Here is a 115,343-nt window from a genome sequence, read left to right on the forward strand (position 1 = left end):
TCAGGTTGATAGGTCAGAGGTGGAAGCGTGGTAACATGTGGAGCTGACTGATACTAATCGTTCGAGGACTTAACCAATTTTTAAAGCGAACTCGTTTTTTACAAACACTTCTTCTACATTATCTAGTTTTGAGAGAACGATCTCTCTAACAAAATAGTCTGGTAACTATGGCGAGAAGGTCACACCCGTTCCCATACCGAACACGGAAGTTAAGCTTCTCAGCGCCGATGGTAGTTGGGACGAAAGTCCCTGTGAGAGTAGGACGTTGCCAGGCACGAAAAAGGACAGCTATATTAGCTGCCCTTTTTTGTGTCCAAAAAAAGTAGAGCCCCTGTCTAATGGCTCTACTATAGGAAGTTATTATTGTTGAACAATGGGACACCTTTTAACACCTATAACAAACGAGAATATGGAAAGAACATTATGATGATAATTGGCTAAGAATATGTTAAATTATTACTATTATATTCTTAAAGTTAGGCTCTGTTAAACTTGTCTGTTGATTTCCGCTCCAGGCACGAGCCGTTCGTGGGTGTTTCGGCGAGCCTCCTCGGAGAAAAGCGCCTGCGGGGTCTCCCCTGAACCATACTCCCACAGGAGTCTTCGTGCCTTCCGCTCCAATCAACAGGGTGTAAAAATCAACAATGTTTTTTAACAAAGCCTACAATTAAAGGAGACAAATCCGTGTCGAGAAAAAAGAAGTGGACGATTGCCTGTTTCCTTTTCCTGCTCTTTTTAAATGGGTTCGGGATACTAGCGGTCAATCTATTAGGTAAGTAGGAAGACTCTACAAATTTACAGGCAGGGAATGACATTATGATCTCTAATTTAGCAAAACCACTTTCAAAAAAACTACTTTTTGCGATGCTCATCGTGACGATCGGTGTGGAATTCCTTCTTTATCTATCCAGGTACAGCTATATGACAAGCTCACTGTATGATGGTGTCATGGTTGCTTCCTTTTTTATCGGCTGGAAGCTGTATCGCCGGCTCGGTAGCCCAGCGGACCCTCCCAAACGACCGCGGCAGATGATGATGCAATTTACCGGTGCTTTTCTTGTTTTCTTCCTTGGTAGTACGGTCATAAATATTTACTCAACGAATACATTTCAGGCATTTAGCGATGACTATGACCAATATGTGCAGGATTATGCGGAAACACAATCCTTTGAAGTGGATGGGGATGAGGAAGGAGCGCCAATTGACCCGGTATGGTCCTTTTTTGATAAGGTCGATACGATTGGCGCGGATTTATATGCTGATACTCTCGCTGGTTTAGAAGAAGTATGGCGGTTATCCTATATGATTCTCATCCTTATCGTTTTCAAGAAGCTCTTTCCTAAGCGCTGGAATAGCGGGCGCAGGGATCTATTCCTCATGATTTCACTATTTCTTACGTCGATTTTATTTGGCGTCGACCACACGCTGGATACGGAACAGCCATGGTCGATTCGAATCGGTGCAATCGTGACCTTCGCTAATATGGGGTTGTTATTTGGCTTAATTTTATTATGGACTCGTAACCTCTGGGTAACCGTCCTTGTTCATTCAATCTATGATATAACCGCCACACTGTCATGGTATTATATCGATTACGCAGTTGAATTCTTCGCTCTAGGTTGCTTGGCTCTTCACATCATTCTTTTTACTATAGAAAAAATACAGCAAAGAAGGATAAAGAAGAAAATTGGCGCGATTGAACTGGCACAATGGCCATAGCCATTGGGAAGGCAGAATAATAGAATGAAAGAGGCAGCCTTAAGGTTGTCTCTATTTATTTTGTTATAGCTTAATATCCCCAACTATACTACTATAATTATAGGAAAGCGTTTGTAAGATAGCAATTATTGTAAACGCATACATGTAGCGTAGGCAGGCTCGTTACAATCGAGAATCAACAAGAGAAAAGGGAGGCATAAGGAGTGAAATTAGGCAAAAAACAGCTGTTTATTATTACCACTATGATTATGTTACTCGCAAGCTATGTATTGCCTTACACAAGCAGGGCAAGCGCAGCGGGAGAGTATCTTACTGTAACAGAAGCTTTAGCGACAAGTACCGGAACGACTGTTACAGTTAAAGGGTATATTGTGGGCTATACAAAGGGGACCAATTCGTTTACATTTACGGCTCCTTTCGGTGGTGATACGAATCTAGCCATTGCAGATAGTCCGACTGAAACGAATCCTGCAAAGATTATGCCAGTAGAATTAACGAAGGATTTCCGCACAACCTTCGGGTTACTGACTAACCCGGCAAACGTTGGAAAGGAAATCGACATTACGGCAACAACCGCAGCATATTTTGCAATGCCAGGTTTAAAGTCGCCAACGAGTATTTCCTTCACTGGAGAAGGAACACCAACTGATCCTCCTCCAGTCGAGCCACCACCGGTAGGAAGTGGGGATGGATTGAAAATCTCAACCATCCAAGGGACTGCTCATACTTCACCATATGTAGGGCAAACGGTGCAAAGCGTTGAAGGTATCGTTACCTATGTGGTTGATGCTTCCAACTTCTATATGCAGTCTGGAGTTCCAGACGACAATCCTGCGACATCTGAGGCAATCCTTGTGAATCGCTCTAGCCATGGTGTGTCGGCAGGCGACCTGGTTGCCGTGGATGGAACGGTAAAAGAAGTCAACCTTGATGGCTATAGTGATCGTTCTTCAACAGACTTAACGATGACAGAGATTGCAGCGACAACAATTGAGAAAAAAGCTAGTAGCGTGGCCTTGCCATCTCCAGTGGTAATCGACAGAAATACGATCCCCTCCCAAGTAATTGATAACGATCAGTTTGCTACCTTTGATCCAAGTGAAGATGGTATTGATTATTATGAAAGCATCGAAGGCATGCGAGTGTCACTAGAAAAACCAACCGTAGTCGGGCCTCAAAAGAATGGAGAAGTTCCTGTTATTGTAGGCCAGGTGGATGGCAAAACCTACACGAATGCAGGTGGAACTTCCCTGACAAAGGATACATCGAACCCAGAACGATTGCAGCTCTTGATCGGTGACAGAAACTATGTGACCAAAACTGGTGATTCATTCGACGGCACGGTAACAGGTGTTGTCAGCTACACCTATAGCAATTATAAAATACTAATCAAGAATGGAAGCCTACCGGCTTTACGACAAGGTCCAAATGCTCGTGAAACGCTTCAATTAGAAAAACAGACGGACAAGCTGATTATTGCCAGCTATAATATTGAAAACTTTAGCGCAGCAGACACTACAAAAACCAATAAATTAGCTGAGTCTTTTGTAACGAACCTAAAAACACCTGATATTATTGGGCTTGTAGAGGTTCAGGATAATAACGGTGAAACCAATAATGGTGTGGTGGATGCCTCTGCAAACTATTCAGCTCTCATTAATGCAATTAAATCAGCAGGTGGTCCGGCATACAATTGGACAGACATTGCACCTGAAAACAATAAGGATGGCGGTGCTCCTGGTGGAAACATCCGTGTCGGCTTCTTATATAATCCGGAACGGGTGACATTGGATATAGGTGCACCAAAAGGAACAGCCACCCAGGCTGTCGGGTATGAAAATGGCTCGTTAACCTTGAATCCTGGAAGGATTGATCCGACGAATTCAGCGTTTTCTTCCAGCCGTAAACCGTTGGCGGCAGAATTTACATTCAACGGAGAAAAACTAATTGTCATTGCCAACCACTTTAACTCCAAGGGGGGAGACGAGGCACTATTTGGGAAACACCAGCCTCCTGTCCTAGGCAGCGAAGCACAGCGCATTAAAATTGCCCAAGTAGTCAATAGCTTTGTAGCTGATGTTCTAAACAAAAACGCTAAGGCAAATGTCGTTTTACTTGGAGACCTAAATGACTTTGAATTCTCCAATCCACTAACTGCTTTAAAAGGCGAAATTTTAGACGATTTAGTGGAGACCGTGCCTGTAGCAAGACGCTATTCCTATAACTTCCAAGGAAATGCCCAGGTCTTAGACCATATTCTTGCAACTAAAGAATTAGCTGCTGGAGCTGAAACGGATTTCGTCCATATGAACTCTCAATTCATGGAAGCCCATGGTCGTGTAAGTGACCATGATCCGGTTGTTGCCCAGTTTGATTTTTCTGTGGAAAAGGAACCAGGGGATGAGACTGATCCTGTTGTAGTCCCGCCAACAGGCTGGGTGGAAACCGACGGCGTTTGGTATTATTACGATGAGAACGGCGAAAAACACACAGGCTGGTTGGAATTAGAAGGGAAGACGTATTACTTTAGTGAAGACGGAGTAATGTTCCAAGATAACTGGAGTAGTATAGCAGGAAACTGGTACTTCTTCCAGTCAGATGGAGTGATGAAAACAGGCTGGTTGGAACTAGAAGGGAAGACGTATTACTTTAGTGAAGACGGAGTAATGTTCCAAGATAGTTGGGGTAGTATAGCGGGAAACTGGTACTTCTTCCAGTCAGACGGAGTGATGAAAACAGGATGGCTGGAACTAGAAGGAAAAAAGTATTTCTTAGGACAAGATGGTATGATGCAAATAGGCTGGGTGACCATTGAAGGTGCTAACTATTACTTCGGCACCAATGGAGCCATGCAAACTGGATGGGTGAAATCAGGAGCAAATTGGTATTACCTAGGCCAGGATGGCATCATGCAAACGGGTTTAATTGAAGTAAATGGAAAAACGTACTTTTTAGGACCAGACGGGGCCATGCAAACTGGCTGGGTGGAAATAGACGGATTTTTGCACTACTTCTATGCAAACGGTCAAATGGTTGCAGGCTGGGCTGAAATCGGTGAAGAGACATACTTCTTTGATGATGATGGTGTCATGTTTATTGGCATGTATGACATTGATGAGGATGTTTACTACTTCGATGAGGACGGCATTCTTCAAACAGGCTGGATTGAATCCGAGGGAGAACATTTTTACTTTGACCCTGAGACAGCGGCTATGGTGACTGGTTGGGAAAAAATCGATGGACAGTGGTACCTTTTTGATGAATACGGTGTCATGCAGAAGAAGTGGGTGCGTGATGGCGTAAAGTGGTATTACTTAAACGAGAATACCGGTGCGATGCAGACTGGCTGGGTAAAGGATCAGAATAAATGGTACTTTATGTCCTCCAGCGGTGCAATGCAAGTCGGATGGGTAAAGAGCAACAATAAATGGTACTATATGGATCCAACAAAAGGAATAATGAAGACAGGATGGGTTAGTGTTAATGGCAAATGGTACTACTTAAATACCAGCAGCGGTGCGATGCAGACTGGATGGTTTAAAGAGGGTGGTAAATGGTACTACCTAAATACCAGTAGTGGAGCCATGCAAACCGGCTGGTTGTTTATCAGTGGTAAATGGTACTATTTTTACAAAGATGGAAAAATGGCTGCCAGCACCAAAATCCAAGGCTACAAATTAGGTGCAGACGGCGCGATGATTCGTTAAAAGACTTTTGAGCTGACTCTTTTATTAGAGTTGGCTCTTTATTATATAGGAGCTTTTTAATGAATTCCGCATTTTGATAGAGACTTAAAAAACAGCAACCCTTTGGCCACTGTCTGTCTCACTAGAATTTGTATTGATAAACCTTTGAATCTATCCAATACTGAATCATTCCGTCCTCTTCTTGAGTGTATTTGATCTCTGCTTTTTCCAATGCAGTTGTTAAATTTCCAATAGCAATCTCTCGGCTAACTTTTAGCTCTAATAATTTTTTATTAACCTGAATCTCATCTCTATTCTCTTCCTCAGCGAGATAGGTAAGCAAGTCTAGTCGTTGTTGCATCACTTGGAGCAAATCTTGTTTATGTACACTTAAGCTAGCAGGAGCCTTTAAGTTGCTCGCTTTTTGCAAGAGTTCAGCTTGCATGACAACTGCTTGCTGAAGCACTGGGGAATTTTTTTCGGTTATGTTAATGAATAGATTCGTGCTTTGTTTGTTATAGGATTGTTCGATTTTTAAAAAGGAAACAATCTCTTCCTGATTTGCTGTGGAAAAGTCTAGCAGCAAAAGACTACTAATTATGACCATGCATATTCCACTTATGATATAAAACAACGTTTTCTTAGGTCTTTTATTGGAAGAAGGCTCTTCATCTTTGCGCTGAATAGTGGCATTTACCTGCAGCTCCTCCAGTTCTTGTTTCACTTTTTGTTGTGCGGGAGTTAGCATCCTTCGCCCTCCGTTTTTGTAGAATAGTAGAAACTATTACTATCCTACTATAAAAAGACACAAAAAATCCATTTATTCCTGAATTTTACTGTAAGAACATAGGTAATTTGCACTTTTTAAGCAAAGGCTGTGTTAAAGAACAGTGTTGATTTTTACACCCTGTTGATTGGAGCGGAAGGCACGAAGACTCCTGTGGGAGTATGGTTCAGGGGAGACCCCGCAGGCGCAAGCGCCGAGGAGGCTCGCCGAAACACCCACGAACCGCTCGTGCCTGGAGCGGAAATCAACAGGCAAGTTTAACAGAGCCTAAGCAAAAAAAAGAGGCTGTTAGCCAGCCTCCTTGAAGAATAGTCGTTTTCGCGGTCTGTTCCAGACTTTTATATAGGTATTTCCTTCTGTACATCGAAACATTTTAATTCCAATAAATTTGAGAGGAGTGAATATCTCCTTTATATGCAAGAGTGGCATTCTATCAACCCCCAAAGTTAGTATCAGTTTTGATATACCTTATTTTGGAAGTTAGTAACACTGTTTCCTCTCGCCAAATGTCGACTATATTCGAGTTCAACAATGAATTGGTAGTGTTTGCTCAATTTAAAAGATTACTCAGCATGTGCTAATCGAATAGTTGATAGGAAAAAAGATAGAGACAGAATACATATCGATTTTCGAGCTTTTTTATTTTTCTAGTATAAGGCTTATTACTTTTCACTTTTATAATTATTCGTGAAATTTATTATTTCAGCACTGCGAGATTTATTGAAGTTCTTGTCAGGTTAATTCGATTTTCAAGCGAAAAAACAATATCTAAGACATTTTGTGAGTCACTTTTATCAAAAAAACGAGTTTTTGCGGTTAAACCAACTAATCCTTTCTGACAAAGTAGGTTAGGAAGCCCTATAATCCGATAAAATATCATCCCTTTAAAGGGGTAAATTCATAGCGAAAAGCACTTGTAAGGTTGCTATTTATGTTACTATGTCGAATATTGCGAAAATATTTTTCTTCGCACATCGAAAAACTATTGACCTTTACTACAATAAAATACTAAAATTATATTTGTATATTCCGACTTTTCTAAATAGTAGGGTGATTTGACCTGAAAGTAGATTAGTAGGGAAAATATTGTTATTACTATTTTAATAGGGGGGAAAATATTTAATGAGCAAAAAGAACTACAATAAGAAACGCAAAATTGCTACATACGCATTAGCATCAGCTCTTGTATTATCTAACTTCAGTTTCGTTTCTCCAACTTCCGCTGCCTACAAGCCAGGAGATCTAGAATCAAAAATTCAACAATTGGTGCAGCAGCAAAAAGCAAGTGAATCCTTCCAAAACCAGCTAAAGGCTAAAAACCTAAGAGCCGACCTAAAGGCGACTGATAAGGTTCGAGTCATTGTTGAAGTAGAAGGACAAACAGCTGTTGAGTATGCGACAAAACAGGGAAAGCTATACAAAGAATTATCAGAAGATAAAAAATCTTCTTTCTCTACTAAAGCAGAAAGCCAACAAAAGTCTGTTAAAGATAAAATCGCAGCTAAAGGGGTAACCGTTAAGTACAAGCAAAAATTCTCAACTGCTTTTAACGGATTCTCTGGTGAGATTGCTTATGGTGATCTTGATAAAATCGAATCTGTTTCAGGTGTAAAAGCTGTTTACTTAGCAAACGAATATAACCGTCCTAAAGTTGAACCAAATATGAAAACAAGTCATAACTTCATTGAATCACGTACAACTTGGGAGAAAACTGGCTTTAAAGGTCAAGGTATGGTGGTTGCCGTTATCGATACTGGTGTCGACCCATCACACCGTGACTTCAAATTAACAGATGTTTCAAAAGAAGGATTAACAAAAGACGAAGTAGCAAAAGCAGTTGCTGACAATGGCTTAAAAGGTAAATTCTATACAGATAAAGTGCCTTTCGGCTGGAACTATTATGACGGCAATGACACGATCCTTGACTTAGGACCTGGTGCAAGCATGCACGGTATGCACGTTGCAGGAACTGTAGCAGCTAACGGGGACGAAGCAAATGGTGGAATTAAAGGGGTTGCTCCAGAGGCGCAAGTTCTTGCGATGAAGGTATTCAGTAACGACCCAATTTACCCTTCTACATGGTCTGACGTGTATCTAGCTGCGATTGATGATTCAATCAAGTTAGGTGCTGACGTTCTTAACATGAGTCTTGGTGATGTTGCTGCATTCTATCAAGAAGATAGTGCAGAAGACCTTGCTATTCAAAGAGCTACTGCAAACGGTATCGTTTGTGCGATGTCTGCAGGTAACTCTAACCATATCGGAGACGGCTGGGATAACCCATATGCTCAAAACCCTGATATCGGTGTTGTAGGTGCACCAAGCTTAAATCCTGACGGTATTTCTGTAGCCGCTTCTGGTAACGAAGCATTTTGGTATAAAACAAATGTTACAGTTGATGGGTTATCAGGATTCACTAGTGTAGGTCAAGGAATTGATGATTGGGAAAAATTAGCGGCTGCTCATGACGGTAAGCTTGAAGTTGTTAGCCTTGGCGGAGAAAAATTGGGAACTCCAGAAGATTATAATGGTGTTGATGTTAAGGGTAAAGTTGTTCTTGTACCACGTGGTACTTTATCTTTCTTTGATAAAACTGTAAATGCAGCTAATGCAGGAGCGGTTGGAATTATTGTTTATAATAAAACAAACGGCTTCTTCTATGAAGATCAAGGCGGCTGGGATGTTCCATTCATGTTAATTTCAGGTGCTGAAGGCGCTACATTGGAACAACAAGTTGCTAACGGTCCTACGTACATTCATGTGGCAACTGCAAACAAGAAGGATAGTCCTGAAATGGGTCGTATGACAAGCTTTACATCATGGGGAACTACACCATCCCTAGACTTAAAGCCTGAAATCACAGCTCCTGGTGGAAATATCTATTCAACAGTTAATAATGACAAGTACACTGTAATGAGTGGTACTTCTATGGCATCCCCACACGTTGCCGGTGGATCTGCTCTTGTACAGCAGTACTTACAAACAGACGCACGTTTCAAAGACCTGTCTGTCGCAGAGCGTACGCATCTTGCAAAAGTATTGTTAATGAACACAGCTAAAAATATTACAGACTTAAATGGTCAGCCATTCTCACCTCGCCGTCAAGGTGCTGGTATGATGCAAACTTATGCGGCTGTGACTACACCTGCATATTTTGTAAATAAGGCTACAGGTAACGCTAAAGTTGAGTTGAAGGACTTCACATCGAAGCAATTCGAAATGAACTTCACTGTTAAAAATATCTCTGACAAATCTGTTTCTTATTCCGTAAACACTGATGTGTTAACAGATACGATTCAAGATTACGCAGATGGCAGCCCTGAGTATAATGCATTAATCGCAGGAGACCTTGCAGGTGCGAAGGTAGATGCACCAAAAACTGTAACAGTACCAGCAGGTAAATCTGTTGACTTTACAGTTAAGGTTGACTTCTCAGATGCAAAGCTTCCTGGTCTTGATAAAGATGGTAAGAAAACACTTCTAGATTTAAGAGAGAACATTTTTGTTGAAGGCGCTGTAACATTAGTTGGTTCTGACAGTACGGTTCCTAACCTAACAGCTCCATATGTTGGCTTCTACGGTCACTGGGATGAGCCACAAATCGTGGATGGATTTGCTACACTTGGCGAAGATCGTTACTTCGACCTGAAGTACATGTTTAAGGGCGGTACAGATGTAGAAGTAGATGGTGAAAATTTCGGTAAGTCAGTTGATAAAAAGTTCTATGCATTATCCCCAAATGGTGATAAAAAACTAGAGACGATTAACCCAATTCCGTCATTCTTAAGAAATGCTGCTGAAGCTCAGTTCAACATTTTGGACAAGGATGGCAATCAGCTTCGCCGTGTGAAGGCTGAATCTGATGTTTATAAGAGTGCATACGATGCAACTCCTGGAAATGGATTCTCCTATAAAGCAGACCGCGTATGGGATGGTAAAGTAAAAGGCGAAGTCGTTAAAGACGGCCTATACTACTATGAAATCAAAACGATTGTTGACTATGCTGGTGCTAAATGGCAATCTAAGAAAATCCCAGTCTATGTTGATACAACGGCTCCAAAAGTAACTGCAACCTATGATCCTAAAGAATCTGTGGTATCTTGGGTAACTAAAGAAGAAGGAACTGGAGTTCAATTATATGGTGTATTCGTAAATGGTCAGCTTGTTGGAACTACAGATGGCAAGACAAATTCTTACAAATTAACTGCTGCACCTGAAAAGGCAATTGTTGAAGTAGTAGCTGTTGACAATGCTTTCAACTACGGAGATGATACTGCTGCAATTGGTGATGTTGCAAATCCATTAATCGTTATCACTAACGGTGAAAAGGATTCACATGGGGATTATGTACCGAATTCTCCATACCCATGGGGTGCTTATGATACGAAAGAAGTAGAAGTGAAAGGTTTCGTGTCAGATGATATCGGTTTAAAAGGATTAAAAGTAAATGGGAAGTCTGTTGACTTCACACTTGGTGAAGATGGAAACTTCCACTTCTCAACTACTGTTACATTTGAGAAAGATGGTCTGTATGACGTACAAGTGGAAGCAACTGACCATTCAAACAAAGTATTCTCAATTGCTCGTAAGGTATATGTTGATACAACTAAACCTGTGATCAATGTAAACGCACCTGAAAGAGTAGATAAGAAGGTAGATAAAGTTACCTTGAAGCTAAACCTACAAGATAACTTCAACTACTTAAACTTCTACGTAGGTGAGGATCATGAGTTTGAAGTGCCTCTTGTAAGCCCTGTGGATGTATTAAAACCATTAAGCAAGGATTACGAAGTAACACTTCCACTTAAAGAAGGCGAAAACAAATTTACGTTAAGAGCTACTGACCTTTCTGGTAACGAAACTGTGAAAGAAGTTGTCGTTAACCGTAAAGATGCTGAAAAGCAACCAGTAGTTAAAAACGGCTGGAGCTTTGAAAGTGGTTCTTGGTACTACTATGTGAAAGATGTAAAGGCTACTGGCTGGGTGAAAAATACAGACGGTAAGTGGTACTTCTTGAAGAAAGACGGCAAGATGGCTACTGGCTGGGTATTCGATGGTGGTGCTTGGTACTACTTAACGAAGTCCGGTGCAATGAAGACTGGCTGGTTATTAGAAGGTGGCAAGTGGTATTACCTAAATGGTAACGGTGCTATGGCTACTGGCTGGAAACAAGTCGGCAACAAGTGGTACTACCTATACAAATCAGGTGAAATGGCTGCTAACACAACAGTTGATGGCTATAAGCTTGGTAAAGACGGAGCTTGGATTAAGTAATTTCCTCTCCAATAAGGGGCGAACAGACCTAGTCTGTTCGTCTTTTTTTTTTACATTATAAGAATGAATTACATTCGACTTCGAGAATTGTCCAGGTCCAGCGCCTAGCCCCTCGGGTCAAATAACCTTAGGCAATAACAGTCAAAAGGCGGACTTTTCTTGCCTAAGAACATTTGCCTGTCGGGGCTGATTAAGGCGCTTCCGCTTTTCTAATTTATTCTATTAAAAAAACATTGACCGGTTTCTTTGACTCTACTAAAATTGGATTAGCATTTAGATTTTTCTTCCAATTTTACAAGAGACTACTAGATTAGAATAATTTAGGTGTGTATATATTTAGAGGGGGAAGACAAGGGTATGAGCCTAAAGTCATTTAAAAAGAAAAGAAAGATTGCCTCGTATGTCTTGGCATCTGCTTTGGTTCTGTCAAACCTTGGTCTTGTTGCACCGGCATCAGCAGCAACACCAACACAAGCACCAAAAAAAGACTATGCACCATTGATTGAACAGTTTAAACAACACTTGAAACTAACAGACGGAAAGAAAAAAATGAAGAGTCAGATAAAGGCCAATTTCAAGGCGACTGACAAAGTCCGGGTGATTGTTGAAGTTGATGGCCAAACACCTGTTGAACAAGCAACCGAGCAGGGCAAGCTGTACAAAGACCTTCCTGAAACAACAAAAGCTTCCATAGAATCAAAGATTAATAAACAACAGAAAACGGTGAAGGATAAAATTAAAGCGAAAGGTGTCAAACTTACATATAAGAATCATTTTTCCACGGCTTTTAATGGCTTCAGCGGTGAAATGAAGTTTGGTGACCTGTCAAAGCTTGAAGAAGTAGAAGGCGTCAAACATGTTTATTTAGCTCATGAATACAAGCGCCCACTTGAGACACCAACGATGAAAAACAGTAAATCCTATATACAGACAAGTGCCACTTGGGCCGATGCAGGTCTGAAGGGTGAAGGGATGGTCGTTTCCGTTATCGATACAGGTGTCGATCCATCACACAAAGACTTTATACTGACAGACGCGACAAAAGAAGGGCTATCAAAAAATGAAGTAGATAACCTTATTAAGCAAAAAGGTCTTAAAGGTAAATTTTTCACTGATAAAGTACCATATGGCTATAACTATTTTGATCAAAATGACACCATCCTTGACAAAGGGCCTGACACAGCGATGCACGGAATGCATGTGGCGGGAACGGTTGCTGCCAATGGAGATGAAGAAAATGGCGGCGTGAAAGGGGTAGCACCTGAAGCACAGCTTCTCGCGATGAAGGTGTTCAGTAATGATCCACTCTTCCCATCGACTTGGTCAGATGTGTACCTAGCGGCAATTGATGATTCAATCAAGTTAGGTGCTGATGTCATTAACATGAGTCTTGGTGACGATGCTTCTTTTTATAATGAAGAAAGTGCTGAAGATGTAGCCATTACACGAGCTACAAATAATGGGATTGTTTGCGCAATGGCTGCCGGAAACGCCGGGGCGATCTCCTACGGCTGGGGTGAAAATCCATATTCTAAAAATCCGGATATCGGTGTGGTTGGTTCACCAGGATTAAATCCTGATAGTATCCAAGTAGCTGCATCAGGAAATCTTGCCTACCAATATGAAACGGCACTCACTGTCGACGGCATCGAGGGATTTACTGGTGTTGGATACGGAGTGGATGATTGGACAAAGCTTGCAGACGAAGGTCAACCATTGGAGTTGGTGAGCCTTAACGGAGGTTTTGGTTATCCAGAGGATTATAATGATATTGATGTTGCAGGGAAAGTAGTTCTTGTGCAACGAGGGGAACTATCATTTGCAGATAAAGCATGGGTTGCTGCAGAAGCAGGGGCAGCTGGAATTATTGTCTATGACAAGGATGGCTCTGTTTTTTATAAAAACCAAGGCGGCTGGGATATCCCGTTCATGCTCATTTCACAAGCTGAGGGTCAGACACTTGAGGCAGCCATTGCAGAAGGTCATACTACGTTGCACGTTGCTCAGTTAGATCGTCAAACCGATCCTGAGTCAGGGAGGATGACCGATTTCTCATCTTGGGGAACGACACCAAGTCTTGAACTGAAACCGGAAATCACCGCACCTGGTGGGAAAATTATTTCTACATTAAATAATAATCAATATGGGGAAATGAGTGGCACGTCTATGGCGTCACCACATGTGGCTGGAGGAGCAGCACTTATTCAGCAATACTTGCATCAGGACAAGCGTTTCAACACGCTTACTGTCAGCGATCGTACTCATTTAGCGAAAACCTTATTAATGAACACGGCTAAAGTAATTACGGATGTAAACGGCCAACCATTTTCTCCACGCCTGCAAGGTGCCGGGATGATGCAAACGTATAATGCCGTAAAAACCCCTGTTTATGTGGTTAATAAAAGAACTGGCCAAGCAAAGGTAGAGCTGAAGGATTTTACCTCAACCAATTTTACGATGACCTTAACTGCTAAAAATATTTCAACAACCGATTTGACTTATAATGTCCTTACCGATGTGTTAGCAGATACGGTTCAGCAAAATGCAGAGGGGGAAAATCATAATGCCCTAATTGCTGGTAATCTTGAAGGTGTTAAGATCGATGGACCAAAAACAGTTACTGTTGAAGCCGGAAAGTCAAAGGATATAACAATCCATGTAGATATTAGCCAGGCAAAGGTTCCTGCTATTGATGCGGATGGGAATAAAACAACAGTAGCCCTGCAAGAAGATATGTTTGTGGAAGGCTTTGTTCGTTTGGTAGATAGTGACAGGGACATTGCCGGGAAAAAGGAATTAAGCCCTGATTTGACTATTCCGTATGTCGGCTTCTACGGCAAGTGGGATCGTCCTTCTATCTTGGATGGCTTTAAAGATCTTGGTGAATCTCGTTTCTTTGATCTTCAAGGGATGTTTGAAACCGAAGATGAAGATGGAAATACAGTTGAAGAGCCTGTTCATGATATGCTTTCAGATGATTGGTTCCTGGAACCTGTACCAGATAGAGAAGTATATGCCTTTTCGCCCAATGGTGACTGGCTCCATGATGACATTAACACATTGCCATCACTCATGCGAAATGCAGCGGATCTTCAATTTAATATTTTGGATGAAAATAAAAAAGTGCTTCGCCGCGTAAAAATAGAAAAAGATGTACGGAAGAGTTATTATGCAGACGGATATGGTATGCCTTATTCCTATAATTATGACCGAACGTGGGATGGTACCGTAAAAGGACAAACAGTACAAGACGGTTTATATTATTACCAAATCAAGTCTGTCATTGACTATGCCGGTGCACAATATCAAACAAAGGATATTCCTGTGCTTGTCGATACAATCGCACCGCAAATTAGTCCAAGATATAATGAGAAAACTTCATCGGTTGTTTGGGATACAGTGGAGCAGGGATCTGGTGTGGCTGCTTATGGTATTTTTGTAAATGGCGAATTGGTTGATGAAGTAGAGCCAGATGTCAACCGCTATAAATTAACTGATTTACCAGAAAGCGCAATCGTTGACGTGCTTGCATATGATTATGCCTATAATTTCGGCGGTGGTACGGTGGCAATTGGTGATGTGGAAGATGCTGCCCCAGTTATTTATGTAGATGATTGGACAACCGTTCCATACGGGGCCTATAACACGAAGGTAGTTCCGGTTGCAGGTATGGTTCAAGAAGATTTAGGCTTGAAATCACTGACGGTGAACGGAAAAGAAGTAAAAACCACATATTACGGAGGAGCATATGCGTTCTCAACAAATGTTACCTTCGAAAAAGACGGGTTCTACGATATTATCGTGAAGGCAGTGGACAGCAAAGATCAAACCACGTCGATTTCACGGAAGGTGTTCATCGATACAACTGCACCTGCTATGAACATTGATGTACCAAAGCTTGTTGCGGAAAAGGTGGAAGAGGTTACTTTGAAGCTTAACCTGAAGGATAATTACAACTATTTATCTTTATTTGTTGATGATAATCACGAATACGAAAAAGCCGTGGTGAGTCCTGTGGATGTGATGGTACCGGCTAACGATAATATAGAGGTAAAGGTACCATTAGAGTTAGGCGGAAATAAAATTACTCTTAAACTTCGTGACCTTGCTGGTAACGAAACGGTTAAGGAAATCGTGATTAACCGTGCAAATGTAACGGGCTGGAAACAGGAAGCTGGTTCTTGGTATTACTATAAAAATAGTGTGAAGGTAACAAACTGGTTAAAGGACCGCAATACATGGTATTACCTTGGCAGTGATGGGAAAATGCAAACGGGCTGGATCAAATACAAGAATAAATGGTATTTCCTGAACAAATCAGGTGCCATGGCTGTGAGCCAATGGGTGCTGTACCAAAATAAATGGTATTTCTTAGGTGGAGATGGAACCATGCAGACCGGTTGGATTGCTCCAAAAGGAAAGTGGTACTTCCTAAATACAAGCGGTCAAATGGTCACAGGCTGGAAACAAGTAGGCAACAAGTGGTACTACTTCTATACCAACGGCCAATTAGCGACTAACACCACGGTCAATGGTTTCAAACTTGGAAGTGATGGCGCTTGGATCAAATAAAATGAACAAAAATGAAGACAGGCAAATGCTTGTCTTCATTTTTGTTTTTATATAACCCAATATTTACCACTATATGACAAAAATACTAATTACGACACAATTTTCAATTTTTTGTTGAAAAATCTTCTCAAAATGAGAAAATAATAGAGTATAAATATATATAATTAATAGGAGGTTCGAATTTTATCCTTTTTAAGGACAGCAAGTTCTTGAGTTTGGAAATTAACTTTATTTCCCATATCCAGAAATATGGTAATTTAGTATAATCATCATAGAAAATTTGTGAATTTACCTAGCTTAAGTAAAAATAGATAGTTTTATAGAGAGAGAATTTATATGGGGGGAAAAATATTGAAGAAAAAACGTGTCACAGCGTTAGTCCTGGCAACAATGTTGTTCTCTTCCACAGCTTCAGGTGCTTCAGCAGCTGGAACTTATACCTGGAAGTATCAGAATAACAGCTGGTATTATCTATCGCCAACAGGCAAGGCTGTAACGGGATGGGTAAAATATAATAATAATTGGTACTATCTTGGAAGTAACGGTGTAATGAAAACCGGTTGGCTCCTGGATAAAAGCCTATGGTACTTTCTTGATAAAAAAAGCGGCGTGATGAAAACAGGCTGGCTGAAAGATAATAATGTTTGGTATTACTTATTACCAAGTGGCGTGATGAAAACAGGCTGGCTGAAGGATAATAATATTTGGTATTACTTATTATCAAATGGCGTGATGAAAACAGGCTGGCTCCTCGACAAGAATCTCTGGTACTTCCTCGATACAAGCGGCGCCATGAAAACAGGCTGGATTGTAGACAAAGAACTAAAATACTACTTAAATCCAACTGGTGAAATGGTAACCGGACAAAAAATTATAGATGGAAAGCCATATGTGTTTGCTTCTTCAGGTGCCCTAAATACGAACCCTATCAAGGGCTGGTTCCGTGATGGTTCCATCGTTTTGTACTTTGATCAAGATGGTGCCATGCATACAGGCTGGTTAGAAGATGAAACTAGTAAGTATTATTTTAATCAAGATGGACGGATTCATACAGGATGGTTAGCCGAAAATAATAATAAATATTTCTTTGCTGAAGATGGTAAGATGCAGATTGGCTGGTTAACCGATGGTGATCGACGTTATTACCTTGGTACTGATGGAAAGATGCAAACCGGCTGGCTGAACGAGGGTGGAAAGACATATTACCTAGGTACGGATGGAGTCATGTATAAGGGTTGGCTGACTGAAGGCGAGAATAAGTTCTATTTCGGCAGTGACGGTGTCATGGCGACAGGCTGGCAAACAATTGGTGATGCCCGTTATTACTTTGGTGAAGACGGTACCTTACAAACCGGCTGGCTAAATAATGGAGGGAACTCCTATTATTTAGGCACGGATGGAATCATGTATAAGGGCTGGTTGACCGAAGGCGAGAAAAAGTTCTACTTCGGTGAGGACGGAATTATGCTTACAGGACTTCAAACCGTTGAAAACCAAATCTACTATTTTGGCACAGACGGAGTGATGCAGTCTGGTGGCTGGATATTAGTCGATAATAAATGGTATTACCTAGGGACTGATGGTAAAGTACTTAAGGGCTGGTTGACCGAAGGTGATAAGAAATACTATCTTGGTGCTGATGGCGTCATGGCTGTTGGTTGGATCCAGGATAATGGCATATGGTATTATTTCTCCAGCAATGGAACCATGTCCACTGGCTGGGTGTATGTAAAGGAAAAATGGTACTACTTGAATGCTAATGGGGAAATGCAGACCGGCTGGCTAATTGATAATGGTGCAACCTATTACTTAGCTAGTAATGGTGTTATGTATACTGGTTGGTTAGCGATTGATAATAAATGGTACTATTTCGATACCAATGGCAAAATGATCACAGGTGAAAAAGTTATTGATGGAAAAACATATAATTTCTTTGGGAATGGTGTTTTAAATACTGGACCTGTGGTGATAACAACGAAGTATAACTATACGTTCCAGGAAATGCTCAATATTGAAATGACTAGAACCCCACAAACTGATAAGTACAGATATGCTAAAGCGTATGTCAGCAGTGAATATGTTCTGAAGGATGCATCAGATCCAACTAAAGGTGTGGTGACATCGACTACACCGCTCAATGTTCGAGAAGACACGAATACTTCCGCTTTCATATTCGGAACTTTGAAGAGTGGGGCCCAAGTGACGATCGTTTCAACAGTTGGAACATGGTATGAAATCAAATATGATACATGGCGGAACGCAAAGGATACGGATGTAAGCTATTATCTTAATCCAAATACCTTTAGTTCAACGAGCAACGAGTATTTCCAATTCCTGCTGTTAAATAAGAGTGCTGGAACGACTGCAAAGGATTTAAACGCTAAGACACTCACTGGAAAAGGGATTTTAGAGGGAAGAGGACAGGCGTTTATTGATGCAAGTCAAAAATATAGTGTGAATGAAGTGTATCTTATTTCACATGCTCTCCTTGAAACAGGGAATGGTACGTCCCAGTTAGCTAAAGGTATCTTGGTTGATACAGTGGATGGAAAAGCAGTGGAACCAAAAACGGTTTACAATATGTACGGAGTAGGTGCGATTGATAGCTGTCCGAATACATGTGGTGCGCAATATGCCTATAAGCAGGGGTGGTTTACACCTGAAGCAGCCATCATTGGCGGAGCCCAATTTATTGGAAATGGTTATATTAATGCTGCCACACCACAAAATACTCTGTATAAAATGAGATGGAATCCATTAAATCCTAGTCATCAATATGCAACAGATATTGGCTGGGCGGCAAAACAGACGAACAATATTAAAAAAATCTACGATTCATTAAGCTCGTATACGTTATATTATGATATTCCTCAATATAAGTAGATGAATAAAAGGACTGTGCAAATATGCACAGTCCTTTTGTCACTTTTTATCGGAATTTGTCTATGGTATCCTTTCTAAGGAAAAATTCTACTAGATTAGAAGAGTGATAGGGGAGGATGAGGAATGAAGAGATTCGTGACGTCTATTTTGCTAGTAAATCTTTTGGCTCTTCCTTTAGAAGTGGCTGCAGAAGAAACCACTCAGCCAATTTCTGCTGAAATAGACGCATCGTCGGGCACACAAACTGCCCCGGTAGATTCGCTAAGCACAGGAGATAATGTAAGCGAGGAACCGGCTACGCCAACGATTGAGAATGGGGAACAATCCACGGTTTTCGAACAACAACAGACTGTACTCACAACTGAAGGTAGATGGGTAGAGGAAAATGGGGTTACCTATTACTATATTGATGGGCAGAAGGCTAAGGGATGGAAAGACATTGACGGGCAGAAATATTATTTTGACACTGTAACGGGTGCCCTTCAAAAAGGCTTTTTTCAAGAAGGCGACTATAAATACTATTTTGATGCCCAAACGGGTGCTATGCAAACAGGTTGGACTTTCATTGAGGGAAAGTGGTACTTTTTCGACCAAGTGACAGGTGTGATGAAGACAGGCTGGATTAAGGACGACAATACTTGGTACTATCTTAATCAATCAGGTGTCATGCAAACAGGCTGGTTGTTAGATCAAAACCACTGGTACTTTTTGAAACAAAGTGGTGCAATGATAACGGGCTGGGTGTCCGATCAAGGCAAATGGTACTTTTTGAAACAAAGCGGTGCTATGATGACGGGCTGGGTGTATGATCAAGGCGAATGGTACTATCTTAGTCAAAGTGGTGCGATGCAAACAGGCTGGGTCTATTATCAAGCACATTGGTATTTCCTGAAATCTTCTGGAGTGATGGCCAAGGGCTGGTTTATAGATGATGATAGCTGGTATTATTCGTATTCAAATGGAATTATGGCGAAAAATACAACGATCCAAGGATACTATCTAGGGAGTAACGGAGCATGGATGGCTAATCTTGTGAATCCCAAGCAGGCCTACTCTTACAATGACTTAATAGCAGATATTATTAAATTTCAAAAAAATTTTCCGGGATTTATTCACACGCAAATTATTGGAAAGTCTGTGGATGGCAGAAATATTTATGCCATTAAGTTAGGAAAAGGAGAAAAGGAAATCTTCTTTAATGGTTCTCACCATGCCCGGGAGCATATGACGACGAATGTTTTGATGGAAATGCTTGACCAATATGCTTCCTCATACTCAGCAAATCGGAATTTCAATAGTTATAATGTTAGAGAGCTTTTAAATAAGGTTTCCATCTGGTTTGTTCCTATGGTCAATCCTGATGGAGTCATGCTTGTACAGGAAGGTCATTTAACTGCGAAAAATCCTCAGTATGTCTTACAGTTAAACGGAGGAAAGACAGACTTTTCTTCCTGGAAGGCGAATATTCGAGGAGTAGATTTAAATCGTCAGTACCCTGCTGACTGGGCAAATATAGCGAATAACACGGGCAAACCTGCTCCAGAGAATTTTAAAGGCTATCAGCCATTAAGTGAGCCCGAAGTTCAAGCGGTTTATAATTTTGTAAAAGCGCATCATTTTAAAATTGCAACCGCGTATCATTCTTCTGGCCGCATTCTGTATTGGAACTTTCATCAAGCGACAGGGGCATATAACCGTGATTACCAAATTGCCTTAAAATATTCAAATCTAACAGGTTACAGTCTAGTGTTCCCAGGTTCAAATCCAAGTGGGGGCGGCTTTACAGATTGGTTTATTCAAGACATGAAGATGCCGGGCTTTACACCGGAGATTTCAACTCATACGTATAGCAAGCCGGTACCCCTATCTAATTTTGACTCCATATGGAAAGAAAACCAATCGGCTGGCTTAATGCTGGCACTCGAAGCACTAAAGCTTTAAAGGGATAGATTATTCTATCTCTTTTTTTTATTATGCAATGTTAGTGTTTATACTAACAGAACAATCAACATATTTATATTTACATAAAATCTGGGTTGCGTTACAATAAAAAAAGATTCAATTTTTGAATATATCGGAGGACCATTCAATGGAACAGCACTCATTTAAAATTTTAGAGGCAATTAATAAAAATGCCAATATAAATCAAAAGAAGATGGCTGAACTATGCGGAATTTCAATAGGGAAAGTCAACTACCTAATCCACGATTTAACGTTCGGAGAATTTATATATAGTGAAAAAAAAGGTAGAAACATCAGTTATTTTTTAACTGAAAAAGGGATTGATTTTTTTAAAAATGGGATTCAAGCTTTTCACGATAAAAAAGTAAATATCCATCAAGAGCCATTAAAGGAAATTAAACAGGCAGTCATTTTAGCAGCGGGCTCTAGAAAAGATTTTAACAAACCAGCAGGTTTATTGCCAATTGAAACTACCACATTAATTAAAAGAAATGTGGAAATTCTTCAGGAGAATGGGATTCACCATATTGTGATAGTCACTGGCCACCAACGAGAAGCGTTCGAAGCCATACCGGAATTAAGCCATCTGCAATTTGTATATAACCCCAAATATAAGTGGACTGGGTCGATGGCGTCGTTGGCGCTAGCTTATGAATTGATTTCAGACGATTTCCTTCTTATTGAAGATGACATTTTGATCGAAGAAAGAGCCTTTAAGGAAATGCTCTTGCATCCCCAGCGTGATTGCATTTTGATTACCAATGAAAGTGGTTCTGGCGATGAAGCATTTGTAGAGCTCCGAAATGGCTATCTTTATAAAGTATCAAAGGATATTCATCAATTCAATCATGTTGATGGTGAGATGATTGGTTTCAGCAAGCTATCCTATGATGTTTTTACAAAAATGGTTACGGACTATAAGCAAAATAACAAGAATCCATACATGAATTACGAATATATGCTGCTCGATGTATCAAGACATTATAATATCGGCTTCCTCAAAATGTATAACCTTATTTGGGGGGAGATTGATAGCCGACAGCATTATGATACGATCATTAATAAAACATACCCAATATTAAAAAGAAAAGAAGCCGTTTTTAGAGAAATTCAAATTAAGAGTTATTTAATGGAGGCTCTTGACCTGGATTATGAAGATATTCAACAAATTCAGCCATTCGGCGGAATGACGAATAAAAACTTTAAGGTGACGGTTAACGAAAAGGAATATGTGCTTCGGATTCCTGGTAATGGAACCGAGCAAATGATTTGCCGCAAGGATGAAAAGGTAAATTCTATGCTTGTTAGTAAGCTTGGTATCGATACGGATGTCATTTATTTTAATGAAGAAACTGGGATCAAAATTGCTGGATTAATTCCAAATGCGGAAACATTAACAGGTAAAACTGCTAAACGACAGGATTACATGATGTTAACAACTGCCGTTCTAAGAAAATTGCATGAATCCGGAATAGAAATGGCAAACCAATTTGATGTGTTTGAAAAAATTACCGAGTATGAGCATCTGATGGCCGAAGCGAAGGGGCAGCCTTTTGAGCACTATGATGAAGTGAGGGCTCAGGTTATGGTTTTGAAGGGTGTTTTTGAAGCAATGAATATCACATTCAAACCATGTCACAATGACTTGGTTCCTGAGAACTTAGTGAAAAGTGGCGACGGCAAGGTCTTTTTAATTGACTGGGAGTATGCGGGCATGAATGATCCGATGTGGGATATCGCGGCACACTCACTCGAATGTGAATTTACTCCAGAAGATGAAGAATTGTTCTTATCGCTTTATTTACAGCAAGACGAAATTCCACTCGAGATTCAACAAAGAGTAATAATGAATAAAATTTTCCAAGATTTCCTTTGGAGCATTTGGACGATTATTAAGGAAGCTAAGGGCGATGACTTTGGTCAGTACGGAATCAATCGCTTTAACAGAGCTAGAGAGAATTTAAATCATGAACTGATAAGGGAGCTGGCATACTCGTATGAAAAATAAGGGGATTTTCTTCGGTTTGTTCTCAGGCTTCACCTGGGCGCTTGACACCGTTTTAATTGGAATGGTTTTATCCAAAGCAGTATTTGTTTCATCAGATGCGATTATATTTCTAGCACCGCTAGTGAGTACGTTTTTCCATGACATGCTTTCTAGCTTCTGGATGATGCTTTATATGCTCTTCAGAGGGGAGTTAACCATCTCATTTAAGAAATTAGCGACGCGCAGTGGACGGTTTGTTGTCTTAGGCGCTTTACTAGGTGGACCAATAGGAATGACTGGTTACGTTCTTGCGGTTAAATATTTGGGTGCCTCTCTATCGGCCTCCATTTCAGCAGTGTATCCAGCAATTGGTGCTCTCTTTGCTTTCTTGATTCTAAAAGACAGATTAACTTTGAAAAACTGGATTGGACTTTTTATAAGTATTTTATTTATCTTTTTACTAGGATTTGCAGGCGGAGAACCATCTCCAAGCTTTATTCTTGGATTCTCATTTATCCTATTATGTATCTTTGGCTGGGGAATGGAGTGCGTTATCCTTGCTTACGGAATGAAAGATGATGAGATTTCACCAGAGCAAGCGTTGCAGATTCGTCAGGTTGTATCTGCTGTCACTTATGCGGTCTTGATTTTACCATTTTTCAATGCGTACCCTCTTGTGGGCGAAGTGTTTAAGAGCAGTGAATTATTCTTGATCGCTGGAGTTGCTCTGTCTGGAACAGCATCTTATGTCTACTATTACAAAGCGATTTACGTTATGGGACCAACTCGTGCGATGGCCTTAAATATTACGTATGCAGCATGGGCAATTTTCTTAAGTTTCATTATTCTAGATTCTCCAATTACCCTAAAGGTTGTATTTTTTAGTATTATGATTTTATTAGGATCTATATTAACTGTCGCTACCAAAGATGAGTTAAAATGGATGAATCTAACTAAAGGCAGGAGAACCGCTTAATTATGAGAGCTATACTTTTAGCAGCAGGAATGGGCACAAGATTACGACCATTAACACTAACTACACCGAAGTCCTTGGTTGAAGTTAACGGGAAACCGATGCTCGAGCAGCAGGTGGAATTCCTTCAAGAAGTCGGTGTGGAGGAAATCATCGTAGTTACAGGATATTTGAAGGAAAAGTTCGAGTACTTAAAAGAAAAGTATGGCGTTACGCTTGTTCATAATGATAAATACGATGTGTATAACAACATTTACACTATGTATTTAGTTAGGGGATATCTTCCAGGCTCGTACGTGATTGACGCCGATGTCTTTTTGAAAAATAACTTCCTTTTGCGTGATCCGAAGAAGTCGATGTACTTTAGTTCACGAAAGCCAGAGTTTAAAGCGGAGTGGATGATTCGCTTCGATGACAATTTCAAGGTCTATGACATTGAAGTTGGCGACGGCGAACATGATTACATTTTATGCGGTATCTCGTATTGGTCAGAGGAAGATGGCCGTTATATCGTTAAGAAGCTGGAGGAAGCGGTCGCTGGCGGGAATTTCAAGGACCTTTACTGGGATGACATTGTTAAGGATAACATTCGCGACCTAAACGTGTATCTACAGGAGATTCACCCAGACGACAGCTATGAAATCGATTCACTCGAAGACCTTGAAAAAGTAAAGAAGCGATTGGTGATTGAGAAATAGATAGAACGTGAGCAAGCGGGCGGGCACTTTGACTAGAGTGTCCGTTTTTTTGTTAAATGAAAAGTTCTACGACTACTTTTCTCTAGAAAGAAGATGGAAAAGTAGAAATAGAAGGGAGCTACGTCTGCTTTTTCCTGGAAAGATGGAGGGAAAATAGAAGTAGAAGGGGTCTACGTCAACTTTTTCCTAAAAAGAAGCTGCAAAAGTAGAAGTAGAAGGGGTTTACGTCTACTTTTTCCTAAAAAGAAACTGCAAAAGTAGAAGTAGAAGGGGTCTACGTCAACTTTTTCCTAAAAAGAAACTGCAAAAATAGAAGTAGAAGGGGTCTACGTCTATTTAATCCTGGAAAGAAGGAGGAAAAATAGAAGTAGAAGGGGTCTACGTCTATTTTTCCTGGAAAGAAACTGCAAAAGTAAAAGTAGAAGGGGTCTACATCTACTTTTTCCTAAAAGGAAGCTGCAAAAATAGAAGTAGAAGGGGTCTACATTTACTTTTTCCTAAAAAGAAGCTGCAAAAATAGAAGTAGAAGGGGTCTACGTTTACTTTTTCCTAAAAAGAAGCTGCAAAAATAGAAGTAGAAGGGGTCTACGTCTACTTTTTCCCAAAAAGAAACTGCAAAAATAGAAGTAGAAGGGGTCTACGTCTATTTTTTCCTAAAAAGAAACTGCGAAAATAGAAGTAGAAGGAAGCTACATCTACTTTCCCCTAAAAAAAGCAGAAGTAGAGAACACCTACTTCTGCTTACCTACGAAAAAATCTAATTAGCAAGCGATTCCCACATTATTCATAAAAAAGCCATCTTCCAAACCCGTTTGCCTTATAGTATTTATTTAATATTCGTCTAATGGTATTATCCGACAAAACTCCACCGCACCACTCCATTACCGCACTAGTAGTAATCTTTCGATCAGGAAACAACAACTTTAGTTCTTCCACACTACGTACTACTGCAGCATCAACCGTTTCTTGGTGGCCACAATCATTACAGACTAGCATTTTGTGATCCACACAAACACTAAACGACTGGCATAAACAACAAATAAACCCTTTACGTTGCTGACCATATTCATAATGAAGCAATCGGGGATAAGGGGATTCCACAAAATGCAATGAAACTAATAATTCGGCCAACTGTTTGTCTTTTCCAGTTAGATTTCTTGTAGTTGTATTTAACTTTTTCATTAGTGAATTAATCTGAGTAGGATATATCAGGGGTTTATTTTTTGGTGCTTGGTAAAGCGTGAATTCGGGGTTAATAAAGACAACATTGGATTCTACTGGTATTCTGAAGCCATGTTTTTGCAGTAACTGGTGAAAGAGAGAGTCACAGCGTTTTAGCTGATCGAGTGGGTTGGTGGTGATTTTCGTATCATTCTTCTTTGAGTAAAACTCACCATTTTCATAATAATAATCACCTTCATTATTTTTAACATCAAAAACGTGCAGGGTATCTTTAATAATCAACGTATCAATTTGAAACTTATTATTATTAACCTCCAACAATAAGTCATTTAATACATAACAATTACTCTGAATTTTTTCGATCAATGAATCAAACATCACTTCCCCTTCGTATCCTTTTTTTAGATTATAAAAGTTCCTCTTATCGACATCTGGTAACTCCATTCTAGCATTTAAGCACCTTAAAATAATTAATTCCTGCCGTTCCATGCGCGGTTTAAAAGCCATAGAGCACTTCCCTTCATAATTTATCCAACTCCAATTTCATTTTAATAAAAAAATCCCAACGGATGGTAAAAAGAGTATGAACATTTCATGAAGAAATTACAAGATGTTTGTCGAATTAGGGTGGAAACAGTTGGAAAATATGTTACCCTTAAAGATAGATAAATAGATTGAGAGGAGAAAGGAATTGAAAAAAGTAGTATTTCGAAGTTTCTTAGTTGTTCTTGTGTTATTGGGGATTTTTCATAGTAAGGCAATGGCAGCTGGAGCGCAATCAGAAATGAGGGTAATCTCAAATAAATTACCAGTCTACCAAAGCTTTGCAGATCTCTCGGAAAATAAGATTCATTTAGATCCTAACTACAAGAGATATGCAGAGTTGTCCTTTAATGATAAGGTGACAATCCTAAACGAAAAGAATTACGCAGCACAAATTAGCATGGGCGATGGAAGGATAGGCTGGGTGCATCGTGCCTACTTAAAAAGCGATATTAAAGATCAATTATGGTTAGTAAAAAAAGAAAGAAATATGAGGAACGAGCCTAATTTATCAAAGCCGGTTATAGACACTATTTCATCTAATAAAAAAGTATTTGTACTTGAGATGACTCCTGATTCAAAGTTTTACAGGGTCCAAACGACTGATGGTTTACAGGAAGGCTGGATTTATAATTGGTATCTTGAAAATGAACAGTATCCGTCCATTAATGGTGGTAGTAATGTTATCCCCTATGAATTTGGAAAGGAAGGAACAGTCACTAATTCGATATCAATCTTTACCCCTTTAAATACCAAAGCAAAAGTAACAGCTAATCAGCTTAACCAGTTTGTTAACTATAAAACAAACTGGGGAAATACGTTCATGACAGGAATGGGTTCTGCGTATGTAGAGGCACAAAACAAGACGAACGTAAATGCTATTTATCTTTTGGCGCATTCCGGCCTTGAGACAAGTTGGGGAGATTCAACAATTGTTAAAAGTAAGAAAAATTACTATGGAATCAATGCCAATGATATTGAGCCTCTTGATGATGCCTATGATTATGCCTCAAAAAGCGAAGGAATTGTAAACGGAGCAATCTTTATCAATCAAACGTACATCAACAGGGATAAGTTTATGGCAGATTCATTGTATCCATATCAACAGCCAACCCTTGATAACATGAGGTTTAACAGTAATTTACATCAATACTCAACAGATGAAGCATGGGCAAGTAAAATTGCTCAAATTGCAAATGAGTTTTCTATATTTACAGCAAATACGGGTTGGAAAACTTGGGGTGGTAAGTGGTACTATTTTAACAATGATTGGACATTAAAGACAGGTTGGACCCTCGACAAAAACAAATGGTACTATCTAAACAAATCTGGTGTCATGTTAACTGGGTGGCAGTGGATTAACGGCAAATGGTATTATCTCAACCCAGCCGGCGATATGAAAACAGGTTGGTTGTATTCAGGCGGGAAATGGTATTACCTAGACCTTAAAAATGGCGACATGAAAACCGGCTGGCTCTACACTGGCGGTAAGTGGTATTACTTAAATAATAGTGGTGCGATGCAAACAGGTTGGATTAAGCTCGGTGGCAAATGGTACTACCTTTACAAAGATGGCCATATGGCTGCAAACACAACCATTAGCGGATATCGTCTAGGAAAAGACGGTGCCATGCTATAAACAGGGAGGAATCACCTTTAGGTGGTTCCTTTTTCTATTTTAATAAAATAAAACTGCGAGCAAAGTCAGAAATTCTGTTACATCTCCGCGAAAATCAGAAGAAAATGCCTGAACTATATTAAGAAAATATGACAAACTTCGATTCCCTCTTGGGCAAAAGATGATTAACAATAGGGTGAATGTCACAAAGTAAGCATGACTAAATACCTGTACTTTTACCATTTTTCAGAAAAATCCAACAAAATAGTCGAATTTGGTCAGTTTTTGAAACATTCCTGTAATAATATTAAAAAATAACTGTAAATTAAAACTAGTAACTTTTATGAGATAATAGGTTTAACATAAATAGAGAGAGAAAAAGAAACACGGAGGTTATCATGAAGAAGTTAATAGTCAGTGGTCTACTATCATGTTCTTTACTCTTGAGCGGATTAATCGGTGGACATAAAACAGAAGCAGCATCATTTGGAGATAAGGTTACGGATATTGCTCTTGATTATATTGGAGTTCCATATGTTTGGGGAGGAACAACACCAAGTGGCTTTGATTGTTCTGGATTTACAAGTTATTCATACAAGCAAGCAGGTGTTTCAATACCACGTACAGCTTCTGAGCAATATACAAAAGGGCAAGCGGTTTCAAAAAGCAATTTAGTTGAAGGCGATCTAGTTTTCTTTAGTACATATAAGGCTGGAGCTTCACACGTTGGAATCTACCTAGGCGATAATAAATTTGTCCATGCAGCATCCAGTGGTGTCAGAATTAGTTCTTTAGCAGAATCATATTATTCTAGAACCTATATCGGTTCAAAACGAATCAGTAACAACAACAACGGCTGGGTATTGTCTGCAAGAAATTGGTATTTCTATAAGAATGGTGTAATGCAAAAAGGCTGGATTAAAGATGGCGGCACTTGGTACTACTTAGAATCAAACGGGATAATGAAAACCGGTTGGTTATTATGGAAAAATGACTGGTACTATTTAGCTTCAAGTGGTGCGATGGTAACTGGTTGGGTTTATTATGGAAGCCATTGGTATTATCTTAACTCAGATGGCGATATGGCGAAAAATACAATCATTGATGGATATCGCATCGGCAGCGACGGCGCTTGGATTGAATAACAAGGATTTATAAGAAAAAGCGAAACCAAAGTTATCATTTGGTTTCGCTTTTTTGTGTTCAGACAACTACTTTTGACTATACTATTTTTCCTAATATATACATAATTATACTATAATTAGGAAATTGTTTGATATATAATGAATCTATTATAGTAGGGGGTTCAATAGAGATGAGAAAAATAAGTAAAGTAATAATAGTTTCTGCTTTGACGCTATCATTAATGGCACCATTGAATACGAAGGCTGCAGGGCTTACTGGCTCGCACTTATCAAACAAGACAGCCGGAGTTCCAAGTGTTAAGTGGTCAAAACAATCAATAAAACAAAATGTATTAAATGAATGGCTTGAATCAAAGTCAAACGTTCAAACGCAAAAAACGGTACAGCAGGGGGCATCTCCTAGTGCGATTACACAGGGGGCAAGTGATGTAGTTAAGTTTACTGATGCCAATTTGGCAAAGGCCGTACGCGAAGCATTAGGGTTGAATGCTACCGATTCCATTACAGTGGGCAAACTAGCCAATCTTACTGATTTAGAAGCAGCGGGTTTAAATATTACTGATTTAACAGGGATAGAATATGCTGAAAACTTAACTTATTTGTATCTTTCTGATAATAATATTAGTAATCTATCTAAATTAAGTAAACTAACAAAATTAGAGTATGTAAGTTTAGATAATAACCAATTGGGAAACAGTAGTCTAGCCGCTCTTAATGGATTATCTATGTTACAATTTTTAGAGCTTTCCGGTAATAATATTAGTAATCTGTCTGTTTTAAATAACCTACCAAAATTAGAGTTTCTAGGTTTAGCAAATATCCTGTTTGAAAACAGCACACTTAGCACTCTAAATGGACTACAATCATTACAGTATGTCGATTTTTCAGGAAATGATATTAGCGATGTGTCTGGGTTAAGCGGACTAACACATTTACTAGGGCTAGGACTATCTGAAAGCAACTTCAGCAACCTCACATCTCTTAGTGGTCTTACAAACCTACAATATATAGATTTAACAAATAATAATATTACTGATATTACCCCATTAAGCAGTCTAGTGAATTTGACTGATTTGACACTATGGGAGAATAGTATTGTAGATATTTCTCCATTATCGAATTTGAAATCCTTGGAAAGTTTGGATTTGGAATCTAATAATATTACGAACCTACAGCCGTTAAGAGGCCTTTCTAATTTGTCTTACTTATATATTTCTTCTAATCCAGCATCTGACCTTAGCCCTTTACTGGATTTAGCAAGTCTGTCATTTATCATGTTAACAGATATGCCTAATCTTGACCTTACTGAGGGTTCTGCAGCTATGCAGGTAATTGAAGAAATGCAAGCTAATGGTGTTGACGTGAATTATGATGGGAATTACGACCCCGGATTGGAATATGGCTGGACGACAGATGATGAAGGAAACCTTTATTATTATGATGAAGATGGTAATATGGCAACCGGTTGGTATGAAATTGATGATGTAAAATATTACTTTGACCTTGAGAGTGGTGTGTTAGCCACTAATAAATGGATCCAAGATGGTAAACAGTGGTATTACGCTGACTCAGAAGGTATGAAGGTTACAGGGGTTCAAAAAATCAATAATGTCTATTATTACTTTGATCAATCTGGAGTCATGAGAACTGGCTGGGCATATGATGGGTACCATTGGTATTATGCAGAGAGCAAAGGTAACTTGAAAACGGGTTGGCTTTATCAAAAAGGAATCTGGTATTATTTAAATCCAAATGTAAACTCATATGGTCAAATGGCAACAGGTGTCCACATGGTTGGGAGCACGCTCTATTATTTTGATCGTAGTGGAGCGATGAAAGCAAATGGCTGGGCTTATGACGGTACTTATTGGCATTATGCTAAAAGCAGTGGGGCATTATACAATAAGACATGGTTTTTATATGGAGGCAAATGGTATTATTTCAACAATAACGGTGACTCTGTAGTCGGAAGAAACCTTATTGGCAACACGTATTATTACTTTGATAAGAGCGGAGCCATGGTAACTGGTTGGGTAAAACAAGCGGGTACTGCTTATGACTATCGTTACTATAATACCAATGGTGCTGAACTGCGTGGCTGGTTAAAATATAAGAATGCTTGGTACTATTTTACTAACAATGGATTAATGGTTCATGGCGCCTATCTAACCATCGGTAAGGAAGTTCATTATTTTAATCCTAACGGAACATGGGCAGGATCAAAGCCGATAAACTAAACATATGAGTGTCAAACATAAGAAAGAGAGGCTGAAACTACAGCCTCTCTTTCTATGTTTAGATTTTTTGATGCAAAATACAAGATTATTTTACCTTAACCCTAATTCATGTTTAATCTTAGTCGTGGAGATTTCAGGTGTTCTATCTAAATAGACCACGTCACAATTATCCTTAAGATAATCGAACTTATTTTTCCAATCATCTCCCATAACAAAGATATCAACCTTAAACTCTTCTATATCTTGAACTTTTTGTTCCCAATTATTTTCCGGTATGACCAAATCAACATAACGGATTGATTCAAGAAGTTTCTTTCTTTCATCAAAGGAAAAATAGCACTTTTTTCCTTTTACTTCATTAAACTCATTTGTGGATAATGCAACTATCAAATAGTCACCTAATTCTTTTGCCCTTTTTAATAAATTTATATGTCCATAATGCAACAAATCAAAAGTTCCATATGTTATTACTTTCTTCATATTTGAAGTAATTCCTTTCGCTTCGTTCAAGGCACAAAACGCAATGAAATAATCCTTGAGCGTAATTTTTATTTTTTTTTCGTAGTGTGATGCCGGGCACCTAAAGACATAAGCATTATAAAACAAATCACTCCTATTGTCCAAGTTCATTTTGGGTCAAATAGGATATTTCCTTTATATGTTGTGCTTAATTGCACTCAAAAAAACAATACATTTACCCGTTCTTACTATTGATTACACTCCCTATGATTTCAGCAACTTCTTTAGAAGCAGTCCCTTGTTCAACAAGTTCAAGGCTAGAGAGAAACTTTCTAAGCTCAGTTGTATATTTGACCTCATCAAATTGTTCCAAGATACTTAATAATTGTTGATTATTCTGTGCTAATGGATATGGTAAAGAATGAATATCAAAGTAAAAACTTCTGTCTTTAATATAAGTCTCTATATCTGCGGCATATAATAGAACCGGTTTATTGGTAAATGAAAACTCAAACATAGTACTTGAATAATCTGTGATTAATATATCACTTGTAGCTAATAATTCATACATATCGTTATAGTCAGTTGCATTTATAATTGTAGAAGAATACTCAATAAAGTTTTCTTTATATGCTACATTAGGGTGTAGCCTTACTAAAACAATCCATGATCCGCCAAACCTTTTTTCCAAAACCTTAATTAATCCATCATAATCTATATCATAAACATTTGTATTTGAATCTGTCCGAAAAGTGGGTGCATATAAAAGGATATGTTTACTACTATTGATACCAAAATAGTTTCTAACCTTATCATTAATAGTATCCTTCTTATTCATTAGGATATCACATCTAGGAGATCCGCATTCCAATATCTCACCGTTATACCAAAAAGCAGAACGATACATATTCGTACAAAATTTACTATTAGATATAAAAAGATTAGCCATTCTTGAATCATTTTTAGCATTCTCTATATAACTAATATTGAGATTTGCTTCTGCATCTTTCTCAATCTGTTTCATCGAGATTCCACCATGCCATGTTTGTATATAGAACTGCCCGTCCCTTTTACGTATAAATGAAGACTTTCTGCAGTTATCAATCCAAATTTTTGCAGTGACCATTTCATATATTGCCCTAATGGAACCATATTGTACTGCTCTTATTTCTGGGGGCAAATCACTATTATGTATCAAACCCTTTTTTAACAACCAAACCATTTCATAATTAGCTTCCGAATTAATTATTTCTTCAGCTATATACTTAGAGTTATCACCATAACCATTACCATAATAGCTAGAGAAGACTATTTTGTTTGAACTTATCGGGAAAAATTTAAACAGATGAAAAAATAATAAATATACCGCTCGATCCGTGAAATCCTTTATTTTCACATAAACTTCAAAAGCTAATTTATATAAATCTTTATTTCTTTTTAGTATGTTTTTCACCCTATCTAAAACCATTTGCATACCACACTTTCATAACTTGTTTTCCTATACAATTTTGAATAGATTTAGCTCCCATTCCTATTTAAAATGAGTAATCGATAATAAGTCAAGAAAATAGACACAACAATGAAAAATTAGGGCTCATTAACTAGGTGTTCAGACAATAAATTGTAAACAATTTATACCGTAAAACTTATTATTTACGGAACTTGTTTATTTATTACAGGTATGAAATAATAGGATGGCTGAAAATATCTTCACTTTTTCGACAAGCTTTTTCAAAGGCCAATTGAAGTAATTGAATAGGTTTAAGTTAGTGAGGGAAGTGTATTAATGAAAAAAATGAAATATGTGTGTTAAAAAAATTCATTAGGAATTATTGATTTCCTTTGATTGAAATAATGGATTTTGGACGTAAACTAAATGACAAAAATATAGATGGGATTTAAAATGCAAAAATCAATTACATTTAATATCTTTTATAAAATTATTCTTAATACCTTTAATATCATTCTTCCAATCCTTGTCGGTCCCTATGCTTATCGTACGCTCCGTGCGGACTCCATGGGAACGGTTAATTTTGCAGAGACCATTTTTAATTATTTTTTTATATTCGCACTTTTCGGCGTTTATCAATATGGAATTCGTGAAATAAGCAAAGTCAAAAATGAACCCAAAAAGGTAAGTCAGTTATTTACAAGCCTTTTCACAATCAACTTTATTACTAGTTCTCTGGCAATGGTTGCTTTTGCATTATTCAGTTACTTCCAATATAGGACTGAACTTGTATATCCTGTCTTGTTAATTTTTGGGATTAATTTTATTTCGAATATGTTTTATGTCGAATGGCTAAATGAAGCACATGAAAATTATGACTTTATCGCGATCAAAACCATAATTGTCAGACTCATTTATGTTGCATTATTGTTTACTCTCATACATGGTGTTGAAGATTATAAACAATTTGCTGCTCTACTTGCACTATCAACATTTTTAAATAATTTTATTAGCTTTCTCTATATTAAAAGTAAAGTTAAATTTGACTTTTCAAATCTTACGATTGTACCACACCTTAAGCCTTTGTTTATAGTCGTTATTTTTTCAAATGCTAGCATCTTGTATACGCAGTTAGACCGATATTTAATTGGTGAATACGTGGGGAAATCCTATTTGGCGTATTTCACGATGACGTTCCAAATAATGGTTATTATTAAAACGCTATTGGTAAGTGCCATACAGGCTACCTTGCCCAGACTTTCTTACTTATCTGGTATAAACGATGAAGTTGGGTATGAAACATTACTTAACAAGATATCGAAACTTTATTTTGTCACACTTTTTCCTGCTGCCGTTGGATTATTCCTGATCTCCGATTTAGTCGTTTTGATTTATGGAGGAAAAGAGTTTGCTCCTGCCGGAAGCACTCTTGCTGTCTTTTCTATCTATATGGTTTCAAGCGGGATTGAATCGATCTTAACTAATCAAATTATTTATATTAAAAAAAGGGAAAACATTTTGGTAAGACTCCTTTTCCTGTGTGGGTTTATAAACCTTGCCCTAAACCTTTCCCTTTTGTATTTTAAGATTTTGACACCTACAACGGCTGTTGCATCAACACTTGTCGCCAATACCTTGCTCGTCGTGTTTGAATATATATTCATTAAAAAGAAGCTAAAGGTGAATTATACTCTTTTCGATACCGGGAAATTAAAGTATTTTTATTATTCCCTGGTCTTCATTCCAATTACGTTCATTATCCGAGCGTTCCTTACACATACTTTGCTATTAGCATTGGTTATTATGGCCGTAAACGCGCTTGTGTATTTTTTGATACTCTATTTCACAAAAGACGAAATCTTTTTTATTTTTATTGGAAAAATCAAAGCCAAACTTAACATATCATAGACTCTTAATTTAAAGGAGCTGTACAGATTGAGATTTTCTTTAATAATGGCCACGTTAGGAAGACGTGATGAAATTATAGATTTATTACATTCATTGGAAAAGCAGACATATAAAAACTTTGAATTAATCGTTATCGATCAAAATAACGATCCTATCGCCGACTTATTCCAAGATTTTAAAGATAAATTTTCCATTAACTATATTTCTACACCTACCAAAGGATTATCCAGGGCAAGAAATAGAGGTTTGGAAATAGCTGATGGCGATATTATTGCCTTTCCGGATGATGACTGTGTTTACGAATCAAACGTGCTTGAACAAATAAAAGAAACCCTTGAAATAAAAGAGGAAATTGACTTTATATCAACTAACACTTCCAATATTGAAGGTACTGGATCATTGGTGAATGCGCCCCAGGCAGATATGATTCTGGATAATAAATACGGATTTTTTGGTCCATCCTTCACTCTTTTTTTTAAAAAGCAATTGGTCAAAGATATCGGTACATTTAATGAAGATTTGGGTGTAGGATCTGGAACCATTTATGGTGCAGGAGAAGAAACCGACTTTGTCCTTCGCGGTTTGAAAGAGGGGTATAAAGGACTTTTCAGAAAAGATTTATTTGTTTACCACCCTCTAAAGGAAGAAACCATCGATGAGCAATCACTTCAAAGGGCTTTATCCTATGCAGGAGGCTTTGGTAAGATCATTCGCCTACATTATGGTTTTCCTTATCTTCTCCGGGCCGTAGCAGCAGCGTCTTTTCGTACCATGCAAAATATATCGAATGATAAAAGGAAATTTCACCTTAACAGGCTAAAGGGGATTATCAGGGGATATTATCAGTAATTTATTATTCTATCATTTGGAAAAATGGACAAAAATAAAACCCCGGGAGAAAATAAATTTCATCCCGGGGTTTTATTGTTATATCATGTGTGTACTTATAACTGTAGCTTATCTTTATCAATAACTTTTAAATTCGCCATATGAATTTGTCTGTCCGCTTCTTCAGGGATTTTCATATAATCCCCATAAACGGTTGTTAAAAAATGATCAGGATTGCCAGGAATATTAAACTGCTGATTTTCGAAGGTTCCGGTTTTTAATGGGAAGATTTCATCCTTCTTAAAAAAGGCAGACCCAAAAAAAGGAGTTTCAATTCCGTAAGTAATCGTGTCCGTTTCTTTATTAAATGGACAGTAAAAGTTATAAAGTTTAGCCCGAATCACCATTGAAGCAATAAAGTCTTTAGGATTATTTATTTTTTTTGGATACATTAATCTGGAAAGCCGATTGAAAATTTTACCTGCAGGGCTGATGTTATCGACTCCCTGCACATAGTCAAACGGGAAAATATCAATAGACGTACCTTTGCGGATGTCTCCATCCTTGCCAACCCATTCAAAGTCATCTAAATACATAATCTTTAACCAATTATGCTTTCTATGGATGTGAAGTTTATAGGTTTCAACTTTATAAATGCTTGGAAGATTTGTGTTAATTACTTTCATGAATTTGTTGTAATCTTTCCTAAGCATGCCAATATCAATATCATCATCCCAAGGGATAAAGCCTCCGTGTCTTATGCATCCAAGAAGACTTCCATCAGATAAAAAATATGGGATATCATTTTCTTTACAGATGGTATCAATTGTTACCATCATGGATGTTAAAACCTTTTGTACTTCTCTCAATGGACTTTCATTACTATTTATTTCTGTCATTTTGCCTGATAACTCCCCCAATGAACTCTATTCCATAATATTATTTCATAAATAAAAAACTTATACAAGAAAAGCCCAATCAAGTGCACTATGCGATTTTTACATATAAATACGCGACTAAAATTGCTAAATATATACTAACGGCAGGTGCTGTAAATACATGGCCGGCTGAAAAAGCGATACCCAAACCTAATACTATACCACTTGCCACTAAAACATTTTCAATTGTGAAATGGATTTTTAGATTTCGAAGAACTTTGATTGCCATTTCAATTGCGAGCCGGATAAATGGAATGAAATAGAGTAAAAAGCCCAATATCCCAAAAGAGAAAAATAAGTCATAAAAATCCATTTCAACCATTTTTGGAGTGTCCTTATAGTTTCCAGCGTAGCCCATTCCAAGAACTTTTTGAGATACCGGGGCATCTGTAAAATATTGCTTCTGCTGTTCTAAAAAAGCCCCCCTGCTGCTCAAGACAAGGTCTTCAATCTGTTGGTCACTTAACTCCTGTTTTTCCGGAGCTTGGGTCTCCTCCTGTGGACTCGTCGGTTTTTCTTTGTTTTCCAATAACGTTAAATGGATTGCTGTATTTTTAGCAATTGGTGAAAAAGGAATATATAGGACAAAGACTGCAAAAATTATCAAATTAATGAGAAGGTTAATCTTTAAATACTGTCTTATGTTCTTTTTTCTGAAAAGTTCAACAAGTAACATAGCTAAACTAATGACCAATGTAATAAAGACAGATCCAAAGCCTACTTTTGTTCCTATGGCCATTAAAGAGTAAATCATCAAAATAGTAGGTATCCAATAATAGGATTTTTTGATGGTGGATGTTTTTTTAATTGCGAATAGTACAACAATAGGGAAACAAATAGACATAATCGCACCAATTTCATTCCCTGCATGAAACCATCCGACATGCCCGACTTTATCGTATTTATAACTATTGAATGCGGTATGGGTCAGGCCGGCAACAAGCATCGACAGCCCTACAAGTGTCATGGCATAGACGATATATTTTTGAACGGCATTTTCCCACCACGGCCTTGACTGCAGTTGTTTAAAGACAATCAGATAGCTGTAAAAAAGAATAACAAAGTACACGCTTTTTAGGATAAATTTGATTTCCTCACCAAGGCTGACAGGCGATTTCACCATTAAATTATTGATGAGTCCCAATAGTAAAAATAAGCCGAGCACCAGGATATAAATGATGCTTTTCTTTTTATTCACGGAATCAGCGATAAAGAAAATATAGATGACCCCAAGGAGCATCATCGCAAACCGGATGAAAATTCCGGCGGTAAATTCTGTTTTTAAATAAGTAATCGCCAATGAAGTTATTAAATCTAAAACCGGCTGCGCTAATATAAACAGCAGCAATACATTTTCAATGGCATGGTTCTTCTTTATTTTTTCTAGCATTTCTGTTCATTTCCCCTTTTTGTGCAAAAGTCTTCAAATGATGCAGATTATTTATGAAAGCAATAATTGCAATCCTTCCTCAACTTTATACATTTTAATATAGATTATCCAGAAGTTCTATAGTAAATTCTACTCGCCCGCATTTTCTCAAGTTTGTTATTATGTCTGAGAGTAAGCATTTAATTTTTGTTGCTCTTTTATTTTCCTAATCTATCATTCTATGTAAGACAAAGTGCGTTTACAGTGGACAATCCCGGTAATCCAAGAACGGGTCTTGTTCAGTGTTTGTCAAAGGCAGGTAAATCGCCTATAATTGTTTTTTAGAAAGACCTTCAAATAGACATAATATAACTTAAATCGAGCTTTTTCATATAATACTGATTGATGGCAAATTTCTATGAGGATGAAACTTATGACTGCTGAAAATAAAGTAAAGATATTAAATGTAGATTTTGATTTTACCACTAAGGAAAACCTGTTGGTGGAACTGGATGCCCGCATCGGGCAAGACAAGAAAACGTTTGTTGTGACAGCCAATCCGGAAATCGTAATGGAGGCCACGAAAGATGAAGCCTATTCAACGATTGTCAATAAAGCTGATTATGTCATCGCCGATGGAATCGGTGTTGTCATTGCCTCAAAGATGCTTGGTACTCCATTGCCGGAGAGAATTGCCGGCTATGATCTATTAATGGAATTATTAAGAATGGGTAATGAAAAGAAATGGTCCGCCTATTTTTTGGGCGCCAAAAAGGATGTAATCGAAAAAGCCATTAACACTATCCAAAAAAATTATCCCTTTTTACATATAGCAGGCTGGCATGATGGCTACTTTGATTGGGATTCTTCGGAAATCGCCGATGAAATTGCTGTCAAACAACCGGACCTTATTTTTGCAGCACTTGGATTTCCGCGGCAGGAGCAATGGATCTCGCAAAACATCGATACTTTTCAAAAGGGGCTTTTCATGGGTGTTGGAGGTAGTTTTGATGTAATTGCCGGCGAAGTAAAAAGAGCCCCGATTGCCTGGCAGAAAATGAATGCCGAATGGCTGTACCGTTTGTTGAAGCAGCCAAGCCGATGGCGGCGTATGATGGCCCTGCCTGATTTTCTGCTAAAGATTACGAAGGTAAAATTTACTTCCAGAAGATAAGGAGAAAAAGGGATGAAAATTCTGCATCTAAATGCCGGAAATGAAACAGGAGGCGGTATGGTCCATATTCTTTCTCTTTTAAAGGAATTAAAGAAGGAAGACGACCAATTTATTCTCGGCCTGTTTGAGAAGGGCTTGTTCTATGAAAAGGCGGTTTCTGCCGGAATTCACACGGTTTCTTTTGAACAAAGCTCAAGATACGATTTCGGCATTCTTTCCAAACTGATCAAGTTCATTAAAGCTGAAAATATTGCGATTATCCATACTCATGGGGCGAGAGCAAATTTTTATGGGTATCTGCTCCGGTGGATGACGAATGTGACTTGGTTTACAACTGTCCACAGCGATCCCAGAAATGATTTCTTGGGCCGAGGAGCAGTGGGCCGGTTTTTTACCAGGCTTCATCTTTTTGTCTTGAAGAAGCCGGATCATTTTTTTGCCATTTCCTCACGATTTAAAGACATGCTGCTGGAATTTGGGGTGGATATAAGCAAAATCACCACGATTTTTAATGGAATAGACTTTACTGAAGAAAAAACAGCCCTTTCGCAGGAAGTCTTGAAACTTTCTCAAGCGGATTTCGTCATAATAATGGTAGCTAGATTTGATCCCGTTAAACGTCATGACCTTGCAATTGAGGCATTTGGAAAATTTGTTGAAAACCATCCGGATGCCAAACTGCTGTTTGTTGGGGATGGTCCCACTAGAATTGAAATGGAACGATTAGTTGAGCAAAAAGAGCTTGCCAGCCAAGTTCGTTTTCTTGGATATCGCGAGGACATCAGCGCTTTGTTTACACTGGCGGATGTTACGATCTTAACTTCGAAAACGGAAAGTTTTCCCCTTGTTTTACTTGAATCTGCAAGGGAAAAAACACCTGTAATCACAACGGATGTCGGTGGGGTTCGAGACATGATTCCGGATTCATCCTATGGGTTTGTCCTTGAAAATTCCGATGTGAACACAATTACTGGTGCATTGGAAAAAATTTATGACCTGAAAATGCACCATAAACTCACCAAAATGGGTGAACGATTTTACCAATTTACCTCCAGTCATTTCTCCATCCAAAAGTTTGCAGAGAGCATATATAAGTCGTATAAATTGTTGAAAAGGTGAAAAATATTTCTTGAAAGGGAACTGTTTTAAATCCCAGAGGATATGTTCTTTGCTAAGCTTGATTTCAGGCTTTCTACTTTTTTATAAAAAAGGCCAATCCGGATGCTTGGCCTTTTGTGCGTACACCAGCCAAAAAACATGTCGATGCCTGTTTAAAACATGGATATCATTTAATTACCCTTTTGAAAACTAATAGGATAATAGTTCAAAAGGGTTTTTGCATACAAATTTCATATTTTGCCTCACAATTCATTCAAGAATCCCACTTTCACTCGTTTGCCGATAAAGGTGAACAGCATTGATCCATGGACGCAAATGCAGAGGAAGGTACCGGCAACCAGTAGGCGAAGGTCAGGTCGAAACAATAAATGAGGAGCCCAATTCATATACAGAAAAAAGGGACTGTCCAACACAAAGTTCGACAGCCCCTTTCTTTTTATTGCTGATTTTCAAGTACATATTGCTCTTTAATCGTACTCACTTTTTTCAATTGCTTGATATCGAAGCGGGTGATTTGCTTTTCAAAATTTTGCAGCTTTGCCGCGTATTCCTGTTCCGATTGGACGGGTTTATTTTTAGCCAAATAATCGAGAATCCAGTTATTGATAAATTGGTAATAATGAACCGTATCCCCCTGATAATTTTCGATATTATACGTTATTTCCTTCATATCTTGAAAATCGTAGACCTCTACGTTCGGAAATTTCCTCGTCAGCTCAAATACCGCTTTTTTGAATTTCAACCTTTCTGTCAGGTATTTTGGATTTTTTTTATAATAAGAAACATGATTATAAATTGGATATGGCGCATAGAAGAACGTAAATTTTGTATCTGGATGCGCCTTGACGAGCGGCAGCACATTCTTCTTAAAGGACATTAGCTGAACAGACGAATGCTCATATTCTGGAAATTCGACGGGCTGCACTCCATTTAAATACGCTTGGATATGGTCAATCGATTCAATGGGGGCGACTTGACCGAATTTATACAGCGGTTCCACTTCACGCCATTGTTCGTTCCCTTCGCGATTCGCCATCAGGTTTTTATAAAAAATCTCCACTGAGTAGGAATTAAACATGTATCTAATATCATTGATTTTGGTCCGGTCGTACATATAGGTTGGAAAATCGCTTGGAGGGCCCATAACCCAATCAGGCTCACCTGCAAAGGAGTAATAATTCAACTCCCAAATCACCCGTTTCAATCCAGGCTTATCGCGTAGTGCTGCCTCTGCCACCATTGACTGTTCTTTGGCTGTGGAGGCCGGTAGGGAAGCGTTGAACGTTTTGGCGCCCAGCTTTTCATCGGCAAAGCTTTCGCGAAAATTACGCCCCATCGAAGTAGCTGTAAAAAGCGTATCGTAATCCTGGTTTTTCAATAGACCCGGCATTTGATACCGTTCAGCCGCCGCATATTGCGGCCGGTATAGCTCTGCTTTGCGGAAATAAAATAACGGGTCAAGGATATACATAATCACCGCAATTCCCAAAAAAATCGCGGCAGACAAGATTGCCACTATAGATAGAAATTTTTTATGTGACATTTTGTTAACTCCTTAAAATTTAAAGTATAAAAATTCGCTGACCCTGTTTAGATACAGCAGGGAAATCACGGCAATCAAGCTGATAAACACAGCAAGGCGCAGGTTCGGCTTAAACGTATTCAAGCGTTCGATAGAATTTTTCGCAAACAAGGCGATTCCCAAAATGAATGCGAAAAGCAGCACCAATTTTAGGTCAAAATAATAGATTCCAGGTAAGAAATGGGTGCCAAGCCGCTCGTTAAACATGGCAGTTAATCCCGGTGGGAAATGGAACCCCTGAATGGTGAACATTTTAGTGAGCATCAATTTTGCTGTTGCCAAATCGGGTGAACGGAAGAAAACCCAGGCGATATGGACAAAGAAAAACGTGACAAACCAGGCAACAAACTTGGGAAGTTTTAAATTAAACGATTTCCAATAACGATAAATAACACTGGCAACCCCATGCATAATCCCCCAAATGACAAAGGTCCATCCGGCCCCGTGCCAGATACCGCTGACAAAGAAAATAATAAACAGATTCACGTAGGTCCTTAAATTCCCTTTTCTGCTGCCGCCAAGTGGAATATATAGATAATGGGTGAAGAACCGGCCCAAAGTCATATGCCATCTGCGCCAGAATTCCTGAATGTCAAGCGACCGATAAGGCGAATCGAAGTTAACCGGCAGCTTGATATTGAAGAATAAACCTAAACCTATGGCCATGTCGCAATAACCGCTAAAGTCAAAATACAGCTGTATTGTATAGGCTAAGGTGGTAACCCAGCTATCATAAAGCGTCAGGTGGCCAATATTGCTATAGCCTGAATTTGCCCAACCGGCGAATGTATCGGCAATGATCACCTTTTTAAACAGGCCGATTGAAAAAATATACAGGCCCGACGTAATATTGTTTAATTTGATCTTATAATTTGTACCATCATGAAGCTGGTCAATGATTTCCCGGTGATGGACGATCGGGCCGGCTATCAGGTGGGGGAAAAACGTTACGAAAAAGGCATAATCGAGCAAGGTATATTCCTTCGTTCCTTCACGGAAGGTATCGACCAAATAAGCAATTTGCTGAAACGTAAAGAAGCTGATTGCCAATGGCAGCGCAAGGTTCAGAAGGGAAATATCCGTCCTGAAAACGGCATTGATATTGGTCATAAAGAAATCGTAATACTTGTAATAGCCCAAGAGGCCGATGTTGAACAGTATGCCAAAGGTCAGGATCAGTCTTTTTACAGCAAGACCCTGAAGTTTATTCAGAATCGTTGCCAGAGTGAAATTGACCGCAATCGATGAAAGGATAATCGGCAAATACTTGACGTTCCAATAGCTGTAAAAATAAAGATTGGCGATGATAAAGAATATTTTCGCGATATTTTTATTTTTCAAATTCAAAAGCAGGTAATATCCCGCGAATACGACGGGGAAAAACCCGAGAATAAATATGTAGGAATTAAATAGCACTTCTGAACCCCCTAATGATGATATATCGGGGATATTATAACATAGGAGCAGGGTCGTGCGCATATTGTCGAAATGAACACTAAAAATTCGCAAATCGGTCCGTGGCAATTACAATGATCCTGTAACTTTTGTATTTTTACTTCTTCAATTTTCATGGTATATTAAGTGATACATCTGTGGTTTTTGGAGAAAGCAATGGTGTGCAGGTAGAAGCAAAAAATGCCGAATCGTTAAAAGATGGTATAAAAAAGCTCCTGAATCTTGAGGATGTTAAAAACAATCTTTTCAAAAAGGCCTTAAAAAAGCAAAGAAAAATAATCAAATAGTAATAAGGGAACGTGTAATCTCACTTTATCAATTACTACGGGCCTTTGAGCAGAATATAAAATCCTTTCATGAATAAAGAGGTGTGAACCATGTCGATTAAAAAAGCGGTAATTCCCGCAGCGGGCTTGGGGACGAGGTTTCTCCCTGCCACAAAGGCACAGCCGAAAGAGATGCTCCCGATTGTTGATAAACCGACAATCCAATATATTGTGGAGGAGGCGGTCGCCTCAGGTGTGGAAGATATCATTATTGTGACCGGCCGAAATAAACGGGCGATTGAGGATCATTTTGATTTTTCGATTGAGTTAGAAATGGAGTTAGAGGAAAAAGATAAACAAGAAATGTTGAAAATGGTGAAAGAAATTTCTAATATGGTCAACATTCACTATATAAGGCAGAAGAAACCATTAGGACTTGGGCACGCCGTTCAATGTGCAAGCAGATTTATTGGAAATGAGCCATTTGCTGTTTTATTAGGTGATGACATAGTGAAAAGTGATACACCTTGTTTAAAACAATTAATTGATATTCACGAACAATACGGCTGCAGTGTCATTGGAACAAAAATTATGCCAGATGAAGACTTACATAAATATGGAGTAATCAAACCGAGCAATAAAGATATATCCAGTAAAATTGTTGAGGTGGAGGATATGGTCGAGAAGCCGAGAGAAAATGCCCCATCTAATTTTGCGGTCATGGGTAGATATATTTTAACACCAGAAATATTTAATTACTTGCAAGATGTAGAGGTTGGCTATGGTGGTGAAATTCAGTTAACCGATGCTCTCAGAAAAATGGCAGAGAATGAAAAAGTCTTTGCATATGCTTTCGATGGAATCCGGTATGATGTTGGTGATAAATTTGGTTTCCTACAAGCAACAATCGAATTTGCTCTCGAGAGAGACGATTTACGAAACTCATTAGTTGATTATTTAAAGGAATTAAGTAAGAAAGATTATCTCCCATTTACTTGAGGAATGAAAAGTGAATGACCTTCCCCATTACTGGAGAAGGTTATTCGTGGATTTTTTTTATGACAATCTGTTAATATTTTAACAATTTCATAACATTGTTGATACAAAGGCTATAAACCAATGATTTCTATTTTCTTTAAAAATCACTTATGTTATAATCCATATGGGCAACAGGAGTTTTTAACTCTATTATTATAGTAAATAGGAAGAATCACTTTTATATCCCTATTTTGCCTATTCCCAATTCCTATAAAACTAAAAAAATAGGCAAGAAAAAAATCGGGAGGATCATGATGATATACATCACCTTAATAGTTTGCTTTATAAGTTCCATACTTCTTACTCCGTTAGTTAAGAAACTTGCATTTAAAATAGGGGCAACTGACCGCCCAAATCATAGAAAAGTTCATCAGAAAATTATGCCGCGCCTTGGCGGATTAGCCATTTATTTAAGCTTTATTATTGGTATGTTAATAATTCGCCCAGGAGGACAATATGCTACTCCTATTATCATCGGAAGTATCATCATTGTTGTTACTGGAATACTAGATGATATTATGGAGCTTTCAGCGAAAGTGAAGTTTATTGCGCAGATTGCTGCTGCAGGCCTCGTTGTTATTTGGGGCGGTGTCCATGTTCAATTTATCAACCTGCCTTTCGGGGGACAAGTTGAATTTGGATATTTAAGTATTCCGTTGACCATTATTTGGATCGTGGGTATTACTAATGCCATTAACCTGATTGATGGTTTGGATGGCCTTGCTGCAGGTGTTTCTTCCATTGCACTCATTACCATTTCTGGAATGGCTATTATTATGGGAGATGGATATGTAACGGCTGTTGCCTCAATTGTACTTGCAAGTACATTAGGATTCTTACTTTACAATTTTCACCCAGCGAAAATCTTTATGGGTGATACAGGTGCCTTATTCTTAGGTTATATGATTAGCGTATTATCATTACTAGGCTTTAAGAATGTAACATTGATTTCTTTTATCGTTCCAATTATTATTCTTGGGGTACCAATTTCTGATACATTCTTCGCTATTCTTCGTCGAATTGTAAATAAAAAGCCATTATCTGCACCAGATAAATCGCATTTACATCACTGTCTTCTTCGTGCAGGTTTCACTCATCGTCAGACGGTATTGATGATTTATGCGATGGCAGCATTTTTCGGACTTTCAGCAATCATTTTTTCTCAAGCTAAACTCTTGGGTGGCTTCTTTTACATCGTCATCCTGTTGATTATGATTGAATTGTTCGCTGAAATGATTGGACTGGTGGGCAAAAACTACCGTCCGCTCATCAAAATGATGCGCGTCCTGCTCGTCTCAACCGTACGAAACCGGTAAATATCAGGTGTTAGGCACATGCCTAACACCTTTATTTTATGACACAAAAAAACCGCAGCACCTGAAAGGTGCTGCGGTCTTCGTTTTTAATTTTCTTCTGAAGATGAGTCGCTGTCACTGTCACCATCATTTGAGTCTGAGTTGTCTTTATCTATTCCAAGATGAGTTTTTAGGGTTTCTTTTGCTTCTTCTAGGGAATCATCATCGAGTTTATAGTAGTAAATGCCAGTTGACATATCGTCATCACCTTTAAGGGTTAAGGTATCGATTGTTAAGCCGCTTCCTGCCAATCCGTAATCAATTAATGATTTCATATCATTGAATGACATGTTCGTCTCCATATTGTCGCCAACCGCTTTAATTATGTCAGTGTGCTTAGAGAAGGATTGAATAGAGAGAGCTTTTTTCACAATTGCTTTTATAATTTCTTGCTGTCTCATTCCTCGCATGACGTCAGTATCCTTATGTCTCGTCCTAGCAAGAGCTAGTGCCTGTTCCCCATTTAAGGTTTGGACACCGGGTTTAAGTCTAATGGCATTTTGACGGTCATTTGAATCTTGCTCAGAGAGTGCATACGGAACTTCAACTTCAATGCCATCTAGTGCATTAACTACATCAATAAATGCGTAAAAATTAACTTTCACATAATAATCAATCGGAATATCCAGCAGTTCCTGAACGGTATCAATTGTATATTTTGGACCGCCGTAGGCATGAGCATGAGTGATTTTATCATACTTATCTTTTTCAGGAATATAAACATACGAGTCACGCGGGATACTTAAAAGCTTTACCGACTTATCCTTTTTATTTAAGGTAGCAACCAAAAGGGCATCAGAACGGACAGCGCTCCCATATTGCTTTTTCCGTTTCTTGCTTTCATCTACCCCAATAAGAAGGATTGAGATATTATCCATATCAGGATTAACCGTCTCAGTTCGTTTAGAAACCGTTTTAACCGGCTTATAAGACTTACTTACTACGGATTCTGCTTTTTTCAATAAGAATGTAGCATATCCAGCTCCGGCAAGAGCAACGATTAAAAGCGGGACAATGATCCACATAAATATGCGCTTTTTTCTGCTCTTTTTCTTCTTTTGACTCATTCGCTGAGTACGTTGAAATTCGGGCATATCATTTCTCCTTTAGTATACGTCTTTATCATTATTTGTAAGTTTAGATTAGACCAAATTTCATTTTACAGGTTTTTAGCCACTACGTAAATTGAAACTTTTTGTCGAATATTGAAAAATATGATTCTTCTAAAATAATACGAGTTTTGCAATCACTCTACCAAATAGACGATAGTGCAATTGTTTAAGTTACATATTATATCAGAAAAGAAAATGAGTAAAATTACCTACAAAAATGGTAATGTTCTAAAAATTAAATATATAGTAAATTTACATACTATCTACAAAATACCAACAAATTTTTTACAAAAAAGACTATCAATCTCTTGGGAAAATTAGTAGAATAGTCTTGCAATACAAATATTTTTGTCGAAGGGCGGAAAAAGTGTGAAGAGACAGATCAAACGAAGCATGAAAAAACGTATGCTTAATGGTTCTCTAGCTGCTGCATTAGCACTTACAGTAGTTCCACTAAATATTTTCCCGCAGTCTGCAAAGGCTGAAGGAACTGCAAACACTGCAACACTTCGTATCTTGGAAACTACGGATCTTCATGATGCTGTAATGGCATATGATTATTATCAAGATACAGATAAAGGTGTCAACTATGGTTTAGCAAAAACTGCAACCTTAATTGGACAAGCTAGAACAGGTTATGAAAGTAACTCTATGTTGTTCGATGCCGGGGACTTGCTACAGGGAAATCCGATGGCAGATTATGTTGCTAAGGTTAAGCCTTTAACAGAAAATGATACACACCCAATGTTCAAGGCAATGAAAGAATTAAAATATGATGGCGGTATCGTAGGAAACCACGAGTTCAACTATGGACTAGGCTACTTAAACACCGCTTTAAAGAATGCTCCATATCCAGTTGTAAACGCTAACATTTATGTGGATGATAAGGACAATGATCCGACAAACGACAAAAACTACTTCACACCATACCAAATTATTCCTAAAAAGATTAAAGACAAAAATGGTGTAGAACAGACAGTTAAGGTTGGTATCGTGGGATTCGCACCACCACAGATCCTTCAATGGGATAAAGATAACCTTCAAGGCAAAGTTATCGTAAAAGATATTGTAAAGACAGCTAATAAATATGTAGCAGAAATGAAATCTAAGGGAGCAGATGTAATCGTTGCCATTGCTCACTCTGGCTGTGATGTTACAAACGATGGTCAAGAAGAAGCAGAAAATGCTGTATTCTCACTTAGTAAAGTATCAGGCATCGATGCCCTTTTATTCGGACATGCTCACTATGCCTTCCCAGGTGGTAAAGAGTTCCACGTAGGTGGAAAACTTGATCAACCAGATTTACCAGGACTTGATAACACACAAGGTACAATCAACGGTACACCTGCAGTTGAAGCAGGATATTGGGGTAATAACCTAGGTGTTCTAGATCTTGAATTAGTACAGCAAGAAGATGGTACATGGAAAGCAGACCGCACAAAATCAAAATCTGTAACTAAGCCAGTAACTGCTGATACTGCAGCTGACCAAACAATAGTTGATGCTGTTAAAACGGAGCATGAAGCTACACTTGCATATGTACGTGGAAAAATTGGGGAAACTACTTCACCAATGTCTAGCTATTTTTCACGTGTAATGGACGATCCAACAATCCAAATCGTAAACAATGCACAAACAGACTACGTTAAAAATTGGATTAAAACGAACAAACCAGAATTAGCAGACATCCCTATTATTTCTGCGGGTGCACCTTTCAAAGCTGGCCGTCAAGGTGCAACTGATTATACAAATATCGCGAAAGGCGATCTTTCAATTAAGAGTGCCAATGACCTTTATTTGTATAACAACACATTAAAAGCAGTTGAATTAACTGGTGCAGAAGTTAAAGAATGGTTAGAAATGTCAGCGTCACAATTCAACCAAATTGACCCTAACAAAGCTGATGCACAAGAATTAATTAACTACAGCTTCCAACCATATAACTTTGATGTAATTGATGGTGTGAAATATCAAGTCGATGTAACAAAACCAGCTCGTTATAATTTTACTACTGGTGATGTTGTTAGTGCTGATTCTCATCGTATCATCAACTTTACTGATATGAACGGTAAAGAAATTGATCCAAATCAAAAATTCATTGTTGCAACGAATAACTATCGTGCAACTGGCGGTGGTAACTTCCCAGGAACAAAGGGTGGAAAAGCTACAATCGTAGTTGATTCTCCATATGAAAACCGTCAAATTTTGATGGATTACATTAAAGATCAAAAAGTAGTAAATCCTGTTGCTGATAACAACTGGAAAATCGCTCCTGTTGGTGGAGTAGCTAAAACATTAACATTCAAATCTTCTCCAGCAGCTAAAGATGTACTAGCATCAGCTCCAAATGTTAAAGATGTTGCTCCATTATCTGATGGCTCTGGTTTTGAACAATACACACTAGACCAAAACGTACATGTTCAATTATTAGGAATCAATGACTACCATGGTCAGCTTGATACTTGGAGATCAATTAAAGACAAAGATGGTAAAGTTGTCGATTACTCTGGTGGTATTGAATGGTTAGCGGCTTACTTGAAAGACAGAGAAGCAGCAAACCCAGCTAATACCCTAATGTTACAAGCGGGTGACCTTGTTGGAGCAAGTCCTCCAGTTTCTGCATTATTACAGGACGAGCCAACTATTCGTTTCATGAATGAACTTGGTTTTGACGTAGGAACAATCGGTAACCATGAATTCGATGAAGGCGTAGTAGAAATGAAGCGTCTAATCAATGGTGGAGATAATCCAAAAACTGCTCAATATGAAGCAAAATATGGCAAATTCACTGGTTCAACTATGGATTACGTTGTAGCAAACGTTGTTGACGAGAAAACAAACGAACCAATTTTACCTCCATATACAGTGAAAGAAGTAGATGGCGTTAAAATCGGCTTTATCGGTGTAGTAACAAAAGATACACCATTAATCGTAACTCCAGCTGGTGTTGCAGGTGTTAAATTCACTGATGAAGTAACAGCAATTAATAAGTATGCAAAAGAATTAACAGATAAGGGCGTTAAAACAATTGTTGTTCTTGCCCACAACCCTGGAACTTCAAAGACTGATGGTACTGCAGCAACTGGACAAGTTGTTGATATGGCAAAAGCGATTGATTCATCAGTTGACGTAATTTATGGTGCGCATGACCATAAATACCTAAACACAAATGTTGAAGGAAAAGTATTAGTCCAATCTTGGTCTTACGGTACAGCCTTCTCTGATATTGATTTAACAATTGACCCTGCTACTGGGGATGTAATGAAGGATCAAACTAAAGCTGAAGTAGTAGACACACTTCACAGCAAAATCACTGCTGATGCAAAAATCAAAGCAGAACTTGATGGCTACCAAGAAGATATTAAGCCTATTGTAAGCAAAGTAGTTGGTTCTACATCTGCTACAATCACTAATGTGCAAAATGCTTCTGGTGAATCTGCACTTGGTAACTTAATTGCTGATGGTATGCGTGCAGTAACAGGCACTGATTTCGGATTTATGAACGCTGGCGGTATCCGTAACCCACTTCCAGCTGGAACGATTACTTGGGGCGATTTATTCAAGGTTCAACCGTTTGGTAACGACCTTGTAACAATGACTGTCACAGGCGATCAAATTAGAACGTTATTAAATCAACAATTCCAAGCACCACCAAGCTATAACAAGATCATGTCAATTTCTGGTCTTCACTATACTTGGACAGATTCACAGCCTTATGGCAGCAAAGTTCTTGATATCTACACTGAAGATGGTTCATTAATTGATCCAAAAGCAGAGTATACAATTACAGTTAACAACTTCATGGCAGACGGTGGAGACGGCTTTGCAGTTCTTAAGTCTGGTAAAGATCGTGTAACAAACATGGTTGACTTAGACGGATTTGTTCAGTATTTCAAATCTCTACCACAACCAGTTTCAGCAGAAATTGAAGGTCGTATCCAAATTGATAACTTTGTTGAACAACCAGATGTTTACGTTACAAATTATGACCAGTCCGTATATGGTTACACTGAGCCTCTTGCAAAAGTTGTTGCAAATGTTGGTGGTAAAGTGATTGGTCAAGCAACTGCAGATGACGAAGGTTACTTCGAAATCGAGTTAGACGCTCCATTAGCTAAAGGTACTGTAATTCGCTTAGATATTACAGACAGAACTGGAAACTTGGCTCCATTTGATATTACAGTTGATGCTGCAACTGGCTGGATCTGGGTTGGCGATGGAGAAGAAGGTCATTGGATTTATGTTGATCCTCAAACAGAAGTAGCTTATGCAAATAAGTGGCTTAAAGATGAAGATGGACTATGGTATCACTTCGACCAAAACGGTTTCATGGAAACTGGCTGGGTTAAAGTGAACAAAAAATGGTACTTCTTAGACGAAGACGGTGCAATGCAAACGGGCTGGTACAAAGAAGATGGCAAGTGGTATTACTTAGATAAAGTTAACGGAGACATGAAAGTTAACTGGTATCAAGTAAAAGGTAAATGGTACTTCTTTGATGCTACCGGTGCTATGAAGACCGGCTGGGCTTTAGTTGGCGGCAAGTGGTACTTCCTAGATCAAACAAACGGTGATATGAAGACTGGTTGGGTATTCACTGGCAAGAAATGGTATTTCCTTGCTTCTAGCGGTGCAATGCAAACTGGTTGGGTATTAACTGGTGGTAAGTGGTACTACCTGTACAAAGATGGTAGCATGGCTTACAACACAACAATCAGCGGTTACAAATTAGGTAAAGACGGAGCATGGATTAAGTAATCTATGCAACACTGAAAGAGGTAATTCCTTTGGGGATTGCCTCTTTTTCTTTTTTTTAAATCTGCAGTTTTTCCGATTTTTACTAAGCTATCTTTGTTTTTGTTTTGTCTTTAATGGACAAACTTAATAACAAGGAGGATGTTTAATGCTGTATCTTACCTTTATAGTATGTTTTTTTATTTCCATCTTTATTACTCCACTTATTAAAAAACTCGCCTTTCGCATTGGCGCGACCGATCGTCCAAACCATCGGAAAGTTCATCAGTCAATTATGCCAAGGCTAGGTGGCTTAGCCATATTTATTAGTTTTATGGTAGGTATCTTCCTATTAAGACCAGATAACCCGTACTCTACTGGCATCTTCATTGGCTGTCTAATCATAGTAATCACCGGTTTTTGTGATGATATGTTTGAATTGCCGGCAAAGTATAAACTTCTCGGTCAATTAGCTGCAGCATGCTCGGTTGTTTTTTTAGGTGATTTGCAAATGGTATTTATTAACCTTCCATTTGGCGGTCAGCTTCAGTTTGGTTTTTTAAGTATTCCTTTTACGATCCTTTGGATTGTTGGAATTACAAACGCCATTAATCTAATTGATGGACTCGATGGGCTTGCTGCAGGAGTTTCGTCTATTGCCTTAATCACCATTTCTGGAATGGCGATTATTCAAGGGAATTTATACGTGGTGGCAGTGGGGTCAATCGTCCTCGCAAGCACGCTAGGCTTTTTGATTTACAATTTTCATCCTGCGAGTATTTTTATGGGGGATACAGGGGCCCTTTTTCTAGGGTTCATTATCTCTGTTCTTTCACTGCTGGGTTTTAAGAATGTAACTTTTATTTCCTTTGTTATTCCAGTTATTATTCTTGGCGTGCCCATATCTGATACCTTATTTGCGATTATCAGACGAATTATCAATAAACAGCCATTATCAGCACCAGATAAATCTCATCTTCATCACTGCATGTTGAGAATGGGCTATTCCCACCGTCAGACCGTGTTACTAATTTATGCCATGGCTGCATTTTTTGGACTTGTCGCAGTCATTTACTCCCAGGCCAGAATTGGTGGCGCTCTTTTCTTAATTGGGATTGTCGTCCTAACTATTGAGATTATTGCTGAAAAAATTGGTTTAATGGGAAAGGACCATCGTCCATTACTAAATATGGTTCGAACATTAAAAATGAGTACGGCAAAAGATCGATCATAGTAAAAGGGACTCAAAATTGAGCCCCTTTTCGTTTTTTTTCCCAATTGCGTTCTTTCTAAAGACCTACTATAATCCACAGTAAGACATACCTGTTTTACCTTGAGAAATCTTCTTCTAGATAAATTGTATCACCTTTAGTTAATGTGCATTGGCCGTTCGTTAGTTCTACCATCCAATCCATAAAGTTTTGGACCTGACTTTCATCTACGAACGTTTCAACTTCAACTACATCCAAATAGTGAATTTCTTTTATGGTGAATTCGGAGGCACGCAATTCCTTTTCAATTTTTCCTAGCCAGGTATAGTCAATTTTCACATGGATAATCTGTGAAAGTCTTCTTTCGACAATACCAATTGCGTCTAAGCCTTCGGATGTCGCCTTTCCGTAAGCACGAATCAGGCCACCTGCACCTAATTTAATTCCACCAAAATAGCGGGTTATGACAACAACGGTGTCTTTTAGCTTTCTTTTTTTCAAAACTTCAAGAATAGGTACGCCAGCTGTTCCACTTGGCTCACCATCATCATTAGCCTTTTGAATGTGATCATGCTCACCAATGAGATAGGCTGAACAGTTATGTGTAGCATTCCAATGTTGTTTCTTAATCGCCTGAATGAAATCCTGTGCTTCCAACTCCGTTTCAGCTCTGTTAATATGTGCAATAAAACGGGACTTTTGAATGTTGATTTCATGTTCTCCTAATGTTTTTACAGTATAATATCGAGACAGCATGTAAGGCCCCTTTCCTTAAAAGAAAAAAATATAAAATATTGCTGTAATATACCTTTAATATGGTAGTAAAGTTCGAATGTTATAATAGGCCTAGTGGGTGAAATACTTTTCTATTTTATTAAAGTATAGTTTAATAGGAATAAAGGAATAAAGCAGTAAAAATAATATTATTATTATACTACTTTCAGACTTATAATGAGGTTTTTAGAAAAGTTTTTTATTGGTTTATTCTAAAGTTTGTTAAATAAAGCGTAAGGCCTAAAGGGAAAAAAATCCCGGAGGAATGTGATGAAAATTAAGCAAATTGATATGAAATCGATTGATGAAATTCGTGAAGAAATGATTGATACCGTCACCTGTAGTAAAAGTGATATTTTTCGTATTGGTGAGAAATGCCGTCATGACTATGAGAGCATGACAAATGAATTAGCTAATATTAAGCAAATGATGGTTAAGCTTATTGAAGAGGGAGACCAATTGGAAGAACAGGTCAAAGAAGCACGTTTGACTCTTTCAGAGGTCAGTATGAATTTTAAACATTATACTGAGGAAGAGGTTCGTGAAGCCTACGAAAAAGCACATCAGTTACAAATGGATTTATCGATAAACTGGCAGTATAAAAAACAACTGCTTGATAAAAGAGATGATCTTGAACGAAGACTTATTGGATTAATTGATACGATTGATCGTGCTGATCAGCTTATTTCACAAATTTCTGTTGTGATGAATTATTTAACCAGTGACTTAAAACAAGTCGGTGAAGTATTAGAAGATGCTAAAGCAAAGCAAGACTTCGGTTTGAAAATAATTGAAGCGCAAGAGGAAGAGAGAAAGCGATTGTCACGGGAAATACATGACGGTCCAGCACAGATGCTTGCCAATGTTATCATGCGCTCGGATTTAATTGAGCGTGTCTTTCGTGAAAAAGGCCCAGATGAAGCTTTCTCTGAAGTCAATAGCTTCAAAAAAATGGTGCGTTCAGCACTATATGAGGTGAGAAGGATTATTTATGACCTACGTCCAATGGCACTGGATGATTTAGGTTTGGTACCTACCCTCAGAAAATATCTACAAACAATCGAAGAATATCATAAGAATTCCAAAATAACATTTGTGAATTTGGGCCTAGAGCGCAGGCTTCCAACTAAGTACGAAGTCGCGTTGTTTCGAATGATCCAAGAATCCGTTCAAAATGCGCTCAAGCACGCGAATGCCTGTGAAATCAAGGTGAAACTAGAAATAACCAACAATGATATCACCGTGCTCATTAAGGACAATGGGGGAGGCTTTGACACCTCTATTAAGAAACCTGAGTCTTTTGGAATGATTGGCATGAGAGAGCGGGTTGACTTGCTTGATGGGGATATTACCTTTGATTCTAAAATAGGCAAAGGGACAGCGGTTTGGATTCGAGTACCATTGACCAATTAAAAAAGAAGATTCGTTGACTGAAAAAATATTAATACTGAGAAGGATTAGGGGGAAATGAGAATGTCTACTAAAATTGTCATTATCGATGATCACCAACTATTCAGAGAAGGCGTTAAAAGAATACTTGAGTTTGAAAAATCATTCCAGGTTGTAGCAGAGGGCGATGATGGCAGTGAAGCATTAGGTCTTGTCCAAGAATACCAGCCTCATGTTGTCATTATGGATATTAATATGCCCCAAATGAATGGGGTCGAAGCAACCCGCGAGCTAGTAGAAAAATACCCTGATACAAAGGTTATCATTTTATCCATTCATGATGATGAGAATTATGTCACACATGCTTTAAAAACAGGAGCATGTGGCTACTTATTAAAAGAAATGGACGCGGATGCCCTGATTGAAGCAGTTCGAGTTGTGGCAGATGGAGGATCCTATTTACATCCAAAGGTTACTCACAATCTAGTCAATGAATATCGCAGATTGGCAGCTGGCGTTTCAGGTGGTGGCGGTGGCTACGTACCAACACATGAAATTCGCCGTCCATTGCACCTGTTAACTCGTAGAGAGTGCGAAGTGTTACAAATGCTTGCTGATGGTAAAAGTAACCGTGGAATCGGTGAAGCCTTATTTATCAGTGAAAAAACAGTGAAAAACCATGTGAGTAACATTTTGCAAAAAATGAACGTTAACGATCGTACGCAAGCAGTAGTCGTTGCTATTAAAAATGGCTGGGTGGAAGTAAGATAATTGATAAATAGTTTGAAAGTACGTGGGGCATGCTTTGAAAGCATGCCCCACTTTTGTTATATAGCTTCTTTTTATATAATGCATTTTCCTTCAGTTTCATATAAAATAGACATTATGTTAGAAATGAATAATCGCTCATTTATTTTTGATGTGGGTGGCATCATGGAGGTTCGGAATTTTAGTGCGATCGAACCAAACAGTTTAAAAAGACAAGGATGGTAACTAATATATGAAAACGGCAGTTGTCACGGATAGCACCGCCTACATACCGAAGGAATTACGAGAGAAATTTAATATACATATGGTCCCGTTACATGTCATATTTGGTGATGAAGTATATCGGGAAGAAGTGGATCTTCATGCAGGCGAATTTTACGAAGAGGTAAAGACGAAAGAGCTGCCAACTACCTCCCAACCACCACTTGGTCAGTTTGTTGAATTATTCGAACGATTATCCCAAGAGTACGATGCAGTTATTAGCATCCATCTATCAAGCGGAATAAGCGGTACATATCAAGGAGCTGTCACGGCCAGTACGATGGTTGAGGGCATCGATGTATATCCGTTTGATTCAGAAATCAGCTGCATGGTACAAGGTTTTTATGCAATTGAAGCAGCAGAGTGGGCGGCACGCGGTAGAGATGTTGCGTCCATTATGAAAAGGCTCGAAGAAATGAAAAAATCGGCTCGTGCTTACTTTATGGTCGATGACCTCGCACACCTTCAGCGAGGTGGGCGTCTTTCAAGTGCACAGGCATTTATCGGAAGTTTGCTACAGGTAAAGCCGTTGCTACATTTTGAGAACAAGGTGATTGTTCCGTTTGAAAAAATCCGAACCCGTAAGAAAGCATTGAAACGTATGGTGGACCTGCTAGGCGAAGATGCGTTGCAAGGTGGGAATTATCAAGCCGTTATTATCCATGCCAATCGTGAGGAAGAAGCAAAGGAGTGGCGGACAGAATTAGCCGCCATGTATCCAAACGTAGATTTTTCTATTGGTTATTTTGGTGCAGTCATCGGTACCCATCTAGGAGAAGGATCCATGGGAATGGGCTGGATGAAAAAATAAAAATCTTCAATATGCTGCCATTCCGGCTTTAGGCCGGAATGGTTTTTATTTTTTATACAAAGGTAATATAAAACGGAGTTTGGCGGAATAATTGTGAAAGTTGGCGGAAATACGCCATGAGTTGGCGGAATACCTCAGAAAACTGGCGGAATAAAACAGCAGGATGGCGGAATACCAGTTCAAAGCCGCGGAATCCCCGCTAGTATGCAGCAGCGAACATGTTTAAAACTAGGTTTGTATTTATAGTAATTGGTCACTTTATTGAGTCTTGGCGGAATTATTGAGAAAGTTGGCGGAAATACGCCATAAGTTGGCGGAATACCTCGGAAAACTGGCGGAATAAGACAGTAAGTTGGCGGAATCCAAACACAAACGCGCGGAATCCCCTCCGAGCATGCCAATTATTTCAAACAAAAATAAAAAACTTCGACAATTAAGAAGGAATTTTTCCAGCATTTGTAGAAATTTATCAAAAAAAGAAAAGGAGTGACGATACAATTGGTATTAAAAGAACTACCTTTACCGCTGAGACTTATATTGACAAACATAGTAAAGAAAAGGTTAATAAAAGGTCACAGTAAACATTCAATTATAGAAAAAGACCTAGCTAAGAGATGGGCAGGATACTGGGGTGAATTTGCCCTATCAAATTATCTCAAAGAACTCCCTCAAGAAAAACACTTCATTTTTTATGATCTCCAATTAAAACACAATGGTGTTCACTTCCAAATTGATGCATTACTAATTTCCCGTACTCATATCCTAATTATTGAAGCAAAGAACATTATTGGAATTTTACAGTTTGATAATGTCTTCAAACAGCTTATTCGGATCAACAATGATGGCAGCGAAGAGTCCTTTGAGGATCCACGTGTTCAAGGTCAGCGTCTTCAATCTCTTTTAAGAGGTTGGATGAGGTCAAATGGTTACGATTTGATGCCCGTTGATTACCTAGTTTTTTTTAAGAGTGCGACCAATACTATACTAAAAACAAACTCTAACGACAAAACGGATTTAAATAAAGTATGCAAAGATAGAGACCTATTTAATAAAAATCACGCACTGGAGCAACGATTTAAGAAAGAACTGATTGATATGGAGACACTTAACCATATAGGGAAATTACTCTTAAGCCATCATAGTCCAAAGGAAATAAAAATTTTAGAAGAGTACAAGCTGACAGGAAAAGATATCCATAACGGAGTATGTTGTCCTAATGAAAAATGCCTTCATACACCTATGGAATATAAAAAAGGAAATTGGGTTTGTTCGAAATGCCTCCTAACCTCGAAAGATGCCCACATAGACGCACTTAGTGATTACTATTACTTAATTAAGCCAACCATTACTAACTCAGAACTTCGAATCTTTCTCCATCTCCCTACAAGTGATACTGCTCAAAAAATTCTTCAAAGATTAAAATTACAAGTGACAGGCAAAACGAGAGATCGAATCTACCACCTTCGACCCAATGAGGTGCCCCTATGCGTTTTATAGTAAAGGATGGACTGATACTCCCAGACCTCACAAACATTGAATCCCTTCCCATCTCCAAAATTCCAACGATCCCTCATCCGCCGCTCAATCTACTATTCGCCTATAATACCGATCTACAAAAGTTACTAAGTGGTAAACAACTTCTCCTTGAAGATCTCCCAATACATCTCACCGACACACAAACTCATTATCAAAATGGCTATATAACCTACCGAAAAGGGATTGAAAGAAGCGGAGACAAGTTCATCTGTACTCGGTGCGGAAATAAAGACCAGCAAAAGTTTGCATCCTATCCATGCTCGAGGTGTAGAGAACAGTGTCATTATTGCCGCCATTGTCTCATGATGGGGAGAATTAGCGAGTGTACACCGCTTATCGGCTGGTGTGGCCCTGAACCTGACATACCGCTTCCTAAAAACATCATGGCCTGGAACGGAAAGCTTTCACCTGGCCAATTGACTGCTTCAAACCATGTGGTAGAAGCCATTCTGCAAAATCAGGAACACCTGATTTGGGCCGTTTGTGGAGCCGGTAAGACAGAAGTACTGTTTGCAGGAATAGAGGCAGGGATCAAGGCTCTTAAAAGGATCTGTATTGCAACTCCAAGGACAGACGTTGTCCTAGAACTCACGCCCAGATTAAAGGCAGCCTTTCCAGAACTGACTATTGCCTCCCTGTATGGTGGAAGTGAAGACCGCCACTTATTCGCTCCCCTTACCATTGCGACTACACATCAACTGCTTCGTTTTTACCATGCTTTTGATGTCATTATTTTAGATGAAGTCGACGCGTTCCCTTACACTGTGGAGGAATCCCTCCAGCATGCTACCATCCAGTCGCATAAACCTAATTCAGCCATGATTTACTTAACTGCCACCCCAAATGAAAAATGGCAAAGAGAATGCCGCACTGGGAAAAGAAATTTTACTACCATTCCAGCGAGATTTCATCGTCATCCACTTCCGCTTCCAGAATTTGTTTGGAGTGGCGATTGGCAAAAGCTACTCAAAAAAGACAAATTTTCAGCCATTGTGCTTCGCTGGATTGAGAAACGACTTCATGTAGGCAAACAGGTGTTACTATTTTTCCCTCATATCACTTTAATGGAAAAAGCATTAAATATCCTTCAGCAAATAAATCCTGAAATTGAGGCCGTACATGCAGAAGACCCTGAAAGGAAGATGAAGGTTCAACGCATGCGAGATAAGCAAATCCCCTTACTCTTAACGACAACGATTCTAGAGAGGGGAGTCACTTTCCCAAATATCGATGTGGCCGTTGTTGGGGCGGAGGATCCTATTTTTACTGAAAGTGCTCTTGTCCAAATTGCCGGAAGAGCAGGAAGGAGCAAGGACCATCCTGATGGAGTAGTCACTTTTTTTCATTACGGAAAGACCGACGAAATGCTAAAGGCAAGGAAGCAAATTATCTCCATGAATCGTGAGGGGAAGAAAAGAGGTTTGCTTGATTTATAAAGGGGTATTCAAAAGAAAGGAAGTAAGGTATGTATCCATTCCAATCTGATTATTGTCTCATTTGTCATTCAGTGATTATGCCAATCATAGGTTGGAGAGCCCTCTTCTCAATTGAAAAAGAAAAGTATATTTGCTCCACGTGTGAAGGGAAATTTGAAAAATTGGAAGGAGAATCATGCCGTATCTGTGGCCGTCCCCTTCACCTACTCGAGGAGAGATTTCAAATTGGCGATTTGTGTTATGATTGCTTTCGTTGGGAGGAAGATTCGGAGTGGAAGAATCTTCTCGAAAAAAATCACTCCTTATTTCACTATAATGAGTTTTTAAAAGAAGTCATTTCCCAGTTTAAATTCCGCGGAGATTATGTTCTGGTGAAGATATTTGTTGAGCTTTTTCAAAAGGAACTTATGAAAGTGGATATGGATGTTCTTGTCCCTATTCCATTAAGTGAAGAGCGGCTTTATGAACGTGGGTTTAACCAGGCAAAAGCTCTAATTGTAGAATCAGGCTTTGCACCACAGGAACTACTCACCAGAGTTCACTCTGAAAAACAATCGAAAAAATCAAGGTCGGAACGGATTCATGTCCCTCAAGTTTTTAGGATTGAACCAGAAATAGATATAGCAGGAAAAAGAGTGGTTTTAATTGATGATGTTTATACAACCGGATCTACCCTCCGACATGCAGCAAAGCTTCTAAAGAGTGCAGGGGCTGAAAGTATTCAATCATTGACCCTGGCAAGGTGACGTAAGTAGCATATTCAAACCCGTCGACTAAGCGTAATGGTAGCAAAATCTACTAGGAAGTAATATAATAAAAATGAACAACCATTCATTTTAGAAAAAAATACCACTTAAGTCAAATGAGATTTAAACCATTGTCACTATTTGCTTGTTGTTTTTGTCAATAATTCGACAAAATTATTGTTCTGATTTAGCAGGATTATCATAGGGTAAAATAGAAATGTTAATACATAGCCTTAACTAAAGGAGGAGTCCACATGAACTATAACGTGCGTGGCGAAAACATTGAGGTAACTCCAGCAATTAGAGAGTATGTAGAAAAGAAAATTGCTAAATTGGAGCGTTATTTTACAGAGGCACCGGATGCAAAGGTAAACGTGAATCTAAGATTCAATCAAGATAAAACTTCTAAAGTAGAGGTAACCATTCCGCTACAACAATTAGTTTTACGTGCAGAAGAAACAAACGTTGACATGTATGCAGGTATTGACTTGATTACCGATAAGCTTGAGCGTCAAATTCGCAAACATAAAACAAAGGTCAATCGTAAATTCCGCGAAAAAGGGGACTTCCCAATTACTTTTGCAACTTCTGAAAACACAGAAGTAACTGAGTTGGACGAAGATGATCTTGAATTAGTTCGTACAAAACGTTTTGATTTAAAACCAATGGATAGTGAAGAAGCGATCCTGCAAATGAATTTGCTTGGTCATAGCTTCTATGTATTCACAAATTCAGATACTAACCGTACAAACGTTGTCTACAAGCGTAAAGACGGCCGTTACGGATTAATTGAAACACATTAATTAACTAATAGAACGCTGTCCTCCACATGTGGGGGGCAGCTTTTTTTTATAACAAGAATTTATGCCCCCTAGATTATTGGAAAAAACTATTAATATATGAAAATTTTAAAAACATACAAATTTTTTTACAAGTACCACCATAAAAATGAAAGTCATGGACGAACACTCTAGTATCAAATAAATAGGGGGCAATTTTCGACATGAAATCTAAAAAGGTAGCACATTTCGTAACTAGTGGTATGCTTGCTTCAGCAATTATTTTCTCATTTGGTACAGGTTCAGCTTTTGCAAATGGTGATGGAACTGAAACAACAACTGAAACAGGTACTGTAACTGAACCTGTTGAAAATACAACAGTTGATACTGGGGCAACAACTGAGGATAACGCAACTGAAGATACAACATCTGAGGCAATTGAAACAGAAACAACTACAGAAGATTCAAGTGCAACTACTGAGGAAGAATCAACTGAACAATCAGATGAAGCTACAACAGAAGATACAGAAGTAGCAGATGAAGAAGAAGCTCCTTCATTAATTCCTGGTGATTTCTTCTATTTTGTAAAATTAATGGCTGAAAAAGTTCGACTTGCATTCACTTTTGACGATTATAAAGAAGCACAGCTTTTAGCAGACTTTGCTGCAGAGCGTATTGCAGAGGCAAATGCATTATTTGCTGAAGGAAAAACAGATGAGGCTGCAGCTCTATTAAAAGAAGCGATTGCAACACAAGAACAAGCTAACGACAAAGTTTCTGAAGAAACGACAACTGGGGAAGATACTGTAAGTGATACAGAAGGTGAAGTTTCAGATCAAGCAGAAGCTACTGATGAAACAGAAGCAACAGATGAAACAGAAGCAACAGATGATACTGAGGTCAAAGTAAATAGTAAACTTGCTCATAACATTGATGCTTTATTAATGGCTCTTGAACATGTTGAAAACCCTAAAGCTCAACAATCACTAATGAAAAACATTCAAAAATCTTTTGCTAAGTTAGAGAAAAAGGCTGCTAAACTTGAAAAGAAAGATGCTAAGTTTGCTAAGAAGATGAAGAAGCTTGAAGATCAAGTGAACGGCGATGAATCTTCTGATGATGAAGTGGCAACTGATGAGTCTACTACTGAAGAAACATCAACCGAAGTGGAACAAGAAACAACTGAACAAGAGACTGAAAACACAGAAGCAGTAAGCAAAGATGTAGAAAAGGAACAAGCAGCGGCAAAAAAAGCAGAAGAAAAGCAAAGAGAAGAAGCTAAAAAAGCTCAAGAAAAGCAAAGAGAAGAAGCTAAAAAAGCTCAAGAGAAGCAAAGAGAAGAAGCTAAAAAAGCTCAAGAGAAGCAAAGAGAAGAAGCTAAAAAAGCTCAAGAAAAGCAAAGAGAAGAAGCTAAAAAAGCTCAAGAAAAGCAAAGAGAAGAAGCTAAAAAGTCTGAAGAAAAAAAGCATGAAGAAGATCACCATGAAAAAGGTGACGACAACGAACATCACGGTAAAGGTAACCATTAATATCACAAACAAAGGTGCAGCCTCCTTGGCGCACCTTTTTGATTTTTTACAGATAAGTTAACTTTTGTATAATTCCCTATCCTGTGCAAGATCCTTAAGAAACTGACTAAAGTTAGTTGAGTTTATCCAGTTCCTTCCCCAAACATCCTCATTTTTCAACATCGTTCCTAGCAGCCAAATTCTCCGTACCGATATAAAATAAGGCAGACTACTGATGTCTTCTTCGGACATGTTCCTTTGCATTAAATACCCATTCAAAAATGCATCCCAACAAGCTTTCTCAACAGCACGGTAATTATTTTTTAAATTCCACCAAAAGACGGCTATATCATAGGCACGGTAGCCGAAACCACAGCAATCAAAATCAAATACCTCCAGTTGTTGTTTATTTAAGTGCATGTTAAAGTTGTGAAAATCTCCATGGCAAAATCCGTATTCCAGCTTGCTTACTCTCAGTTTTATTCCTAAGTTCGTAACCATCTCATAAAAAAATTGTACTTGTTCCGTTTTTAAATGCCTTTCCAATAATGGCTTTATTAAAGAAGCTGGCTCCGCTAATAAATGGTTGATATCCAATTCAAAACTTCTTTGATTTGAAGAAATAAATGAGCTACTCTTTTGGTGTAGTTCGGCTAATGCTTTCCCTAGAATGTGACAGTTTTCCTCGGTTATTTCAGGTCTATCTCCAGGTGAATAAGTAAATAAAACCCCATATCTGTCTCCTTCGGGTGATTGGATGCCAACGATCCTGTTCCCTTCCATTGTTTTAACTGGAGTAGAAACGAAGATACCCTCATCCTTTAGCCAATTAATCGTATCTAGTTCGAAAAGAATATCTGATTCACTTCGCCAATTATGTCGGTAGACTCGGTAAATATACTTTTTGTTTTGGGTTGAAATAACGTATGTATCGTTTAATCCTCTCGTGAGAAATTCACAGCTAATAACACTCAAATCATAATCGTTTAATAACCCTCTTACGGATTGAGCTGAGAGAAGAGAGTGGGTGACTTTGATTTTTTTATCCATCTTTACCTCCGGACTTTGTAGGGATAGTAAAAAGAGGACCGACGATCATTCGTCGGTCCTCAGAACAAGATTACTTCGCTGCTCCACAGCAGTTTTTATATTTCTTACCGCTTCCGCATATACATGGATCGTTGCGGCCGATATCCATTTGATTGACTTTAGGCTTTTTCTTAACGGGTTCGCCGTCTTCTTTCGGATTTACCGCTTGACCTTTTGCTACCTCTTGGCGCTCAAGGTTGTTGCGAATTTCAGCCTTCATGATATACATAGCTGCTTCATCTTCAATCGATTGAATCATTGCCTCAAACATCGCAAAGCCTTCATGCTGGTATTCACGGAGCGGGTCAATTTGACCGTATGCACGTAAGTGAATTCCTTGACGAAGCTGATCCATTGCATCAATGTGATCAATCCACTTGGAATCAACAGCTCTTAATGTAATAACTTTTTCAAATTCACGCATTTGCTCTGGAGAAAGGATTTGCTCTTTTTCATCGTAGCGCTCCTTCACTTTAGCAAAAATTGCGTCGACTATTTCATCTGGGTCTTTACCTTTCAAATCATCAAGAGTGATGTCACCTTCATGAAGGAGGGTTGCATGGACATACTCAACAATGGCTTGAAGGTCCCATTCTTCCTCATCCTCATGACGAGAGGCGTGGACATCTACATTACGTTGAATAGAGTTAAGAATCATTTTCTGCACAATATCACGAAGGTCTTCAGACTCTAATACTTCATCGCGCTGGCTGTAGATGATTTCGCGTTGCTGACGGAGAACATCGTCATATTGTAAAAGCTGTTTACGTGCATCAAAGTTGTTGCCCTCTACACGTTTTTGAGCAGACTCCACTGCACGAGAAACCATTTTACTTTGGATTGGCTGGGTATCATCCATACCAAGACGTTCCATCATGGCTTTCATATTATCAGAACCGAAGCGACGCATCAGCTCGTCTTCCATTGATAAGTAGAATTGGGTAACACCAGGGTCTCCTTGACGTCCGGAACGTCCACGGAGCTGGTTATCAATGCGTCGGCTTTCATGACGCTCCGTACCGATAACGGCTAGACCGCCTAACTCAATTACTCCTTCGCCAAGCTTAATGTCCGTACCACGTCCGGCCATGTTAGTCGCGATGGTAACAGAACCTTTATGGCCTGCTTCGGCGATAATTTCGGCTTCACGTTCATGGTTTTTCGCGTTCAATACATTGTGGCGGATACCTTTTTTCAATAAGTACTTGGAAATAAGCTCAGATGTTTCGATCGCTACGGTACCAACTAAGACCGGTTGTCCCTTTTGATGACGTTCAGCGATATCCTCAACAACGGCACGGAATTTACCATCCATCGATTTGTAAATCAAATCGGCGCGGTCGTCACGGGCAATTGGTCTGTTCGTTGGGATGACGATAACATTCATATTATAAATATTACGGAATTCTTCTTCTTCTGTTTTCGCTGTCCCTGTCATACCGGCTAATTTTTCATACATACGGAAATAGTTCTGGAATGTAATTGTAGCCATGGTCATGCTTTCGTTTTGAACCTCGAGGCCTTCTTTAGCTTCAATAGCCTGATGCAAGCCTTCGCTGTAGCGGCGGCCCTTCATCAAACGGCCTGTGAACTGGTCAACGATAATAATTTCGCCATCCTGCACCACATAATCAATATCAAGGTGCATGCTGACATTTGCTTTTAATGCCTGGTTAATATGATGGTTCAACGTAACTTGAGCCATATCAAAAAGGTTTTCAATTCCGAAGGCTTTTTCAGCTTTGCTGATTCCTTCTTCTGTCAGCATAACGCCTTTTGTCTTTTCATCGTACGTATAGTCAGTGTCTTTTGTCAGCATTCGGACAAAAGCATTGGCTTGAATATAAAGAACAGCTGATTTTTGAGCTGAGCCTGAAATAATCAATGGTGTACGGGCTTCATCAATTAAAATGGAGTCGACCTCGTCAATGACCGCATAAAAAAGCGGACGTTGTACCTTTTGCTCCTTATAAAGGACCATATTGTCACGTAAATAGTCAAATCCCAATTCATTGTTTGTACCATAGGTAATATCAGCGGCATATGCTGCCTGTTTTTCTTCCTTATCCATGCTGTTTAAGTTCAAGCCAACGGTTAGGCCTAGGAATTCATATAGCTGACCCATCTCAGTCGCGTCACGGCTTGCTAGGTATTCGTTGACAGTTACAACGTGTACGCCTTTACCAGAAAGAGCATTCAAATAAACAGGCATGGTAGCCGTTAAGGTTTTACCTTCCCCTGTCTTCATCTCCGAAATGTTTCCTTCATGGAGAGAAATACCCCCCATTAGCTGCACATGGTACGGATATAGCCCAAGAACACGACGGGCACCTTCGCGAACAATGGCAAAAGCTTCTACTAATAAATCATCAAGCGTTTCGCCATTTTGATAGCGTGCTTTGAATTCTTCAGTTTTTTCACGAAGTTGATCGTCAGTCAACTTTTCAGTTTCTGCAGCAAGTGCATCAATTTTCACGGCAAGCTTGTCTAATCGCTTCAGTTCACGCTTGTTCAGATCAAACACTTTATTTAAAATCCCCATATCAGATGAACGCTCCTTTTTATCGAGACTAATACGTATTTTTTTAAATGGCTCTGTTAAACTATCCTGTTGATTTCCGCTCCAGGCACTTCGCTTTCCGTGGGTGTTTCGGCGAGCCTCCTCGGCGCATGCGCCTGCGGGGTCTCCCCTGAACCATACTCCCACAGGAGTCTTCGTGCCTTCCGCTCCAATCAACAGGGTGTAAAAATCAACACTGTTCTTTAACACAGCCTTAAAAATCATTCTGTCAAAAATATTCGATAATTTCCTTTTTCATCTTACCACTTCCACTATAGAGTGACAACATTGTTAGCGTGGAAGCAAATTTTGTCATTCTACTATTATATCTCTTTCACAGCAGAACTTCTATTTTGAAGGGTTCGGTTATTTGTCATATTTGACAATCTCATGGCAATAAATCATAAAGCTATTTCAATATGAAAACGGAGCAAATTGTTTTAATTGAAATCTGAATAAAATCGTTTATTTATGTATAATTATTTAACTTTATGCAAGTTACTACTGTTTGCATAGTGATAACTAAAGGCTTGATATAACAATGTTTTCCTGTTGTTTTTAGAGTTAATAAATTTGTCACAGGTGTGTAGAAATATTCACAAATTGTACATTGGAATATACTCTTACAATGTTAGATACTACCTTTAGAGAGGTTAATCTGGAAATTAAATAGAGAAACAATCCAAGATGGGAAGGGTGAGTAAAGTGGCCATTTGGGGGAAAAAGAAGAATCAAGAAAATAATCCCGAGACTAGAGAGAATAGAAAAAAAGGCCCAATACGAAGACTTTGGCAAATGTTCCGAAGTATAGATTGGAAGAATCCAGTGAACAGGTGGAAACTGCTATTTGTTTCACTTGTAGGCTGTATTGTCGTTTTTGGAGGAGGTTATGGAGTCCTTTCGTTAACAAACTCTCCGACTTTCTGTGCAAGCTGTCACGAAATGGCACCAGAGTACTCCTCATACACAGCCAGTGCGCACAATCAAATCACTTGTGTTCAGTGTCATATTAAGCCGGGTACGATCAACATGTTGACTCACAAAATGAAATCAATGAAAGAAGTTTATTATCACGTCACAGGTGTCCCAAAACAAATTGTTCAAACAGAGGAAGAAGCTGTTTCAAATGAAAACTGTTTACAATGCCACTCGAAAAACCGATTGGTAACAGCTTCCGGCGATTTAAAGGTTAATCACAAGAAACATATTGATAAAGATATTCCTTGTATTACCTGTCATGCTGGTGTTGTACACGCAAAGATGGCCACTCGTGGAATCAACATAGAAGAAGCACGCGGCCATTGGACTAAGGAAAGTGCACAAAAATTGATGGAAAAGAAATACTTGAGACCTAATATGGGTTCATGTATTGACTGTCACGACAAAGTAAATAACGGTGAAGAGCCATGGAAAGATGTAGCGTATAACGTGCCTCCAAATCCAGAAGAAATGGAGAAAAAACTAGAAGAGAAAGAAAAAGCGGGATCTAGTGAAGCTTCAAAAGAGGATGAGAGTAAAGAAGTAACGACAGCTGAACATGATCAAAAAACACAAGAGATTATTTTACAAGCTATCGGAAAGCAAAAGAAAGATGTAAAGATTTCGATGGAGTGTAAAACCTGCCACAAGCAAACGGACATACCTAAAACGCATAAGAATGTGGATTGGAACAGCAACCACGGCACAACAGCTGTAAAACAGCTAGATAAATGTGTGAACTGTCACCAGGATTCTAAATGGGTTAGAGAAATTCCAAAAGAAGATATTCTTTCTATATTGAAAATGGGTGATCAAAAAGAAAAATATGTTCCAAATTTGACCATTGTTAAAGAGCAAGCAAGAACTAATAAATTCTGCAGTGCTTGTCACGCAGATCGTCCAGATAGTCATGGTGAAAGCAATCAATGGTTGACGTCACATGCTGTCAAAGCAAAAACAGCCGAAATGAAAGCAGAGTGTTTCGTTTGCCATGATCGTGAGAAAGCAAAAGCAGATTCAACTAACGCAAAAGCTCCGACAGATGTTTATTGTGAATACTGTCACCGTACAGGCTTCAAAGATGATAAGAAGAACTAAGGGAAAATGTTAATGAGGAGGGAAAACAATGGAAGAAGAACATAAAGACAACACCTCCCCTCCACGGACTCGCTACAAAGTATATAAATATTTAACGGTAGCACTGCTATTTATCGTCGTCTTTTTCTCAATAGGACTCATAGGAGTGGAAACGACTTCGAGTTCCAGTTTTTGCTCCTCGTGCCATGAGATGAAGCCGGAGTATTATACGTGGAAGGCGTCCACACATAGCGAAGTGGATTGCGTTAAGTGTCATATAGGTTCAGGTACAGAAGAATATGCAAAAGCAAAAGCAAACGGACTTCTGCAGGTTTATAGGAAAGCAACTCAAACATATACTGCCCCTATTCGAATGCCTAAAGAAATACCTGATAGTGCGTGTGAGAGTTGTCATGATGTGTCAAAGCGTGATGTCACAGCATCTGGGGACATCATTATTCCCCATGATAAGCATAAAAACAAAGATATTGAATGTATCCAATGCCATAGTGGTGTTGCTCATGGCAAAATCGCCGATAGAAAAATGACTTTCCAAACGGATTACCAAAAATGGGATAGTAAAACAGGTAAGACCGCAATGGCTGATTTGAAATTTATCCGTCCGGATATGGACACGTGTATTGAATGTCATAAGGCTCGTAAAGTCACAAATGAATGTTCAGCATGTCACAAGACGGGGATGATTCCAAAGAGCCATAAAGAGGCAGACTTTAAAACAAAAACACATGGAAAGCAAGCAGCTGAAGATCTAAAGAAGTGTAATCAGTGTCATAACGAGATGTCAAAAGTACCATTAGAAGGCTATGGCGATGTATCGGTGGTTGCAAGTTTCCTTAATAAGGATAATGCACTTGCTAAACAAAAGAACCATTATAACTACGCAAAAGAAAATACCTTCTGTCAAGATTGTCATAATAAGCGACCTACCAGCCATGATAGTAATTTTTATAAAAATCATGGAACCATTGCGAATAAAAGCCAAGAAACATGTAAAGCGTGTCATGATACGAAAAAGACTAATACACCAGGTGGTAATCAGGTAGTTTGTTCTTCATGTCATCCTAGCAGCCATAGTCAAAAGCAAGGTTGGAAGGAACGACATCCTATTTCATTGGATGGTGTTAAAGGGCCATCAGCGAAGTGTTACACCTGCCATTCTAAACCAAGTTGTGAAAAGTGCCATAAGGAATAGGGTTATATTTATATAGAAATATCTGTGAAAGTCACCTCTGATCGTGTTTATTAGAAATATTTCTTTTAAAAAAACGGTCAGAGGTTATCTTGAAAAAACTGCGAAATTCGAGGTGGGTATTATGGAAGCTAAAGAGCTGCCAATCAATCCAGAACTAGAAATAAATGAAAGAACGAAGTTGAAGAAGGAAAAAAACAAGTATTTTACTAAATTACAAGCTTTATTAATCTTAGTTGCAACCTTAGTTATCAGTTTAGGTGCAGGCTACTATATAAGTGATCACTATTTATGGTCCAAAACAAATCAAGCAAGAATTGATCAGCAGATTGATTATTATCAAGGATTAGTAGATTCAGAGCCGAACAATCCCGAGCACCATGTAAATCTAGGCTACTCCTACTTTTTAAAAGGTGAAAATGATGATGCAATCAAACAAATGAAAGTGGCAACAGATTTAGACAGCAAATACTTTGGTGCCTACTTCAATCTAGGACTTGTCTATCTTGATGAAAAAAGATACAACGATGCATTAAAACAGGCCCAAAAGGCAGTTGAGCTTGGACCTCGTAATTTTAAAGCCCATTTATTACTTGGTATGGTATACCGAGATTTGAAGATGTATAAAGACGCAAATGAATCTCTTAAAGAGGCTCTTAAGATCATGCCTACTAACACAGATGTTATTACGGAAATTGGCAGAGTAGCAGAAGATCAGGGTGAATATAAGGACGCAGAAAAATTTTTCAAAGAGGCTTTAACGTATGATCCGCTATACAAACCAGCAACTAAAGGCTTGGAGAGAATTGCTGCGAAAGTCAAAGACAACAAATAGAAGGAGCTGAACAACCTTGAAAAAGAGAACTGTTTATATATTAATGAGTAGCATTGTCGCACTTTCAGTTGCCTTCTTCGCAACAGTCTATTTTTTAAATTTAGATTCTAAAATAAAACCGATTGTGGCAAAAGTTGATCCAAGTGCAACGCCAGTATATACGAATGCATTGTATGGTGACTTTAACCAACCATTAAATAAACCAATGGATGTAACAAAAATTGGTGAATTTGTTTATGTAAGTGATACAAATAACAAACAAGTTCAAGTGTTTGATCAATCAGGTACTTCTGTTTTTAAATTTGGAAAAGAAGGTACTAAAGAAGGCGAATTTAAATTTCCTTATGGTATCTCTGGAGATAAAGAAGGCAATATTTATGTAGCTGATATGTACAATGGCAATATTTCCATATTCGATTCAAAAGGTAAATTCATCAAATACTTTAATGATAAGGAAAAAATTCTAAAATCACCTGGTGGACTACGCATATTCGATGAAAAGCTTTATATTACCGATATTAAAGCAAACAAATTATTTGTTTTTAAATTAGATGGAAAGAAGTTACTAGAAATAGGTGGAGCTGGTGTGGATAACGGGAAATTTATCGCACCAAATGCTGTCACAATTGATTTCGATAAAAATATTTATGTGACAGACTCTGGAAATAATAGGATCCAAGTTTTCAGCAAAGAGGGTAAATTTGTCAAAATCATTAATGGTTCAAAAGATGGAAAAGGTGATCCTACTTTCTTAAATCCTAGAGGAGTTGCTGTCGATTCAAAGGGTAATGTTTATGTGGTGAACAATCTTTCACATAATATTTCTGCTTTTGATAAAGATGGAAAACAATTATTTGAATTAGGTGGAATGGGGACGGAAGACGGTCAGCTATATCTCCCAAATGGTCTCTATATTGACGATAGAGATACGCTGTTCGTAACAGATACAGTCAACCAAAGAGTATCCGTTTTCTATTAATCCTCCTTCACTCTAAGGAGGTGATGATAAAAAATTTTGTATTTTACTGTCAATCACTGTCTATTAAAAAAAGAGAGAGAAAAATTTGGGAGGTTTTTAGAATGAGTAAGATTAGAGTAGGGTTATCAACTGTTCTCATGCTGTTTTTACTAGGCATATTCAGTGCAGTAGCCTTTGCAGAAGATGGTGTGCCACCAACTTCTACGAATCCGGCACCTGGCATTCATGTAGGTGACGTGGATAACTTTGGTAACAAAAGTACACACAAAACACATGGTAATTTCCAAAACAATACTAACTCTTGTGCAAACTGTCACAGTACACACAATGGGGAAGACGATATGTTGTTAATGAAAGAAGGAGAATATGAGCTTTGTATGTCTTGTCATGATGGCACAATGGGCTTTTATGACGTGACAAAGTCTAGCGGTGCAGGAACTTTTGATGACTCACACTTAAGTTCTTCTATGCACAACGTTGACTCAAACTTACAAGTAAAAGCAGCACCTGGTGCGGTTAAGAATACATCAACAGCTGTTTTAGAGTGTTCTAGCTGTCATAATCCACACGGTTCAGCAAATGACAGGTTATTAAAAGAAACTGTTATTGGAACAGCACCTTTTGCTTACAACCCTACAACACTAGTATCTGTTCCAGTAGGTACTAAAACTATCAATCTAGCGTTAACAGATGATCCTGAATATGCAGCTATCAATGATTTAACAGGTACTGGTGGTTTAAAGATTACAAAATCAATCGGTCCAAAAGATTCACTCGATAAACAATACTATTCTCAATTCTGTTCTGCATGTCACGATGACTATTACGCTAAGAGATCATCAGGCAGACCTAGCAATGCCACTAAAACTGATTCACACGATTACCTGTTCTCACATACAACTAACTCTACTTCAAATGGTAGAAACTGTGCGGCCTGCCACTATGCGCACGGTACAGACGTGACAACTCTAACTGATGCTTTAGGTCAAAAGGTTGCAGATCTTACTAAGCCAGTTGCAGATGGTGGAAAATATGGCTGGACTCAAGAAAAGGCAGAAGCATATATGAAGGATGTAAGTGCTAAAGGCTCTTCATTGAAAAAATATACGAACATGGCTATATGTTTTGCATGTCACGCAACTAGTATTTCAACTACAGTTGATCCGCAATACATCGGTCCAGATGGTAAATTCATTGGAAGACAATATATCCGATAAGAAGGAATGTTACAGATTTTTAGAACAAGGTAGCAATATTTTTATTGTTACCTTGTTTAAAATGAAAATCGTGTAGTAATTACATAGGTTGCTATAAGCAAAAAAGTACAGATTCCGATCAAATTTACCTCCCATTGGTTGGATTTGTTAATACGGCATAATTATCGTCCTTTAAGGGGGTGATGAAAAAAGGAATAGTTGGTACAGCTTTTTTACCGTATTAAAAAAAAGAGAAAAAGAGACAGAAAGAAATGGGAGGTTTTTAGAAATGAGTAAGTTAAGGATTAGCTTATCTGCATTATTCTTGCTTGTTATTCTAAGCATGTTCGGCGCAATCGCCTCTGCAGAGGGTACGGCAGCACCATTTACACCTACTTCTACAAATCCAGCACCTGGAATTCATTCAGCCGATGTTGATAACTTTGGTAACAAAGCCACACACAGAACACATGGTAATTTCCAAAACAACACAAACGCTTGTGCAAACTGTCATAGTACGCACAACGGAGAAGATGAAATGTTGTTAATGAAGAGTGGCGAATTTGAACTTTGTATGTCATGCCATGATGGTACTATGGGTTTTTATGATGTAACAAAGGCAAGCGGAGCAGGAACGTTTGATGACTCACACTTAAATTCATCTATGCACAATGTAAATTCAGCAGTAAAAGTTAGTGCAGCACCTGGTGCATACCTTAATACATCAACTGAACAATTAGAATGTTCTAGCTGTCACAACCCACACGGTTCTGCTAACGACCGTTTATTAAATGAAACAGTATTAGGCAAAGCCTATGCTTATAATGTTAAAGGATCTAAGGGCAGCAGCCATGGACCTAGCTTTACAAAAACAACTGCTATTCCTACTGGTCAAATGGCAATTAAACTTATTCTGAAAGAAGATCCTGCGTATGTTGAGCTTAACTCACAAACAGGTACAGGATTTAAAGTGTATAAATCAATGGGTCCTGATGGAGCCAGAGACAGAATGAACTATAGTAACTTCTGTGCCGTTTGTCATGACAATTACTTAGCATCCAGAACAGCTAAAAAACCAAATCTTGATAATGGCGGTAAAGAAACAGGAATTTACACACATACAACCAACAGCCATAAAGGCGGAAGAAACTGTGCTTCCTGTCACTATGCACACGGTACAGATATTACTACATTGCAAGATTCTTCTGGAAGAACGATTGCAGACTTGCAAAAGACTGTTGAAAATGGCGGCTTAGGATTTACAGAGGATAAAGCAATGGATTACATGAAGAATATTAGCGCAAACTCTGCACTTAAGAAATTCACTAACATGTCTGTATGTTTCTCTTGTCACGCAGGTGAAGGTGAAAGCTTAGGCGGTCCGGATGCAGCAGGTAAGAATACTGCCGGTGCACCAGATACTCCACTTTATATGTATACCGCTCCAGATGGTTCACAACCTGGATGGGACGGCGTTACAAACTGGAGAACATCAACTTACGACCCTGCGTTTTCCGCAGAATTACAAGAAGTAATTGAACATTACGATAGTAAATACGGTAATTAAAAACTCGTTTTTAAACAAGGGGACAATGATCCTATTGTTCTCTTGTTTTTATCATTAATATTGTTGCGAAAATTGTAAAAAAATGAAGGTTAAGGTAAGGGGGTGGTGAAAAAATATATAGTGTTTATTTGCAAAAAAGAGATATAGAGAGAAGAGACAGAAAGAAATTGGGAGGTTTTCTAGAAATGAGTAAGTTAAAAATTAGCTTGTCTGCACTTTTGATGCTTATTTTAGTAACCATGTTCGGTGCTTTAGCTTCTGCCGAAGAAGTAAATCCACCAAAACTACCATCTAATGTTGGAACGGTAGATAACTTCGGAAATACCAATACACATAAAACACATGGTAATTTCCAAAACAACACAAACTCCTGTGCAAACTGCCATAGTACGCACAATGGGGAAGATGAGATGTTGTTAAAGAGTGGAGAATATGAACTCTGTATGTCATGCCATGATGGGACAATGGGTTTCTATAATGTTACTAAGGCTAGTGAAGCTGGTATAATCGGATCACATGAAATGAGTGCATCTATGCACAGTGTTGACTCTGATTTAGCAGTAAGTGCAGCTCCAGGTGCGTTAGCTAATAAATCCACTGCTACATTTGAGTGCTCAAGCTGTCATAATCCACACGGATCAGCTAACGATCGTTTATTAAATGAAAAAGTAGCTGGAAAACAATATGGTAACAACTATAACGTCACAATCGTTGGCTACACTGAAACAATTACTAAATTGAATCAAGTTCCAGTTGGAACAAAAGCAATTAAGCTTAATTTAGTAGAAGACCCTGCATATGCAGATATCAACAGTGCTACAGGTCTATCTGGATTAAAAATCTACAAGTCAAGTGGAATTTATAATAAGACAACTGATGCGCCAGGTTTAACTCAAGCGCAGGTTTATGATTATAAGCTGAACTATTCAGAGTTTTGTGCATCATGTCATGACGATTATTTGAAGAATAGAGAAAATGGACCTAGAGCGGATGGTGTCCACTATACTCACACAACAAACAGTACGAAACAAGGTAGAAGCTGTACAGCATGTCACTATGCACACGGTACAGACATTACTTTATTACGCGACACAGCTGGTAATACAATCGCAGATTTAGAAAAACCAGTTGATCAAGGTGGGAAATATGGCTGGACTAGTGCTCAAGCTAGAGCTTACATGAAAGATGTAAGTAAAAATGGCTCTTCTGCCTTAAAGAGATTTACAAACATGGCTGTATGTTGGGCATGTCACCAATCTACACATCAAATTGCTAATACTCCGGGAACAACAAACTATCCGAATACAACAGATTACAAAAACTACCTAGTTCCTGGTGGAGACTATTCAGGTAAATCTATTATTAAGTAATAAAAAAAGCTAACAAATAGCCCCACTATTTGTCAGCCTCAATGAATTCACGATAAACAAGGTGACAATATCACTATTGTTACCTTGTTTTTATTATTACATCGTGCCTGGAAATTGTCAAAAAACGTTAACTTAACAACGATAATTAATGTAAATTCATTTGATATAATTTAAATAAAAGAACCTTTTTTACTTAATTATGTAAAAAGAAAAGGATGAATATCATGAAAAGGATGAACTACAAACGGAAACTATTTTCATATATTGTTACATGGAGCGTTTTTTTTGGTTCCCTCCTTTTATATTCTCCTCATAACATTGCCCTTTCAGCATCTGGTGTGCCAGAAATAAAGATAACAAGCCCGGATACAGGAGCGGTGTTGGATGTTTCAACGGTTGAATTTATAGGAAGAGTTTCCGATGATCTAACTACCCCCGACAAGTTACAAATCAATGTATTTGAACAAGTAAGTGATGCACAGCAGCCTATTGATATCACAAATGATGGAAAGCTACTGACAACGCCACAAGATAACTATGCTGACTTTACTTATTCAAAGGAGTTTAGTCAGGGAGTTCACACTTTAACCTTCGTTGTCTCAGATGAAAATGGAGTGAGTAACAAGGTGGATCTTTCCTTTACGGTTGGAGATGTCTCTAAAGAACAAACAGCTCCAACTGTTAATGCTACAGATAATTCAGTACAAACATCTAATGGAACAGAATTAAATCAACTAGCTACTGAAGAAATTGGAAAAAGACCTTATATGGCAAAGATGTTTTTAGTTCCTAAAGATGCTGTGGATGACTATCAACCTGGGGAGACTGTACCTAGCAGCTTTCTACCAGCGGAAGATATGACTCGTGTACCATTGAATTATAAAATTTTAATTGATGTAAGAAGTACTGAAACATTAACAACTACTCAACCCTTGATAACGTTTTTTGGAGATATTACAGGAACAGAAAAGTTAGTCAAAACCACTAAGGTAACAGATGAAATCAACGCATATATCTATACCTTTACACCTGATAAACCGCTTGATGCCGGAGCAACCTATTACGTTTACTTAAATCCGAACTTTAAGAATAGCGCTGGAGCCCTAATTATTCCTAGATTCCTCAAGTTTACAACAAGTGCTAATTATGAAAACTATCAATTTCCTGGTGATAAGGGAAACGATGTTAGGGATCACGACTATATACATGGACCATTTTCGATTGTTACTAATACATGTTCATTCTGTCATAGTACTCATAATGGGCAGAACGTATTTCTCGAAAATGGTAAAAATGAAACAGATGGTGATGAACTATGTATGGCTTGCCATGATGGAACCAATGGTTCGCCAAGCCTAGATTCTAATTATGCCAGCAATAAGCATCATAAAGATTCTGGTGCTTCGTGCTCTACCTGTCATGATCCGCATAATCCAGGAACAAAGGAAAATCCAAATAGTTTATATAAGGGTTCGTACAATGGGCTATCACAATTGCTTGCCTATAAAAAAGCTAGTGATTCTAATGGGGGTTCTGAAGACTTTTCATTATGTTTAAGCTGTCATAATGGAAATAAAGCCTCAAATATCGAACAGTACTACAAGAATGACACGTTAGTAAGTCAATCCAGTCATAATATTGTAGCTACTGTTGATAGTGGCAGCTCCTTAAATGGTCAGCTTCCTTGTGCGGAATGTCATGAAACACATGGTTCTAAAAACATTAAGATGTTACGTTCGAACCTAGGAAATGTTCAATCGCCTAATCCATTTAGTAAAATAAGCGGCGATTGGGATTCAGCCGCAGAGCGGCAATTCTGCCTATCCTGTCATAATGATAAAACCGTTCTCTACGGTGTAACTGGTAAAGCAATCTTCGATGAAACTGGAACGGCAATTAATAGTTCCAATGAACAAACAAAACTAGGTCATAATAAGGAAAGCAGTCAAGCATGTTCCGAATGTCACAGTAACAACAAATCATTTATTGAAGCGGCACACGCACCTAAAAAGATCAAAAATCCATAAAAAAACGAGAGGAATTTCCTCTCGTTTTTTCCTTCTATCTATTGAATATCTATTTTTTTAACCACTCAGCCAGGCCATCTATTTTCTTCCACAAATGTAAATGCATATCCGCATAGACAATCGCTTCGTTTTCATCACCAAAACCATAATAGTCAGGTGGATAGGCTGGAAGTCGTTTTTTGCCGATTAAATATGGAATCACATATTTGTTTTCTTTTTTAGCTGCCTTTACCAGTAATTGAGCCTTCTTTGTAAAACCTTTTTCACTTAGCTCAAGTAAGAGTTTATTGTATGCCCCATGTGCTGTTGCCTCATCATATTGCTGCAACAGATTACTAGCCTTTTTATATTCACCTGCATCTACATAAGCTACGAACAGGGAGTAGCGAACCCCCTGGTTATCCATAGGGTTTAATTCGAGGAGATCTTCATACTGAACGATTGCCTCGTTTACATTTCCTAACAGAGATAGTGCTTCTGCATAATGCTGCTTCGCACGCATAAACGGTCTTGTTTCAGTTAATCCCCAAAAGAACCCCTTATTTTCCTTGAAAAACTCTTTACCTAGCTCTCTCTCTCCAGCCTGGATTCCTTTTTCATACATAAGGATGGCATCTTCAAGACTCTTAGTTTTTTCCGCCAGAATTACATAGGCATCGACACAATTTGGATTTAAGGCTAATGCGTTCTCAGCTAGCTTATACCGATTTTTCCCCTCCGATTGAAGTGCGTCGTATATTAGATTTCTAGCTCTTTCTTCGTCCCGTTTTGAAACCTTTCGAGCTGGCACTTTTGTTTTATTATTATTTTTCCCACCTAGATCACTAGAGTGAGGCAAGCCAGTTTCAATCGCTTCTGTAGGGCTTTTTGTAGGAAAATCAATTATGGATGCACCTTCTAGTCGCGGTATAAAGGGAGGAGAAGGATCGTTTTCTTCAGTCATAAGACCAAGCTCCATTAGTTGAGCGATATCCTCAGATAACACCCCATCTAATTCAGAAACAATAGAAGAAATACTGCGTGCATTCACTCCATATTGTTCAGCCAGCTCCTTTTGTGTGTACATCACGTTCATAGGTGCAATCGTGGTAAGTAAATAGTGCATGGCAGCAGCATATAGATTAGGGTTTTGTATTCGTTTTTGCTTTCTTTGAACATAATTAATCCATAGAATGACCCCCAGGTCTATAATGGGTGGCGGGACAAGGGAAACTAGTTTTTCTCTCAGGATGTCCACCACTTCTTTATAAACGGGGGCAGGCCATTCGATTTCATCAATTTCAAGTAATCCACCTATCATCGGCAGTTCACTCAATACTTCCAAAAAGTTGTCTGTTAAATATTCCTGTGGTGAGTCATATTCAGCATTCATGCTGCAATCCTCTATATAGGAGTAGGCATGTTCAGGCATGAGCTCTGGTAAATCAAATGCTGAAGGGAAGAAGACATAACTTTGATCGTATGGAACTAAGATTCCAATGATAAAAGAACCCTCTTTAACAGTTGGAGACAAACTTGTTACAATGGTATCGAGTTGTTCAGAACTAAGTCCGTCCTCCACCGTCAGCTTATTTTCATCAATACTGATTACCTTGCCAACGAGCGTCCTAGCAAACGTCCAGGTTTGTAAAATTTGCTTAAGCTTAGGACGTTTTATTTTACTTATTTGGCCGTGGATAAATTTTTCAATAATTGTTTCACCGTCGTCAAGACCTTCAAAGAGAGAAAACCAAACGGTATGAATCAATTCGAAAAATTCAAGCTCCTGCTCATCATCCAATTCACTCAATTCTTCAAAACTTTCAAAATCATCTTGAAGAACGTGCCCAAAGTGGTGGTAAGCATATTGAAGGATTTGTTTTTGTAGTTCGTCAATTTCGCCTTCAATGATAGTAGTGATAGGAACAGCTTCACCTGCCCCGCAGCAACGTTTATACTTTTTCCCGCTTCCGCACGGACAAGGATCATTTCTGTATATTTTCTCCATCTCACTCCACTCCTTCTATTTCTCTTTCTTATTTATGTATCGGTTTTTATCCGGTCTTTTCTTATTTATAGTACCATTTTTGACATGTTGATATATAAAAATACTTTATGAAAACCTCCCTTTTAAAGGATTTATTCTTATATTTTTGTCAATCTTTGAATTTTTTAGGGTTATCACGCTATAATGAATGAGAACTTACCAGCATAAAAAGAATAAACTTATATGAGACGCAATTATTTACTATAGAGGTGACGAAAATGGAATTAGCAGAAATTCGGAATGAACTTGAGAAAACAGCTAAAAAATTAGCGGACTTTAGGGGGTCTCTTTGACCTAGAGAATAAGGAAGCGCGGATTGCAGAGTTAGATGATGAAATGCTTCAGCCTGATTTTTGGAATGATCAAGAGAAGGCACAAACGGTCATTAGTGAAGCAAATGCATTGAAGGACCAAGTGAATGAGTTTAATGAGTTAAATGAGTCGTATGAAAACTTGGAATTAACCTATGAACTTGTGAAAGAAGAAAACGATGAAGAGCTGAGGACTGAGCTGGAAGAAGAGCTACAACAGTTAAGCGGGCGATTGAGTCAGTTTGAACTGCAGCTTCTCTTAAGTGAAGAGTATGATAAAAATAACGCTATTTTGGAGCTTCACCCTGGAGCGGGTGGAACAGAATCACAGGACTGGGGCTCTATGCTACTTCGAATGTATACACGCTGGGCAGAAAAGAAGGGCTTTAAAGTGGAGACACTCGATTATCTGCCTGGGGATGAGGCTGGGATAAAAAGTGTGACACTGGCCATTAAAGGTCATAATGCCTACGGCTATTTAAAAGCAGAGAAGGGCGTTCATCGATTAGTAAGGATTTCACCGTTCGATGCTTCTGGCCGAAGACATACGTCGTTCGTTTCCTGTGAAGTGATGCCGGAATTTAATGAGGAAATACAAGTAGAAGTACGTACTGAAGATTTAAAGATTGATACGTACCGTGCAACAGGAGCGGGTGGTCAGCATATTAACACGACAGATTCGGCTGTTCGTATTACCCATATTCCTTCAGGGGTTGTTGTAACATGCCAATCCGAGCGTTCACAGATTAAAAACCGCGAAGCCGCAATGAAAATGTTAAAAGCTAAGTTATATCAACGGGAAATTGAGCGCCAGGAACAAGAACTATTGGAAATCCGAGGCGAGCAAAAGGAGATTGGATGGGGAAGTCAAATCCGGTCGTACGTTTTTCATCCCTATTCGATGGTAAAAGACCACAGAACGAGTACGGAAAGTGGTAACGTTCAAGCGGTCATGGACGGGGATTTAGATCAGTTTATTAATGCTTATTTGCGTTCAAGAATTTCATAAGAAATAAAGCCTTTGTCGACTGTTCGACAAGGGCTTCTTTTTTGGATTTTTGCCGAACATGATGATGGAAGAGGATCTGGGGGTTTTTTAGTGGCAAGTGGTTGTGGGGGCAATATTACATCCAGTTGCCGCGCCTCATTTCTTCAGACACAACTTCAAACATCCTGTCATGGTTCTCAAGTTTGTTTTCAATTTGTCTAAAATGGCTTCTAAATTCAGACGCATTATTCTCGATGGTTTCCTTTAAGGTCTGGATACTTTCCTCCACTCTGTCTAAACGTTGATTCACACCGACAAATTGTTGGTCCATCCCCTCTAAACGTTGGTCGATGGCATCGAATCGCTGGTCCATTTTCTCGAATCGTTGGTCTATTTTCTCGAATCGCTGGTCAATTTTTTCAAATTGTTGATTCATCTGATCCATCATTTGCTTCAATAATTGTTCCATTCCTGCTCACCTCCTTAACAGCCAATTATAACATATTTTGATAATTTCTTTTCTTTTTCACAAAAGTAGTTAGGCTATAATGAAAAGCATCATACCTGCAAATGCTAATACTAATTTTAACCCTTTACCACGTCAACTTACTGGCATTTACACCATAATTTACCCGTGCTATACTCACTTTCGGTTACATGAATGAACATGGTAGAAGGAAAGATAGAGGGGAAAGTTATTATGAATATTTTAAGCAATCTAACAAAAACCTATCCTAGAACACGTATAGCTGTAGATTATGTTTTAGTTTTAATTGGCTCAGCCATTATAGCATTTGCCTTTAATGTGTTTTTGCTACCCAACCAAGTAGCTTCTGGAGGAGTAAGCGGGATAAGTACGATCCTTAAAACAGTGGTTGGTTGGGAACCGGCATATGTCCAGTGGGCCTTTAATATCCCATTATTTATTGCTGGCGTTATTCTTTTAGGAAAGCAATTTGGAGTAAAAACATTGGTAGGCACCATTTTTTTACCCATGGTCGTTTTCCTTACAAGCAATTTAGAACCATGGACACATGATGCTCTTCTTGGTGCATTGTTTGGCGGAATAGGTGTTGGCCTGGGACTAGGCATTGTATTTAGGGGAAATGCATCCACTGGTGGAACGGATCTTGCTGCTCAAATTATTAATAAGTATACAGGCTTCACATTAGGTAGATGTGTAGTGATGATTGATGGATTAATTGTCCTTACAGCTGCCATTGTGTTTGATATTGAAAAGGGTTTATATGCATTGATTGCTCTTTATGTTACCAGCAAAACGATTGATTTAATTCAAGTTGGATTTGGTAGGTCAAAAATGGCAATGATAATTACTAATAAGCAGGAAGAAGTTCGTGAAGGAATTTTGAATAAAATTGACCGTGGAGTGACAAAACTATCAGCATATGGTGGTTTTACTGACCATGAGCGGCCTGTTCTTATGTGTGTTGTCGATCAAACAGAGTTCACAAAATTGAAACATTTGGTCAAAACCCTTGATCCATCTGCATTTGTCGTTGTTATGGACGCTGCGGAGGTACTTGGGGAGGGTTTCAAACACGAATAGTCATTGGTATAATAACACATTGATGGTATTAATTTCTTGAGGGGGTATTGTGATGAAGAAGAAGCTACTAACATTGCTGTTGGGAACATCATTAGTAATGGGCCTTGCTGCTTGCGGGGGCGGCGATGACAAAACCAAAGACACAGGGAATGGCGGTACTGAAACTGCACAAGCGGGCGATGCACAAAAGATTTTTGACCAAAAATGCTCTAGTTGTCATGGTGGCGACATGAAGGGTGGAATGGGTCCAAACCTAACAAAGGTTGGATCAAAGTACTCTAAAGATGAAATTTTGGATATTCTCAAAAATGGTAAATCAGGCGGAATGCCAGCAGGTCTAGTTTCAGGTGATGAAGCAGATCAGGTGGCTGACTGGTTAGCAGCTAAAAAGTAAAGAATTAAAAACGTTCTGCAGAAGTTAGCAGAACGTTTTTTTATTTTAGTGAAATTAGCTGATTTTGTCTGATTTTGTCAGGTTTTGTATCCTTTGAAAAGAAACTGTAATATTTTTACCGCTTTTTTTAGCGATTTATGATGTTATAATAAATCTATGCGAAATTATGCACATATTGTTGTGGATTTTGGTTTGTTTTGCAAATAAATAAAGATTCTTGTCGAATATCCTTTTTTGATGAGATCTTTAACTATAGGTGATAACAATGATAGAACTACAAGAAGTATATAAAAAGTATCCGAATGGTGTTACCGCCATTAACGGGATTGACGTCCGAATTAATCAGGGCGAATTTGTTTATGTTGTCGGACCAAGTGGTGCTGGGAAATCCACTTTTATTAAAATGATGTATCGAGAAGAGATCCCTACTACTGGGACTATTATGATTAATGGCGTCAATCTAGCCAAGCTGAAAATGAAGAAGGTTCCTTTATTCAGGAGAAATCTAGGAGTTGTCTTCCAAGACTTTAAACTACTTCAAAATCTAACAGTCTATGAGAATGTTGCCTTTGCACTTGAGGTAATTGAGTCGCAGCCAAAGGTTATTAGAAAACGTGTAATGGAAGTTCTTGACCTTGTGGGTCTTAAGCACAAAATTAAGATGCTTCCTGGCGAGCTTTCTGGTGGAGAACAGCAACGTGTCTCTATTGCACGCTCGATCGTCAATTCACCTAAAATAGTGATTGCGGATGAGCCTACAGGTAACCTTGACCCTGAAACATCATGGGAAATCATGAACATCTTTGAAGAAATTAATGCGAGAGGAACAACGATTGTTATGGCAACTCATAACAGAGAAATCGTAAATACAATAAAGCATCGCGTTATTGCCATAGAAAGCGGGAAAATTGCACGTGATGAGCAAAGAGGGGAGTACGGTTATGAAAATTAGAACTGTTGGCCGTCATGCCCGAGAAAGTTTAAAAAGTATATCTAGAAATGGATGGATGACCTTTGCATCCGTAAGTGCAGTTACAGTTACTTTGATTTTAGTCGGTGTCTTTTTCGTTATTATGATGAATCTAAATAGAGTGGCACAAACCATTGAACAGGACGTGGAAATTCGCGTTCACATCGATTTTGCTGCAAATAAACAAGATCAGCAAGCTTTGAAAAGTGAGATTGAAAGAATTCCCGAAGTGAAAAGTGTAAAATTTTCACCTAAAACGAAGGAATTAGATAACCTTGTGAAAAGCTTGGGTGAGGACGGAAAAGCCTTTAAGCTTTTTGAACAAGATAATCCACTAAACGATGTATTTATCGTAAAAACGAAAAAACCGACTGACACAATGAAAGTCGCTAAGAAAATTGAAAAAGAAAATTTTGTTGCTAAGGTAAAATACGGACAAGGTAAGGTTGAAAAACTATTCAAGTTTATCAAGGCGAGCCGCAACGTAGGAATTGTATTAATTATTGGCTTGTTCTTTACTGCGATATTCTTAATCTCTAATACTATTAAAATAACTATTATTGCTAGAAGAAGAGAAATTAAAATTATGAGATTAGTTGGAGCAACGAACTCCTTTATCCGCTGGCCGTTTTTCCTAGAAGGTTTATGGCTTGGTATTATGGGCTCGATTTTGCCAATTATCCTCATTTCGATTGCGTACTACCGTGCATATGATTATATTGGTCCAAAGCTTGAAGGAACCTTCATTAAAATCCTGCCAGTTGACCCGTTTGTTTACCAGGTCTCCGGTATTTTGATGTTAATGGGAGCTTTAATTGGGGTATGGGGCAGTGTAATGTCCGTAAGAAAGTTCTTGAAAGTGTAGTCTTTTTCAGGAAGGGCCGAACGCTAGGGCCCTTCCTATTTGCTAGAGTTCAAACATAGATAAATGTTTACATATAAAGAGATGGAGGGGAGTATGCGGAAATGAGAAAATCAATGATGACGCTGACCGTTGCTGTACTGGTCGGGTTTGGAACCACGTTCGGAGGTTTTTCTACTAAAACTGAAGCGGAATCAATCTCCAAGCTAAAAGGTGAACAAAATAAAATTCAAGACCAACGTTCTGATGTAAAGACAGATATGAATGCAGCAAACGAAAAAATCAATTCATTAAAAGATCAGCAAGTAGATGTTAAAACTGAAATGAAACGCATCGATTACGCGATTGAAGATGCGACTAATAAAATAAATGAAAAAACCGCCAAGATTGAAGAAACAAAGGCTGAAATTACTAAGCTTCAAAAAGAAACAGAGGTTCTAAAGGAACGTATTAAAGCTCGTAACGAACTATTGAAGGAACGGGCTCGAAGCTACCAAGAGACAGGTGGATTGGTCAATTACCTTGATGTGTTAATGGGTTCTTCAAGCTTCAGCGATTTTATTGATCGGGCCAATGCGGTAGCAACCATAATGCAGGCCGACCAAGACATCATTCAAAAGCAAGAGGCTGACAAAAAGGAGCTTGAGGAGAAACAGGCTCAGGTAAAAAAAGATCTTGCTAATTTGGAAAAGATGGTTGCAGACTTAGAAACATTAAATCGACAATTGGCTACCCAAAAGGCAGAAAAAGATAGATTATTAGCTACTCTTGTCACACAAGAACAAGAAGAGCAAGAACACATGATGGATTTGCAGGAGCAGGAGCAAATCCTAGCATCTCAAGAGGCAGCCATTCAAAAAGCCATCAAGCTGGAGCGAGAGGCCCAAGCTAGAGCAGCAGCTCAAGCAAAGCAATCTTCTTCTAGTAGTGGAAGCTCAAGCAGTGGGGGGGGCGCTAGTTCTGGAGCAACTCCTGGTGTATCAAGTGGATACTGGACACAACCAGCGGTGGGTGTATTAAGTTCAGGATTCGGAGGCCGTGGATCAGAGATGCACTTTGGTGTTGATATTGCCAATAGAACAAAGGTGCCAATTTTAGCTGCAGCAGACGGTGTAGTTATTAAATCCTATTATTCTAGCAGTTATGGTAACTGTATATTCATCTCCCACTCCATTAATGGACAGGTATATACAACTGTCTATGCACATATGTCATCACGGATTGCTGGAAACGGAGCTGTAGTGAAAAAAGGCCAACAAATTGGTGTAATGGGTAATACAGGTGCATCAAGAGGACAGCACTTACACTTTGAACTTCATAAAGGACCGTGGACACAGGATAAGCGTTATGCAATCAGTCCAGTCGGAATTGTGCCACTGCCATAAAGAAAAAGGAAGAAGCCTCGCGCTTCTTCCTTTTTTATATCTAAAAGAGAGCTTCCCATTAACTTAGATTACTGTCTAGCTCCAGCGACCAGCGTCTAGTGGACTATCCCTCACCTCCCTACGATAAGTCAACATCGAATCGCTCCGCTCTTCGTGTTTCCTTTATCTCAGTCGGCGCGGTCTAGTCCATACGCCGCTAAACGGTCGCTTCCGCTTTTCTTATCATATCTCGTCCCAATCAAACATATAAGTTAATAATCGGGCAGGATTTTTTGGCCTTTATAGAAAATTAGAAAGGACAGGCATACTTACTTGAGGAGGATTGGGATGAATCGTAAATGGATTGCCTTATTAATGACGGTTTCGCTGCTTACAGGAGCAGGCGGCACCTACGCTGGAATGCAACTCTTAGATCAAAAGGTAGATGTACCTGTACAAGAGCAAGCGATTCCAACAAAACCTGAAGCAGATTCTAATGTTAATATGGAGGACCTGGAAAAAGTACAGCAGGCCTATGACTTAATTTTAAGCCGCTACGTCGAAAAAGTGGACCAGGAAAAACTAGTTGAGGGTGCCATTCAAGGGATGCTATCTGTATTAAAGGATCCATATTCAGTTTATATGGATAAAGAGACAGCCAAGCAATTCACTCAAACGCTAGAATCCTCCTTTGAAGGAATTGGGGCGGAAGTAGGGATGGTAGATGGGAAAATTGTGATCGTTTCCCCATTCAAAGATTCACCTGCTGAAAAAGCCGGCATCAAACCAAATGATCAAATTTTAAAAGTCGATGGGAAGAGTGTAGAAGGGCTAGATTTAAATAAAGCAACATTAAAGATACGTGGAAAAAAGGGGACATCCGTCACATTGGAGATTGCTAGAAAAGGGTTAAAGGATCCACTATCCATTGATGTTAAGCGCGATGAAATTCCCCTTGAAACCGTCCATGCCTCTATAAAGAAGCATGATGGAAAGAAGGTGGGGTATATCGAGGTAACCTCCTTCTCAGAAAATACGGCTCAGGATTTTAAAAAGGAATTAAAAGCATTAGAGAATGACCATATTAATGGGTTGATTATTGATGTGCGTGGCAACCCGGGAGGTTTATTAGATAGTGTCGGTGAGATTCTGAAGGAGTTTATACCGAAAGATAAACCATATGTTCAAATTCAACAGCGCAATGGAAAAAAAGAACGGTATTTCTCAACTACCCCTAAGAAAAAGGATTACCCAGTAGTCGTTCTTGTGAATAAAGGAAGTGCTTCTGCATCAGAAATATTGGCAGGTTCCTTGCAAGAGGCAGCAGGCTATCAGCTCGTGGGAGAAACTACCTTTGGAAAAGGTACGGTACAGCAGGCCGTGCCAATGGGTGATGGAAGCAACATTAAATTAACTCTATTTAAATGGCTGACTCCTGATGGAAACTGGATTCATAAAAAGGGAATTAAACCGGATGTAGTGATCAAACAGCCAGCAATTTTTGCGACCCATCCCATTCAAGTGGAAAAGCCCCTTGAAAAGGATATGAACAATGAACAGGTAAAGAATGCTCAAGAAATATTAGCCGGATTGGGATTTGCTCCCGGCCGGAAAGACGGCTATTTTAGTGCAGAAACGGATATGGCGATAAAAGGCTTCCAGCAGCAGAATGACCTGCCACCAACAGGGAAAATTGATGAAAAAACTGCAGCCAAACTGGAAGAAGCAGCTGTAAAAGCTATGAAAAAAGAGAAAAATGATTTGCAACTACAAATGGCATTACGGTTGATTACTAAATAATGGGAACAGGGGCTTTTAGCCTCTGTTTTTTTGTTGTTTAAGAAATTATAAAAAGGTCCTAGTGTGGAGAACTGAACTAGTTGTCTGAATCTAGCTCCAGCGCCTAGCCCCTCGGGTCAAATAACCTTCGGCAAGAAAAGTCAAAAGGCGGACTTTTCCCGCCGAAGAACATTTGCCTGTCGGGGCTGAACGAGGCGCTTCCGCCTTTTGTTCTTTTAGCGGAATATATGTCAAGTTTGGCGGAATAATTGGGAATTTCCGCGGAAATAGTCATTAAGTTGGCGGAAAATCTTCCAATTCGCGCGGAATTCCTACAAAAGTCGGCGGGATTTGCCGATAGCCCTATAAGAATCTGAACAAAAATCTAGAATGTTACGACATTTTTATTTTTTTAATAAACTAGCAATATGTTTTGTGGCTGTAATTTGGTAAAATAATCGTTAAGAGATTTTTATTTACTAGAAACTTTAATAGAGGCAGGTGACAGGAATTGGTGCAAATCTGGCTTGTGGAACTACTTAAAGGAACAGGCAAGTTATTTCTTCATCCTGTTTTATACTATCTCGTTTTCCTATCTGGAATACTAGGCGTAATGAGGGTGAAACGTGAGCGGAAAAATTTCCATATTCGAGCACATGATGCTTATTTTGAACTGCGGCAGCTATTTTCGCCGGGAGTGTTAGTGGGTCTTGTTCTATCCGTAATCATTGTTGCAGCAGGAATAACCGTACCATTCGCGGCCATTCTTTTGATAGCTGGATTTACATTCATTTGGTCACTAACCACAAATGTCCGGCTCATGTCTCCCGTTTATACTGCAGGCGCTGCATTTTTTACCATCATTTTAATGGCCGAAAATAATTGGTCTATCCCGTTTTTTTCAAAGGCTTTTCATTCTATTAGTGACAAGGTTTATCCATCAGTTGTAATTGTTATGGGACTCTTGTTAATTGCCGAAGGGATGCTAATTCTAAAAAATGGTAGTAAGGGAACCTCTCCTAAGCTAGCAATAAGCAAACGCGGCCAAAATGTAGGCGTTCATGAAGTAAAGCGACTATGGATGTTGCCCTTATTCTTGCTTATTCCTGGTGACGCTCTTCATCTGCCATTTGACTGGTGGCCAGTATTTCACCTAGGAGCAAAGGAATACTCAATCATTCTTGTCCCGTTCGCCATAGGTTTTCAACAGCAGATTAAAGGAATGCTCCCAAAAGAAGCGATACAGCTTCATGGTTGGAGAGTCAGTGTTCTAGGTGTTTTCATTACCATTTTATCGGTGTTAGGATTTTGGTACCCGTTATCATCCATCGTCATAGCTGCGATCGCCGTGATTGGACGGGAAATCATTACGTTAATGTCTGTTTTGAAGGATGATAATCTTCCGTTTTATTTTTCAAAAAAGAACAATGGTTTGATGATTATAGGAATTATCCCTGAGTCGCCGGCAAGTAAAATGGGATTGAAAGTTGGGGAGATTATTTCAAGAGTTAATGGAGCTCAAGTTCGAGATGAGGGGACATTCTATGAAGCTTTACAGAAGAACCGCGCCCATTGTAAGCTTGACGTCCTTGATACAAATGGAGAGGTTCGGTTCGTTCAACGTGCGCTATTCGAAGGCGATCACCATGAACTTGGAATCCTCTTTGTTCCGGACGAGCATAAGTATGATGCGAAAATAGGATAATTATAAAATATAAGTAGAAAAGCCAAAGGACAAAATCTTTTGGCTTTTCTACTTGATGCTGCAGGAGAAATAATTCGTATCATCAACTAATACATTTTATAATGCTAAGGTATTATATCTCGTGTTATACTGTTGGGGGTATATGGTTGTTGGTTATGATATAACTATAGAAAGGCGGCTAAAACAATGTCGCAAGATGCAGGAAAAGCATTAGAAGATCGAGTTGCTTGGTTACAACCTTATCTTGATTCTCCCGAAAAACAACAACAATTATATAGAAGGACGTTAATGATCGTCGTCCTTTCACAAATCTTTGGTGGTGCTGGACTCGCTGCAGGTATAACCGTCGGAGCACTTCTTGCTCAGGATATGCTTGGTACAGAAAGCTTTGCAGGACTTCCTGCTGGTTTATTTACATTGGGTTCTGCTGTCGCTGCCTTGCTTGTAGGAAGACTCTCTCAACGTTTCGGGCGCCGATTCGGTCTAGCTGCAGGATTTTTGACGGGCGGAATTGGTGCGATCGGTGTTATCATTTCTGCGGTAACAAATAATGTTTTTCTGCTTTTTGCCTCACTATTCGTCTATGGTGCAGGTACGGCTACCAATCTCCAGGCACGCTATGCAGGGACAGATTTAGCTAGTTCCACTCAACGGGCAACAGCTGTGAGTATCGCTATGGTATCAACCACATTCGGAGCAGTTGCTGGGCCAAACATGGTGGAGGTAATGGGAAGGATTGCACATTCCATTGGTGTGCCAGCTTTAGCTGGACCATTCATTTTAGCAGCAACTGCCTTTATTCTCGCTGGTCTGGTACTGCTCATTTTTCTACGACCTGACCCTCTACTAGTGGCTCAGGCAATTGCAGCAGAAAATAGAAACGGAACGGACAATTCGGTAGTTAACAATCCAAATACACTAAGTATCAATAATCGTGGAATTATAGTTGGAGCTACGATCATGGTATTAACCCAGATGGTGATGATTGCCATTATGACGATGACACCGGTACATATGCGACACCATGGACATGGGCTGGATCAAGTAGGAATGGTCATTGGCATTCATGTTGCGGCTATGTTCTTGCCTTCTCTTCTCACTGGAATTCTTGTAGATAAGATTGGCCGTACGATGATGGCGACTGCTTCTGGAGCTACGTTACTTGCTGCTGGTATTATGAGTGCAGTTGTACCTGCTAATTCTATGATTGGACTTGTCATTGCACTTGCTCTTCTAGGTCTTGGCTGGAATTTCGGCTTGATTAGTGGTACAGCCATTATCATAGATGCGACCACTCCCTCTACACGTGCAAGAACACAGGGATCTGTTGATGTATTGATTGCATTATCGGGGGCATCAGGCGGAGCTTTATCCGGGATGATTATGGCACAAACGAGCTTCGGAACACTTTCACTGGCCGGTGGGTTTCTTTCTCTCCTGCTTATCCCAGTCGTGATTTGGTCTCGAAGAAAATAAGCAACAAAAAGCCAAAGGCTATGCGCTCCTTTGGCTTTTATTATGTTTATAATTTTCGATACTTCTTCAATGAAAAGATATTTAGGACGACGAAAATAGCGGCGAAAAGGACTAATGCCAGCAGGTCACCACTGATATCACTAATACTAGCTCCCCTATACATCACACCTTTTAAAGCATCCCCGGCATAATACATGGGCATGATTTTGGCAACGCCTTGCAGCCAGTTAGCCATCCCTTCAATGGGAAAAATACCTGCAAAAAACACCTGTGGAATGACCGCAATCGGGATGAATTGCATCATTTGAAATTCTGATGCAGCAAAGGTTGATAATAGGATACCAAGCGACAAAGCAACCAATGCCAGCAATAAATTTGTCAGCAGTACATTCCAAACAGACCCGACAAGTACAATGTCTAAAATATTAATTGAATAAAAGACAACAATAATTGTTTGAATCACAGCGAAAATACCATAACCAATTAAATACGCTGTAACAATCTCCCAACGGCGAATTGGAGTGGACATCAGCCGTTCTAATGTACCAGTTGTTCGCTCGCGCAATAGCCCAATACCAGAAATAATAAAGACAAAGAAGAAAACGAAAAATCCAACTAATATGGGGCTAAGGACATCAAAAAAGACGGTATCTTTGTTGCCATACACGTATTTTGTTTCAAGGTGGGTTTGCATCATTTTTGCAGCTGCTGGGTTTTGTTGCAACAATGTAGCCTGAGACTGTCTGGCAATCGCCTGGTTCACCTTCATTTGTAAGCCCTTCGCTGCCGATGGATCATCATTTAGTATGGTTAATCTAAACTGTCCATTTTCCTGTTCCAGTAAGCCATCAAGATCTTCCTTAACGACCGTTTTTCCTGTTACATTTTCATAAGATTTAACCGTAATTTTTGCCTCTTTTAGAACTTTGACAAGCTGACCATCTACTGCAGTTACACCTAATTTAGGTTGAACAGTGCTCCCGTTAAATAAAAAATACATCAGGGTTAGGATTAGTAAAGGAGCAACTAATAATAAAGCCAAAGTCCGTTTGTCACGTAGCATTTGCTGACAGATTCTTTTGATTAATGCAATGACTCTCATGATTGCTTTACCCCCGCTCGTAAGAATACCTCATCGAAATTATCTGTCTCATATAACGCCTTCAACTCCGATGGAGATCCGCTTGTTAGAATTCTACCATCTCGAACCATTGCAATATAATCGCATCTTTCTGCTTCATCCATTACGTGCGTAGTCACGATAATCGTTTTTTGCTCATCCTCTTTTAATCGTAAGAACTCTTTCCAAATAGACAGTTTTAATTCGGGATCGATTCCCACAGTGGGTTCATCAAGGATTAAGATTTTCGGGTCTTGAATTAATGCAATGGCAAGGGATAGCCTTCGTTTCATTCCCCCTGAATAGGCAGCTACTCGTTTCTTTAGGTCGTCTGTCAGATTAACTAGGCTAGAGACGTAGGCAATCCGCTTTTTCTGGTCTACCTTTTTTATCTTAAAAAGGGAAGCAAAGAGCTTTAAGTTTTCTTCTCCTGTTAAGTCTACATATAAGGCATCGGATTGAGCCATATAGCCGATGTCCTGCATTAGTGCAAGGTTAGGCATCTTTTGATCTAACACATGGATAGATCCGGTATCTGCTTTTTCCATTCCGACGATCATTTTAACGAGAGTGGTTTTTCCGGCTCCAGAAGGGCCGATAAATCCAAACAATTGTCCTTTTTCAATAGTTAGGTTCACATTGTTCAAAACTGTTTTTTTTCCAAAGCTTTTACTGACTTGTTCTACTTTTATGGTTGATTCCATCAATCATTCCTCCTCGGATGTTGACCGTGTATGTCTTTATTTTACAACGAGGAGAGATAGAAGCAATAAACAATAAACGACAATGTGTTGATTATCTGTCAAATAAGAGGAATATGTTTATTTTAAATAAAAAAAACAATAGCCTATTTATTAAATCCTGCCACATGTCCAGGTCCTAAAAAGGTTATTCGCGATAAGATCATGGCCATTTCCTGCGGTGTTTTTTCCATTCCAGTTTCTAACCAATGCTGAATCACACCAAGATGGGCGGAGCTGACGTAAGAAAAAAGATAGTCGGCTGGTACGAGCATTTCATCCTTTTTTATTTTGGAAATGACATTTTGGAGGAAGGTTTTTTTTATGATATCCCGTAGTTTTCCCTGAAATTTTGCGTCACCTTTTGGACCTAAGATTACTTTCATAAAACTTGAATTTTCATGAAATAGTTCAAAAAGCTTGATGATAAAAGGTAATGCGGTATTTTGATTGAAGGTCAAAACATCCTTTGGCTGGATCAGTTGAGTTATTTTCACAATTTCGGTTAAAATCTCTGCTTCACTCTTCTCTAACAAATCATATTTATCCTGATAATGCAGATAAAAAGTTCCACGGTTAATATCCGCCTTTTCCGTTAAATCACGGACGGTGAGTCCTTCAAATCCTTTATCCTCCATTAATTCTGTAAGAGCATCCCGAATCAAGCATTTTGTCCGTACAATGCGTTTATCCGGTTTCTTTATATCCGTCATATAATAATCCCCCTGTATAGTGCTAAACAAAGTATATTCAACCTGAGGTAAAATAATCAACATCACGTTCATTATTTGAAGTGATTTTTTAGCCTTATCATAGGTAATTTATTGAATAAATGGAAGCTGAAGGGCTAAAGCTATAGGGGGAATTTTTAAACATGAAAGGTGGTTTAGCCATGAGTCTTAGCTTTTTAAATAATATTGAATTCAGACATTTGGAGTTGATTAGTATCGAAGGGGCTGCGAGGATCGTGTTTTATTTCACGGTGTATTCATTCATTGGCTGGCTACTCGAAAATAGCTATAGCTTCGTCACTAAACAAATATTTTTCAAGGAGAATTTTTTATATGGGCCCTTTAAACCGATGTATGGTTTTGCGCCAATCCTTTTGGTTTATTTGATATCACCTAAAACCCATTGGGCGATTGTTTTGTTCCTCTGTGTAGCAATTCCAACGATAGTGGAGTATGTAAGTGGAGCATTGCTGCAGAAGCTATTCCATAAACAATGGTGGGATTATTCAGATACTCCGCTACAGCTTCACGGCCATATCTGTTTGCCTTTCTCCGTCTGTTGGGGACTTTTATCGTTAATCTGTTTATTTTCGGTTCACCCAGTGATTGCTTCATGGTATGAGACTGTTGCTTCATATTGGGGGTGGATCTGGTCGGCAGTGGGCTTATACTTCCTTGCAGACCTTGTATTAGCGATTCGGAGACACTCTCTACAGGAACTTCTAACTGAAGAACCAACCAATCCGATACAATAGGGTGCCTGACACCATTAAACAAAAAAACTCCTATCTGTAAAAGAAGGAGTTTTTGTATGTAATTGTTAATAAAGATATAATTAATTTAAAAAGTTTTCAAGGTTCGAGGAAAATTGGAGGTTACAGGTTGTGTCACAAAACAAGGGGAATTCTTTATTAGAAATATGGTTAGTTTCGACAAGGCTTGGTTTAACATCATTTGGTGGACCTGTTGCACATTTAGGTTATTTTTATGAGGAATATGTTCAAAAGAGGAAATGGATTGATGAGAAAAGTTATGCGGATTTAGTGGCTCTGTGTCAATTCTTGCCTGGTCCCGCAAGTAGTCAGGTCGGCATCGGAATCGGGGTAATCCGTGGTGGCTTGCTAGGTGGGATATTAGCGTTTCTTGGTTTTACTGCACCTTCTGTCATAGCTTTAGTTCTTTTTGCAATGATTCTCCAGGGGTTGCAAATAAATGATAGCGGCTGGATTCATGGATTAAAAATCGTTGCAGTGGCCGTTGTGGCACATGCGGTATTAGGGATGGCACAAAAGCTAACCCCTGACCTCAATCGGAAAGCCATCGCTTTATTTGCCTTGGTAGGTACGTTAATGTGGCAAACAGCTTACACTCAGGTCGGTTTAATTATTTTATCTGGTGTGGCAGGATTACTGATTTATAAAAAGCATGAGATCGAGCAGGTAGATGCCAGGTTAGCTTTTCCTATTTCTAAGCGGTTTGGTATTATCTGCTTAGTATTGTTTTTCAGCCTGCTGATTCTTTTACCAATCGTAAGGGAAGTAACCTCTGTCCGTTGGGTTGCGTTGTTTGACAGTTTTTACCGCTCGGGTTCACTTGTGTTTGGCGGAGGACACGTGGTACTACCTTTGCTTGAAAGAGAGTTTGTACCGAACGGGTGGCTAACAAAAGAAGAATTCCTAAGCGGTTATGGAGCAGCACAAGCTGTTCCAGGTCCTCTGTTTACCTTTGCTGCCTATATTGGTGCAGTGATCAACGGTTGGAAGGGTGGCATCTTAGCTACTGTTGCTATATTCTTACCAGCATTCCTACTGGTATTAGGTGCACTTCCTTTTTGGAATATGCTTCGCCTAAATCCAAAGATTAAAGGGGCATTAATGGGGGTCAATGCAGCGGTTGTAGGTATACTGATTGCTGCCTTTTATCAGCCCATCTGGACGAGTTCCATTCTAGCTCCAATTGACTTTGCTTTTGCTGCAGTCTTGTTTAGTATGTTAGTTTATTGGAAACTGCCACCGTGGATAATAGTGATCACGGGAGCGGTTGGGGGTTCTGTAATTGCTCTTTTATAATATTCGAAAAAACGGCTGAAGATTTCAGCCGTTTTTTACATCATTTCAAACTACGATTTAAGAATGCCTTTGTCCGTTCATTTTGTGGGTTAGTAAACAACTCATCAGGAGAACCAGATTCAACAATTTCCCCATTATCCATAAAGATCACTCGGTTGGCCACTTCTTTAGCGAATCCCATTTCATGTGTCACCACAATCATGGTCATATGCTCTTGAGCAAGGTCCTTCATGACTTGTAGCACTTCTCCGGTCAACTCTGGATCTAATGCAGAGGTTGGCTCATCAAATAGAAGGATTTCAGGATTCATCATTAACGCCCTGGCAATTGCTACTCTTTGTTTTTGGCCGCCGGAAAGCTTTGCAGGATAAGCCGTTGCTCGATCTGAAAGCCCTATTTTTTCTAGAAGTTCACGACTTCTTTGCTGAATAACAGCGGGAGACTCCTTTTTCAACATTTTTGGAGCAAGTTCCAAATTTTCCGTAACCGTCAGATGCGGAAAGAGGTTAAAATGTTGAAAGACCATTCCCATTTTGGCATTGATTTGTTTCATCTCTTGCGGATTAGCGTACATACCGTCCTTCACTAAATGACTGCCCGCAACAACAATGCTTCCGCCGTCTATTTTTTCAAGATTGACTAAACTGCGGAGCATCGTGCTTTTTCCAGAGCCGGAAGGACCGATTACCGCAACGACATCATTTTTCTCCACGTTAAAGCTAATATGTTTTAATACATCCAAATTGCCAAATGATTTTTTAAGATTAGTTATTTCAATAATAGCCATTTTACCCACTCCTTCCTATTCAAATTTGAATCGTCTTTCCAGCCATTTAAAGAACATCGTTAAAATCAGTGTCATAATTAGATAAATGATACCTGCCACAAAGAATGGCACAATGGTAAAATCACGGTTTACAGCTGTTTGAGCAAAGTGCAGCAATTCAGGAACAGCAACGGCATAGAGTAACGCAGTATCTTTTACCAATGTGACAGATTCGTTCGCCACAGAGGGAAGGGCGATACGGAACATTTGCGGCAAAATGACTCTCGTCAATGTCTGCCATTTATTTAATCCTAGAACTTGAGACGCCTCATATTGACCTTTATCAATAGCAAGCAGGCCCCCACGGAAAATTTCAGCAAAATAGGCAGCGTAGTTTAAGATAAATCCTAGGCAAGCTGCAACGAAGCGGTCTAACACTAAGTATTCACCCACAACGGGAATCATAGGTAACCCGAAGCAGATAAATAGGAGTTGGAGCAAGAGCGGCGTACCACGCATGATATAAATATAGGCCTCTGCAATCAGGGATAGAGGCTTAAAACGGCTGCCAACAGCTAGTGTTAATAGAAACCCTAGTGGAATGGACACCACAATGGCGATGAAAAACAAGAGGACGGTCATCTGTGCCCCTTCCAGCATCGGTTTAAGAATGGAGATTATATAATCAATAGACATGTTAAGATTCCTCCGAAAACAAAACAGGGATTCCCCAAGGAAATCCTGTTCTGCCTTATATTCATTTATTTTAGTACTTTATCTTCGCCAAACCATTTCTTGGATATTTGAGCGGCAGTGCCATCTTCATTCATATCATCAAGTGCTTTTTGAAGATTTTTCAATAATTCTTCATTTCCTTTTTTTACACCAATACCATATTCTTCTGGAGCTAATGATTCATCTAATACTTTAAATGCCTCTTGCTCTTTTGTCATATAATAATTGATTACAATTTCATCAATAACGACTGCATCTAAACGACCGCTCTTAAGGTCAGTCAATGCTTGGACATTGTCCGCAAACTCTGTAACAGTTTTAATTTTAGACTTGATTGGTGCTGCGTCTAATGCATCTGCTGCAGAAGAAAGTGATTGTAAACCAACAACCTTTCCTTTTAGATCATCTAATTTAGAAAGGTTCGAATCAGCTCTTGTGACAACTACTTGTGCATTTTTTAGATACGGCTTAGTAAAAAGAACTTTCTTTTTACGTTCGTCTGTAATAGTGTAACCGTTCCAAATCAGGTCAATGCGCCCACTGCTTAACTCCGCTTCTTTCGTGCTCCAATCGATTGGTTGGAACTTCACCTTTTTCCCCATCTTATCTGCTGCTGCTTTCGCTAGGTCGATATCAAATCCAACAATTTTGTTATTTTCATCTCTGAAGCCCATTGGTGCGAACTTGTCGTCGATCCCAATGACTAGTGTTTTATTTTCTTTTCCCTCTGCTGACTTAGAAGAACATCCTGTAACGAGAGATAACATTGCTGCTATGACTAGAACAATAGTAGCTAATCGTTTCATATTAAAATACCACCTTATTATTTTTGTAAATTTGCTTTAGTACGTTACCATGCTATTACACTACCATATTATCAATGTATCGTATATAGCTTGATAAATAATAGAAATATTAAAAATATTCGGCTGAAAAAACTGGTGAGGATTGGAGGATAAGTAATGTGGCCGACTCGCCCCTACAAGCGGAAGATTGATATTTTACAAATGTATGAACAAATGTAGGATTAATCAAATTGCCATATTATAGCCATGAAAAATGCATGAAAACTGCAAATTTCCCCATTACATTAAACGTATAACATAAAATGCTTAATTAACCTTGTGGAGGTGGAAAAATTGAAAAGAGGATTTCTTTTTTTATTTGCAATAGCATTTATTTTCTCATTTGATATAAGAGCCCTTGCAGATGAAGGTCATTCCCATGATCAAAATATTAAAAAGGCAGCAGAACATTTTAAAAACGGAAAAAGCAATGAAAATGAGAGTATGAATCATGATAGTGGAAGCGAGATGGAAGGGATGGAGCATGGTAGCGGAAGTGACATGGAAGGGATGGAGCATGGTAGCGGAAGTGACATGGAAGGTATGGATCATGGTGGTGGAAGCGACATGGAAGGTATGGATCATAGTAGCAGAAGCGACATGGAAGGTATGGATCATGGTGGTGGAAGCGACATGGAAGGTATGGACCATAGTAGCGGAAGCGATATGGAAGGGATGGACCATGGCAGCGGAAGTGACATGGAAGGCATGGACATGGAGGGTGAAAGCCATGATCATCATGCACCAGTTGTTGAAACACCGCCAAACTATAAAGTGTTAGGATCGTATGGCGCAGTTAACCTGTTATTTATCTTAATAGGTATTTGGAATAAGTGGTTTAGAAGAAAGGGGGATGTAAACAATGGCCATGTCTGAGAAAAAATTGCCAAAAAAAGAGGAATTTGATCTTCTAACCATACCGGTTGTGAAAAAATTTGTGAAAAGTAAATGGTATCCTGGAATTTTTCAATGGTTAGTTATCTTTGTTTTTTCCATAATTGTATATGAATTAGTCATGGGCACCGTAGATCCAAGTAAAAACTTTGGTACAACCATGACATGGGTGCTATGGTGGCCAATTATTCCCGTTCTATTTTTAGTTTCCGGCCGCTTTTGGTGTGCAATCTGTCCATTTGGTAAATTAAGTGATATCGTTCGTAAATTTGTTGGCAGTAAAAGGCCAATGCCGAAGTTTTTAAGAAAATATGGGATTTGGCTCATTGACGTATTCTTCATTGCGATCACTTACAGTGACCACGTATGGGGAATTGTAGAATCACCACGGGGATCAGGTTATTTATTACTATTACTTGTAACAATGGTTGTTGCGACTTCTGTATTCTATGAAAGAAGAACATTCTGTAAAACGTTATGTTTCCTTGGCGGTCTTGCAGGAAACTACTCACGCTCTGGTGCTTTAAAGGTACAGGCAACTCCTGATATTTGTAAAACCTGTAAAGTACAATCCTGCTACAAAGGAACTGAAGGCGTAGAAGGCTGTCCAATGTTCCAGTTTCCACGAACAATGGAATCCAGCGCGGAATGTAATATTTGCGGTAACTGTGTGAAAAACTGTCCAAACAATTCAGTGAAAATTACAACTAGAATACCTACTAAAGAATTATGGGGCTTGAAAAATCCGAAGCTCGAGCATGCTTCCTTAGCAGCCGTTATTATGGGTATTGTGTTCGTACAAAATATTACGATGCTTGAACCTTGGCAGAAAATTTTAGATTCAATTGGAAAGGTAACTCGTACTTCTAACTATAATATTAACTTTACCGTTGCCTTTATCATTGCTATGGCATTACCAATTCTATTGCTATTAGGAACTGCAAAACTAGCCTCCTTACTGGGAATGGAAGGTACCATCAAAAAGAACTTTACTCGTTTTGGCTATGCGATTATTCCGTTAGACTTAGCTGGGCACTTGGCTCATAATCTGTTTCACATTTTTACAGAAGGTAAAGCAGTATGGTTTAACTCTATTAGATTATTTGGAATAGACTCAAATCCAGCAAGTTTAAGTCTTGCTTCAACTCCAACAGTTCAAATGATTCAGTATATCGTTATCTTGATAGGATTGGTTGGAACTTCTTACGTGGTGTACAGAATGGGTAAAAAGACAGCTTTTAAAGCAATGCTCCCTTATTATGTATTAATGACTGCTCTAGCAATTACCAACATTTATTTATTCTCACTTCCTATGATGCACAGAGTATAAATTAAATTATATAAAACACTGTTAAATGGAAGGACCTTAGGGGGTTCTTCTTTTTTATGTTTTACCTCATGGGGCAGATCAACTAGAAGAGAAGCTTTTACATTACTCGTCATAATTCTAAAAACTGTTACAAAATCTTGTTACTTTCTGCACATTTCTTTCATACACTCAATACATATAAAACCTATCTTTTATGTTAGGAGGAGTTGTATGAATCAGAAACACCTAATGAAGTTTACATTACGTCAAATGGAAATGGAACGAAAATCAAGATTAAAATCAGCCAATACTTTTTCACAAAATATTATTTGTTTTTTTAAATTTCTTTTAGGTAATAAGTCAAAACAAAACATGAATAACCAGTATTAACTGTCATTGACGAAAGAGGGAGTCTTATGACTAAGATATTACTAGTAGACGATGAAGATAGAATGGTTCAGCTATTAAAGCTATTTCTTGAACCCCACGGATATAGTTGTGATTCTGTCAACAGTGGAACAAAGGTCAAGCAATATATTAAGGAACACAATGTGGAGCTAATATTGATGGATGTGATGATGCCTGAAAAAAACGGATGGGAAACAGCAAAGGAAATACGGTCAATCTCAAACGTACCCATAGTTATGATCACAGCGAGAGATCAATATTCTGACATGATAAATAGTATTAAAAGTGGTGCCAATGGTCATATTGCCAAACCGTTTGATGAAAAACAGTTGTTATTCCATATTGAAAACCTTTTTACAGAGAGAGGTCCTATTATTTGTTCTTAAAGAAAAGCTGAATTTAAATGATATGACCAATTCATAACATTAATAAAAACTGCACACTTTCTTGATATTTTTTTGATAAAGTTACTCACATAAGAAATATAAATTTGTTACAAAAGGTAAATAGACAAAGTAAAGGGTGACAGTTATGAAGAAAATAGCCATATTATCAGTATTATCCTTAAGTTTAATTCTCTCCGCTTGTGGTTCTTCAGAGGAGTCAAAAGTAACATCGGTAAAAAGTGGGAAAAGAATTGAAGATATACATGGGGTAGGTGTTCTAAATGATGGAACAACCTACGTTGCAACACATGAAGGACTTTTCTCAACAAAAAATACTGGGAAATGGAATAAAGTGGGATCCTCAAATGATGATTTCATGGGTTTCCATTTGAGATCTGATGGCACAATGCTCACAAGTGGACATCCAGGAAAAGATTCAGATCTCCCAAATCCTATGGGGATATTAATCAGTAAGGATAAGGGGATGAATTGGAAAGAAGTAGAATATGTTGGGAAAATTGATTTCCATATGCTTACTTCCTATCACCATAATCCAAATGTTATATATGGATTTAATCAGATGGGGACGGGGCAATACGGTGCTGGAATTTATAAAAGTTCCGATGGTGGAAAGAAGTGGGCTAAGGTTGAGCCGCAAGGGTTGCCTGAAGATCTTCATAAGGTTTACTCGTTACTTGTTTTACCAGAAAATGAGAATACTTTATTGGCTGGAACAGAGGCTGGTGTGCTAATTTCGAAAGATGGCGGGGCAAACTGGGACGTATATGATGATACAAGACTTATTACCGCCATGACTACTATGCCTAACGGAAAAGACATTATTGGATATTCTATTAACAATATGGTTTCAGGTATGATGATTACCCAGGATAATGGTAAATCGTGGACGAGTATTGGTTTAGATTTGGGAGAAGATGCTGCCTCCTCCATTTCCGTTAACCAAAAAGATGAGAAACAAATAGCTGTTTCAACCTTTAATACCTCCCTTTATGAAACAAAAGATGGAGGACAGAAGTGGGATCAGATTATTAAAGCTGGGGAATTAAAATAATAGTGAAAAAACAGTGATTATCCTGGCGATAACACTGTTTTTATTTAAAGATTTATTTCGATTTAATGGTTTTGTACTGAATCATCAGTTACCCACTTATACCCTACTCCCCATACCGTAAAAAGATGATTTTCTATCGGAAAACCCATGTGACGTAATTTTTCTCTTAAATTCCTAATATGTAAGTCAATGGTTCGATCATCAATATGTGAGTTTAATCCCCAAATTGTTGATAATAAATGATCACGGGAGAATACTTTATGTGGGTTCTTTAAGAACAACCCAATGATTGCAAATTCCTTAGGTGTTACAGTAATGAGCTGGTTTTGATATTTTAATTCCATACGTTCTTCATTCCAGTCCAACCCTTTAAATATAATAAACTAAGGAAATACTACAATATAAATTTGCAGAAAATGTGCATTTTTATCATTCCCACGTTATAAAAAATATTATTTATTTTCAATTACATAACGGATGATACTGAGACAAGCCACACCAAAAAGGTGTGGCTGTTTTGTAGGTAAAATATAATATCATACTGTTTTAGAAAGTTTATTTAAAATAGTTACATCATTCCCAAATTTACACATAGCATCACAATTACTGCGTAAATCATGAAATAAAAGATAGGAAATCGATTGAGAATCAAGAGAACTAATAGATGGCCTTAGTAGTTGGGCTCTGATTTCCTTTTCCCGTTTTTCAGGTGCGACTAAATAAAATTGGCCAGAATCTTTTTGAATTGATAGAGATAAATCAGTTAATCTTAGTATTCCCGAGTAAATAGAAGTACTTTTTTCCACTTCAAATCCAGCAATCACGTTTTCTTCTTGATCAAGCCATAGTACATCAATCAATGCAATTGTATCAGCGGCAAGGGATGGAAAGTGGAAAAGCTTTAAATTCTTAATAGAATATTCCCCAAGTTTTTGACCATTCCATTCTCTTTTGTGGTCATTTCGTGCAATCCATACTTTATAGCCAAGTGACTTACCTAGGCGTGCAAGATGATATTGCATTTCAGAATGAGTATTTTCTTCAACTACATCATTCATTACATCTCTCTTACGCTTATTTTTTGCTTTTTCTATTTTAGCTGCTTCTACTTTTAAAAATTCCATCGCATTTTTTTCAATAATCATTCGATTGCTGCCTATCTCAAATAGCAGACCTGCTAGAGCTCCCAAATCTTTAGAAAGGTGGTCCCGATATAGTTCGTTCTCTTGAATGATTTTCCTTCGCATATCAAGATATGCTTGCCAAGAACCAAGCTTGATTCTTTCAGTAAATAACAAATTAAATCCGTTGACTATAGCGGTATTGAACGGAGGAAAAAGGGTGGGGTGTAGAAAATATAAGATATTTGCCACGGCTGGTCCAAGACCCTTAATTTTTAATTTGTCTAATGCCTGAATCTCTTCAATCACCTTCTCCGCATTGGTTGCCTCTAAGCAGGCATTTAAAAACCTTCCAAACGCCTTTTTATTATGATTATTTTCATAGATATCGGGAATTCGTAATTTTGGTTTCCAATAAAAAGCATGAGCTGCCCCTTCAAATACCTGTTTTTGCTCAGAAATGGCGGTAACCACTGTTTCAAGACTGGATCCTTTAAAATCGTTACCAAATGATTCTTCTTCCATTTCTTTAATAACGTTTAACAATCCTTTTCTAATTGTTCTGAATGCTTTTAACCGATCGTTACTATGTAAAAACCAAGTATGATAAACTGATTCTTCGTCCCTTTTATACAATTCTATTAATGATTTCATAATATACGCATCCCTTCTGCAACTTACTGAAATACGTCTATTATAAACAGTTAGTTTATTGGCAGGATATGACAAAAATCATTTGGATGAGTAAAAGAGAAAAGCTAAAAAAAAAACAACAAAAAGAGTAAAAATGTTTGACATTCAAACGTTCGTTTGAATATCATATAGTCAAACAAACGTTTGAATGAAGAAGGTGAGCAATATGAAAGATCGCAATGTTTGTGAGATTACTTGTGTAGATAATGAAAAAGCCGCTCGAGTCGGGCAGCAGCTCGAAAAGGATCATAATATAAGTGAAGTAATCAAGATTTTTAAAGCTCTGTCGGATGAAACCCGGATGAAAATAGCATATGCACTGACACTTGAAAATGAGCTTTGTGTATGTGATGTGGCCCATATTGTTGGAGCAACGACGGCAACTGCATCCCATCATTTACGTCATCTAAACAATCTTGGCCTTGCCAAATATCGTAAAGAGGGAAAGCTGGTTTATTATTCGCTTGATGACGACCATGTTAAGCAATTAATTCATATTGCATTTGCCCATCAGGAGGAGGTGGCTGGCCGTGAGTGAGACGATTGAAAAACAAGTCTATCGGGTGCAAGGCTTTTCCTGAACAAGCTGCGCCGCAAAGTTCGAAAAGAACGTCCAACACCTGGATGGTGTGGTTGATGCAAAAGTAAATTTTGGAGCCTCTAAGCTCACAGTCTATGGAGATACCACCTTAGATGCATTACATGAAGCAGGAGCGTTTGAAAAACTAACGATTTACCCCGAAAAAGAGCAACCGCCAGTGGGAGTAAAGGAGCCGCTTTGGAAGCAATATTCCCTTCTAGTGCTATCCTTGTTGTTTCTGCTAGCCGGGTACATTTTTTCATCAAATATCCTATTTGCCGCTTCTATTTTATTAGGGGGCTTTCCTCTTTTTAAAACGGGCTTAAAGAATCTAATCCGATTTGATTTTGATATGAAAACACTCATGACCGTAGCGATTATTGGGGCAGCTATTATCGGAGAGTGGAGTGAAGGGGCAGTTGTTGTCATCCTGTTTGCCATTAGTGAAGTCCTTGAAGGATATTCCATGGATAAAGCAAGGGCCTCGATTCGGTCATTGATGGAGATGGCGCCAACAGAGGCAATAGTTGTCCGAAACGGGAAAGAATTGTTACTAAAGGCAGAAGATATTGAAGTTGGAGATCTCATGCTTGTTAAGCCTGGGCAAATGATTGCAATGGATGGAGTCATTATTGAGGGAGCATCCTCTATCAATCAAGCTGCGATTACCGGTGAATCTGTTCCAGTTGAAAAAGTGGTCAACGACGAGGTTTTCGCGGGAACACTGAATGTAGAAGGATTTCTTAAAGTAAGGGTAACGAAGCTAGTAGACGATACGACAATTGCAAAAATTATTCATTTAGTGGAAGAAGCACAAGGGGAAAAGGCACCTTCCCAACGCTTTGTCGATCGGTTTGCCAAGTATTATACTCCGGTGATTATGGTAATTGCTGCCCTCGTGGCGGTTATGCCGCCGCTGTTGTTTGCAGCAAGCTGGCAGGAGTGGATTTACCAAGGGCTTGCAGTATTAGTGGTTGGATGCCCCTGTGCACTGGTCATTTCTACCCCGGTTTCTATCGTTACCGCCATTGGAAATGCCGCTCGGAATGGTGTGTTAATTAAGGGTGGTAGTTTTTTAGAGGAAGCGGGAGCACTAAAGGCGATTGCCTTTGATAAAACAGGGACATTGACAAAAGGGGTTCCTGCTGTTACAGACTTTATTAATTATACAGACAATGAAGACTTACTATCCATCGTTGCTGCAATTGAAAGTAGGTCACAGCATCCACTTGCGAATGCCATTATTAATAAAGCAGCATATATTAACAGAGATTTCATAGTCGATGATTTCTTATCAGTAACAGGAAAAGGCATTACAGGTGTAGTCAATGGAACCGAATATCGGGTTGGAAACTTGAAGTTATTTGATGAAGTTCCTGACCATGTGTTGAATGAAATGACCTCACTTCAAGAACAAGGAAAAACCGTCATGATCGTTGGAACTGCTCACGAAATATTGGCATTGATTACTGTTGCCGATGAAGTACGTGAAAGCAGCCGAGCGATGATCGAGCGCCTCCATCAGTTGGGGATTGAGCATACAATCTTGTTAACAGGAGATAATCAAGCCACCGCAAAGGCGATAGGTCACGAGGCAGGAGTCACCGAAATGGAGGGTGAATTACTGCCGCAAGATAAGTTAGATTTTATTAAGAAATTAAAAAATCAGTTTGGAAGAGTAGCAATGGTTGGTGACGGCGTGAATGATGCGCCAGCACTTGCAGCAGCAACGGTAGGAATTGCGATGGGTGGGGCAGGAACAGATACCGCTCTTGAGACAGCGGATATTGCTTTAATGAATGACGATTTAAAAAAACTGCCGTTCACCATTAAACTGAGCAGAAAAACATTACAGATAATCAAACAAAATATTACCTTATCGATAGTAGTCAAGCTCTTGGCTCTGTTGCTCGTTGTTCCGGGCTGGTTGACGTTATGGATAGCCATTTTCGCTGATATGGGAGTAACCTTACTCGTTACACTAAATGGCTTACGGCTGCTAAGAGTAAAAGAATAGAAGGGTAAGAAAGTTTTGGACGGATAAAGGGTGAGTTTGATGAATAACAGGTGGAATAAGCGGGTATATCGATGGTGGTCGCCTGTTTATGATCGTTTTTTCAATAAAGGGCCGTTTCTAAAAGCTCGGCAGGAATTATTCAATGACGTTAACTTTCATGAAGGTGATAAGGTTTTGTTCGTTGGGGTCGGTACGGGTGCTGATCTTGAGCAAATTTCCATTGACCTGCTAGATTTCACAGCGATTGACTATTCAGAAGAGATGCTTGCACAGGCGAAAAAGAAATTCCAAACTACTTCTATATCCTTTCAGCAGATGGATGCCCAACAATTAATCCTTCCGGACGAAGCTTTCGATTATGTCGTGGCCAGCTTAATCCTATCTGTTGTTCCAGACAGTCACAAGTGCTTTGCTGAAATGGTCCGAGTGACACGGTCAAAGGGTCAAATAATTATTTTTGATAAATTCGCTTCTAAGCCTTCATTAATAAAGCAACTAATTAGGCCGGTCATTAAGGCTTTAGGTACGGATATCGGTCTCTCCTTTGAAAAAATCTATGAAAAACATAGTAGCGTTAAGCTAACCCTCTTAGAGAATCGCGCTGTGTTGTTCGGTGGAATGTATCGAAAAATAAAGATTAGAAAAAACTAACACAATCGGAATTCTTTCGTTTTAGAAAAAGATAAAATATGGAGCCACTTTAAAGGCTCTCTGGGGGAATTAACATGGGTCATCATCATCATGGACATTCACACGGCCATTCTCATGGTCATTCACATACAAGTAACAAGAAAGCACTATTGAGTTCTTTCATACTAATAGCTGCTTTTATGGTCGTGGAAGTCATTGGCGGTTTGTTAACAAATAGTTTGGCGCTATTGTCTGATGCAGGCCATATGCTTAGCGATGCAGCAGCATTAGGATTAAGCTTTTTCGCCATCAAGCTTGGTGAGAAGCAGGGATCACAAGAAAAAACCTATGGTTATAAGCGCTTTGAAATTATTGCTGCGGCATTAAATGGAATTACGCTAGTTGTTATTTCTCTTTATATCTTTTATGAGGCTATTCACCGATTTATTGATCCGCCAGAGGTGCAAAGCACGGGTATGTTAATGATTTCTGTATTAGGATTAATCGTTAACATAGTTGCTGCTTGGATATTAATGAAAGGCGATAAAGATGAGAACCTGAATGTAAGAAGTGCCTTTTTACATGTACTAGGAGATATGCTAGGGTCTGTGGGAGCTATTGTTGCGGCACTTCTTATCATGTTTTTCGGCTGGGGAATAGCCGATCCGATTGCCAGTGTGATTGTGGCTGTTTTGATCTTAATCAGCGGGTATAGGGTGACAAAGGATTCCTTCCATATATTAATGGAAGGGGCGCCGGACCAAATCGATATGAATCAGGTAAAAACAGCACTAGGTAAAATTCCACTGGTGAGAGAAGTACATGATTTGCATATTTGGACGATTACCTCAGGTTATCCGGTTTTAAGCTGCCATATTACGATGTGTGATGATGGTGTCCATGATGAGATTTTGGCCCAATCACAAAAAATCCTTCATGACGATTTCCACATTGAGCATAGTACCATTCAGGTTGAGAGAGAATGCGTTGGCTGTCCTAGTCCGCATGGGACTTGTAATTAAGGTAAAAGACATCTACCAAAGGATGTCTTTTTTTGTGAAAAGGGAATTCTATTAGTGTAGAGGACAGGTTTTTACTCCAAAGTTCACAATTCCGTAATATTTAATAGTAAAAATGTAATTGACAATCATTATCAATGAAAATACAATAGTATACAGATAAGTGAAAATGAGATTCATTATCAACAAGAAACCTTCAAGGTGGGATACGATGGGCAAAAACTTATTACATAAAATAGTTATCCTTCTACTAATATTCGGATTTGGAGTACATAATCCAGTATTAGCTGCAGGAAATGCCAAAGAAGATATCACGAAAGCTGAAGAATCGATAGATGAAGCAATTGGCTACACTACCGAAGGAAACCTTTCAGAGGCAGAGAAAGCCTATGAACAATTTAATAAAACCTGGAGAGAAATTGAAGAAGGAATAAAAGCTGAATCAGCTACTGCCTACCGAGATATTGAATCAAATATGGGCAAGGTTGTTTATGCCTTCACTATAAAAAAACAGGATCAGGTATTACAGGCCTTACAGAGTTTAAAGGCTGTTAATGAGAAAGTAGCAAATGGTGGATATCCAAAAGAAGCTGGTTTTAAACAAGAAGATATAACATTAGAAGAATATATTCTTTTACTGCAAAATACAGAAAAAGAAATTAAAAACGAGAATCAAACTCAAGCCGTTTCAAATATTCAAAAAGCCAGCGACAGTTGGTTAAGCGTGGAAGGAATCGTGGTTGCACAATCAGCAAAAGTATATAGTGATTCGGAAAGAGATTTAGTTACGATCCAAGCAATGCTTACTGCTAATCCACCAAACTATGAGAAAGCAATTCAAACCATCGATAACATGGTAAATTACCTTACTCCTTTAGCGAGTAAATCTGAATACACGTATTGGGATGCAGCGATGATCCTCATTCGCGAAGGCTTAGAAGCGTTACTAGTAGTGATTGCTCTGATGTCTTTTGTGAAAAAATCAGGTCTGACAAAGGGGAAAGGTTGGATTTGGTCTGGAGTAGCAGCTGGTTTAGGTGTTAGTTTAATCCTTGCCCTGATTGTTAAGTTTGTCATCTCATCTGGTGCGTTTGGGAATAACAACGCTTTAATAGGTGGATGGACAGGCGTTTTTGCAGCAGTCATGTTATTGTACATGAGCTATTGGCTTCATAGCCAATCCAATATCGCTGATTGGAATCGCTATATTCGTGAGAAAAGTCAAACAGCAGTTACAACAGGGCGGCTTGTTTCACTAGGTATTCTTGCTTTTCTTGCAGTATTTCGGGAAGGAACGGAAACGGTATTATTTTATATCGGAATGGCGAGTCAAATTAAGCTCCAATCTCTTTTAATTGGGTTTTTAATAGGTGCTGTCATACTTGGAGTATTAGCCTATTTACTAATTATTGTTGGTCTTAAATTACCACTTCGACCATTCTTTATGGTATCAAGTGTAATCGTTTTTTATCTATGTATTAAATTTACTGGAATGGGTATTCATAGCCTGCAATTGGCGGGATTAATCCCAACTACAAATTCACAAAGTATTCCAAGTATAGATTTCTTTGCTTTATATCCAACATGGGAAAGCACGATTCCACAGGTTATTCTTGTCCTCGGTGCAGTCTTCATTCTTCTATTTAAAAGAATGAAAACTAAAAATCTAATGACAGCAGCAGAAAATAATTAATAGAGAAAGTAGGATAAAAGTTATGAAAAAATTAACATCAATGGTTGTTGCATTTGGTCTTGGAAGTGCATTATTTTTAGCGGGATGCAGTTCTACTGAAAGTAAAGTATCTGATGGGGTAAATGAAATGCTAGAGACAACTGGGCAATTATCTAAAGCAATTGATAACGGTGACCAGGCTAAGGTAAAGGAAGTTGGACCAAAATTGGAAGATCAATGGTCATCATTCGAGGATGACGTGAAAAAAGATAATAAGGATTTGTATGAGAAGATTGAAAAATATCTTGACCCAACGATTGCTGGTTCAGAGGCAGACACATTAGATAAAGATGCATTAAGCACATTGAACGACCAACTTACTGATGCTTTGAAAGAATTAGCAGATAAAACAAAATAAAAAGGTAGGAGGCTGACTTATAATGGTCAGTCTCTTTCTTATTTTGTAAGGAAATCTCCACATTTTCTGCATGAATTTATGTTATCGTTTAAATATAAATTTATTGCGATTAAAGGTGATCTAGATTGTACAATTTATTGAGCCGGATAAGTGGAGTATTAAGTCAGCCGTTTTTTAACATCGCGAATAGCCTAGAATCGTGGCCAATCGTCTTTGCTTTAATCTTAGGGTTAGTAGGGGCCCTTGCTCCTTGTCAGCTTACGGGAAATATTAGTGCTGTAACCCTTTATGGCAATCTTTCTATTCAAAGAAAAATTGCATGGAAGGATGTTATAAGTTTTACTTTAGGTAAAATAGTAGCATTTTCGTTATTAGGTGCGTTGGTGTGGCTACTCGGTAGAGGAATTGAACAGAATCTAACGTTATATTTTCCGTGGCTTCGAAAGATAATGGGACCTTTATTAATAGTAGTTGGTTTATTTATGTTAGGATTTATTAAATTTAAAGGGACATTTCATTTGTTTAAGGGCTCAAAAGAATACAAGCATGAAAATCCATTTGGTTCATTTATGCTAGGGTTTAGTTTCTCTCTTGCCTTTTGCCCAACGATGTTTATTCTCTTTTTTGTCACTTTAATGCCTGTCGTATTGGCTAGTCCGTATGGATTTGTTCTCCCCTCCGTCTTTGCCATTGGAACAGCGATTCCTCTACTAATTTTTATCTCTATCATTTGGTACCTCGGTGGTAGTGGTGTGATTATGAAAAAAGGGAGAAAGTTTGGGATGGTGATTCAATGGATTGCAGGTGGAATGATGCTATTGTTAGGTATTTTTGATACCTTGACTTATTGGTCTTTGTAATAAAGCCTTCACCTCCTGAAAGCTGTTTCCATTCCAGTTAATTCGATCCTTATCAGCGAAGGAAACACACGATGGTATGAGTTTACTACTAACCTTCGTACAAAAATTACCTAAACAAATTCTTTAACACTCTTTATAAGTTTTTTATTTTTATCCGTCCCCTTATGCCAAAAGATAAAATGTCATAAAAATGGTAATGGTAAACAGGAAATTAGCATGATATGATATTCTAAATATTGTAATTTAGTAGGAGGAATGTTGTTTTTGAAAGCGTTTATACGGTCCTTATTTATCTTTGTTCTGTTGTTTGCTAGTGTGGGCCCTTTTATTACCGGAAAGTCGGTTAAAGCTGAGGGGATAAGTGGTCCTATTAGTTTGCCTTTCAAACCGAATGACACAGCTATAGACCCAAATAAACCAGTAATTTATGCTACAAAATTGGGAAGCAAGACGATATATGCAGTGAATTTTTCCACTGGGGAAATTAAGACTCTTAATCTACCATATCCAGCTGAAAGATTAGACTTCAATAATAATAAGCTTTATGTTACTCAGCTAAAAATGAGTCATGATTCTTATAATGACGGGCCATTCTCTGGCGCCATTGCTGAAGTGGACTCTGGCACTTTTACGCTCAGCAGTGTTTTGGACATTAACCAAGATCCATATGATATCGCTGCTGATAATCAAGGGTTTGTATATATTTCACCTGGTTCCGGTCAGTGGGACAACTTAAAAGTATACTCCATGAAAGATAAAAAAGAAGTGGTCCAAACGGTAAAATATCCAGGTACAAACATCTATGAAAAAACCAATATCTTTTACAATGCAGAAACATCAAAAGTCTATGGCATTGATACTTCTCTTAGTCCACGAGATATTGAGGCTTTTGAAGTAGTGAATGGTACGATTCAAAATCATTATGATTCTCCTTATCATGGTGATTATCCACTAGATGTATCTGCGAAATTTTCTCCAGATGGTCAGTATATTTACAATACTAGTGGTACGGTCTTTGAGCTTGCTACCTATCAATCTGGGGATATGACTTACCGTTTTTCTTTTGGGAAAAAATATAATGATTACGAGTTTAGCATGCCGCTTGGTCTGACCTTTGCAGCGAGCACAACTAGTGGGATCGATGTGTATCAATACGATACAAAAACATTCTTGTATTCCTTAAGAAAAGATTTGAACGTGCAAAAGCTTCATATTCAAAACGGTATCTTGGTAACGATAAATAAGGATAGCAACGGGAATTATTTTACAGAAACAATGAGTGCCAATACGCCGCCTTCTTCAGGTGTACCGACGACGCCAGGTGTACCTGATCCAGTGGGAACTCTTGCGAATCTTGGATTTAAGCCTAATGATACGGCAATTGACCCGAATACCCAGGTTGTATATATCACAAGGTTGGGGAGTAAAACCATTTATGCAGCCAACACTGCTACTGGTGAAATTAAATCGTTAGCCTTGCCATACCCTGCAGAGAGGCTAGAGTTATATAACAATAAGCTCTATGTGACACAGCATAAAATGACGCATGAATACGTTGTTGACACTCTCATTGGAGCGATTGCAGAGGTAGATACAAAAACCTTTGCTTTAACAAGAGTGATAGATGTCGATGCCGACCCTTATGACATTGCGATTGATAAAAATGGTTATATTTATATTTCTCCCGGTTCTGACCAGTGGGAGAACATGAAGGTGTACTCGCTGACAACAGGTGGAGAAGTACCAAACACATATGTTGCCAATATGCGAGCATGGTCCTATCTCTATGGTAATCCTGAAAGTTCAAAGATTTATTCTATAACCACCGATTCAAGTCCAAGGGATGTAGATGGTTTTGAAGTGGATAATGGAGTGATTAAGAAGCATTATGATTCTCCATATCACGGAGATTATCCTTTAGAACCTTTTGCAAAAATTACGCCAGACGGCGAAAAGATGTATAACAATAGCGGTGTGGTTTTTGACCTTGCGATGTATCAGTCAGGAGATATGACGTATGCATTCCAATTAGGTCGAAAATACAGCGATTATGAGTTTAGCTTACAGGATCAATTAACATTTGCCGCTAGAAAAGACGGCGGTATTGATGTGTATCAATATAATACGAAAAAGTATTTATACACGATTAAAAAAGATCTTACGGTTCAGAAGCTTCATTTTCAGAACGGCCAATTGATCGCTGTCACTACAAATAGTGATGGGAAGTATTCTATTGTAAGTATCGATGCTAAAACAGAGGGTACAGTTGATGTACCACCGACTAACCCGACGGACCCAGGGACTCCAACAGATCCAGGAACACCAACAGACCCCGGTACACCGGCTTCACCGGTAGGCTGGCTAGAAGCTGCGACTCTTGTTTGGAACGAAGATATCGCGGACTTTGACTATGTTGATAACTTTAGTGATGGTGCCAAGAATGTGCCATTAGATAGTCTATTTGGTTTCCATTTCGACCAAAATGTTGAACTTAACGATGAATCACTGATAACCATTAAGGGACCGGAAGGCAATGTTGAAAGCTATAGTTACGGATATGATGACACATTATTCGTTGTTCCAACCATGCTGAACGGAAGCACGAATTACACCCTTACGATTAAAAAAGAGGCGTTAACAGGGAAGTTAAGTCAATATTTAGCAAATGATATTGTCATTACATTTAAAACAGCTTCTAACTGGGAGCAGTATGATGGCAAATGGTATTACTATGATTCGTCTATTGGTGATTATGTGACAGGCTGGAAACAGGTTTCGGGAATCTGGTATTACTTTAATACAGGTGGCGAAATGCAGACAGGCTGGAAAAAGGTTAAGAATGTATGGTATTACTTTACTAACAGTGGTGCAATGAAGACAGGCTGGCTAAAGGAAGGGACAAACTGGTATTACTTAGATGGCAGCGGCGCAATGAGAACAGGCTGGTTGAAACTAGGAACAACCTGGTATTACTTTGCGAACAGTGGCGCTATGAAGACTGGTTGGTTAAAACTAGGAACGACCTGGTACTACTTAACCAGCGGAGGTGCCATGAAAACAGGTTGGGTTCTCATCGGCAAAAGCTGGTACTACTTCTACAGCAGTGGCGCGATGGCCTATAACACCAAAATCGGTGGCTACAAGCTTGGCCCAACAGGTGCAATGATAAAATAGTGTATAAGAAAAACCATATGAGCATGGCCTTTTGGGCCTATGCTCATATGGTTTTTTCTTTTTTTCTTTATTTATCCACTATGTTTGGTAAAATGTTCAATATTAGTGAAACATAATATGAAAATATCAGAGGGGGAGTACTGTTGAAAAAGACAGTCAATCCAGAGGACAAGCGTTTTAAGATTGCGCATAGAGAAGCATTGATAGGTGTCATTCTTGTTCTCATCAATTTTATTTGGTGGTATGGCTTTGGCTATGGCCTTGGCTCCGGTAACGTTAACAACTACTCATACATATTTGGACTGCCTGCATGGTTCTTTTACAGTTGTATTGTTGGCTTTATTGTAATGGTCATACTAGTTATTTTGACCATCAAATTTTTATTCAAAGATGTACCCTTTGAAGTGGAAGAGGGGGAGAGAAAGTGAACTGGCCCGTTATCACACCGTTGATTATCTTCTTATTAATTATTTTTGCGATTG

The 115,343-nt window shown here is 38.7% G+C and carries 84 protein-coding genes and 1 rRNA gene (1 of these 85 running past the window's edge); 63 read left to right on the plus strand and 22 right to left on the minus strand.

The window, feature by feature from the left end; genetic code table 11:
- The first annotated feature begins 157 nt into the window (after positions 1–157).
- From rrf to AC3A54_RS12195, 3 genes are all read left to right on the plus strand, one after another.
- A 5S ribosomal RNA gene (gene rrf / locus AC3A54_RS12185) occupies positions 158–274 on the plus strand.
- Positions 275–816: 542 nt separating this feature from the next.
- A complete protein-coding gene (locus AC3A54_RS12190; protein ID WP_487654649.1) occupies positions 817–1,719 on the plus strand; it encodes a CPBP family glutamic-type intramembrane protease in 903 nt (300 codons plus the stop codon).
- Positions 1,720–1,922: 203 nt separating this feature from the next.
- The gene (locus AC3A54_RS12195) at positions 1,923–5,426 is read left to right on the plus strand and encodes a DUF6359 domain-containing protein (RefSeq protein ID WP_487654650.1); all 3,504 of its coding nucleotides are present in this window, start codon (positions 1,923–1,925) and stop codon (positions 5,424–5,426) included.
- Between the two features lie 121 nt (positions 5,427–5,547).
- On the opposite strand, the gene AC3A54_RS12200 is transcribed toward AC3A54_RS12195, so the two are convergent.
- A complete protein-coding gene (locus AC3A54_RS12200) occupies positions 5,548–6,153 on the minus strand; it encodes a hypothetical protein (RefSeq protein WP_487654651.1) in 606 nt (201 codons plus the stop codon).
- Positions 6,154–7,314: 1,161 nt separating this feature from the next.
- On the opposite strand from AC3A54_RS12200, the gene AC3A54_RS12205 reads away from it, so the two are divergent.
- The 7 genes from AC3A54_RS12205 to AC3A54_RS12235 all read left to right on the plus strand — a co-directional run bounded on the left by AC3A54_RS12205 (position 7,315) and on the right by AC3A54_RS12235 (position 24,541).
- Positions 7,315–11,466: a S8 family serine peptidase gene (locus AC3A54_RS12205; protein WP_487654652.1), complete on the plus strand. Its 4,152-nt coding sequence runs from the start codon at positions 7,315–7,317 to the stop codon at positions 11,464–11,466.
- 357 nt (positions 11,467–11,823) lie between these two features.
- Positions 11,824–16,038, plus strand: coding sequence for a S8 family serine peptidase (locus AC3A54_RS12210; RefSeq protein ID WP_487654653.1), 4,215 nt, complete (start codon positions 11,824–11,826; stop codon positions 16,036–16,038).
- A gap of 351 nt (positions 16,039–16,389) precedes the next feature.
- Positions 16,390–18,921, plus strand: coding sequence for a glucosaminidase domain-containing protein (locus AC3A54_RS12215; RefSeq protein ID WP_487654654.1), 2,532 nt, complete (start codon positions 16,390–16,392; stop codon positions 18,919–18,921).
- Positions 18,922–19,044: 123 nt separating this feature from the next.
- Positions 19,045–20,862: a M14 family zinc carboxypeptidase gene (locus AC3A54_RS12220; RefSeq protein ID WP_487654655.1), complete on the plus strand. Its 1,818-nt coding sequence runs from the start codon at positions 19,045–19,047 to the stop codon at positions 20,860–20,862.
- A gap of 148 nt (positions 20,863–21,010) precedes the next feature.
- Complete coding sequence (locus tag AC3A54_RS12225; protein ID WP_487654656.1) at positions 21,011–22,891, plus strand: NTP transferase domain-containing protein; 1,881 nt, start codon at positions 21,011–21,013, stop codon at positions 22,889–22,891.
- Entirely contained in the window at positions 22,881–23,846 is a 966-nt protein-coding gene (locus tag AC3A54_RS12230) for a DMT family transporter (RefSeq protein WP_487654657.1), read from the plus strand. Before AC3A54_RS12225 ends, AC3A54_RS12230 begins: the two co-directional genes overlap by 11 nt.
- A 2-nt stretch (positions 23,847–23,848) precedes the next feature.
- Positions 23,849–24,541 (plus strand): NTP transferase domain-containing protein, encoded by a 693-nt coding sequence (locus tag AC3A54_RS12235; RefSeq protein WP_487654658.1) that lies wholly within the window; start codon positions 23,849–23,851, stop codon positions 24,539–24,541.
- Positions 24,542–25,321: 780 nt separating this feature from the next.
- Here AC3A54_RS12235 and AC3A54_RS12240 read toward each other — a convergent pair.
- Positions 25,322–26,230, minus strand: coding sequence for a nuclease-related domain-containing protein (locus AC3A54_RS12240; RefSeq protein ID WP_487654659.1), 909 nt, complete (start codon positions 26,228–26,230; stop codon positions 25,322–25,324).
- A gap of 184 nt (positions 26,231–26,414) precedes the next feature.
- Between AC3A54_RS12240 and AC3A54_RS12245 the strand changes: the two genes are divergently transcribed.
- The 3 genes from AC3A54_RS12245 to AC3A54_RS12255 all read left to right on the plus strand — a co-directional run bounded on the left by AC3A54_RS12245 (position 26,415) and on the right by AC3A54_RS12255 (position 31,266).
- Positions 26,415–27,905 carry an SH3 domain-containing protein gene (locus AC3A54_RS12245; protein WP_487654660.1) on the plus strand — a complete coding sequence of 497 codons (1,491 nt, stop codon included), beginning with the start codon at positions 26,415–26,417 and terminating at the stop codon, positions 27,903–27,905.
- 377 nt (positions 27,906–28,282) lie between these two features.
- Positions 28,283–29,029, plus strand: a complete 747-nt coding sequence (locus tag AC3A54_RS12250) for an NlpC/P60 family protein (protein WP_487654661.1) — start codon at positions 28,283–28,285, stop codon at positions 29,027–29,029.
- 170 nt (positions 29,030–29,199) lie between these two features.
- Positions 29,200–31,266 carry a leucine-rich repeat domain-containing protein gene (locus AC3A54_RS12255; protein WP_487654662.1) on the plus strand — a complete coding sequence of 689 codons (2,067 nt, stop codon included), beginning with the start codon at positions 29,200–29,202 and terminating at the stop codon, positions 31,264–31,266.
- Between the two features lie 90 nt (positions 31,267–31,356).
- Here the strand turns inward: AC3A54_RS12255 and tagD are convergent, their stop codons facing one another.
- Together tagD and AC3A54_RS12265 are read right to left on the minus strand one after the other, a co-directional pair.
- Positions 31,357–31,746 (minus strand): glycerol-3-phosphate cytidylyltransferase, encoded by a 390-nt coding sequence (gene tagD / locus AC3A54_RS12260; RefSeq protein WP_487654663.1) that lies wholly within the window; start codon positions 31,744–31,746, stop codon positions 31,357–31,359.
- A gap of 214 nt (positions 31,747–31,960) precedes the next feature.
- Complete coding sequence (locus AC3A54_RS12265) at positions 31,961–33,193, minus strand: CDP-glycerol glycerophosphotransferase family protein (RefSeq protein ID WP_487654664.1); 1,233 nt, start codon at positions 33,191–33,193, stop codon at positions 31,961–31,963.
- Between the two features lie 435 nt (positions 33,194–33,628).
- Between AC3A54_RS12265 and AC3A54_RS12270 the strand changes: the two genes are divergently transcribed.
- Entirely contained in the window at positions 33,629–35,083 is a 1,455-nt protein-coding gene (locus tag AC3A54_RS12270; RefSeq protein WP_487654665.1) for an oligosaccharide flippase family protein, read from the plus strand.
- A gap of 27 nt (positions 35,084–35,110) precedes the next feature.
- Entirely contained in the window at positions 35,111–35,932 is an 822-nt protein-coding gene (locus AC3A54_RS12275; RefSeq protein WP_487654666.1) for a glycosyltransferase family 2 protein, read from the plus strand.
- A gap of 95 nt (positions 35,933–36,027) precedes the next feature.
- Here the strand turns inward: AC3A54_RS12275 and AC3A54_RS12280 are convergent, their stop codons facing one another.
- Together AC3A54_RS12280 and AC3A54_RS12285 are read right to left on the minus strand one after the other, a co-directional pair.
- A complete protein-coding gene (locus tag AC3A54_RS12280; protein ID WP_487654667.1) occupies positions 36,028–36,810 on the minus strand; it encodes a LicD family protein in 783 nt (260 codons plus the stop codon).
- Positions 36,811–36,898: 88 nt separating this feature from the next.
- On the minus strand, positions 36,899–38,239 hold the full coding sequence (locus AC3A54_RS12285; RefSeq protein ID WP_487654668.1) for an O-antigen ligase family protein: 1,341 nt from the start codon (positions 38,237–38,239) through the stop codon (positions 36,899–36,901).
- A 412-nt stretch (positions 38,240–38,651) separates the two neighbouring features.
- Here AC3A54_RS12285 and AC3A54_RS12290 point away from each other — a divergent pair, with 412 nt between their 5' ends.
- Both AC3A54_RS12290 and AC3A54_RS12295 read left to right on the plus strand, forming a co-directional pair.
- Positions 38,652–39,392 (plus strand): WecB/TagA/CpsF family glycosyltransferase, encoded by a 741-nt coding sequence (locus tag AC3A54_RS12290; protein ID WP_487654669.1) that lies wholly within the window; start codon positions 38,652–38,654, stop codon positions 39,390–39,392.
- Between the two features lie 12 nt (positions 39,393–39,404).
- Positions 39,405–40,511 carry a glycosyltransferase gene (locus tag AC3A54_RS12295; protein WP_487654670.1) on the plus strand — a complete coding sequence of 369 codons (1,107 nt, stop codon included), beginning with the start codon at positions 39,405–39,407 and terminating at the stop codon, positions 40,509–40,511.
- Between the two features lie 436 nt (positions 40,512–40,947).
- On the opposite strand, the gene AC3A54_RS12300 is transcribed toward AC3A54_RS12295, so the two are convergent.
- Entirely contained in the window at positions 40,948–42,054 is a 1,107-nt protein-coding gene (locus tag AC3A54_RS12300; RefSeq protein WP_335544118.1) for a hypothetical protein, read from the minus strand.
- A gap of 12 nt (positions 42,055–42,066) precedes the next feature.
- Positions 42,067–43,509, minus strand: coding sequence for an MBOAT family O-acyltransferase (locus AC3A54_RS12305; RefSeq protein WP_487654671.1), 1,443 nt, complete (start codon positions 43,507–43,509; stop codon positions 42,067–42,069).
- 176 nt (positions 43,510–43,685) lie between these two features.
- Between AC3A54_RS12305 and AC3A54_RS12310 the strand changes: the two genes are divergently transcribed.
- From AC3A54_RS12310 to AC3A54_RS12320, 3 genes are all read left to right on the plus strand, one after another.
- Positions 43,686–43,835, plus strand: coding sequence for a hypothetical protein (locus tag AC3A54_RS12310; RefSeq protein ID WP_487654672.1), 150 nt, complete (start codon positions 43,686–43,688; stop codon positions 43,833–43,835).
- Positions 43,836–43,925: 90 nt separating this feature from the next.
- Positions 43,926–44,813 carry a UTP--glucose-1-phosphate uridylyltransferase GalU gene (gene galU, locus AC3A54_RS12315; protein WP_335544120.1) on the plus strand — a complete coding sequence of 296 codons (888 nt, stop codon included), beginning with the start codon at positions 43,926–43,928 and terminating at the stop codon, positions 44,811–44,813.
- A 293-nt stretch (positions 44,814–45,106) separates the two neighbouring features.
- The gene (locus tag AC3A54_RS12320) at positions 45,107–46,168 is read left to right on the plus strand and encodes a glycosyltransferase family 4 protein (protein WP_335544154.1); all 1,062 of its coding nucleotides are present in this window, start codon (positions 45,107–45,109) and stop codon (positions 46,166–46,168) included.
- An 86-nt stretch (positions 46,169–46,254) separates the two neighbouring features.
- Here the strand turns inward: AC3A54_RS12320 and AC3A54_RS12325 are convergent, their stop codons facing one another.
- Positions 46,255–47,301, minus strand: a complete 1,047-nt coding sequence (locus AC3A54_RS12325; protein ID WP_487654673.1) for an LCP family glycopolymer transferase — start codon at positions 47,299–47,301, stop codon at positions 46,255–46,257.
- Positions 47,302–47,712: 411 nt separating this feature from the next.
- Between AC3A54_RS12325 and AC3A54_RS12330 the strand changes: the two genes are divergently transcribed.
- Positions 47,713–52,077, plus strand: a complete 4,365-nt coding sequence (locus AC3A54_RS12330; RefSeq protein WP_487654771.1) for a bifunctional 2',3'-cyclic-nucleotide 2'-phosphodiesterase/3'-nucleotidase — start codon at positions 47,713–47,715, stop codon at positions 52,075–52,077.
- 145 nt (positions 52,078–52,222) lie between these two features.
- A complete protein-coding gene (locus tag AC3A54_RS12335) occupies positions 52,223–53,287 on the plus strand; it encodes a glycosyltransferase family 4 protein (RefSeq protein ID WP_487654674.1) in 1,065 nt (354 codons plus the stop codon).
- Between the two features lie 94 nt (positions 53,288–53,381).
- On the opposite strand, the gene AC3A54_RS12340 is transcribed toward AC3A54_RS12335, so the two are convergent.
- The gene (locus AC3A54_RS12340) at positions 53,382–54,020 is read right to left on the minus strand and encodes a YigZ family protein (protein WP_308082472.1); all 639 of its coding nucleotides are present in this window, start codon (positions 54,018–54,020) and stop codon (positions 53,382–53,384) included.
- Between the two features lie 288 nt (positions 54,021–54,308).
- On the opposite strand from AC3A54_RS12340, the gene AC3A54_RS12345 reads away from it, so the two are divergent.
- From AC3A54_RS12345 to AC3A54_RS12380, 8 genes are all read left to right on the plus strand, one after another.
- The gene (locus tag AC3A54_RS12345) at positions 54,309–55,451 is read left to right on the plus strand and encodes a sensor histidine kinase (RefSeq protein WP_308082473.1); all 1,143 of its coding nucleotides are present in this window, start codon (positions 54,309–54,311) and stop codon (positions 55,449–55,451) included.
- 60 nt (positions 55,452–55,511) lie between these two features.
- Positions 55,512–56,198, plus strand: coding sequence for a response regulator (locus AC3A54_RS12350; protein WP_335544125.1), 687 nt, complete (start codon positions 55,512–55,514; stop codon positions 56,196–56,198).
- 229 nt (positions 56,199–56,427) lie between these two features.
- Positions 56,428–57,267: a DegV family protein gene (locus AC3A54_RS12355; RefSeq protein WP_487654675.1), complete on the plus strand. Its 840-nt coding sequence runs from the start codon at positions 56,428–56,430 to the stop codon at positions 57,265–57,267.
- Between the two features lie 498 nt (positions 57,268–57,765).
- Positions 57,766–58,764, plus strand: coding sequence for a nuclease-related domain-containing protein (locus AC3A54_RS12360; RefSeq protein ID WP_487654676.1), 999 nt, complete (start codon positions 57,766–57,768; stop codon positions 58,762–58,764).
- Positions 58,752–60,239, plus strand: a complete 1,488-nt coding sequence (locus AC3A54_RS12365; RefSeq protein ID WP_487654677.1) for an ATP-dependent helicase ComFA — start codon at positions 58,752–58,754, stop codon at positions 60,237–60,239. Before AC3A54_RS12360 ends, AC3A54_RS12365 begins: the two co-directional genes overlap by 13 nt.
- Before the next feature lie 29 nt (positions 60,240–60,268).
- Complete coding sequence (locus tag AC3A54_RS12370) at positions 60,269–60,985, plus strand: ComFC family protein (RefSeq protein ID WP_487654678.1); 717 nt, start codon at positions 60,269–60,271, stop codon at positions 60,983–60,985.
- A 254-nt stretch (positions 60,986–61,239) separates the two neighbouring features.
- Positions 61,240–61,788, plus strand: a complete 549-nt coding sequence (gene hpf, locus AC3A54_RS12375) for a ribosome hibernation-promoting factor, HPF/YfiA family (protein ID WP_335544130.1) — start codon at positions 61,240–61,242, stop codon at positions 61,786–61,788.
- A gap of 200 nt (positions 61,789–61,988) precedes the next feature.
- Positions 61,989–63,293: a DUF5667 domain-containing protein gene (locus AC3A54_RS12380; RefSeq protein ID WP_487654679.1), complete on the plus strand. Its 1,305-nt coding sequence runs from the start codon at positions 61,989–61,991 to the stop codon at positions 63,291–63,293.
- A 57-nt stretch (positions 63,294–63,350) separates the two neighbouring features.
- On the opposite strand, the gene AC3A54_RS12385 is transcribed toward AC3A54_RS12380, so the two are convergent.
- Positions 63,351–64,322: a phosphotransferase enzyme family protein gene (locus AC3A54_RS12385; protein WP_487654680.1), complete on the minus strand. Its 972-nt coding sequence runs from the start codon at positions 64,320–64,322 to the stop codon at positions 63,351–63,353.
- A 70-nt stretch (positions 64,323–64,392) separates the two neighbouring features.
- Positions 64,393–66,903 (minus strand): preprotein translocase subunit SecA, encoded by a 2,511-nt coding sequence (secA, locus tag AC3A54_RS12390; protein WP_487654772.1) that lies wholly within the window; start codon positions 66,901–66,903, stop codon positions 64,393–64,395.
- A gap of 843 nt (positions 66,904–67,746) precedes the next feature.
- On the opposite strand from secA, the gene AC3A54_RS12395 reads away from it, so the two are divergent.
- The 8 genes from AC3A54_RS12395 to AC3A54_RS12430 all read left to right on the plus strand — a co-directional run bounded on the left by AC3A54_RS12395 (position 67,747) and on the right by AC3A54_RS12430 (position 78,160).
- Positions 67,747–68,997 (plus strand): cytochrome c3 family protein, encoded by a 1,251-nt coding sequence (locus tag AC3A54_RS12395; RefSeq protein ID WP_487654681.1) that lies wholly within the window; start codon positions 67,747–67,749, stop codon positions 68,995–68,997.
- Positions 68,998–69,025: 28 nt separating this feature from the next.
- Complete coding sequence (locus AC3A54_RS12400) at positions 69,026–70,189, plus strand: cytochrome c3 family protein (RefSeq protein ID WP_335544135.1); 1,164 nt, start codon at positions 69,026–69,028, stop codon at positions 70,187–70,189.
- Between the two features lie 121 nt (positions 70,190–70,310).
- Positions 70,311–71,021 (plus strand): tetratricopeptide repeat protein, encoded by a 711-nt coding sequence (locus AC3A54_RS12405; RefSeq protein WP_335544136.1) that lies wholly within the window; start codon positions 70,311–70,313, stop codon positions 71,019–71,021.
- Between the two features lie 16 nt (positions 71,022–71,037).
- On the plus strand, positions 71,038–72,000 hold the full coding sequence (locus tag AC3A54_RS12410) for a 6-bladed beta-propeller (RefSeq protein ID WP_487654682.1): 963 nt from the start codon (positions 71,038–71,040) through the stop codon (positions 71,998–72,000).
- Between the two features lie 101 nt (positions 72,001–72,101).
- The gene (locus AC3A54_RS12415) at positions 72,102–73,217 is read left to right on the plus strand and encodes a cytochrome c3 family protein (protein ID WP_335544138.1); all 1,116 of its coding nucleotides are present in this window, start codon (positions 72,102–72,104) and stop codon (positions 73,215–73,217) included.
- A 268-nt stretch (positions 73,218–73,485) separates the two neighbouring features.
- A complete protein-coding gene (locus AC3A54_RS12420) occupies positions 73,486–74,763 on the plus strand; it encodes a cytochrome c3 family protein (protein ID WP_487654683.1) in 1,278 nt (425 codons plus the stop codon).
- 185 nt (positions 74,764–74,948) lie between these two features.
- Complete coding sequence (locus AC3A54_RS12425) at positions 74,949–76,133, plus strand: cytochrome c3 family protein (RefSeq protein WP_487654684.1); 1,185 nt, start codon at positions 74,949–74,951, stop codon at positions 76,131–76,133.
- A gap of 224 nt (positions 76,134–76,357) precedes the next feature.
- Entirely contained in the window at positions 76,358–78,160 is a 1,803-nt protein-coding gene (locus AC3A54_RS12430; RefSeq protein WP_487654685.1) for a cytochrome c3 family protein, read from the plus strand.
- Between the two features lie 49 nt (positions 78,161–78,209).
- On the opposite strand, the gene AC3A54_RS12435 is transcribed toward AC3A54_RS12430, so the two are convergent.
- Positions 78,210–80,147 carry an SEC-C metal-binding domain-containing protein gene (locus tag AC3A54_RS12435; protein ID WP_487654686.1) on the minus strand — a complete coding sequence of 646 codons (1,938 nt, stop codon included), beginning with the start codon at positions 80,145–80,147 and terminating at the stop codon, positions 78,210–78,212.
- A gap of 257 nt (positions 80,148–80,404) precedes the next feature.
- On the opposite strand from AC3A54_RS12435, the gene prfB reads away from it, so the two are divergent.
- Positions 80,405–81,506 (plus strand): peptide chain release factor 2 gene (gene prfB, locus AC3A54_RS12440; protein ID WP_335544143.1). Its coding sequence is split into 2 segments (ribosomal slippage): positions 80,405–80,476 and positions 80,478–81,506, totalling 1,101 coding nucleotides; the frame shifts between segments, so codons are not numbered across the junction.
- Positions 81,507–81,621: 115 nt separating this feature from the next.
- On the opposite strand, the gene AC3A54_RS12445 is transcribed toward prfB, so the two are convergent.
- On the minus strand, positions 81,622–81,954 hold the full coding sequence (locus tag AC3A54_RS12445; RefSeq protein ID WP_487654687.1) for a hypothetical protein: 333 nt from the start codon (positions 81,952–81,954) through the stop codon (positions 81,622–81,624).
- Between the two features lie 231 nt (positions 81,955–82,185).
- Here AC3A54_RS12445 and AC3A54_RS12450 point away from each other — a divergent pair, with 231 nt between their 5' ends.
- The 8 genes from AC3A54_RS12450 to AC3A54_RS12485 all read left to right on the plus strand — a co-directional run bounded on the left by AC3A54_RS12450 (position 82,186) and on the right by AC3A54_RS12485 (position 91,602).
- The gene (locus AC3A54_RS12450; RefSeq protein ID WP_335544145.1) at positions 82,186–83,052 is read left to right on the plus strand and encodes a YitT family protein; all 867 of its coding nucleotides are present in this window, start codon (positions 82,186–82,188) and stop codon (positions 83,050–83,052) included.
- Between the two features lie 52 nt (positions 83,053–83,104).
- A complete protein-coding gene (cccB, locus tag AC3A54_RS12455; protein ID WP_308082495.1) occupies positions 83,105–83,446 on the plus strand; it encodes a cytochrome c551 in 342 nt (113 codons plus the stop codon).
- Positions 83,447–83,711: 265 nt separating this feature from the next.
- Complete coding sequence (gene ftsE / locus AC3A54_RS12460) at positions 83,712–84,398, plus strand: cell division ATP-binding protein FtsE (protein WP_487654688.1); 687 nt, start codon at positions 83,712–83,714, stop codon at positions 84,396–84,398.
- Positions 84,388–85,281 carry a permease-like cell division protein FtsX gene (gene ftsX / locus AC3A54_RS12465; protein WP_335544147.1) on the plus strand — a complete coding sequence of 298 codons (894 nt, stop codon included), beginning with the start codon at positions 84,388–84,390 and terminating at the stop codon, positions 85,279–85,281. Before ftsE ends, ftsX begins: the two co-directional genes overlap by 11 nt.
- A gap of 101 nt (positions 85,282–85,382) precedes the next feature.
- Entirely contained in the window at positions 85,383–86,663 is a 1,281-nt protein-coding gene (locus tag AC3A54_RS12470) for a murein hydrolase activator EnvC family protein (protein ID WP_487654689.1), read from the plus strand.
- 327 nt (positions 86,664–86,990) lie between these two features.
- Positions 86,991–88,442, plus strand: coding sequence for a S41 family peptidase (locus tag AC3A54_RS12475; RefSeq protein WP_487654690.1), 1,452 nt, complete (start codon positions 86,991–86,993; stop codon positions 88,440–88,442).
- Positions 88,443–88,932: 490 nt separating this feature from the next.
- Positions 88,933–90,126: a PDZ domain-containing protein gene (locus tag AC3A54_RS12480; protein WP_487654691.1), complete on the plus strand. Its 1,194-nt coding sequence runs from the start codon at positions 88,933–88,935 to the stop codon at positions 90,124–90,126.
- A gap of 186 nt (positions 90,127–90,312) precedes the next feature.
- Positions 90,313–91,602, plus strand: coding sequence for an MFS transporter (locus tag AC3A54_RS12485; protein ID WP_487654692.1), 1,290 nt, complete (start codon positions 90,313–90,315; stop codon positions 91,600–91,602).
- Between the two features lie 46 nt (positions 91,603–91,648).
- On the opposite strand, the gene AC3A54_RS12490 is transcribed toward AC3A54_RS12485, so the two are convergent.
- The 3 genes from AC3A54_RS12490 to AC3A54_RS12500 all read right to left on the minus strand — a co-directional run bounded on the left by AC3A54_RS12490 (position 91,649) and on the right by AC3A54_RS12500 (position 94,175).
- Positions 91,649–92,704: an ABC transporter permease gene (locus AC3A54_RS12490; protein ID WP_487654693.1), complete on the minus strand. Its 1,056-nt coding sequence runs from the start codon at positions 92,702–92,704 to the stop codon at positions 91,649–91,651.
- Positions 92,701–93,426, minus strand: a complete 726-nt coding sequence (locus AC3A54_RS12495) for an ABC transporter ATP-binding protein (protein ID WP_487654694.1) — start codon at positions 93,424–93,426, stop codon at positions 92,701–92,703. The genes AC3A54_RS12490 and AC3A54_RS12495 overlap by 4 nt, the downstream gene beginning before the upstream one ends.
- Before the next feature lie 143 nt (positions 93,427–93,569).
- Entirely contained in the window at positions 93,570–94,175 is a 606-nt protein-coding gene (locus AC3A54_RS12500; RefSeq protein WP_487654695.1) for a TetR/AcrR family transcriptional regulator, read from the minus strand.
- Between the two features lie 161 nt (positions 94,176–94,336).
- Between AC3A54_RS12500 and AC3A54_RS12505 the strand changes: the two genes are divergently transcribed.
- Together AC3A54_RS12505 and AC3A54_RS12510 are read left to right on the plus strand one after the other, a co-directional pair.
- Positions 94,337–94,948: a putative ABC transporter permease gene (locus AC3A54_RS12505; protein WP_487654696.1), complete on the plus strand. Its 612-nt coding sequence runs from the start codon at positions 94,337–94,339 to the stop codon at positions 94,946–94,948.
- Positions 94,949–95,077: 129 nt separating this feature from the next.
- Positions 95,078–96,262, plus strand: a complete 1,185-nt coding sequence (locus tag AC3A54_RS12510) for a chromate transporter (RefSeq protein ID WP_487654697.1) — start codon at positions 95,078–95,080, stop codon at positions 96,260–96,262.
- Positions 96,263–96,302: 40 nt separating this feature from the next.
- On the opposite strand, the gene AC3A54_RS12515 is transcribed toward AC3A54_RS12510, so the two are convergent.
- The 3 genes from AC3A54_RS12515 to AC3A54_RS12525 all read right to left on the minus strand — a co-directional run bounded on the left by AC3A54_RS12515 (position 96,303) and on the right by AC3A54_RS12525 (position 98,569).
- Positions 96,303–97,049: an amino acid ABC transporter ATP-binding protein gene (locus tag AC3A54_RS12515; protein WP_335546056.1), complete on the minus strand. Its 747-nt coding sequence runs from the start codon at positions 97,047–97,049 to the stop codon at positions 96,303–96,305.
- A gap of 15 nt (positions 97,050–97,064) precedes the next feature.
- Positions 97,065–97,724: an amino acid ABC transporter permease gene (locus AC3A54_RS12520; RefSeq protein ID WP_335546059.1), complete on the minus strand. Its 660-nt coding sequence runs from the start codon at positions 97,722–97,724 to the stop codon at positions 97,065–97,067.
- A gap of 65 nt (positions 97,725–97,789) precedes the next feature.
- Positions 97,790–98,569: an amino acid ABC transporter substrate-binding protein gene (locus AC3A54_RS12525; protein ID WP_487654698.1), complete on the minus strand. Its 780-nt coding sequence runs from the start codon at positions 98,567–98,569 to the stop codon at positions 97,790–97,792.
- A 333-nt stretch (positions 98,570–98,902) separates the two neighbouring features.
- On the opposite strand from AC3A54_RS12525, the gene AC3A54_RS12530 reads away from it, so the two are divergent.
- The 4 genes from AC3A54_RS12530 to AC3A54_RS12545 all read left to right on the plus strand — a co-directional run bounded on the left by AC3A54_RS12530 (position 98,903) and on the right by AC3A54_RS12545 (position 102,677).
- Positions 98,903–99,484: a hypothetical protein gene (locus AC3A54_RS12530; protein WP_487654699.1), complete on the plus strand. Its 582-nt coding sequence runs from the start codon at positions 98,903–98,905 to the stop codon at positions 99,482–99,484.
- Positions 99,471–100,832, plus strand: a complete 1,362-nt coding sequence (locus AC3A54_RS12535; protein WP_487654700.1) for a 4Fe-4S binding protein — start codon at positions 99,471–99,473, stop codon at positions 100,830–100,832. Before AC3A54_RS12530 ends, AC3A54_RS12535 begins: the two co-directional genes overlap by 14 nt.
- A gap of 395 nt (positions 100,833–101,227) precedes the next feature.
- Positions 101,228–101,605, plus strand: a complete 378-nt coding sequence (locus AC3A54_RS12540; protein ID WP_487654701.1) for a response regulator transcription factor — start codon at positions 101,228–101,230, stop codon at positions 101,603–101,605.
- Between the two features lie 145 nt (positions 101,606–101,750).
- The gene (locus AC3A54_RS12545) at positions 101,751–102,677 is read left to right on the plus strand and encodes a F510_1955 family glycosylhydrolase (protein WP_487654702.1); all 927 of its coding nucleotides are present in this window, start codon (positions 101,751–101,753) and stop codon (positions 102,675–102,677) included.
- A 62-nt stretch (positions 102,678–102,739) separates the two neighbouring features.
- On the opposite strand, the gene AC3A54_RS12550 is transcribed toward AC3A54_RS12545, so the two are convergent.
- Together AC3A54_RS12550 and AC3A54_RS12555 are read right to left on the minus strand one after the other, a co-directional pair.
- Complete coding sequence (locus AC3A54_RS12550; protein ID WP_487654703.1) at positions 102,740–103,021, minus strand: winged helix-turn-helix domain-containing protein; 282 nt, start codon at positions 103,019–103,021, stop codon at positions 102,740–102,742.
- A gap of 192 nt (positions 103,022–103,213) precedes the next feature.
- Positions 103,214–104,452: a hypothetical protein gene (locus AC3A54_RS12555; RefSeq protein WP_487654704.1), complete on the minus strand. Its 1,239-nt coding sequence runs from the start codon at positions 104,450–104,452 to the stop codon at positions 103,214–103,216.
- A gap of 205 nt (positions 104,453–104,657) precedes the next feature.
- Between AC3A54_RS12555 and AC3A54_RS12560 the strand changes: the two genes are divergently transcribed.
- The 10 genes from AC3A54_RS12560 to panF form a co-directional block, all read left to right on the plus strand.
- Positions 104,658–105,029: an ArsR/SmtB family transcription factor gene (locus tag AC3A54_RS12560; protein ID WP_487654705.1), complete on the plus strand. Its 372-nt coding sequence runs from the start codon at positions 104,658–104,660 to the stop codon at positions 105,027–105,029.
- On the plus strand, positions 105,016–107,088 hold the full coding sequence (locus AC3A54_RS12565; RefSeq protein ID WP_487654773.1) for a heavy metal translocating P-type ATPase: 2,073 nt from the start codon (positions 105,016–105,018) through the stop codon (positions 107,086–107,088). Before AC3A54_RS12560 ends, AC3A54_RS12565 begins: the two co-directional genes overlap by 14 nt.
- Positions 107,089–107,127: 39 nt before the next feature.
- Positions 107,128–107,739, plus strand: coding sequence for a class I SAM-dependent methyltransferase (locus AC3A54_RS12570; RefSeq protein ID WP_487654706.1), 612 nt, complete (start codon positions 107,128–107,130; stop codon positions 107,737–107,739).
- A 74-nt stretch (positions 107,740–107,813) separates the two neighbouring features.
- Positions 107,814–108,740 carry a cation diffusion facilitator family transporter gene (locus AC3A54_RS12575; protein WP_487654707.1) on the plus strand — a complete coding sequence of 309 codons (927 nt, stop codon included), beginning with the start codon at positions 107,814–107,816 and terminating at the stop codon, positions 108,738–108,740.
- A gap of 208 nt (positions 108,741–108,948) precedes the next feature.
- Positions 108,949–110,430 (plus strand): FTR1 family iron permease, encoded by a 1,482-nt coding sequence (locus AC3A54_RS12580; RefSeq protein ID WP_487654708.1) that lies wholly within the window; start codon positions 108,949–108,951, stop codon positions 110,428–110,430.
- Positions 110,431–110,452: 22 nt separating this feature from the next.
- Positions 110,453–110,827, plus strand: a complete 375-nt coding sequence (locus AC3A54_RS12585) for a hypothetical protein (protein WP_335546075.1) — start codon at positions 110,453–110,455, stop codon at positions 110,825–110,827.
- Positions 110,828–110,952: 125 nt separating this feature from the next.
- Positions 110,953–111,687 (plus strand): urease accessory protein UreH domain-containing protein, encoded by a 735-nt coding sequence (locus AC3A54_RS12590; RefSeq protein WP_487654709.1) that lies wholly within the window; start codon positions 110,953–110,955, stop codon positions 111,685–111,687.
- Between the two features lie 264 nt (positions 111,688–111,951).
- Positions 111,952–114,861, plus strand: coding sequence for a hypothetical protein (locus tag AC3A54_RS12595; RefSeq protein WP_487654710.1), 2,910 nt, complete (start codon positions 111,952–111,954; stop codon positions 114,859–114,861).
- Between the two features lie 143 nt (positions 114,862–115,004).
- Entirely contained in the window at positions 115,005–115,289 is a 285-nt protein-coding gene (locus AC3A54_RS12600) for a YhdT family protein (protein WP_335546444.1), read from the plus strand.
- Positions 115,286–115,343 carry the beginning of a sodium/pantothenate symporter gene (panF, locus tag AC3A54_RS12605; protein WP_487654711.1) on the plus strand. The gene runs 1,394 nt beyond the window's last position, so the window shows 58 of its 1,452 coding nt (coding positions 1–58); the start codon lies at positions 115,286–115,288; the stop codon falls past the right edge of the window. The genes AC3A54_RS12600 and panF overlap by 4 nt, the downstream gene beginning before the upstream one ends.

Source organism: Neobacillus sp. Soil_C_43, assembly GCF_057656715.1.

Excerpts from the sequence above, each read along its gene's own strand:
- AC3A54_RS12385 (WP_487654680.1), bottom strand. The coding sequence starts at position 64,322 with ATGGATAAAAAAATCAAAGTCACCCACTCTCTTCTCTCAGCTCAATCC.
- AC3A54_RS12380 (WP_487654679.1), top strand. The coding sequence starts at position 61,989 with ATGAAATCTAAAAAGGTAGCACATTTCGTAACTAGTGGTATGCTTGCT.
- AC3A54_RS12545 (WP_487654702.1), top strand. The coding sequence starts at position 101,751 with ATGAAGAAAATAGCCATATTATCAGTATTATCCTTAAGTTTAATTCTC.
- AC3A54_RS12415 (WP_335544138.1), top strand. The coding sequence starts at position 72,102 with ATGAGTAAGATTAGAGTAGGGTTATCAACTGTTCTCATGCTGTTTTTA.
- AC3A54_RS12265 (WP_487654664.1), bottom strand. The coding sequence starts at position 33,193 with ATGGTTTTAGATAGGGTGAAAAACATACTAAAAAGAAATAAAGATTTA.
- AC3A54_RS12505 (WP_487654696.1), top strand. The coding sequence starts at position 94,337 with ATGAAAGGTGGTTTAGCCATGAGTCTTAGCTTTTTAAATAATATTGAA.
- AC3A54_RS12520 (WP_335546059.1), bottom strand. The coding sequence starts at position 97,724 with ATGTCTATTGATTATATAATCTCCATTCTTAAACCGATGCTGGAAGGG.
- AC3A54_RS12560 (WP_487654705.1), top strand. The coding sequence starts at position 104,658 with ATGAAAGATCGCAATGTTTGTGAGATTACTTGTGTAGATAATGAAAAA.
- AC3A54_RS12370 (WP_487654678.1), top strand. The coding sequence starts at position 60,269 with ATGTATCCATTCCAATCTGATTATTGTCTCATTTGTCATTCAGTGATT.
- AC3A54_RS12290 (WP_487654669.1), top strand. The coding sequence starts at position 38,652 with ATGACTGCTGAAAATAAAGTAAAGATATTAAATGTAGATTTTGATTTT.
- AC3A54_RS12270 (WP_487654665.1), top strand. The coding sequence starts at position 33,629 with ATGCAAAAATCAATTACATTTAATATCTTTTATAAAATTATTCTTAAT.
- AC3A54_RS12285 (WP_487654668.1), bottom strand. The coding sequence starts at position 38,239 with ATGCTAGAAAAAATAAAGAAGAACCATGCCATTGAAAATGTATTGCTG.
- hpf (WP_335544130.1), top strand. The coding sequence starts at position 61,240 with ATGAACTATAACGTGCGTGGCGAAAACATTGAGGTAACTCCAGCAATT.
- AC3A54_RS12535 (WP_487654700.1), top strand. The coding sequence starts at position 99,471 with ATGGCCATGTCTGAGAAAAAATTGCCAAAAAAAGAGGAATTTGATCTT.
- AC3A54_RS12250 (WP_487654661.1), top strand. The coding sequence starts at position 28,283 with ATGAAGAAGTTAATAGTCAGTGGTCTACTATCATGTTCTTTACTCTTG.
- AC3A54_RS12400 (WP_335544135.1), top strand. The coding sequence starts at position 69,026 with ATGGAAGAAGAACATAAAGACAACACCTCCCCTCCACGGACTCGCTAC.
- AC3A54_RS12430 (WP_487654685.1), top strand. The coding sequence starts at position 76,358 with ATGAAAAGGATGAACTACAAACGGAAACTATTTTCATATATTGTTACA.
- AC3A54_RS12190 (WP_487654649.1), top strand. The coding sequence starts at position 817 with ATGATCTCTAATTTAGCAAAACCACTTTCAAAAAAACTACTTTTTGCG.
- AC3A54_RS12570 (WP_487654706.1), top strand. The coding sequence starts at position 107,128 with ATGAATAACAGGTGGAATAAGCGGGTATATCGATGGTGGTCGCCTGTT.
- AC3A54_RS12450 (WP_335544145.1), top strand. The coding sequence starts at position 82,186 with ATGAATATTTTAAGCAATCTAACAAAAACCTATCCTAGAACACGTATA.
- AC3A54_RS12500 (WP_487654695.1), bottom strand. The coding sequence starts at position 94,175 with ATGACGGATATAAAGAAACCGGATAAACGCATTGTACGGACAAAATGC.
- ftsX (WP_335544147.1), top strand. The coding sequence starts at position 84,388 with ATGAAAATTAGAACTGTTGGCCGTCATGCCCGAGAAAGTTTAAAAAGT.
- cccB (WP_308082495.1), top strand. The coding sequence starts at position 83,105 with ATGAAGAAGAAGCTACTAACATTGCTGTTGGGAACATCATTAGTAATG.
- AC3A54_RS12205 (WP_487654652.1), top strand. The coding sequence starts at position 7,315 with ATGAGCAAAAAGAACTACAATAAGAAACGCAAAATTGCTACATACGCA.
- AC3A54_RS12575 (WP_487654707.1), top strand. The coding sequence starts at position 107,814 with ATGGGTCATCATCATCATGGACATTCACACGGCCATTCTCATGGTCAT.
- AC3A54_RS12320 (WP_335544154.1), top strand. The coding sequence starts at position 45,107 with ATGATATACATCACCTTAATAGTTTGCTTTATAAGTTCCATACTTCTT.
- AC3A54_RS12335 (WP_487654674.1), top strand. The coding sequence starts at position 52,223 with ATGCTGTATCTTACCTTTATAGTATGTTTTTTTATTTCCATCTTTATT.
- AC3A54_RS12495 (WP_487654694.1), bottom strand. The coding sequence starts at position 93,426 with ATGGAATCAACCATAAAAGTAGAACAAGTCAGTAAAAGCTTTGGAAAA.
- tagD (WP_487654663.1), bottom strand. The coding sequence starts at position 31,746 with ATGAAGAAAGTAATAACATATGGAACTTTTGATTTGTTGCATTATGGA.
- secA (WP_487654772.1), bottom strand. The coding sequence starts at position 66,903 with ATGGGGATTTTAAATAAAGTGTTTGATCTGAACAAGCGTGAACTGAAG.
- AC3A54_RS12515 (WP_335546056.1), bottom strand. The coding sequence starts at position 97,049 with ATGGCTATTATTGAAATAACTAATCTTAAAAAATCATTTGGCAATTTG.
- AC3A54_RS12350 (WP_335544125.1), top strand. The coding sequence starts at position 55,512 with ATGTCTACTAAAATTGTCATTATCGATGATCACCAACTATTCAGAGAA.
- AC3A54_RS12435 (WP_487654686.1), bottom strand. The coding sequence starts at position 80,147 with ATGGAGAAAATATACAGAAATGATCCTTGTCCGTGCGGAAGCGGGAAA.
- AC3A54_RS12325 (WP_487654673.1), bottom strand. The coding sequence starts at position 47,301 with ATGCCCGAATTTCAACGTACTCAGCGAATGAGTCAAAAGAAGAAAAAG.
- AC3A54_RS12220 (WP_487654655.1), top strand. The coding sequence starts at position 19,045 with ATGAAGAGATTCGTGACGTCTATTTTGCTAGTAAATCTTTTGGCTCTT.
- AC3A54_RS12470 (WP_487654689.1), top strand. The coding sequence starts at position 85,383 with ATGAGAAAATCAATGATGACGCTGACCGTTGCTGTACTGGTCGGGTTT.
- AC3A54_RS12365 (WP_487654677.1), top strand. The coding sequence starts at position 58,752 with ATGCGTTTTATAGTAAAGGATGGACTGATACTCCCAGACCTCACAAAC.
- AC3A54_RS12230 (WP_487654657.1), top strand. The coding sequence starts at position 22,881 with ATGAAAAATAAGGGGATTTTCTTCGGTTTGTTCTCAGGCTTCACCTGG.
- AC3A54_RS12425 (WP_487654684.1), top strand. The coding sequence starts at position 74,949 with ATGAGTAAGTTAAAAATTAGCTTGTCTGCACTTTTGATGCTTATTTTA.
- AC3A54_RS12240 (WP_487654659.1), bottom strand. The coding sequence starts at position 26,230 with ATGGCTTTTAAACCGCGCATGGAACGGCAGGAATTAATTATTTTAAGG.
- AC3A54_RS12225 (WP_487654656.1), top strand. The coding sequence starts at position 21,011 with ATGGAACAGCACTCATTTAAAATTTTAGAGGCAATTAATAAAAATGCC.
- AC3A54_RS12475 (WP_487654690.1), top strand. The coding sequence starts at position 86,991 with ATGAATCGTAAATGGATTGCCTTATTAATGACGGTTTCGCTGCTTACA.
- AC3A54_RS12490 (WP_487654693.1), bottom strand. The coding sequence starts at position 92,704 with ATGAGAGTCATTGCATTAATCAAAAGAATCTGTCAGCAAATGCTACGT.
- AC3A54_RS12210 (WP_487654653.1), top strand. The coding sequence starts at position 11,824 with ATGAGCCTAAAGTCATTTAAAAAGAAAAGAAAGATTGCCTCGTATGTC.
- AC3A54_RS12445 (WP_487654687.1), bottom strand. The coding sequence starts at position 81,954 with ATGGAACAATTATTGAAGCAAATGATGGATCAGATGAATCAACAATTT.
- AC3A54_RS12300 (WP_335544118.1), bottom strand. The coding sequence starts at position 42,054 with ATGTCACATAAAAAATTTCTATCTATAGTGGCAATCTTGTCTGCCGCG.
- AC3A54_RS12550 (WP_487654703.1), bottom strand. The coding sequence starts at position 103,021 with ATGGAATTAAAATATCAAAACCAGCTCATTACTGTAACACCTAAGGAA.
- AC3A54_RS12405 (WP_335544136.1), top strand. The coding sequence starts at position 70,311 with ATGGAAGCTAAAGAGCTGCCAATCAATCCAGAACTAGAAATAAATGAA.
- AC3A54_RS12255 (WP_487654662.1), top strand. The coding sequence starts at position 29,200 with ATGAGAAAAATAAGTAAAGTAATAATAGTTTCTGCTTTGACGCTATCA.
- AC3A54_RS12340 (WP_308082472.1), bottom strand. The coding sequence starts at position 54,020 with ATGCTGTCTCGATATTATACTGTAAAAACATTAGGAGAACATGAAATC.
- ftsE (WP_487654688.1), top strand. The coding sequence starts at position 83,712 with ATGATAGAACTACAAGAAGTATATAAAAAGTATCCGAATGGTGTTACC.
- AC3A54_RS12485 (WP_487654692.1), top strand. The coding sequence starts at position 90,313 with ATGTCGCAAGATGCAGGAAAAGCATTAGAAGATCGAGTTGCTTGGTTA.
- AC3A54_RS12525 (WP_487654698.1), bottom strand. The coding sequence starts at position 98,569 with ATGAAACGATTAGCTACTATTGTTCTAGTCATAGCAGCAATGTTATCT.
- AC3A54_RS12540 (WP_487654701.1), top strand. The coding sequence starts at position 101,228 with ATGACTAAGATATTACTAGTAGACGATGAAGATAGAATGGTTCAGCTA.
- AC3A54_RS12200 (WP_487654651.1), bottom strand. The coding sequence starts at position 6,153 with ATGCTAACTCCCGCACAACAAAAAGTGAAACAAGAACTGGAGGAGCTG.
- AC3A54_RS12330 (WP_487654771.1), top strand. The coding sequence starts at position 47,713 with ATGAAAAAACGTATGCTTAATGGTTCTCTAGCTGCTGCATTAGCACTT.
- AC3A54_RS12580 (WP_487654708.1), top strand. The coding sequence starts at position 108,949 with ATGGGCAAAAACTTATTACATAAAATAGTTATCCTTCTACTAATATTC.
- AC3A54_RS12555 (WP_487654704.1), bottom strand. The coding sequence starts at position 104,452 with ATGAAATCATTAATAGAATTGTATAAAAGGGACGAAGAATCAGTTTAT.
- AC3A54_RS12295 (WP_487654670.1), top strand. The coding sequence starts at position 39,405 with ATGAAAATTCTGCATCTAAATGCCGGAAATGAAACAGGAGGCGGTATG.
- AC3A54_RS12345 (WP_308082473.1), top strand. The coding sequence starts at position 54,309 with ATGAAAATTAAGCAAATTGATATGAAATCGATTGATGAAATTCGTGAA.
- galU (WP_335544120.1), top strand. The coding sequence starts at position 43,926 with ATGTCGATTAAAAAAGCGGTAATTCCCGCAGCGGGCTTGGGGACGAGG.
- AC3A54_RS12420 (WP_487654683.1), top strand. The coding sequence starts at position 73,486 with ATGAGTAAGTTAAGGATTAGCTTATCTGCATTATTCTTGCTTGTTATT.
- AC3A54_RS12355 (WP_487654675.1), top strand. The coding sequence starts at position 56,428 with ATGAAAACGGCAGTTGTCACGGATAGCACCGCCTACATACCGAAGGAA.
- AC3A54_RS12585 (WP_335546075.1), top strand. The coding sequence starts at position 110,453 with ATGAAAAAATTAACATCAATGGTTGTTGCATTTGGTCTTGGAAGTGCA.
- AC3A54_RS12280 (WP_487654667.1), bottom strand. The coding sequence starts at position 36,810 with ATGACAGAAATAAATAGTAATGAAAGTCCATTGAGAGAAGTACAAAAG.
- AC3A54_RS12235 (WP_487654658.1), top strand. The coding sequence starts at position 23,849 with ATGAGAGCTATACTTTTAGCAGCAGGAATGGGCACAAGATTACGACCA.